Source organism: Pedococcus sp. P2_F6, assembly GCF_056403675.1.
The window spans coordinates 56,587-171,929 of record NZ_JBFUEZ010000004.1; the positions used below are offsets into that span (position 1 = coordinate 56,587).

Annotated in this window: 97 protein-coding genes and 1 tRNA gene (2 of these 98 only partly in view); 67 read left to right on the forward strand and 31 right to left on the reverse strand. The window is 70.5% G+C overall.

The genetic code is table 11. From position 1 onward, the window contains the following. Nucleotides 1–1,557 carry the final stretch of a DUF4082 domain-containing protein gene (locus tag AC1DWP_RS11865; protein ID WP_477614680.1) on the forward strand. The gene continues 4,971 nt to the left of window position 1, outside the view, so only the last 1,557 of its 6,528 coding nucleotides appear in the window; the start codon falls outside the window, past its left edge; its stop codon occupies nt 1,555–1,557. Between the two features lie 13 nt (nt 1,558–1,570). Beyond that, on the forward strand, nt 1,571–2,674 hold the full coding sequence (locus AC1DWP_RS11870) for a glycosyltransferase family 2 protein (RefSeq protein WP_477614681.1): 1,104 nt from the start codon (nt 1,571–1,573) through the stop codon (nt 2,672–2,674). A 9-nt stretch (nt 2,675–2,683) separates the two neighbouring features. Here AC1DWP_RS11870 and AC1DWP_RS11875 read toward each other — a convergent pair whose 3' ends face one another. Then, nucleotides 2,684–3,847, reverse strand: a complete 1,164-nt coding sequence (locus tag AC1DWP_RS11875) for a glycosyltransferase family 4 protein (protein ID WP_477614682.1) — start codon at nt 3,845–3,847, stop codon at nt 2,684–2,686. Further along, nucleotides 3,838–4,023: an Rv2993c-like domain-containing protein gene (locus AC1DWP_RS11880; protein WP_477615296.1), complete on the reverse strand. Its 186-nt coding sequence runs from the start codon at nt 4,021–4,023 to the stop codon at nt 3,838–3,840. The genes AC1DWP_RS11875 and AC1DWP_RS11880 overlap by 10 nt, the downstream gene beginning before the upstream one ends. A 145-nt stretch (nt 4,024–4,168) precedes the next feature. Here AC1DWP_RS11880 and AC1DWP_RS11885 point away from each other — a divergent pair, with 145 nt between their 5' ends. The 12 genes from AC1DWP_RS11885 to AC1DWP_RS11940 all read left to right on the forward strand — a co-directional run bounded on the left by AC1DWP_RS11885 (nt 4,169) and on the right by AC1DWP_RS11940 (nt 22,844). Continuing rightward, nucleotides 4,169–5,293 carry a DegT/DnrJ/EryC1/StrS family aminotransferase gene (locus AC1DWP_RS11885; RefSeq protein WP_477615297.1) on the forward strand — a complete coding sequence of 375 codons (1,125 nt, stop codon included), beginning with the start codon at nt 4,169–4,171 and terminating at the stop codon, nt 5,291–5,293. A gap of 76 nt (nt 5,294–5,369) precedes the next feature. After that, complete coding sequence (locus AC1DWP_RS11890) at nt 5,370–6,485, forward strand: DegT/DnrJ/EryC1/StrS family aminotransferase (protein WP_477614683.1); 1,116 nt, start codon at nt 5,370–5,372, stop codon at nt 6,483–6,485. A 34-nt stretch (nt 6,486–6,519) separates the two neighbouring features. Continuing rightward, nucleotides 6,520–8,037, forward strand: a complete 1,518-nt coding sequence (locus AC1DWP_RS11895; RefSeq protein ID WP_477614684.1) for a lipopolysaccharide biosynthesis protein — start codon at nt 6,520–6,522, stop codon at nt 8,035–8,037. Nucleotides 8,038–8,267: 230 nt separating this feature from the next. Further along, nucleotides 8,268–9,590: a nucleotide sugar dehydrogenase gene (locus tag AC1DWP_RS11900; RefSeq protein WP_477614685.1), complete on the forward strand. Its 1,323-nt coding sequence runs from the start codon at nt 8,268–8,270 to the stop codon at nt 9,588–9,590. Beyond that, nucleotides 9,590–10,876 carry a glycosyltransferase family 4 protein gene (locus AC1DWP_RS11905; RefSeq protein ID WP_477615298.1) on the forward strand — a complete coding sequence of 429 codons (1,287 nt, stop codon included), beginning with the start codon at nt 9,590–9,592 and terminating at the stop codon, nt 10,874–10,876. Before AC1DWP_RS11900 ends, AC1DWP_RS11905 begins: the two co-directional genes overlap by 1 nt. Nucleotides 10,877–10,887: 11 nt before the next feature. Then, entirely contained in the window at nt 10,888–12,795 is a 1,908-nt protein-coding gene (asnB, locus tag AC1DWP_RS11910) for an asparagine synthase (glutamine-hydrolyzing) (RefSeq protein ID WP_477614686.1), read from the forward strand. Nucleotides 12,796–12,871: 76 nt separating this feature from the next. Then, on the forward strand, nt 12,872–15,055 hold the full coding sequence (locus AC1DWP_RS11915) for a bi-domain-containing oxidoreductase (protein ID WP_477614687.1): 2,184 nt from the start codon (nt 12,872–12,874) through the stop codon (nt 15,053–15,055). Beyond that, nucleotides 15,052–17,127 carry an alginate lyase family protein gene (locus AC1DWP_RS11920; protein ID WP_477614688.1) on the forward strand — a complete coding sequence of 692 codons (2,076 nt, stop codon included), beginning with the start codon at nt 15,052–15,054 and terminating at the stop codon, nt 17,125–17,127. The genes AC1DWP_RS11915 and AC1DWP_RS11920 overlap by 4 nt, the downstream gene beginning before the upstream one ends. Next, nucleotides 17,124–18,704 (forward strand): hypothetical protein, encoded by a 1,581-nt coding sequence (locus AC1DWP_RS11925; RefSeq protein WP_477614689.1) that lies wholly within the window; start codon nt 17,124–17,126, stop codon nt 18,702–18,704. The genes AC1DWP_RS11920 and AC1DWP_RS11925 overlap by 4 nt, the downstream gene beginning before the upstream one ends. Further along, complete coding sequence (locus AC1DWP_RS11930; RefSeq protein WP_477614690.1) at nt 18,701–20,377, forward strand: GumC domain-containing protein; 1,677 nt, start codon at nt 18,701–18,703, stop codon at nt 20,375–20,377. Before AC1DWP_RS11925 ends, AC1DWP_RS11930 begins: the two co-directional genes overlap by 4 nt. After that, on the forward strand, nt 20,374–21,624 hold the full coding sequence (locus AC1DWP_RS11935) for an O-antigen ligase family protein (RefSeq protein WP_477614691.1): 1,251 nt from the start codon (nt 20,374–20,376) through the stop codon (nt 21,622–21,624). The genes AC1DWP_RS11930 and AC1DWP_RS11935 overlap by 4 nt, the downstream gene beginning before the upstream one ends. Continuing rightward, complete coding sequence (locus tag AC1DWP_RS11940) at nt 21,621–22,844, forward strand: glycosyltransferase (protein ID WP_477614692.1); 1,224 nt, start codon at nt 21,621–21,623, stop codon at nt 22,842–22,844. Before AC1DWP_RS11935 ends, AC1DWP_RS11940 begins: the two co-directional genes overlap by 4 nt. A gap of 39 nt (nt 22,845–22,883) precedes the next feature. Here AC1DWP_RS11940 and AC1DWP_RS11945 read toward each other — a convergent pair whose 3' ends face one another. Then, the gene (locus tag AC1DWP_RS11945) at nt 22,884–24,032 is read right to left on the reverse strand and encodes a glycosyltransferase family 4 protein (RefSeq protein WP_477614693.1); all 1,149 of its coding nucleotides are present in this window, start codon (nt 24,030–24,032) and stop codon (nt 22,884–22,886) included. Nucleotides 24,033–24,308: 276 nt separating this feature from the next. Here AC1DWP_RS11945 and AC1DWP_RS11950 point away from each other — a divergent pair, with 276 nt between their 5' ends. Together AC1DWP_RS11950 and AC1DWP_RS11955 are read left to right on the forward strand one after the other, a co-directional pair. Further along, nucleotides 24,309–24,941 carry a phosphatase PAP2 family protein gene (locus AC1DWP_RS11950; protein ID WP_477614694.1) on the forward strand — a complete coding sequence of 211 codons (633 nt, stop codon included), beginning with the start codon at nt 24,309–24,311 and terminating at the stop codon, nt 24,939–24,941. Next, nucleotides 24,938–26,524 carry a right-handed parallel beta-helix repeat-containing protein gene (locus AC1DWP_RS11955; RefSeq protein ID WP_477614695.1) on the forward strand — a complete coding sequence of 529 codons (1,587 nt, stop codon included), beginning with the start codon at nt 24,938–24,940 and terminating at the stop codon, nt 26,522–26,524. Before AC1DWP_RS11950 ends, AC1DWP_RS11955 begins: the two co-directional genes overlap by 4 nt. Before the next feature lie 79 nt (nt 26,525–26,603). On the opposite strand, the gene AC1DWP_RS11960 is transcribed toward AC1DWP_RS11955, so the two are convergent. Next, a complete protein-coding gene (locus AC1DWP_RS11960) occupies nt 26,604–27,254 on the reverse strand; it encodes a hypothetical protein (RefSeq protein ID WP_477614696.1) in 651 nt (216 codons plus the stop codon). A 287-nt stretch (nt 27,255–27,541) separates the two neighbouring features. On the opposite strand from AC1DWP_RS11960, the gene mfd reads away from it, so the two are divergent. From mfd to AC1DWP_RS11975, 3 genes are read left to right on the forward strand one after another with little or no spacing between them, the layout of a single operon-like run. Continuing rightward, nucleotides 27,542–31,138: a transcription-repair coupling factor gene (gene mfd, locus AC1DWP_RS11965; protein WP_477614697.1), complete on the forward strand. Its 3,597-nt coding sequence runs from the start codon at nt 27,542–27,544 to the stop codon at nt 31,136–31,138. Nucleotides 31,139–31,174: 36 nt separating this feature from the next. Further along, entirely contained in the window at nt 31,175–31,699 is a 525-nt protein-coding gene (locus AC1DWP_RS11970; protein ID WP_477614698.1) for a SurA N-terminal domain-containing protein, read from the forward strand. Nucleotides 31,700–31,729: 30 nt separating this feature from the next. Further along, on the forward strand, nt 31,730–32,746 hold the full coding sequence (locus tag AC1DWP_RS11975) for a MazG family protein (protein ID WP_477614699.1): 1,017 nt from the start codon (nt 31,730–31,732) through the stop codon (nt 32,744–32,746). Here AC1DWP_RS11975 and AC1DWP_RS11980 read toward each other — a convergent pair. The 5 genes from AC1DWP_RS11980 to AC1DWP_RS12000 all read right to left on the reverse strand — a co-directional run bounded on the left by AC1DWP_RS11980 (nt 32,704) and on the right by AC1DWP_RS12000 (nt 50,209). Then, a complete protein-coding gene (locus AC1DWP_RS11980; protein WP_477614700.1) occupies nt 32,704–36,870 on the reverse strand; it encodes an nSTAND1 domain-containing NTPase in 4,167 nt (1,388 codons plus the stop codon). The genes AC1DWP_RS11975 and AC1DWP_RS11980 overlap by 43 nt on opposite strands. A gap of 90 nt (nt 36,871–36,960) precedes the next feature. Next, nucleotides 36,961–37,485 (reverse strand): 2'-5' RNA ligase family protein, encoded by a 525-nt coding sequence (locus AC1DWP_RS11985; protein WP_477614701.1) that lies wholly within the window; start codon nt 37,483–37,485, stop codon nt 36,961–36,963. Nucleotides 37,486–37,502: 17 nt separating this feature from the next. Continuing rightward, nucleotides 37,503–41,729 (reverse strand): nSTAND1 domain-containing NTPase, encoded by a 4,227-nt coding sequence (locus AC1DWP_RS11990; RefSeq protein WP_477614702.1) that lies wholly within the window; start codon nt 41,727–41,729, stop codon nt 37,503–37,505. 4 nt (nt 41,730–41,733) lie between these two features. Further along, nucleotides 41,734–45,885 carry an nSTAND1 domain-containing NTPase gene (locus AC1DWP_RS11995; protein ID WP_477614703.1) on the reverse strand — a complete coding sequence of 1,384 codons (4,152 nt, stop codon included), beginning with the start codon at nt 45,883–45,885 and terminating at the stop codon, nt 41,734–41,736. A 145-nt stretch (nt 45,886–46,030) separates the two neighbouring features. Then, nucleotides 46,031–50,209 carry an nSTAND1 domain-containing NTPase gene (locus AC1DWP_RS12000; protein WP_477614704.1) on the reverse strand — a complete coding sequence of 1,393 codons (4,179 nt, stop codon included), beginning with the start codon at nt 50,207–50,209 and terminating at the stop codon, nt 46,031–46,033. A 152-nt stretch (nt 50,210–50,361) separates the two neighbouring features. Here AC1DWP_RS12000 and AC1DWP_RS12005 point away from each other — a divergent pair, with 152 nt between their 5' ends. From AC1DWP_RS12005 to AC1DWP_RS12035, 7 genes are all read left to right on the forward strand, one after another. Then, nucleotides 50,362–50,679, forward strand: a complete 318-nt coding sequence (locus AC1DWP_RS12005) for a hypothetical protein (RefSeq protein WP_477614705.1) — start codon at nt 50,362–50,364, stop codon at nt 50,677–50,679. Between the two features lie 162 nt (nt 50,680–50,841). Further along, entirely contained in the window at nt 50,842–51,993 is a 1,152-nt protein-coding gene (locus AC1DWP_RS12010; RefSeq protein WP_477614706.1) for a PfkB family carbohydrate kinase, read from the forward strand. After that, the gene (locus tag AC1DWP_RS12015; RefSeq protein WP_477614707.1) at nt 51,990–52,913 is read left to right on the forward strand and encodes a pseudouridine-5'-phosphate glycosidase; all 924 of its coding nucleotides are present in this window, start codon (nt 51,990–51,992) and stop codon (nt 52,911–52,913) included. Before AC1DWP_RS12010 ends, AC1DWP_RS12015 begins: the two co-directional genes overlap by 4 nt. A 169-nt stretch (nt 52,914–53,082) precedes the next feature. Continuing rightward, nucleotides 53,083–54,372: a phosphopyruvate hydratase gene (gene eno, locus AC1DWP_RS12020; RefSeq protein ID WP_477614708.1), complete on the forward strand. Its 1,290-nt coding sequence runs from the start codon at nt 53,083–53,085 to the stop codon at nt 54,370–54,372. A 46-nt stretch (nt 54,373–54,418) separates the two neighbouring features. Continuing rightward, nucleotides 54,419–55,087: an FtsB family cell division protein gene (locus tag AC1DWP_RS12025; protein ID WP_477614709.1), complete on the forward strand. Its 669-nt coding sequence runs from the start codon at nt 54,419–54,421 to the stop codon at nt 55,085–55,087. Beyond that, the gene (locus tag AC1DWP_RS12030; protein WP_477614710.1) at nt 55,084–55,623 is read left to right on the forward strand and encodes a DUF501 domain-containing protein; all 540 of its coding nucleotides are present in this window, start codon (nt 55,084–55,086) and stop codon (nt 55,621–55,623) included. The genes AC1DWP_RS12025 and AC1DWP_RS12030 overlap by 4 nt, the downstream gene beginning before the upstream one ends. A 5-nt stretch (nt 55,624–55,628) precedes the next feature. Beyond that, on the forward strand, nt 55,629–56,573 hold the full coding sequence (locus AC1DWP_RS12035; protein WP_477615299.1) for a Ppx/GppA phosphatase family protein: 945 nt from the start codon (nt 55,629–55,631) through the stop codon (nt 56,571–56,573). 25 nt (nt 56,574–56,598) lie between these two features. On the opposite strand, the gene AC1DWP_RS12040 is transcribed toward AC1DWP_RS12035, so the two are convergent. Then, on the reverse strand, nt 56,599–57,261 hold the full coding sequence (locus AC1DWP_RS12040; RefSeq protein WP_477614711.1) for a TetR/AcrR family transcriptional regulator: 663 nt from the start codon (nt 57,259–57,261) through the stop codon (nt 56,599–56,601). Between the two features lie 55 nt (nt 57,262–57,316). Between AC1DWP_RS12040 and AC1DWP_RS12045 the strand changes: the two genes are divergently transcribed. Next, a complete protein-coding gene (locus tag AC1DWP_RS12045) occupies nt 57,317–58,873 on the forward strand; it encodes a flavin-containing monooxygenase (protein ID WP_477614712.1) in 1,557 nt (518 codons plus the stop codon). Beyond that, a complete protein-coding gene (locus AC1DWP_RS12050; RefSeq protein WP_477614713.1) occupies nt 58,857–59,726 on the forward strand; it encodes an SDR family NAD(P)-dependent oxidoreductase in 870 nt (289 codons plus the stop codon). The genes AC1DWP_RS12045 and AC1DWP_RS12050 overlap by 17 nt, the downstream gene beginning before the upstream one ends. Before the next feature lie 78 nt (nt 59,727–59,804). Here AC1DWP_RS12050 and AC1DWP_RS12055 read toward each other — a convergent pair whose 3' ends face one another. From AC1DWP_RS12055 to AC1DWP_RS12070, 4 genes are read right to left on the reverse strand one after another with little or no spacing between them, the layout of a single operon-like run. Then, on the reverse strand, nt 59,805–60,278 hold the full coding sequence (locus AC1DWP_RS12055) for a hypothetical protein (protein ID WP_477614714.1): 474 nt from the start codon (nt 60,276–60,278) through the stop codon (nt 59,805–59,807). 12 nt (nt 60,279–60,290) lie between these two features. Then, a complete protein-coding gene (locus tag AC1DWP_RS12060) occupies nt 60,291–60,596 on the reverse strand; it encodes a hypothetical protein (protein WP_477614715.1) in 306 nt (101 codons plus the stop codon). Beyond that, nucleotides 60,593–62,179: a radical SAM protein gene (locus tag AC1DWP_RS12065; RefSeq protein WP_477614716.1), complete on the reverse strand. Its 1,587-nt coding sequence runs from the start codon at nt 62,177–62,179 to the stop codon at nt 60,593–60,595. Before AC1DWP_RS12065 ends, AC1DWP_RS12060 begins: the two co-directional genes overlap by 4 nt. Further along, nucleotides 62,176–62,970, reverse strand: a complete 795-nt coding sequence (locus AC1DWP_RS12070) for a prolipoprotein diacylglyceryl transferase (RefSeq protein ID WP_477614717.1) — start codon at nt 62,968–62,970, stop codon at nt 62,176–62,178. Before AC1DWP_RS12070 ends, AC1DWP_RS12065 begins: the two co-directional genes overlap by 4 nt. Before the next feature lie 82 nt (nt 62,971–63,052). On the opposite strand from AC1DWP_RS12070, the gene AC1DWP_RS12075 reads away from it, so the two are divergent. Continuing rightward, a tRNA-Leu gene (locus AC1DWP_RS12075) sits at nt 63,053–63,127 on the forward strand. A 48-nt stretch (nt 63,128–63,175) separates the two neighbouring features. On the opposite strand, the gene AC1DWP_RS12080 is transcribed toward AC1DWP_RS12075, so the two are convergent. Next, on the reverse strand, nt 63,176–63,967 hold the full coding sequence (locus AC1DWP_RS12080; protein ID WP_477614718.1) for a hypothetical protein: 792 nt from the start codon (nt 63,965–63,967) through the stop codon (nt 63,176–63,178). Between the two features lie 237 nt (nt 63,968–64,204). Between AC1DWP_RS12080 and AC1DWP_RS12085 the strand changes: the two genes are divergently transcribed. The 3 genes from AC1DWP_RS12085 (at nt 64,205) to AC1DWP_RS12095 (ending at nt 66,949) form a co-directional block, all read left to right on the forward strand. Beyond that, nucleotides 64,205–65,071 (forward strand): Bax inhibitor-1/YccA family protein, encoded by an 867-nt coding sequence (locus AC1DWP_RS12085; protein WP_477614719.1) that lies wholly within the window; start codon nt 64,205–64,207, stop codon nt 65,069–65,071. Nucleotides 65,072–65,123: 52 nt separating this feature from the next. Further along, a complete protein-coding gene (locus tag AC1DWP_RS12090; RefSeq protein WP_477614720.1) occupies nt 65,124–65,354 on the forward strand; it encodes a hypothetical protein in 231 nt (76 codons plus the stop codon). A 140-nt stretch (nt 65,355–65,494) separates the two neighbouring features. After that, nucleotides 65,495–66,949 carry an HNH endonuclease signature motif containing protein gene (locus AC1DWP_RS12095; protein ID WP_477614721.1) on the forward strand — a complete coding sequence of 485 codons (1,455 nt, stop codon included), beginning with the start codon at nt 65,495–65,497 and terminating at the stop codon, nt 66,947–66,949. A gap of 50 nt (nt 66,950–66,999) precedes the next feature. Here the strand turns inward: AC1DWP_RS12095 and AC1DWP_RS12100 are convergent, their stop codons facing one another. The 3 genes from AC1DWP_RS12100 to AC1DWP_RS12110 form a co-directional block, all read right to left on the reverse strand. Beyond that, the gene (locus AC1DWP_RS12100; RefSeq protein ID WP_477614722.1) at nt 67,000–68,052 is read right to left on the reverse strand and encodes a DUF695 domain-containing protein; all 1,053 of its coding nucleotides are present in this window, start codon (nt 68,050–68,052) and stop codon (nt 67,000–67,002) included. A gap of 94 nt (nt 68,053–68,146) precedes the next feature. Further along, nucleotides 68,147–69,370: an acetyl-CoA C-acetyltransferase gene (locus AC1DWP_RS12105; protein ID WP_477614723.1), complete on the reverse strand. Its 1,224-nt coding sequence runs from the start codon at nt 69,368–69,370 to the stop codon at nt 68,147–68,149. A 50-nt stretch (nt 69,371–69,420) separates the two neighbouring features. Continuing rightward, complete coding sequence (locus AC1DWP_RS12110; protein WP_477614724.1) at nt 69,421–70,656, reverse strand: SGNH/GDSL hydrolase family protein; 1,236 nt, start codon at nt 70,654–70,656, stop codon at nt 69,421–69,423. Between the two features lie 203 nt (nt 70,657–70,859). Between AC1DWP_RS12110 and AC1DWP_RS12115 the strand changes: the two genes are divergently transcribed. Continuing rightward, nucleotides 70,860–72,236 carry a cystathionine beta-synthase gene (locus AC1DWP_RS12115; protein ID WP_477614725.1) on the forward strand — a complete coding sequence of 459 codons (1,377 nt, stop codon included), beginning with the start codon at nt 70,860–70,862 and terminating at the stop codon, nt 72,234–72,236. A 24-nt stretch (nt 72,237–72,260) separates the two neighbouring features. Here the strand turns inward: AC1DWP_RS12115 and AC1DWP_RS12120 are convergent, their stop codons facing one another. Next, the gene (locus tag AC1DWP_RS12120) at nt 72,261–73,151 is read right to left on the reverse strand and encodes a cobalamin-binding protein (protein ID WP_477614726.1); all 891 of its coding nucleotides are present in this window, start codon (nt 73,149–73,151) and stop codon (nt 72,261–72,263) included. A gap of 167 nt (nt 73,152–73,318) precedes the next feature. On the opposite strand from AC1DWP_RS12120, the gene AC1DWP_RS12125 reads away from it, so the two are divergent. The 4 genes from AC1DWP_RS12125 to AC1DWP_RS12140 all read left to right on the forward strand — a co-directional run bounded on the left by AC1DWP_RS12125 (nt 73,319) and on the right by AC1DWP_RS12140 (nt 76,520). Continuing rightward, entirely contained in the window at nt 73,319–74,794 is a 1,476-nt protein-coding gene (locus tag AC1DWP_RS12125; RefSeq protein WP_477614727.1) for an MFS transporter, read from the forward strand. 12 nt (nt 74,795–74,806) lie between these two features. Continuing rightward, nucleotides 74,807–75,370: a universal stress protein gene (locus tag AC1DWP_RS12130; protein WP_477614728.1), complete on the forward strand. Its 564-nt coding sequence runs from the start codon at nt 74,807–74,809 to the stop codon at nt 75,368–75,370. Between the two features lie 104 nt (nt 75,371–75,474). Beyond that, complete coding sequence (locus AC1DWP_RS12135) at nt 75,475–76,053, forward strand: DnaJ family domain-containing protein (protein ID WP_477614729.1); 579 nt, start codon at nt 75,475–75,477, stop codon at nt 76,051–76,053. Nucleotides 76,054–76,064: 11 nt separating this feature from the next. Further along, nucleotides 76,065–76,520: a lamin tail domain-containing protein gene (locus AC1DWP_RS12140; RefSeq protein ID WP_477614730.1), complete on the forward strand. Its 456-nt coding sequence runs from the start codon at nt 76,065–76,067 to the stop codon at nt 76,518–76,520. Between the two features lie 71 nt (nt 76,521–76,591). On the opposite strand, the gene AC1DWP_RS12145 is transcribed toward AC1DWP_RS12140, so the two are convergent. Continuing rightward, nucleotides 76,592–77,080: an N-acetyltransferase family protein gene (locus AC1DWP_RS12145; RefSeq protein ID WP_477614731.1), complete on the reverse strand. Its 489-nt coding sequence runs from the start codon at nt 77,078–77,080 to the stop codon at nt 76,592–76,594. Nucleotides 77,081–77,237: 157 nt separating this feature from the next. Then, nucleotides 77,238–77,960 carry a peptide-methionine (S)-S-oxide reductase MsrA gene (msrA, locus tag AC1DWP_RS12150; protein ID WP_477615300.1) on the reverse strand — a complete coding sequence of 241 codons (723 nt, stop codon included), beginning with the start codon at nt 77,958–77,960 and terminating at the stop codon, nt 77,238–77,240. A gap of 105 nt (nt 77,961–78,065) precedes the next feature. Between msrA and AC1DWP_RS12155 the strand changes: the two genes are divergently transcribed. The 7 genes from AC1DWP_RS12155 (at nt 78,066) to ilvA (ending at nt 85,431) form a co-directional block, all read left to right on the forward strand. Further along, nucleotides 78,066–79,076 carry a GNAT family N-acetyltransferase gene (locus AC1DWP_RS12155; RefSeq protein WP_477614732.1) on the forward strand — a complete coding sequence of 337 codons (1,011 nt, stop codon included), beginning with the start codon at nt 78,066–78,068 and terminating at the stop codon, nt 79,074–79,076. Continuing rightward, nucleotides 79,073–79,537 (forward strand): MOSC domain-containing protein, encoded by a 465-nt coding sequence (locus AC1DWP_RS12160; RefSeq protein ID WP_477614733.1) that lies wholly within the window; start codon nt 79,073–79,075, stop codon nt 79,535–79,537. Before AC1DWP_RS12155 ends, AC1DWP_RS12160 begins: the two co-directional genes overlap by 4 nt. Nucleotides 79,538–79,558: 21 nt before the next feature. After that, nucleotides 79,559–80,746 carry a cystathionine gamma-synthase gene (locus AC1DWP_RS12165; RefSeq protein ID WP_477614734.1) on the forward strand — a complete coding sequence of 396 codons (1,188 nt, stop codon included), beginning with the start codon at nt 79,559–79,561 and terminating at the stop codon, nt 80,744–80,746. A 58-nt stretch (nt 80,747–80,804) separates the two neighbouring features. Beyond that, nucleotides 80,805–82,124, forward strand: a complete 1,320-nt coding sequence (locus tag AC1DWP_RS12170; RefSeq protein WP_477614735.1) for a glutamate mutase L — start codon at nt 80,805–80,807, stop codon at nt 82,122–82,124. A 189-nt stretch (nt 82,125–82,313) separates the two neighbouring features. Then, nucleotides 82,314–83,288 (forward strand): ATP-binding cassette domain-containing protein, encoded by a 975-nt coding sequence (locus tag AC1DWP_RS12175; RefSeq protein ID WP_477614736.1) that lies wholly within the window; start codon nt 82,314–82,316, stop codon nt 83,286–83,288. Beyond that, nucleotides 83,285–84,142, forward strand: a complete 858-nt coding sequence (locus AC1DWP_RS12180; RefSeq protein WP_477614737.1) for an ABC transporter permease — start codon at nt 83,285–83,287, stop codon at nt 84,140–84,142. Before AC1DWP_RS12175 ends, AC1DWP_RS12180 begins: the two co-directional genes overlap by 4 nt. 62 nt (nt 84,143–84,204) lie before the next feature. Next, nucleotides 84,205–85,431, forward strand: a complete 1,227-nt coding sequence (ilvA, locus tag AC1DWP_RS12185; protein WP_477614738.1) for a threonine ammonia-lyase — start codon at nt 84,205–84,207, stop codon at nt 85,429–85,431. 33 nt (nt 85,432–85,464) lie between these two features. Here the strand turns inward: ilvA and greA are convergent, their stop codons facing one another. After that, nucleotides 85,465–85,959 carry a transcription elongation factor GreA gene (greA, locus tag AC1DWP_RS12190; RefSeq protein WP_477614739.1) on the reverse strand — a complete coding sequence of 165 codons (495 nt, stop codon included), beginning with the start codon at nt 85,957–85,959 and terminating at the stop codon, nt 85,465–85,467. A gap of 370 nt (nt 85,960–86,329) precedes the next feature. Between greA and AC1DWP_RS12195 the strand changes: the two genes are divergently transcribed. Further along, nucleotides 86,330–86,776 carry a hypothetical protein gene (locus AC1DWP_RS12195; RefSeq protein ID WP_477614740.1) on the forward strand — a complete coding sequence of 149 codons (447 nt, stop codon included), beginning with the start codon at nt 86,330–86,332 and terminating at the stop codon, nt 86,774–86,776. Here AC1DWP_RS12195 and AC1DWP_RS12200 read toward each other — a convergent pair. After that, nucleotides 86,732–87,097 (reverse strand): DUF4307 domain-containing protein, encoded by a 366-nt coding sequence (locus AC1DWP_RS12200; protein ID WP_477614741.1) that lies wholly within the window; start codon nt 87,095–87,097, stop codon nt 86,732–86,734. The two genes, AC1DWP_RS12195 and AC1DWP_RS12200, sit on opposite strands and share 45 nt — an antisense overlap. A 95-nt stretch (nt 87,098–87,192) precedes the next feature. On the opposite strand from AC1DWP_RS12200, the gene mca reads away from it, so the two are divergent. The 3 genes from mca to AC1DWP_RS12215 are packed head-to-tail and all read left to right on the forward strand — an operon-like array spanning nt 87,193 to nt 88,825. Beyond that, nucleotides 87,193–88,128, forward strand: coding sequence for a mycothiol conjugate amidase Mca (mca, locus tag AC1DWP_RS12205; RefSeq protein ID WP_477614742.1), 936 nt, complete (start codon nt 87,193–87,195; stop codon nt 88,126–88,128). Then, nucleotides 88,125–88,400, forward strand: a complete 276-nt coding sequence (locus AC1DWP_RS12210; protein ID WP_477614743.1) for a hypothetical protein — start codon at nt 88,125–88,127, stop codon at nt 88,398–88,400. The genes mca and AC1DWP_RS12210 overlap by 4 nt, the downstream gene beginning before the upstream one ends. Before the next feature lie 41 nt (nt 88,401–88,441). Then, a complete protein-coding gene (locus AC1DWP_RS12215; RefSeq protein WP_477614744.1) occupies nt 88,442–88,825 on the forward strand; it encodes a VOC family protein in 384 nt (127 codons plus the stop codon). Nucleotides 88,826–88,829: 4 nt separating this feature from the next. Here AC1DWP_RS12215 and trhA read toward each other — a convergent pair whose 3' ends face one another. Together trhA and AC1DWP_RS12225 are read right to left on the reverse strand one after the other, a co-directional pair. Continuing rightward, complete coding sequence (gene trhA / locus AC1DWP_RS12220; protein WP_477614745.1) at nt 88,830–89,534, reverse strand: PAQR family membrane homeostasis protein TrhA; 705 nt, start codon at nt 89,532–89,534, stop codon at nt 88,830–88,832. Nucleotides 89,535–89,592: 58 nt separating this feature from the next. Continuing rightward, on the reverse strand, nt 89,593–90,468 hold the full coding sequence (locus tag AC1DWP_RS12225) for a thioesterase family protein (RefSeq protein WP_477614746.1): 876 nt from the start codon (nt 90,466–90,468) through the stop codon (nt 89,593–89,595). A 99-nt stretch (nt 90,469–90,567) separates the two neighbouring features. On the opposite strand from AC1DWP_RS12225, the gene AC1DWP_RS12230 reads away from it, so the two are divergent. The 3 genes from AC1DWP_RS12230 to AC1DWP_RS12240 all read left to right on the forward strand — a co-directional run bounded on the left by AC1DWP_RS12230 (nt 90,568) and on the right by AC1DWP_RS12240 (nt 94,122). Then, nucleotides 90,568–91,329: an isoprenyl transferase gene (locus tag AC1DWP_RS12230; protein WP_477614747.1), complete on the forward strand. Its 762-nt coding sequence runs from the start codon at nt 90,568–90,570 to the stop codon at nt 91,327–91,329. A gap of 419 nt (nt 91,330–91,748) precedes the next feature. Then, complete coding sequence (locus AC1DWP_RS12235) at nt 91,749–93,077, forward strand: PhoH family protein (RefSeq protein WP_477614748.1); 1,329 nt, start codon at nt 91,749–91,751, stop codon at nt 93,075–93,077. 295 nt (nt 93,078–93,372) lie between these two features. Then, complete coding sequence (locus AC1DWP_RS12240) at nt 93,373–94,122, forward strand: aggregation-promoting factor C-terminal-like domain-containing protein (protein WP_477614749.1); 750 nt, start codon at nt 93,373–93,375, stop codon at nt 94,120–94,122. A 10-nt stretch (nt 94,123–94,132) separates the two neighbouring features. Here the strand turns inward: AC1DWP_RS12240 and AC1DWP_RS12245 are convergent, their stop codons facing one another. Further along, a complete protein-coding gene (locus AC1DWP_RS12245) occupies nt 94,133–95,557 on the reverse strand; it encodes a class II fumarate hydratase (protein ID WP_477614750.1) in 1,425 nt (474 codons plus the stop codon). 72 nt (nt 95,558–95,629) lie between these two features. Continuing rightward, entirely contained in the window at nt 95,630–96,601 is a 972-nt protein-coding gene (gene coaA, locus AC1DWP_RS12250; RefSeq protein ID WP_477614751.1) for a type I pantothenate kinase, read from the reverse strand. Between the two features lie 67 nt (nt 96,602–96,668). On the opposite strand from coaA, the gene glmS reads away from it, so the two are divergent. From glmS to tsaD, 9 genes are read left to right on the forward strand one after another with little or no spacing between them, the layout of a single operon-like run. After that, entirely contained in the window at nt 96,669–98,528 is a 1,860-nt protein-coding gene (gene glmS / locus AC1DWP_RS12255; RefSeq protein ID WP_477614752.1) for a glutamine--fructose-6-phosphate transaminase (isomerizing), read from the forward strand. Nucleotides 98,529–98,539: 11 nt separating this feature from the next. After that, the gene (locus AC1DWP_RS12260; protein ID WP_179421791.1) at nt 98,540–98,890 is read left to right on the forward strand and encodes a holo-ACP synthase; all 351 of its coding nucleotides are present in this window, start codon (nt 98,540–98,542) and stop codon (nt 98,888–98,890) included. A 3-nt stretch (nt 98,891–98,893) separates the two neighbouring features. Further along, entirely contained in the window at nt 98,894–100,351 is a 1,458-nt protein-coding gene (locus tag AC1DWP_RS12265; RefSeq protein WP_477614753.1) for a bifunctional ADP-dependent NAD(P)H-hydrate dehydratase/NAD(P)H-hydrate epimerase, read from the forward strand. A gap of 29 nt (nt 100,352–100,380) precedes the next feature. After that, nucleotides 100,381–101,559 carry an alanine racemase gene (gene alr, locus AC1DWP_RS12270; RefSeq protein ID WP_477614754.1) on the forward strand — a complete coding sequence of 393 codons (1,179 nt, stop codon included), beginning with the start codon at nt 100,381–100,383 and terminating at the stop codon, nt 101,557–101,559. Further along, nucleotides 101,556–102,728, forward strand: coding sequence for an alpha/beta fold hydrolase (locus tag AC1DWP_RS12275; protein WP_477614755.1), 1,173 nt, complete (start codon nt 101,556–101,558; stop codon nt 102,726–102,728). The genes alr and AC1DWP_RS12275 overlap by 4 nt, the downstream gene beginning before the upstream one ends. Further along, a complete protein-coding gene (gene tsaE, locus AC1DWP_RS12280) occupies nt 102,721–103,194 on the forward strand; it encodes a tRNA (adenosine(37)-N6)-threonylcarbamoyltransferase complex ATPase subunit type 1 TsaE (protein ID WP_477614756.1) in 474 nt (157 codons plus the stop codon). Before AC1DWP_RS12275 ends, tsaE begins: the two co-directional genes overlap by 8 nt. Next, entirely contained in the window at nt 103,191–103,865 is a 675-nt protein-coding gene (gene tsaB / locus AC1DWP_RS12285; protein ID WP_477614757.1) for a tRNA (adenosine(37)-N6)-threonylcarbamoyltransferase complex dimerization subunit type 1 TsaB, read from the forward strand. The genes tsaE and tsaB overlap by 4 nt, the downstream gene beginning before the upstream one ends. Then, nucleotides 103,862–104,326, forward strand: coding sequence for a ribosomal protein S18-alanine N-acetyltransferase (rimI, locus tag AC1DWP_RS12290; RefSeq protein ID WP_477614758.1), 465 nt, complete (start codon nt 103,862–103,864; stop codon nt 104,324–104,326). Before tsaB ends, rimI begins: the two co-directional genes overlap by 4 nt. Next, entirely contained in the window at nt 104,323–105,372 is a 1,050-nt protein-coding gene (tsaD, locus tag AC1DWP_RS12295) for a tRNA (adenosine(37)-N6)-threonylcarbamoyltransferase complex transferase subunit TsaD (RefSeq protein WP_477614759.1), read from the forward strand. Before rimI ends, tsaD begins: the two co-directional genes overlap by 4 nt. Before the next feature lie 45 nt (nt 105,373–105,417). Here the strand turns inward: tsaD and AC1DWP_RS12300 are convergent, their stop codons facing one another. Next, a complete protein-coding gene (locus AC1DWP_RS12300; RefSeq protein WP_477614760.1) occupies nt 105,418–106,428 on the reverse strand; it encodes a glycoside hydrolase family 3 N-terminal domain-containing protein in 1,011 nt (336 codons plus the stop codon). Between the two features lie 37 nt (nt 106,429–106,465). On the opposite strand from AC1DWP_RS12300, the gene AC1DWP_RS12305 reads away from it, so the two are divergent. From AC1DWP_RS12305 to AC1DWP_RS12315, 3 genes are all read left to right on the forward strand, one after another. After that, complete coding sequence (locus AC1DWP_RS12305) at nt 106,466–106,660, forward strand: hypothetical protein (RefSeq protein WP_477614761.1); 195 nt, start codon at nt 106,466–106,468, stop codon at nt 106,658–106,660. A gap of 89 nt (nt 106,661–106,749) precedes the next feature. Next, a complete protein-coding gene (locus AC1DWP_RS12310) occupies nt 106,750–107,733 on the forward strand; it encodes a nucleoside hydrolase (RefSeq protein WP_477614762.1) in 984 nt (327 codons plus the stop codon). After that, on the forward strand, nt 107,733–108,569 hold the full coding sequence (locus AC1DWP_RS12315; protein ID WP_477614763.1) for a ribokinase: 837 nt from the start codon (nt 107,733–107,735) through the stop codon (nt 108,567–108,569). Before AC1DWP_RS12310 ends, AC1DWP_RS12315 begins: the two co-directional genes overlap by 1 nt. Before the next feature lie 104 nt (nt 108,570–108,673). Here the strand turns inward: AC1DWP_RS12315 and AC1DWP_RS12320 are convergent, their stop codons facing one another. The 3 genes from AC1DWP_RS12320 to AC1DWP_RS12330 all read right to left on the reverse strand — a co-directional run bounded on the left by AC1DWP_RS12320 (nt 108,674) and on the right by AC1DWP_RS12330 (nt 111,604). After that, on the reverse strand, nt 108,674–109,384 hold the full coding sequence (locus AC1DWP_RS12320) for a VldE C-terminal domain-containing protein (RefSeq protein WP_477614764.1): 711 nt from the start codon (nt 109,382–109,384) through the stop codon (nt 108,674–108,676). A 104-nt stretch (nt 109,385–109,488) separates the two neighbouring features. After that, nucleotides 109,489–110,721: a class I SAM-dependent methyltransferase gene (locus AC1DWP_RS12325; protein WP_477614765.1), complete on the reverse strand. Its 1,233-nt coding sequence runs from the start codon at nt 110,719–110,721 to the stop codon at nt 109,489–109,491. A gap of 37 nt (nt 110,722–110,758) precedes the next feature. Further along, nucleotides 110,759–111,604, reverse strand: coding sequence for a GNAT family N-acetyltransferase (locus AC1DWP_RS12330; protein WP_477614766.1), 846 nt, complete (start codon nt 111,602–111,604; stop codon nt 110,759–110,761). 321 nt (nt 111,605–111,925) lie between these two features. Between AC1DWP_RS12330 and groES the strand changes: the two genes are divergently transcribed. The 4 genes from groES to AC1DWP_RS12350 all read left to right on the forward strand — a co-directional run. Continuing rightward, the gene (gene groES / locus AC1DWP_RS12335) at nt 111,926–112,219 is read left to right on the forward strand and encodes a co-chaperone GroES (protein ID WP_056882342.1); all 294 of its coding nucleotides are present in this window, start codon (nt 111,926–111,928) and stop codon (nt 112,217–112,219) included. A gap of 104 nt (nt 112,220–112,323) precedes the next feature. Next, nucleotides 112,324–113,943 (forward strand): chaperonin GroEL, encoded by a 1,620-nt coding sequence (gene groL, locus AC1DWP_RS12340; RefSeq protein ID WP_477614767.1) that lies wholly within the window; start codon nt 112,324–112,326, stop codon nt 113,941–113,943. A gap of 177 nt (nt 113,944–114,120) precedes the next feature. After that, nucleotides 114,121–114,657, forward strand: a complete 537-nt coding sequence (locus AC1DWP_RS12345) for a PadR family transcriptional regulator (RefSeq protein ID WP_477614768.1) — start codon at nt 114,121–114,123, stop codon at nt 114,655–114,657. Next, on the forward strand, nt 114,654–115,343 hold the 5' portion of the coding sequence (locus AC1DWP_RS12350; RefSeq protein ID WP_477614769.1) for an ABC transporter ATP-binding protein. The gene runs 57 nt beyond the window's last position; only the first 690 of its 747 coding nucleotides appear in the window; it begins with the start codon at nt 114,654–114,656; its stop codon lies off the right edge, out of view. The genes AC1DWP_RS12345 and AC1DWP_RS12350 overlap by 4 nt, the downstream gene beginning before the upstream one ends.

A 115,343-nucleotide genomic window follows, 5' to 3' on the forward strand; every position in this document is an offset into this window, starting at 1 on the left:
GCTACTGCGGGGAACGGTGACGCGTCGGTGAGCTGGACCGCGCCGTCCAACGGTGGCAGCCCGATCACCGGCTACACGGTCACTCCGTACATCGGGACGACGGCCCAGGCGCCGGTCACCGTGAGCGGTAACCCGCCGGCGACGACGACCACGGTGAGCGGGTTGACGAACGGCACCGCATACACGTTCCGGGTGTCCGCGACGAACGCAGTCGGCACTGGCCCGGCTTCGACCGCGTCATCCGCGGTCACGCCGACGGCACCCAACTGCAGCCCGTGCACGATCTGGCCCTCCACCGCGGCACCGGTCATCGACGACGTCTCGGACGGTTCCTCGGTCGAGCTCGGCGTGAAGTTCAAGGCGGACGTGACCGGGACGATCACGGGGATCCGGTTCTACAAGGGTGCGGGGAACATCGGCACCCACGTGGGGACCCTTTGGACCAGCTCTGGGAGCGAGCTGGCGTCGGCGACGTTCGTCAACGAGACGGCAACGGGTTGGCAACAGGCCAACTTCGCCACCCCCGTAACGGTGACGGCCGGTACGACCTATGTCGCGTCGTACTTCGCCCCCGCCGGACACTACGCCGGGGATGGAGGCACCTTCGCCGCGGCCGGCGTGGACAGTCAGCCGCTGCACGCCCTCCAGGACGGCGTGAGCGGAGGCAACGGTGTCTACGCCTACAGCAGCTCCACCAGCTTCCCGGTCAACTCGTTCAACGCCACCAACTACTGGGTCGACGTGGCGTTCACCAACACCGCGGCAACCTCGCCCGGCGCGCCGACCGGTGTCACGGCCACCGCTGGAGATGCCTCAGCCGTGGTCAGCTGGGGGGTGCCAGCGACCGGAGGAAGTGCCATCACCAGCTACACCGTGACGCCGTACGTCGGTACGACTGCGCAGGCACCGGTGACGGTGAGCGGCAGTCCGCCGGCGACCACGGCGACGATCAACGGACTGACCAACGGCACTACCTACACGTTCCGGGTGTCGGCCACCAACGCAGTGGGTACGGGGCAGGCGTCGGCGCCCTCGAATGCCGTCGTGCCGGCATCGGTGACCTGTACGGCCTGCACCATCTGGCCGGCGACGGCGACCCCAGGAACACCGAGCACTTCGGACGCCACACCAGTCGAAGTCGGGGTCAAGTTCAAGACTGACGTGAGCGGTTCCATCACCGGGGTCAGGTTCTACAAGGGAACGTCCAACACTGGCACGCATGTCGGTAGCCTCTGGTCATCCTCCGGAGTGAAGCTGGCGTCAGCGACGTTCGTTGGTGAGACGGCCTCGGGATGGCAGCAGGTCAGTTTTGCCACCCCGGTTCCCGTCACTGCCGGGACGGTCTATGTGGCCTCGTACTTCGCCCCTGTCGGCCGCTATGCGTCCAACAGCAACTTCTTCAATGCGGGCGGCGTCGACAACGCGCCCCTGCATGCCCTGAAGAACGGCGTCAGCGGCGGGAATGGTGTCTACACCTATGGCAGCGCCAGCACCTTCCCAGCCAACTCCTTCAAGGCCACGAACTACTGGGTCGACGTCGTCTTTTCGACCCCATAGGGCGCAAGGAGAGGTGGGGGGTATCGATGCGGGAGGAAGAGCCACGCGCTCGGACCGACCGAAGGGGCAAGAGATGAGCGCGGTGAGCGTCGTTATTCCTTGCTACAAGTACGGCCACTTCCTCGAGGAGGCGGTGCGGAGCGTCCTGGACGACCAGCCGGGCACCGACGTCCGAGTACTGATCATCGATGATGCATCGCCCGACGACAGCGGCGAGGTCGCCATGGAGCTGGCGGCTCGGGAACCACGGTTGGAGGTGGTTCTCCACACCGTGAACCAAGGCCACATCGCCACCTACAACGAGGGCCTTCTCGAGTGGGCTGACGGCGATTACTCGGTACTCATGTCGGCGGATGACCGCCTCACCCCGGGATCTCTGGCGCGTGCCGTGAAGTTGTTGGACGCCAACCCGAATGTCGGTTTCGTCTACGGCAACGTCCTGGAGTTCAGTGACGGCGCACAGCTGCCACGAGCACGAACCAGGCTTCGGGGCTCGTCGGTCTGGCCTGGCGAGGACTGGCTGGAACGGCGATTTCGCCAAGCGGAGAACGACATCTCGTCGCCCGAAGTTGTCGTGCGCACCGCAGTGCAGAAGCGCGTCGGTGGGTATGACCTACGGCTCCCACACACCGGAGACCTGGAGATGTGGCTACGCCTGGCGGCTGTGTCGGATGTGGGCTTTCTTCGCGGAGTCGAACAGGCGTACTACCGAAGGCATGCACAGAACATGTCGAGGAGCTACAGCCCGGTGCCAGACCTCGAACAGCTGCGGCTGGCCTATGAGTCAGTGCTACTGCGCTGCGGCTCTCACTTGTCCGATGGTCCTCACCTGTCAGACTTGGTGCATCGGAAACTGGCCTGGAAGGCGCTCTTCGTGGCCGTCCGCGCCTTCGACCGCGGATGTGCTGGTCAGACTCCGGTCGATGAGCTCGTCGCATTCGCCCTGGACGTCTGGCCGGCCGCGAGACAGATGCCGATGTACCGCGCGCTCAAGCTTCGTCAGCGGATCGGGCCGCGAGTCATGCCCTACCTCCAGCCGTTCGTCCTCCCCGCTGCCGCCGCGCGTCGGGCTGAGTGGTGGTGCCTGAGCGGCTACTACAAGGCGGGCGGTGTCTGACGTCGGGTGTCACAACGAGCCACGGTCAGTTTCCTCAACCGCCTTCACGGGGACGCCTAGCAGGAATGCATAGAGCCGGGGGGCGACGACGGCTGCGTCGTAGTCCCTTCGGAACCTGTCTCGGGCCGCCGCGGCCATGTGGAGTCGCGCTGGTTCGTCGTCCAGGCAGCGCATGAGTACGGCCGCTGCCTCAGCGGGATCGTCCAGCGGCCAGAACCGACCCTCGATCCCCTCGTCACACATCTCGGCAATTCCCCCGCTGTCTCCGGCCACGATGGGCAGGCCGGCGGCCATCGCCTCAATGATGGCGATGGGCAGGGACTCGGAGTTCGAGGCGTGCACGTACACCCGGTAGTCCGGGAGGAACTCCCGCACATCCGACCGAAAACCCCGGAACCTCACCTGGTGCTCGACGCCCAACTTTGTCGCCAGCAGCTCCAGCTCCTCGCGCGACGGGCCGTCGCCGAACAGGTCCAGGGTGAGGGCGTGCCCGTCCTGTCGAGCGTGCGCGAGCACCTCGAGGAGAAATCGCTGATTCTTGGCGGGTTCCAGCCTCCCGGTAGTGACCAGGTCGGCCCACGGTTCCTCGCGCCGACCTGTGGGCAACGGCTCTACGAAGTTGCCCATGATCGTCGATGGGACCGCCGCCGCGTCTGGCAACCAGCCGAACAGGGCGTCCCGGCCCCATCGAGACACGTACACGATTCGATCGGTGCGTGGGATCGTCCGCCTCTCCACCTCCCGGATTGATCGAAACACCCGTCCACCGCGTTTGATGCCTCCGCCGTCCGCGACCTCGTCGGCCTGGGAGATGCGGAAGTGCACGACGAGGACCACCTGCTGATGCGATCCGCGTCGCGCGCGAAGTGCCGCCCGCGCCGCCAGCGGATCCTGAGCGTAGACAACACAGGCACCGGTTTGGGTGAGGGTACGCCGCAAGGCGTTCCGCAGGAAGACCTCGTGCCAGTGTCGATACCAGAGGATGCCGGCTGGCTGACTCAGTGGGTCCAGCAGAACTCGGCGAAGTCCGAAGACGGGGTACCGCAGGAGCCTGCCCCAGGAGAAGGGGGTGATGAGCAGACTCGGGATGCCGTCCTTGTCGAGGTGGCTGCGCAGCTGCTGGACGTGCGCATGCACGCCTGTGTTGCCGTCCGGACGAAGGCTCATCGCCATGATGATGGGAGTAGGAAGGTCATCGGCCACAGCGCCACCCGGCCGCGACTTGCTGTGTTTCCTGTGAACGCGAATGTCGCCCCCCACTCACCCTCGGACGTGCGTCTGACGTCAGCCCCTTGGACGAAACCGTAGACCGGCCCGCCCCCATGCGCCACCGAACCGACGGAACCCATCCTCACGCAGGGCGCGGCTCTCCATCATTTGGGTGAGCCCCATGACGGGGCCCTCATGACATGTTTCCCATAGTTGCCCCGCGCTGGGGGTTGGCAGGCACCCGTGTGAGGGGACCGGGAGATGGAGGCTGGCGTGATCCCAGTGATGAAGCCATGGCTGGGCGAGGAGGAGGCCGCAGCGGCCGCCGAGGCCGTGGCCTCGGGGTGGATCGCCCAGGGACCGCGAGTGGCCGAGTTCGAGGCTGCGTTCGCCGCGCATGTGGGCGCGCCCCACGGCGTGGCCGTGTCGTCGTGCACCTCGGCGCTGCACCTGTCCCTCCATCTCCTGGGCGTTGGCCCGGGCGACGAGGTCGTGGTGCCGTCCTTCTCCTTCATCGCGACCGCGAACTGCGCCGTGTATGTCGGCGCGACCCCGGTGTTCGCGGACGTGGAAGCCGCCGACGGCAACCTCAGCGTGCGGACGGTGGAGCCGCTGCTGACCGAGCGCACCCGCGCAGTCGTGGTCGTCGACCAGGGCGGGATGCCGGCCGATGTCGAGCCGCTGCGACGGCTGTGCGACAGCAGGGGGATCGCCCTCGTGGAGGACGCTGCGTGCGCGGCTGGTTCCCGCTACCGCGGTGGGCCCACCGGTTCGGCAGCGGCTCTGGTGGCGTGGTCGTTCCACCCCAGGAAGCTGCTCACGACGGGCGAGGGCGGCATGCTGACCACGTCTGACCCCGAGCTGGCAGAGCGGGCCCGTCGGCTGCGAGAGCACGGGATGAGTGTCAGTGCCGCTGCCCGCCACCTGAGCCGGCAGCCGGTGATCGAGAGCTATCTCGAGGTCGGCTTCAACTACCGGATGACCGACGTGCAGGCAGCAGTCGGCCTGGTCCAGCTCGGGAAGCTCGATGCGATGGTGCAACGCAGACGTGAGCTCGCGCGTGCCTACCAGGAGATGCTCGTCGACGTCCCCGGGCTGCGCACGGTCGAGGACCCGCCCTGGGGCGAGTCCAACTTCCAGTCCTTCTGGATCGAGCTGGACGCCGGCTTCCCGTTGAGCCGCAACGAGCTCCTGACGGCCCTTGCGGCCGACGGGATCTCCGGTCGCGCCGGGATCATGGCCGCCCATCGGCAGCCTGCCTACGCCGAGCACACGCGCGTCGAGCTGCCGGTGACGGACCGGTTGACCGACAACACCCTCATCCTCCCGATGTTCCACACCATGACCGAGCTCGAACAGGAGGTCGTGGTCTCCGCCGTGCGTCGAGCGGCCGGGCTGCGAGCGGCCTGATGCCTGTTTCCGTCGAAGACCGCGACACCACCGTCGAAGACCCGGCACCACCGTCCGCGCCCAGGAGGCCGAACCCGTGAACTCGATCCCGCTCGTCGACCTGTCCCTGCAACACGCGCTCATCGCCGAAGAGGTGGCGTCGGGCTTCGCCGACGTGCTCGACACGGGCGACTACATCGGTGGCAAGGCAGTCGCTGCCTTCGAGCACGAGTACGCCGAGTTCATCGGCGGCCACTCCTGCATCGGTGTCGGCAACGGGACCGACGCCTTGGAGATGGCGCTGCGCGCGACCGGCGTCGGCCATGGGGACGAGGTGATCGTTCCAGCGAACACCTTCATCGCGACCGCCGAGGCCGTCGTGCGCGCGGGCGCCAGGCCAGTCTTCGTGGACGTGGACGAGGACGCCCTGCTGATCGACCCTGCCGCGGTCGAGGACGCTGTCAGCGATCGGACGCGCGCGGTGATCCCGGTGGACCTCTATGGGCAGGTGGCGCCGTTCGAGCAGCTCCCGCCGTCCCTGGCGGAACGGGGGATCTCGGTGATCGAGGACGGCGCGCAGTCGCAAGGGGCAACGAGGTACGGGCGTTCGGCGGGCACCTTCGGCGACGCGGCGGCAACGAGCTTCTATCCCGGCAAGAACCTGGGCGCCTATGGCGACGGCGGTGCGGTTACCACCGACAACGAGCGGATCGCGCAACGGGTGCGGCTCCTGGGGTCCCACGGCAGCCCGGTCAAGTACGAGCACACGGTGTTCGGCTTCAACTCCCGCCTCGACACGCTCCAGGCGGTCGTGCTGCGCGCCAAGCTGCGGCACCTCCCGGAGTGGAACCGCGAGCGCCGTGCGGCAGCAGCGGCCTACGACCGGATGCTCGGCGGGACACCACGGCTGCGCCTCCCGACCACGTTGCCCGGCAACGAGCACGTCTGGCACCTGTACGTCGTGCGGGTGCCCGACCGCGACGAGGTCCTGCGACGCCTGCAGGCAGAAGGCGTGGGAGCCGGAGTGCACTACCCCGTGCCGGTGCACCTCGCGCCGGCCATGGCCGAGCTGGGTCTGCGACCCGGCCAGTTCCCGGTGAGCGAGCGGGCCGCCCGGGAGATCTTGTCCATTCCCATCTTCCCCGGCATCTCGACCAGCCAGCAGGAACGTGTCGTCGAGGTCCTGCTCACCGCGATCAGCCGCGCCTCGTGAGCCTGGCGGGGAACCCCGGACGGTGTCGTGACGAATGAGCGTTGAGGAGCGGGTTCTGGAGGGAGACCTCGGCAAGCGTGCCGCGGCCGGGGTCCTCTGGCTGGCCGCGCAGAAGTGGGCGGTCAGGGCGAGTGGTTTCGCCACCCTCGTGGTGCTGACACGGCACGTCTCTCCCCGCGAGTTCGGGGTGGTGGCGGCGGCCATGACCGTGATCCCCACGATCTACCTCCTCGCCGACCTCGGCTTCTCCACCTACCTGCTGCAAACCGAAGAGGTCGACCGGAAGAGCCTGAGCACCGCCTTCTGGGCCTCGGTGGCAGCAGGGCTCGTCCTCGGTGCCGGTCTGTGGGCCTTGGCGCCCCTGCTCGCGGAGGCCTTCCGCAGCGCCGAGCTCGACCAGGTCCTGCGGGCCCTGGTCCTCGCAGTCGTCCCGACCGTCCTGGCGGCCGTGCCACTCGCGCTGCTCCGGCGAGCCATGAAGTTCCGCGCCGTCGCGGTGCAGACCCTCGTCGCCGCCTTGCTGGCGCAAGGGGTCGCCGTCGTGGTCGCCCTGAACGGCGGCGGCGTCTGGGCGCTCGTGGCCCAGGTGGTCGTCACCCAGTGGGTGATCGCCATCCTCGCCTGGTGGGGCGCCCGATGGGTGCCCGCCCTGTGGCTGTCGCCGCGGCAGTTCCGCCAGATGGCTGCCTTCGGGGTGCGGGTGTCGAGTGTGGACCTCGTGTCTGCCTCGCGGCTCTGGGCGGAGAGCTGGGTCATCACGGTCACCCTGGGACCGGCGGCGCTGGGCCTGCTCAGCATCGCCCAACGACTGGTGCAGGTGGCCCAGGAGCTGACGGCCGTCTCGCTCGTCCCCGTGTCGACGGTCGTCTTCGCCAAGGTGCGTGAAGCGCCCGACCGTCTGCGTGCCTCGTACGTCAAGGCACTGGGCATCGCCTACGCAGTGGTCTCCCCGCTGATGGTCGTCATCGTCGTGACGGCTCCAGTGCTCGTCCCCATGGTGTTCGGTCAGGCCTGGGGTGCCAGCGTCAAGCCCGCCCAGGCCCTGTCCATCGCGGGGATCGTGACTCTGGGCGCAGCGCTCGACCACGGACTGTTCTACGGCCTCGGCCGTCCGGGGCGCTGGCTCGTCTACGCGGTGGTCGTCGACGCGGCCACGTTGGCGACGACCGTCATCGCGGTCCGCTGGGGCCTGGCCGGCGTGGCGGTCGGTTTCGTGGTCGTTGCGGTGCTCGCCACAGTGGCTCGTTGGATCATCGTCGGGCGGATGCTGGGGCTGTCGACCCGAGTCGTGGCCAAGCCCTTCCTGACGGTCCTGGTGCCGACCGTGACGGCGATGCTCGTCGGGACCCTGGTGATGCGCGCCGTCTCGGGCCTGGACCCGCGTGCCGGGCTGGCTCTCGCGGTCCTCGGCACCCTGGTGGTGAACCTCGCGGTCCTGCGGTTCGTGGCGGGAAGCATCATCCGCGACGCCCTCGGCATCTTCCCCGCGCCCCTGAAGTACACGCGTCGGGTCGTTCGGCTGATGCGGCTCGACGAGGTCGTGACCTCCTGACGTCGTGAGGACCACCCAGAACCACGTCGTCGGGTGCGCGCCCGGTGCACCCCCGGAGGGCGGTCTCCACCATTTGACCCAGAGGGCTCTGGCCAATCCGGACGACCCGCGTCATGTGTGTGCAGGTGTTGTATTGAAAACGCAGTGGAGGGGACGCATCGAACGATGCGGCAGCTACCGAGGGAGGCCCGCATGACAATGATCCGAGGGATGTGGACCGGGGGGCCGGCATGAAGGTCGCGGTGTTCGGTCTGGGATACGTGGGCACCGTCACGGCGGCGGGACTGGCCTCGCGCGGTCACGAGGTCTTCGGGGTGGACGTCGACACGCTGAAGGTGGACGCCATCAACCGCGGGCAGAGCCCTGTCGTGGAGCCCGGCGTCGACACGATGGTCCAGGAAGCCGTGGCAGCGGGTCGGCTCCAGGCCACGACCGACGCCAGGCTCGCCGTCGAGGGGGCAGACGTCTCGCTGATCTGCGTCGGCACCCCGTCGTCGCCGCGAGGCGACACCGACCTCACGTACATCAGCCGTGCGCTCGCCGACCTGCGCCTCGCGATGGAGGTTGCCCAGCCACCGGCCTCGGGCGTCCACTCCGTCGTCGTCCGCTCGACCGTGCCGCCCGGCACCGTCGCCACTGTGGTGGCTCCCGAGTTCGTGGAAGGCCGCGTGCCCGCGAACTGGTCCGTGCGCACCGCCATGTGTCCCGAGTTCCTGCGCGAGGGCTCCGGTATGGCCGACTTCTTCGCACCTCCCTTCGTGGTCGTCGGAACCGATGACGAGCAGGCGCGGGCGTCGCTCACCGAGCTCTTCGCCTTCCTCGGCCAGGAGATCCACCATGTCGACGTGGCGACGGCCGAGGCGCTGAAATATGCCTGCAACGCCTTCCACGCGGTCAAGGTGACCTTTGCCAACGAGATGGGTCGGGTGTTCGCTCCCTACGGCGTGGATGCCCGCAGGGTCATGGAGATCTTCTGCGAGGACCGCAAGCTCAACATCGCGCCGACCTACCTGCGGCCCGGCTTCGCCTTCGGCGGCTCGTGCCTGCCGAAGGACCTGCGCGCCCTGCAGAGCATGGCCCGGCACACCGGTGTCGAGATCCCGCTCGTGGGGTCCACCATGACGAGCAACGAGATCCTCGTGCGCTCCGTCGTCGACCGGGTGCTCCAGACCGGGTACCGCCGGGTGTGCCTGCTCGGCCTGAGCTTCAAGATGGACACCGACGACCTGCGCGAGAGCCCCAACCTGGAGGTGGCCGAGCGGTTCGTGGGCAAGGGACTCGACGTCCGCATCTACGACCCGATCGTCAATCCCGACAAGCTGATCGGCGCGAACCTGCGTCACCTTCAGAGCAAGCTCGCCCACGTGAACCGGCTCCTTGCCGCCACGCCCGAGGAGGCCCTGGCGGACGCGGAGGTCGTCATCGTCTCGTCGTCCGACGCCGCGACCCTGAAGGCGCTCACCATGGCCGACCCGCGTGTGGTCATCGACCTCAACGGCAGGCTGGGCGAGGCGGTCGAGCAGCTCCCGGCATACGAGGGGGTCAACTGGTGATGCGGCGCCACGGCTCGCCCGCGTCACCGACGCGGGTGCTCATCATCGTCCAGAACCTTCCAGTCCCCTTCGACCGGCGGGTGTGGCTGGAGTGCCAGAGCCTGGTCCGGGCCGGCTACGACGTCAGCGTGATCTGCCCCACCGGTGACGGCACCGGACGCGAACAGGTCGTCGACGGCGTACGCATCCTGGCCTACCCTCCCTACGCCCCTGGCGGCGGCGCGGTGGGGTTCTTCATCGAGTACGCCTACTCGTTCCTGGCCACCGCCTGGCTGGCGTTCAAGGCCAGGAGGCGGGGTACCTTCCGCGTCGTCCAGGCCTGCAACCCGCCGGACATCTTCTGGCCGCTGGCCAGGGTGCTGCGGCTGCTGGACGGCTCGCGATTCGTCTTCGACCACCATGACCTCTGTCCTGAGCTCTTCGAGTCGCGGTTTCCTGACGGTCCGCGGCCCTTCCTGCGAGGTCTTCTGCGCCTCGAGCGGGAAACGTTCCGCGCAGCCGACCGGGTCACCTCGACCAACGACTCGTATGCCGCGATCGCGAGGTCGCGGGGCCACAAGGCGCCCGAGCACGTGACCGTGGTCCGGACCGGTCCGGACCCGGAGCGCCTGCGCCGCCAGGAGCCTGACCCGGGGCAGCGACGGGGCCGGGAGCACCTGGTCGCGTACATCGGTGTGATGGGCCCCCAGGACGGGGTGGACATCGTCCTCGAAGCCGCCGACATCATCGTCAACACCTTCGGGCGGCACGACATCTCCTTCACCCTGATGGGCAAGGGTGACTGCTACCCCGACCTCGTCGCGCAGCGCGACCAGCTCGGCCTCGCCGACTACGTGGACATGCCTGGCCGGGTCCCCGACGAGACCGTGAAAGCCGTCTTCTCCACCGCCGAGGTGGGCCTCTCGCCGGATCCGCTGAACCCGCTCAACGACGTCTCGACGATGAACAAGACGATGGAGTACATGGCGTTCGGCCTGCCGGTCGTCGCCTTCGAGCTCAGGGAGACGAGGGTGTCGGCGCAGGACGCCGCGCGCTACGTGGAGCCCGGAGACGTCGAGGGCTACGCGCGCGCCATCGTCGAGCTCCTCGACAACCCCGAGGAGCGCGAAGTGATGGGCCGCCGTGGCCGCGAACGGGTCGAGCAGCACCTGGCCTGGGAGCACCAGCGCGTCGGGTACGTCGCGGTCTTCGACGAGCTGAGCGGTCGCCTGCCCGCATCACGCAGCGAGACGTCCTCAGCCTCCGAGCCCCAGCCACCCACCGAGCTCCTCCGCGCGAAGGCCTAGTCATGTGCGGGGTGGCGGGCGCGTACCAGCAGCCTGACGGCAAGGTGGTGGTCTCGACGATGGTCGACCGGATCGACCACCGCGGCCCCGACGCCCGCGGTGTGGTGGAGCTGGTCGACCCGGAGAGCTCCGTCGTGCTCGGCCACCGACGGCTGTCGATCATCGACCTCTCCGCCGCGGCCGACCAGCCGTTCGCCCGGGGCGGCCTGACGCTGAGCTACAACGGCGAGCTCTACAACTTCCTCGAGATCCGCCGCGAGCTCGAGTCCCGCGGGGTGCGCTTCGCGACCCGGTCCGACACCGAGGTCGTCCTCGAGGCGTGGCGCGCGTGGGGCCCGGGCGCACTGCGCCGTTTCCGCGGGATGTACGCGTTCGCGATCCACGACGAGCGCACCGGGGACCTCAGCCTCGTCCGGGACCCGCTCGGGATCAAGCCCCTCTATGTCATGCCCAGGGGTTCGGGGATCGTCTTCGCCTCGGAGCTCAAGGCGATCATCGCGGCCGTCGGCCCGGAGCTGCGGGTCAATGCGGCGGGCATGGTGGCGTCGGCGCTCTACTACTGGCTGCCGCAGGAGTACGACGCGGTCGAGGGCGTCCACAAGCTGCCTCCGGGAACGTGGCGGACCTACCACAAGGACGGTTCGGTGAGCTCCGGCGAGTTCTGGAACACCGCCGAGGAAGCTGCCCGTGCCGCCGCCACCGGGCCGACAACGGACCTGCGCGAAGTGCTCAAGACCTCCGTCGAGGCCCACCTGATCTCGGATGCCCCCGTCGCCTCGTTCCTGAGTGGGGGGCTGGACTCGAGCATCATCACCGCGCTGGCCCACCAGGCGGATGCGGCGATCGAGGCGTACACGATCGCCTTCCGGCCGGAGGACCAGCGGCTCGAGGCCATGCCCGATGACGCGCGCTACGCCCGCATGCTCGCCTCGCACCTGGGGATCCGGTTGCACGAGATCGAGATCAGCCCCGACATCGTGGACCTGTTGCCGCGCATGGTGGACATCCTCGACGAGCCGATCGGGGATCCCGCAGCCATCAACACGCTCCTCATGTGCGATGCCGCCCGCTCCGCCGGCGTCAAGGTGCTGCTCTCCGGCATGGGGGCCGACGAGCTCTTCGGCGGCTACCGCAAGCACCTGGCCACGCTGATGACTGCGCGTTACCGCCGGGTGCCGCGCACCCTGCGCACGGGAGTCATCGCCCCCGCGGTCCGTGCCATGCCCGTCGCCGTCGGGCAACGCGGCATACGAACCGTCCGTTGGGCCCAGCGGTTCCTGACCTTCGCCGAGCTGCCGGAGGAGGAGGCCTTCCGCCGCAGCTACACGATGTACGACCGCGACGAGCTGGTGGACCTGCTCGACCCGAGCCTGGCGGGCCAGGTCGACGGGGTGATCGACCACCACCGCGCCGTCTACGAGGACAACGACCTCGCCGACCAGGTCAGCCGCATGTGCCTGGCCGACTCGCGGATGTTCATGGTCGGGCTGAACCTCACCTACACGGATCGCGCGAGCATGGCCGCCTCCACGGAGGTGCGCGTGCCGTTCGTCGATCCCGTCGTGTTCGCCGCGGCGTTCGCGCTGCCCGGGTCGGACAAGATCCGCGGACGCGTGCAGAAGGCGGCGCTCAAGGACGCCGCCCGGGCCTGGCTGCCCGACGAGATCATCGACCGTCCGAAGGCCAGCTTCGGGGTCCCGCTGCGGGCCTGGGTGACGAACGACCTGCGCGAGCTGGTCGATGACGTGCTGCTCGGCGGCGAGCTGGTCCAGACCGGGTTCCTGCGTCGCGAACCGCTGTCGAGACTCGTGGACGACCAGCGCAGCGGGCGTCGGGACGAGTCCAAGCAGATCTGGCAGCTGCTGTGCCTGGAGCAGTGGTACCGCAACGTGCGGTCGGCAGGGGTGAGTGCGGGGTGAGCAGGGGGTTGTCTCCCGCCGTCCGGGGAGGCCACGGGCAGGGGCCCGATCAGAACGCAGGGATGTGGAAGAGGACATGAAGCAGGTAGCCCAGAACTATCGCTCCGGTGAGCTCGTGGTGCTCGACGTGCCGGCTCCGGCGTGCAAGCCCGGCGGGGTGCTCGTGCGGACGCTGTACTCGTTGATCTCCACGGGGACCGAGATGATGAAGGTCACCGAGGCCCGGCTCTCGCTGATCGGCAAGGCGCGGGCCAGGCCGGACCAGGTCAAGAAGGTCCTCGACTCGGTGGCGCAGCAGGGTCCGGTTGCCACGTACAAGAAGGCCATCAACACCCTGGACAGCTACACCCCGCTCGGCTACTCACTCTGCGGCGTCGTCGTGGAGGTGGGGGCTGGTGCCGAGGAGTTCGCCGTCGGGGACCTGGTGGCCGCGGCCGGCAACGAGTTCGCGCTCCACGCCGAGGTGAACTGGGTGCCCGTCAACCTGTGCGTCGCCGTGCCCGCCGGGGTCGAGCCGGAGCACGCCGCGTTCGCGACCGTGGGCGCCATCGCGATGCAGGGTGTCCGGCGCAGTGAGGCCCAGCTCGGGGAGATGGCGTGCGTCATCGGGCTCGGGCTCATCGGGCAGCTGGTCGTCCGGCTGCTGGTGGCCTCCGGCGTCCGGGTGGTCGGCGTCGACACGGTGCCGGAGCGGTGCCGGATGGCCGAGGCCGCCGGCGCCCTGACGTGCGGAGCCCCCCACGACGACGGTGCGGCCCACGTCGAACAGGCCATCCTGGCGGCTACCAGCGGGCTTGGCGCCGACCACGTGTTCCTCGCCGCCGGCGGCGACAGCAACGGACCCGTCGAGCTGGCCGCCCGCCTCGCGCGGGATCGCGCGCGGGTCGTCGACATCGGCAAGACCAAGCTGGACCTGCCGTGGAACGCCTACTACGAGAAGGAGCTCGACGTCCGGTTCTCGCGCTCGTACGGTCCCGGCCGCTACGACGACCGGTACGAGCTCGAGGGCATCGACTACCCCGCCGGCTATGTGCGGTGGACCGAGCGTCGAAACCTCCAGTGCTTCCTCGACCTCCTGTCGGGCAAGTCCCTCGAGGTGGCCTCCCTCGTGTCCGGGACGCGGCCCATCGCAGACGCGCCATCGGTCTACGAGGAGATGCGCACCGGGTCGATGCGCGGCATCGGCTTCCTGTTCGAGTACCCGCGCCCCGCGGTCGATGCCGACGGTTCCACGGGTGAGCTGTTCACCCGCACGGTGACCGTTCCGCGCTCGTCCGCTCCGAGGACGCGGCTCGAGGGAGCCACCGCGCGGCTGGGCTTCGTCGGTGCCGGTAGCTACGCCAGCTCCATGTTGCTGCCCCACCTCGCGAAGCACCACGCGGCGACGTTGGCCACCGTGGCGACGACTCGTTCGCTGTCCGCCGTCAACGCGCAGCGCAAGTTCGGGTTCGAGGCGCTGACGACCGACGCCAGTGTGGTGCTCGAGGACCCGACGATCGACGCCGTGTTCGTCGTCACGCGGCACCACTCGCACGCCGACTTCGTCTGCCGGGCGCTCGAGCAGGGCAAGGCCGTCTTCGTCGAGAAGCCCCTGGCCCTGACCCCCGAGCAGGTGGACCGCATCCTGGAGGTCGTGGAGACGACCGGCAACGACCGCGTCATGGTGGGGTTCAACCGCCGCTTCGCGCCCCTCTTCACCGATCTGCGCGGACGCTTCGGCCGTCCGACCGGACCCATGAGCGCCCGCTACCTCGTCAACGCGGGATCCCTCGACGCCACGAGCTGGTACCTCAACGAAGAGCTCGAGGGTTCACGGTTCCTCGGTGAGGGTGGGCACTTCATCGACACCCTCAGCGCCTGGATCGGGCACGACCCGGTGCGGGTGATGGCGCAGCAGACCTCCAACGGCGCGGATCTGCACGTCCTGCTCACTTATGCCGACGGCTCGCTCGCGACCATCACGTACGCGACCGACGGCGACAGCCGGTTCCCGAAGGAGACGCTGGACGTCTCCGGTGGTGGCAGCAACGCCCGTCTCGACAACTTCTCCCGCGCCACCCTCTGGAGCCGCGCGGGCAAGGACGTGAAGCGCTCGTATGCCGGTCAGGACAAGGGACAGCGCGCCGAGGTGGCCGCCTTCGTCGACGCGGTGGTTGCAGGTCGCCCGATGCCCATCTCGCTGGAGTCGCTGGTTGCGACCACCCGGGCGACGATCGCCGTCGGCCAGAGCCTTGTCTCCCACGAGGCAGTGTCACCATGAGCAGGTCCGCGCAGTGGTACCTGCGTCGGCTGCGCGGAATGACGCCAGACGAGGTGCTGCAGCGAGTCGCTGACCGGGGACGCCAGGCCCTGTGGGCGCGCCGACGGGTGGAGCTGGGCGCAGCGCCCGGGACCGTCGCGGGACTCCTGCCTGATCGTCGGTTTGCCAGTGCGCTGGAGCCGGACGTGAGGGGACAGGTGCCGGCAGCGGCTCGGGACGCGGTGGTCACCGCGGCCGATCGGCTGCTGCGAGGTGAGTATGCCGTGCTGGGCACCAGCCGTCGCGACATCCTCGACCCCGACTGGTTCCACGACCCGGTGACGGGTCGCCGCGCTCCCCAGCACGTGCTGGCCTTCCGCATCGACCATCGCGACGAAGGCGTGACGGGAAACATCAAGTCGGTGTGGGAGCTGTCGCGACACCACCACCTGACGGTCCTCGCGGCCGCCTGGTGGCTGACCGGCGACGAGCGGTACGCCGACACCGTGGCGCGGCAGCTCAGGTCGTGGTGGGCCGCCAACCCCTTCCTCTCCGGGGTGCACTGGACCAGCGGTATCGAGATCGGGGTCCGGCTCATCAGCTGGGCATGGGTGCGACGGCTGCTGGACGGCTGGCCGGGGGCAGCCGGCCTGTTCGAGGACAACGCCGACGCCCTCCAGCAGCTCAGGTGGCACCAAGAGTTTCTCGCCGCCTTCCGAAGCACTGGGTCGTCGGCCAACAACCACCTGGTTGCCGAGGCGGCCGGGCAGCTGGTCGCGGCCTGTGCCTTCCCCTGGTTCCGCGAGAGCGACGAGTGGCGCACTCGCGCGACGGTCGAGCTGGAGAACTCGTTGGCCGCCAACACCTTTTCCAGTGGGCTGAACCGAGAGCAGGCCTCCGACTACCACCGCTTCGTGACCGAGCTGGGCCTGGTGTCGCTGGCCGAGGCGGGTCGTGCGGGCCACCCTCTGAGCCCCTCGACCAGGTCGTTGCTGGTGTCGTCCCTGGACGCTGCGGCCGCCATGCTCGACGCGAGTGGTCGCCCACCTCGACAGGGCGATGGTGACGAGGGTCGCGCCCTGGTGGTCGACGGCCCGGACGTCGATCCGTGGGCAAGCCTGCTTGCAGCGGGTGGTGCCGTCGTCGGGCCTCTTGGCTGGTGGCCGCCGACGGTGGCCGGTGTCCAGAGCACCGTGCTCCGCGCCGTTGCCGCCGGCACGTCGACGGCCGCGGGCGCCGAGAACACCCCATTGCCTGACCGGGCCGCGAGCGCCCCGCTCGCCTTTCGCGACGCGGGCCTCTACGTGCTCCGCACCCCCCAAGGCCAGGGGCCCGAGATCTGGTGTCGCTGTGATGGAGGCCCACACGGGTTCCTGTCCATCGCGGCGCATGCCCACGCGGACGCCTTGTCGGTCGAGCTCCGCTGCGACGGTGTCGAGCTGCTCGTCGATCCCGGGACATTCTGCTACCACGGAGACCCCGTCTGGCGGCAGTACTTCCGCTCCACTGCCGCGCACAACACCATCGAGGTGGACGGCGTCAGCCAGTCCGTCGAAGGCGGGCCATTTCTCTGGAGCAGCCAGACCGACGCCGTGGTCGACCACTTCGAGCCGGACGGCCCGGTGCAGGCGTGGACGGCTCACCACGCCGGCTATGCGCGACTTGATCCTCGACTTCGTCACGAACGTACGGTGACGCTGGACCCGGTCGAGCGCGCGCTCCGCGTCACGGACACCCTGACGGGGTCCGCGTCCGCGCGGCATACCCTGCGCCTGGCGTGGCACCTTGGACCGGAGGTCCGGGCGCGGCTCACTGACGGAGGGGCGCAGCTGTCCTGGACGGGGGAGTCGGGTCCTGGCCGCGCCCTGCTCCGCCTGCCTCAGTCGCTGACGTGGTCGAGCCACCGCGGTGAGGTGGACCCGGTCCTGGGGTGGTACTCCCCCCGCTTCGGGGAGAAGGTGCCGACCACCACCTTGGTGGGCTCCGGCTCGTGGACGGGCGCACTCACCCTGCAGACCGGTCTCGATCTCACCGAGAGTGCCGCGGCGGTGCGGGCCGCCTCCTTCTCGTCGCCCGGCGAGGAGGAGTCGTGAGCGAACAAGCCCTCGACCTGAGAGCGACCTGGGCGATCGCCCGCCGTCGCGCGTGGATCCTCGCGCTCGCGGCCGCCATCGGGGCGGTCGACGGAGGTGTCGCCCTGTCGATGCGTCCTCCGGAGTACAGCAGCACGAGCAAGGTCCTCCTCCCCGTGGCCTCGCAGGGGTCGACCGTCGCACTCCCCGCCCACGGCATCGACACCCAGGTGCAGATCGCCCAGAGTGAAGCGGTGCTCGGGCCTGCCGGACAGGCAGTCACCCCCGCACTGACCGCAACCCAGGTGGCCAAGCGGGTGACCGTCAAGGCCGCGACGACGGACCTGATGAGCATCACGGCAACGGGGACCACTCCTGAGCGGGCGCGGGCCCTGTCCGGCGCCGTCGCCCAGGCGGAGCTGGACTACCTCAAGGCCGCGGCGAACACGATGCAGGCGCAGGCCAGAAGCGCCCTCTCGACGCGAGTCGCCGCGCTGCAGGCCAGCCTCGCGGCGGTGAACTCCGAGATCAAGAAGACCGATGTGCGACTTGCCGGCGAGTCCCCGGCCTCGCCTGCGGGCAAGGCGGACGCGGCCGCGCGCGCGCAGCTGACAGCGCAACAGGGCAGCTTGGTGCTCCAGGTCGACAAGCTCCAGCAGGAGACCGCGAACCAGTCCCTTGCCCAGCCCGGTGCCGTTGCCACCCTGATCGAAGCAGCCTCGCCGGCCGTGACCACGTCGCCCTTTGTCAGCGCTGCCCTCTTCGGGGTGGGGGGTGCCGCAGCCGGTGCCCTCCTGGTCCTGCTCATCCTCGTGCTGCGATCCCGCCGCGAGCGGGCCGTTCGTTCCCGGGACCAGATCGCCGATGCCGTCGGAATCCCTGTCGTGGCGTCCATCGAGAGCCATGCCCCGCGCTCGGTCGCGGGATGGACCGGACTGCTCAAGAGCTACGCGCCGCACAACGTCGAGACGTGGACCCTGCGCCAGCTGGTGCGCCTCGTGACGCCGGGCCACCCGGGAAGCCTCGCACCGGAGTCCGACGATGACACAGGGCCGACGGGAGTCGTCCTGCTGACGCTGTCCGGAGACGTCAAGGCCCTGGCGGTCGGTCCACAGCTCGCGTCCTTCGCGGCATCATCCGGTCTCCAGACCCAGCTGCTCACCGCACAGATGCATGAGTCGGCGAACGCGCTCCGGGTCGCGTGCGCGGGCCTCGCGCACGATGAGCAGCCGCGTCCCAGGCTGTCGGTCGACGGCAGCGGACACGCCCAGCGTTCCGCGGACCTGGTCGTGCACATCGCCGTGGCCGACCGTCAGCGTCCGGAGCTGCGCATGGGGGTGGGCAAGGCCGTGATCCTGCTCGCGGTGACAGCAGGATCAGCCACGGCGGAGGACCTTGCCAGGGTTGCGCTCGCCGCGGACGACTCGGGCAACTCCATCGCTCGAATCGTCGTCGTCGACCCGGACCCCCTGGACCGCACCACTGGACGCCTCCTGCCCTCTGAACGCGCGGCGCAGGTGCCACTCCCGTCGCTCATGACCGGCACCGCGGCCACGACCGAGGCGACCGCTCTGAGGACTCGGCGGAGGCTGCGATGATCGACGTCTCCTGGCGCATCGAGGACGAGGACCGCGACTTCGAGATCACCGGCGCACCGCGACCGCTTCTTGGCACCTGGCACTACCTCCGCAACTCCCTCCGCCGCGCGTGGCGCACCTGGAGCTTTCTCGCCGTGCTCGGAGCTGCGGTAGGCCTTGCCGTGGTCGTGCTGGTACCCCCGGCCACTCAGGGCACCGTGATGGTCTTGATGGCCCACCCCGCGAACCTCGACGCGCAGTCGGCGATGGCGACCGACCTCAGCCTGCTCAACACCCGGGAGGTGTCCTCCCGCACCGTCAAGGCACTGTCGCTGGATGTGTCGCCGGAGGCCTTTCAGTCGACGATCACTGCCGAACCGGTCACCCCCGAGGTGCTCACCATCTCGGTGTCGGCGCCGGACGGTCGGTCGGCGGTGATCCGGGCCGATGCCCTGACCGATCAGTACCTCACGTTTCGGGCTGAGCAGCTGAGGTCCCTCACTCGTGGCCTGATCGACGGGTACAAGTCCCGGATCGACACCCTCAGAGCGCAAGTCACCTCCCTCACCACCGCGTACAACGAGGAGCTACTGAAAGGCGCCGATGGGCAGAGCCAGGCTTCCGACATCCTGACCCGTCGCACCCAGCTGAATGCCCAGATCGTCGAACTGCAGGCTGCGTTGGAGGATGCATCGCTGAGCGCGGACGCCGCCATCGCGTCCACGCACGTGATCGACCCCGCAACGGTCGAGAGACGGTCCCTCAAGAGGCTGCTGGTCCTCAACGTGGCTTCAGGTCTCATCGCGGGAACCGCCCTGGGAGTCGGTCTCGTGCTGTTCCGGGCTCTCACGTCCACCAGGGTGCGACGCCGCCAGGACGTCGCGCTCGCCCTCGGCGCCCCGGTTCGGTACAGCGTTGCCTCGCGGGGACCCACGGAACGCCGCTTCGCGCCCCTGCGGTGGATCTCAGGGCCGTGGCACGCTCGTGACCTTGCGACGCTCGTCCACGGCTTGGCCTCGGCGCTGCCGGACCGCAGTGACACCACGCTGGCGGCGTTGCCTGCCGCTCCGGTCCGAGCCAGCTGGGTCGACGACCGGCAACAGGTCGTGGCGATGGTCGCCATCGGCAACGCAGGGGTGGCCGCCGAGGTGATGGCTGCGCTGGCACTCCAGCTCAATGCCCTCGGAAGGGCTGTCCTGCTGGTCGACCTCAGCCCGTCCGGAGCGCTGGTCGCCCACCTGTCGTCCAGGCGGTTTGCCAGGCGCGCCTCCCGCATGGCGTCGAGGGAGGCCTCCGCAGCAGCTCGGGCGCTTGGTTCGCCGACGGTGTTCCGTCCCACCGGGGCGGTCGGGCTGGCACGCGGCCCTCTGCGCGCCGCTCGCGGCGACTCGGCAGCCCTTCGTGGCGACGAGTTCCCGGATGACGCGTGGGCCGCGGCGGACGTCGTCCTCGTCCTGGCCGACGTCGACCCGGGGATCGATGCCGAGAGCCTCGCGTCATGGGTCGGGCGGGCCGTGCCGCTCGTCACTGCGGGCCAGTCCTCCCCGGAGCTGTTGCAGACCACAGCGGAGCTGGTCCGGGCGGCCGGTCTCGAGCTCCCCTTCGCCATGATGGTCGGGTCCGACGACACCGACGAGAGCCTCGGCCTCAAGGGCTCCCATGACTCGGGGTCCATGGCAGGGAGCCAGCGGTGAGCAATACCGCGACGGCGGCCCGCTGGGTCAGGCCATGGCCTCGCACGGATGAGCTCCGGCCGACCTCGTCCCTGCGGACCCGCGCCTCGGAAGTGCCGAGGCTCCTGTTCCTGGCGTGGGGGGCCCTGTTCTGCAACGTCCTCACGCCGACAGGGGTGTCGACGATCGTGCCGATCCCTGGCCCAGTCACCCAAGCGATCGCGCAGGGTTCCCTCATCCTCGCCGTGGTGCTGGCGCTCTTGGTGAACCCCCGGATCGTCATCCGGCCGCACCTGTTCCTGGTGCTCCTGTCCGTCATGGCGGTGGTGGCCCTGGCCGTCAGCATCCACAGCGTCTTCTTCCTGGGGTCGACCTATCGCGCGATGCGACTGGTCGGCTTCGTGGCCTGCCTGTGGCTGCTGTCCCCTTGGTGGGGCGCTCGGGACCTCCTGCTCCTGCGGGTCCACCGCCTCTGCCTGTGGGGAGCCCTGGTCCCCGTTGCCCTCGGGGCCCTGATCGCGCCCGGCAAGGCGTTCGCCTTCGAAGGTCGCCTGTCCGGGGTGATCTGGCCCATGTGGCCGACCGCCGTGGCGCACTACGCAGCAGTGCTGCTCGGCACGTCGGTCGTGTTGTGGCTGTGCCGCATCATCGGTGGGAGACATGCCCTGGTGGCCGTCGTGCTCTCGACGGCCTGTCTCCTGGGTACGCACACACGCACTGCCCTGCTCGGTGCCATCACGGGGCTCATCGTGGCCGCGGGCAGTCTCTTCCTCGGGCACGCACGCGTCCGGCGGACCTCGGTGACCACGCTCGTCGCCGTGATCGTCGGCGCCACCCTCTTTGCCCCGCAGGTGCTGCGCTGGGCTGCTCGCGGCCAGTCGGCGGAGCAGGCGACTGACCTGACTGGTCGGGCCACGGTGTGGACCGCAGTGTCGAACACCAGCCGCCCACGAATCCAGGAGCTCTTCGGATCGGGCCTGTCGGACAAGTCCTTCACCGGTCTGTCCGTGGACAGCAGCTGGGTGGCCACGTATCTCGACCTCGGATGGTTCGGCGTGGTCCTGCTCGTCACCTTCCTGTGCGTGCTGTTGGGGATGGCCGTCACCCACCCGCGGGGTCCGCGGCGCGCCATCGCCCTGTTCCTGATCACGTACTGCGTGTTGTCCTCGATCACGGAGACCGGCCTGGGTGACGCCTCGGCATACCTGCTCGACCTCGTGGTTGCGGCGTCCCTGGTCGTTCGTCCTGCACGTCGAGGGGCCACATGAGGATCCTGGTCATCCACGGTCGGTACCGGTCAGCGGCTCCGAGTGGGGAGAACATCGTCGTCGACCAGGAGGGAGCCGCGCTCCGCGCCGCCGGCCACGACGTCGAGCTCTTCGAACGGCACAGCGACGACATCGCCGGGTGGTCGCTGCCGCGCAAGGCAGCACTCCCCGCCACGACGCTGTGGAACGGCGAGGTCAAGCGCGACCTGGCGGCCCACATCGTGGCGACGCGACCGGATGTCGTGCACGTCCACAACACCTTTCCCCTGATCAGCTCCTCGGTCCTGTATGCGTGCCGCGATGCCGGGGTGCCTGTCGTCGCGACGATCCACAACTACCGGCTCCTCTGCGCAGGGGGTGGCTTCTTCCGCGACGGCGAACCGTGCCATGACTGCTCAGCCGGGCGCGGGGGGCCAGCCCTCCTGCACGGCTGCTACCGAGGGTCGCGTCTGGCAACGCTTCCGATCGTCGCCGCCAACCTCATCCATCGCCCGGCGTGGCAGCGTCTCGTTGCTGCCTACGTCTTCATCTCGGAGTCGCAGAAGAACCTGATGGAGGACCTCGCCCTCCCCCCGGAGCGGGTCTTCGTGAAGCACAACTTCGTCGTCGGCGGCGAGCTTCGCACGAAGGAGCGCGAGCACGTGGTGACCTACGTCGGCCGGCTGGACGCGGCCAAGGGCGTACCCCTCCTCATGAGCGCGTGGGACGCCTTCCGGGCCGAAAACCCCCACTCCGCACTGCGACTGACGGTGGTCGGCGGGGGTCCGCTGGAGGCGGAGGTGAAGGCCTGGGGCGCCAGGCACCCGACCGTGGAGCTGGCCGGCCTGGTGTCGCGCGAGCAGGTCGGCGACATGCTGGCCCGGTCGGTGGCGAGTGTGGTGACCTCACAGTCGGAGGAGACCTTCGGGCTGGTGGCCGTCGAGGCGATGGCGGCGGGGGTCGCATCGCTCGCCCCGGCAATGGGGCCCTTCCCGGAGCTCATCACGCAGGGGCTCGACGGCGTCCTGTTCCGAGCCGGAGATGCTGCTTCGCTTGCGGGGACCTTCGCCCAGATCGACCGGGATCCGCAGCGATTCGTCGCCATGGGCCTGCAAGGACGCGCGACCTACGAGCGCCGCTTCCAGCCGGAGAGCAGCCTCGAGCGTCTGCTGGAGATCTACGACTTCGCCATCGCCAACCCCGTCACCGCGCCCCCCAGGGTGGCTTCGAAGGGCCGCTGACGCGTCGCCCCGTCAACGCGGCCTGGTCGCCACGGCCGGTCAGTCGCGCACCACGGCTCCGCTGAGGAAGTCGAGAAGCCTGGGGCCCTGCACCGCCGTCGTGAACTCGGTCCGGGCGCGTGCCTTGGCGGCGACACCCATGGCCACGCGCCTCTCGGGGTCCGACATGACGGCGATGAGCCGGTCAGCGCCGGCGCCCGGGTCGTCGAGTGGCCAGAAGTCACCCTCCAATCCGGGGCTGAGGATCTCGGGGATGCCCCCTACAGGCGCCGTGAGGACGGGGAGACCCTCGGCCATTGCCTCCACGAGAGCTATCCCGAAGCTCTCCATGCGCGAGGCGTGGCAGTACACCTGATGGCCCGCGACCATCGGCCGGGGATCGGGTTGGTAGCCGACGAAGGTCACCTGGGTGGTGAGGCCGAGGAGTGCGGCCCTCTTCTCCAGGCCGGCACGGTCCGGACCGTCGCCGATGACCGTGAGCGTGTAGCGATGGCCGCGTTCGGCGGCGGCCGCCAGGACCTCGAGAAGGTAGCCCTGGTTCTTGCGCGGTTCCAGTGCTCCGACGGTGACGAGGTCCGCGATCGGGGTGACGGGTGGCCGGTCCACGATGTCGACGGCATTGGGTATGACGACGCCTGGGACCGCGCGCAGCGCTGGCAGCCGCTCCTCCAGCAGGGATCGCATGAACTGCGAGACGTAGACGACGCCGTCGAGCCGAGGCAGGACGTCTGCCTCGAACGACCGGATCGACGAGTAGGTCCGACCAGCTCTGGGGATCTCGCCCTTGTCCGCCCACTCGTCGGCCTGCGAGATGTTGAAATGGACTGCCATGACTACGGGTTCGTCATTGCGCACGCGCATCGCCGCACTGGCGGACACCGGGCACTGGGCATACACGACAGCTGGTCCGGCGGTCTCGGCGAGGCGCGCTGACAGCCCGCCCCGGAGGTAGGTCTCGTGCCACTGCCGGTACCACCACACGCCCAACGGTCCGCTCATCCGACCCAGGACCAGGCGTGCCCCGAACACCGGCATGCGGGTCAGGGACCTCTGGGAGAACGGTGTCACCACGGTGGCGGCACGCCCGCTGGACCGTGCGTACGAGCGAACGGTGGCAACGTGGCTCTGGACCCCGGAGCCCCCCGCCTCACGCAGGAGGGTCGCCAGGACGATCGTGGGTTCCGGCACTGGAGCTGGCTGCACGAGTCCCCTTGAGTGGTGTGGTGTTCCGGGCCGGGCGCCCGGTCTGCGATTCTCTCCGAACGCCGGGTCGGCCGCCACCCGCATCCAGCGAAGTCTGCTGCCCTGGCGGGTAGACTTCACGTACTCGATCGTCAGGTGACACGGACCCCGTGCACCCTGGAACCTGCCGGTTCGAGGTCCAGGTGGGGAGGTCTCCGGATGACACAGGGGGGAAGCCGCTCGGCGAGTGGCGCCGCGACGTCGGTGTCATCTGCGGCGGCCGTGTCATCGACGCTCGCCATGGGGGCGGCACTGGCCTACCTGGCGCTCGCGGCACTCGTGACGACTGCGCGAACTCGCGGAGTCGACTCCAGCGTCTACTGGTTCTTCCGGCCGGGCGGGGTCTGGGGACGTACCCAGCGGATCAATGCAGACCTCGTCGACGGACTGGAGCCGCGCGTCGTCTTCTCCACTCTCGCTGTCGTGGCTGTCCTCTTCGCGGTTCGCCGGCGCTCCTGGCGCCCGTTGACGGTCGTCGCCGTGTTGTCAGTCGTGACGGCCCTGATCACCATCGTGACGAAGGTGGTCGTCCAGCGAGCAGACACCGGGGGAGCCTTCGGAGTCGGTGGGGGCAGCTTTCCCTCTGGGCACGCTGCGGCCATCACGGTCTGCATCTTCGGCCTGCTGATGCTCTTCCGGGTGCGAATTCGCCTCTGGGAGTGGGCAGTCCTGCTGTTGGTCGCCATGGTGGTGACCGTCCCGCTGCTCTTCGTCGGCCTGCACTGGTTGACCGACGTGGTCGGCGGCATCCTCGTCGGGCTCGCCGTGAGCTCCGCTCTGAGCTCGGTCCTCCTGCTGCGCCCGCGTCCCGGCGTCCGGCCTGGGTCTCCGCGGGATTCGCAGGATTCGCGGTGACAGGGTCGAGACTCGTCCTCATGGCGGTCGGCGTCCTGCTGGTGGGATCACTCTCCGCCAGCCATCCGCGCGACGTCCGAGCCGGGGTCGGACCACGGCCGGCCAACGGGTCGACCACCCAGCCGGCCGGCGTCGGGCCCCCGGGAGGTGCCGCGCCTGTGGCGCCCACGCAGGCACCTGCCCGCCCGCCCGTGGCGGTGTGCGACTCCGTGCTCCTGCGCGGCCCGGCCGCAGCGCCCCAGGGTGCGGTGGTCGTCGGGCTGTCCGACGACCTCGAGTCCGTGACCGACAGCAACGACCCCGGCACGACGTTCTGGTTGGCCGCAGGCACCCACCATCTCGGTGACGGGCAGTACAACCAGGTCCACCCGAAGGCCGGCAACCGCTACGTGGGAGCGCCGGGGGCCATCATCGACGGTCGCCACCTCAACCAATATGCCTTTGGTGGACAGGAGGCGGGGGTCCACATCTCCTACCTGACGATCCAGGGGTTCGGCTCCGCGGGCGAGAACTTCAACGAGGGCGTGGTCAACCACGACTTCGCCACCGGGTGGGTGTTCTCGCACGTGACGGTGCAGGGCAATGCAGGGGCGGGGTTGCTCCTGGGCACCGACAACGTCCTCGAGCTGAGCTGCATCCGAGGCAATGGTCAGTCCGGATTCAACGCCTATCGACCCGACGGTGGCCGGAACCTCGTGGTCGACCGCAACGAGATCACGGACAACAACACCGACGACTGGGAGGAGAGTCAACCCGGCTGTGGCTGCACCGCCGGGGGGAAGTTCTGGGACACACGAGGTGCCGTCGTGACCAACAACTACGTCCATGACAACCGGGGCGTGGGACTGTGGGCGGACACCGACAATGTCGGCTTCCGCTTCCAGGGCAACTACTTCTCGGAGAACGACGGCGAAGCGCTGTGGTACGAGATCAGCTACAACGCCGAGATCATCGCGAACACGTTCATCCGCAATGCACTGGTCAAGGGGCCGGCCAACCCTGGCTTCCCGGCGGGGGCGGTCTACCTCTCCGAGGCGGGCCAGGACTCCCGCGTCGAGCCCACCGTGGGTGCCTCTTTCGTCATCGCCCGCAACACCTTCATCGACAACTGGGGTGGGGTCGTCCTCTGGGAGAACGCTGATCGGTTCGCCGGATCACCCAGCAACACGAGCAGCGACTACGGGACGCTGGTGAACCCGGAGGCGACGGTGGGGCAGTGTGCGAAGAAGGACGTGGTGAGCCGCCCGCCCTACCGCAGCGACTGTCGGTGGAAGACGCAGAACGTCCAGGTCCATGACAACTCCTTCTCGTTCGACCCGGGCCGGCTCGGCGCAGCCTGCACGGTCGAGAACACCTGCGGCTACCAGGGGTTGTTCTCCAACTCCGGAAGCTCCCCTGACTGGTCGCCATACCTCGGCGATGTCGTCCAGCGCGCAATCACCTTCTCGCAGAACAACAAGTGGTTCGACAACACCTACGTGGGCCCGTGGTCGTTCATGGTGCTCGCGCAGGGCAACACCGCGACCTGGGACGTCTGGCGAGCACAGCCCTACGGACAGGACGTCGGCAGCTCGATGCGGTGAGGTCCCCACCGATGCTCCAGCAAGGAGGCTCCACGCTGAACCTGCACGGCGGCGCTGAACCTGCAGGGCGGCGAAGGGCTCACTGCTTGAGTGGGGCTGATCTCACTCCTTGGGCCAGCGCGGCCAGGTTCGGTGAAGTGCCGTCCCTGTAGACGAGGGTCAGCTGGTCGTCCTTGAACCAGGCCGCCACAGCGGGCGCACCCGTGGTGAGGGCCATGACCCCGTCCTTCGTCCTCACGAACCGCGGCGCCGACTTCGACGCGGTGACCGCGTTGAGCAGCTGCACGACGTACTGGTCCTGGAAGGTCGTGCTCTTCGCGACTCCGCGCTTGGTCGTGTACACCGCGACAGCGCCCACGTCGCGGCCGGCGACCGTCAGCGAGTGGATGGCCGAGGAGGTGATCACGTGGGCCGAGGCCTTGCTGACCGCAGCGAACCGCTGCTTGTCCTTCGCGGAGGGCGCGCCGTAGCCGATCGTCCCCACCCTTCCGGGCGTGATGACAGGCATCGCCGCCCGTGGGTCCCTGACGATCCGGGCACTGGTGGCGGACGCCTTCCCGGTGGCGGGCGCCTTCGCGCTGGGGGCGGCCGAGCCTGCTGTCGCCTGCGTTGACGCAGCTGCCGGCGCACCGGTCGCTCCGGACCCGGTGGACGAGCCGGAGTCGGTGCAGCCGGTGAGCGTGGCGACGACGAGGGCGCCAACCACCGGGAGCCAAGCAGTCCTGCGCATCAGCAAAACCTCCCTCGTGCCCCGGCAGCCGCGCTCGCCGCGCCCCGGCGGCTCCCACCACGGTCTCGTCGACCATAACCAGCGCGCAGGGACCCCTGACACCTGCGAATGCTGTAGACGCCCCAGTGTTCCAGGCGTCGTCGTCGCTGGATGAGGCCGTCGGTGGCGGCGGTTAGAGTGGTGGGCACTCCCCATTCGTCGTCCACCCGCACGTCGTTTGATGTGGGGCTTTCGTGCTGCCCACGCGGCCGCTGCGCCCCCGCCAAGCTGTCTCCAGGAGCCTTGTTATGACCCTCGCCCCGCTGCTCGACCTCCTCGGTGCCGATGCCGCCGTCGGTCGGGCTCTCGCGGTCGCCCGCGCGGGCGAGCAGGTCGCCGACCTGGCCGTCACGGCCGGTGCCAGGCCGGCCCTCATCGCCGCGCTCGCCCGCGACAGTGGTCGGCCGATCCTCGCGGTGACGGCGACGACGCGCGAGGCCGAGGACCTGGTCGCGGCGCTCGGGTGCTTCCTCGACCACGACCGCGTCGCCGAGTTCCCGGCCTGGGAGACCCTGCCCCACGAGCGGCTCAGCCCGCGCAGCGACACCGTCGGCAAGCGGCTGGCCGTGCTGCGCCGGCTCAAGCACCCCGACTCCTCCGACCCGACCTACGGCCCGCTCGACGTCGTCGTGGCCCCGGTGCGGGCCGTGCTGCAACCGGTTTCGCAGGGCCTGGGTGACCTCGCCCCGGTCGCCCTCAAGGCCGGCGACGACGCGCCCCTCGAGGAGGTCGTCGAGCACCTCGCGGCCGCGGCATACACGCGCACCGACCTCGTGGAGCGGCGCGGGGAGTTCGCGGTCCGTGGCGGCATCCTCGATGTCTTCCCGCCCACCGAGGACCACCCGGTGCGGGTCGAGTTCTGGGGCGACACGGTCGAGGAGATCCGCTGGTTCAAGGTCGCCGACCAGCGCAGCCTCGAGGTCGCCGAGCACGGGCTCTGGGCCCCGCCCTGTCGCGAGGTGCTGCTGACCGACTCGGTGCGCGCTCGAGCCGCCGCCCTGATGGACCAGCTGCCCGGAGCGGTCGACCTGCTCGCGAAGCTCGCCGAGGGCATCGCCGTCGAGGGCATGGAGTCCCTCGCCCCAGCCCTGGTCGACGGGATGGAGAGCGTCCTCGACACCCTGCGCGACGGCACCGCCGTGGTCCTGTGCGACCCCGAACGCGTGCGCACCCGCGCCCACGACCTCGTGGCCACGAGCCAGGAGTTCCTCGAGGCCGGCTGGGCCAACGCCGCCGTCGGCAACACCGTGCCGATCGACCTGCAGGGGATCCTGGGCACCGCGTCGTTCTGGAGCCTCGCCGACCTCCGCGCCCACGCCCAGGGCTCCGGTATGCCGTGGTGGGACCTCGGCCCGTTCGTCGCCGACGAGGAGCTCGCCGTGGGCGACTCGGTGGTGGTGAACACCGGCCTGGAGGAGGCGCCGCGGTACCGCGGCAGCACCCCGGATGCCGTCGCCGACCTCCAGCGCTGGGTCGCCGACGGCTGGCGGGTCGTGGTCGTCACGGAGGGGCCGGGGCTGGCCCGCCGCGTCGCCGAGGTGCTGGCCGACGAGTCCGTCGCCGCGCGGCTCGACGCCGACCTGACCGACCTCTCCGACGGCGTGGTTCACCTGACCACGGGCAGCGTCGGCAGCGGGTTCCTCTCTCCTGCAAGCAAGTTCGCCCTCATCACCGAGACCGACCTCACCGGCACGCCGGGGCAGGGTGGCTCCACCAAGGACATGCGCAAGATGCCCTCGCGTCGGCGCAACCAGGTGGACCCGCTCCAGCTCAAGCCGGGCGACTACGTCGTCCACGAGCAGCACGGTGTCGGCAAGTTCGTCGAGATGGTACAGCGCACCATCGGTGCCGCCACCCGGGAGTACCTCCTCATCGAGTACGCCCCGGGCAAGCGGGGTCAACCGGGCGACCGGCTCTTCGTGCCCACCGACCAGCTCGACCAGGTCACCCGCTACGTGGGTGGCGAGATGCCCACGCTCAACAAGATGGGCGGCAGCGACTGGGCCAAGACCAAGGGCCGGGCGCGCAAGTACGTCAAGCAGATCGCGGCCGAGCTGATCCAGCTCTACTCGGCCCGGATGGCCACCAAGGGCCATGCCTTCGCGCCGGACACCCCCTGGCAGCGTGAGCTCGAGGACGCGTTCTCCTACGTCGAGACCCCCGACCAGCTCAGCTCGATCGACGAGGTCAAGTCCGACATGGAGCGCACCGTGCCGATGGACCGCCTCATCTGCGGAGACGTCGGCTACGGCAAGACCGAGATCGCCGTGCGCGCCGCGTTCAAGGCGATCCAGGACGGCAAGCAGGTGGCCGTGCTCGTGCCGACCACGCTGCTGGTCCAGCAGCACCTGCAGACCTTCACCGAGCGCTATCAGCAGTTCCCTGTGGTCGTGCGCCCGTTGTCGCGCTTCCAGAGCGACAAGGAGGCCCGCGAGACGATCGCCGGCCTCGCCAACGGCAGCGTCGACCTCGTCATCGGAACGCACCGGCTGCTCGGCGGCACGATCCAGTACAAGGACCTCGGGCTCGTTGTCATCGACGAGGAACAGCGCTTCGGCGTCGAGCACAAGGAACAGCTCAAGACCCTGCGGACCGCCGTCGACGTGCTCGCCATGTCGGCCACCCCCATCCCGCGCACGCTCGAGATGGCCGTGACCGGCATACGCGAGATGTCGACGCTGGCCACGCCTCCTGAGGAGCGGCACCCGGTCCTGACCTATGTCGGTGCCTACGACGAGAAGCAGATCGTGGCCGCCATCCGGCGCGAGCTGCTCCGCGAGGGGCAGGTCTTCCTCGTCCACAACAAGGTGTCGACGATCGAGCGCGCCGCCAGCCGCATCCGCGAGCTCGTGCCGGAGGCCCGCGTGGCGACCGCCCACGGCAAGATGGGCGAGCACAGGCTGGAGCAGGTCGTCCTCGACTTCTGGGACAAGAAGTTCGACGTGCTGGTCTGCACGACGATCGTCGAGACCGGCCTCGACATCTCCAACGCCAACACGCTCATCGTCGAGCGCTCCGACGTCCTCGGCCTCTCCCAGCTGCACCAGCTCCGCGGCCGGGTCGGGCGAGGCCGCGAGCGGGCCTACTGCTACTTCCTCTACCCACCCGAGAAGCCGATGACCGAGACGGCCCACGACCGGCTGCAGACCATGGCCAGCCACACCGACCTCGGTGCCGGCATCCAGATCGCCATGAAGGACCTCGAGATCCGCGGCGCCGGCAACCTGCTCGGCGGGGAGCAGTCCGGGCACATCGCCGGCGTGGGCTTCGACCTCTACGTACGCCTCGTCGGAGAAGCGGTGGCCGACTTCCGGGGTGACGGCGAGACGGCGCCCGGCGAGATCAAGATCGAGCTCCCGGTCGATGCCCACCTTCCCCACGAGTACGTCCCTGGGGAGCGGTTGCGCCTCGAGGCCTACAAGAAGCTGGCCAGCGTCCTCGACGAACAGGCGCTCGCCGACATCGAGGCCGAGCTGGTCGACCGCTATGGCCCGCTGCCCGAGCCGGTCCGCAACCTCATGGAGGTGGCTCGGCTGCGCACGGTGGCCCGGCAGGCAGGGGTCGCGGACATCTCGGTGCAGGGCAACTTCGTCCGGTTCGGGCCGGTCGACCTCCCCGAGTCGGCGCAGCTGCGGCTGCAGCGGCTCTACCCGAAGTCGCTCGTCAAGGACGCGCTGCATACCATTCTGGTGCCGAAGCCGATGACGGCTCGGGTGGGTGGCCAACCGCTGCGCGACACGGCAGTCTTGCAGTGGGCCAGTGACCTCATCCGAGGCGTGCTGCTGGGCAGCGTCGCAGACGCCGCCCGGGTCGCCACCGGTCAGGACACGGTTTCGGCCCGCTGAGCCACCACACGTTGTACCGAGTGAAGGATGTAGTCCGTGAAGGCATTGAGTGCGCTGCGTGGGTCGATCGTGACGGCAGTCGTCGTCGGGGTGCTGGCCGTGTCCGGCTGTGCGACCGCCGACACCGCCGCGGTCGTCAACGGACACCGGATCAGCGAGCAGGAGGTCCAGGAGGCCACCACCCAGATCACCAAGGCCTACCCCGACTCGTCGCTCAACACGGCCAGCGCTCTCTCGAGCCTGGTGATGGCCTCCTTCATCAACCAGGTCGCCGAGGAGTCCGGCAAGGGCCTGTCCGACTCCGCGGCCAAGGCCGCCATCGCCAACATCGTGGACCCGGTGCCGGCCACCCTCGAGCTCGTGAAGTCGAGCCTGTCGTCCCAGCAGCTGACCAGCGTGGAGCAGGGCAAGGTCGTCGAGCTCGCCTCCAAGGCGAAGGTGACGCTCAACCCGCGCTACGGCACCTTCGACGCCAAGAACGTCCGCTTCGACGTCAGCCAGCCCAACTGGATCAAGGCCGAGCCGACGCAGCCGGCACCCGCCACCACCCCCGCGGGCTGAGACCAGGTGCCGGGTGAGGTGCCGGGTCAGGTGCCAGGTCGGCTGACCCTGCTGGTCGGCAGTCCGCGGATCGCAGCCGGCCTCTTCACCCGAGCCGCGTGGCAGGCACTGGACGCCGCGGACCAGATCCTCGCGCGCGACAAGAGCGAACCACTGGCCGACGCCGTGTCAGAGGCGGGTATGCCGGTGCGTCACCTCGGTGACGTCGCCCCGCCCGAGCTGGCGCGCACCCTCATGGATGCCGCTGCACAGCCGGCCGACGTCGTCTGGGTGTCCTCGGCCCACGGGGACCCGGGGCTCACCGACGCGATCGCCTCGGAGGTGTCCCGGCTGGGTGCGCCGCCGGAGGTGGAGGTGCTCGTGGCGTCGTGGGACGTTCCCGGCTCGCGGTTGCTCGACCTCGTGGCCGTCATGGACCGGCTCCGGTCGCCCGGCGGCTGCCCCTGGGACGCCGAGCAGACCCACGAGTCGCTGGTGAAGTACCTCATCGAGGAGAGCCACGAAGCGGCCGAGGCGATCGAGTCCGGTGACCGTGACCACATCCGCGAGGAGCTCGGCGACGTGCTGCTCCAGGTGGTCTTCCAGGCTCGCGTGGCCCAGGAGCACGACACCGAGCCCTTCGACGTCGACGACGTCGCCGGCGCGATCATCGAGAAGCTGGTCCGCCGGCACCCCCACGTCTTTGCCGACGGCGACGCCTCCACCCCCGCCGAGGTGGAGCAGGCGTGGGAGCAGATCAAGGCCGCGGAGCGCGCGCAGAAGGCGCCGCACGGTGGCGGTGAGGACGGGCACCAAGGGCTGCTCCACGGCATACCCAGGTCGTTGCCCAGCCTGCTCGCCGCCGACAAGGTGCTGGCTCGCTGGGAGCGGACCGGAGGCGACCTGTCCGCGGTGGGTGACCCCGAGGGGGACCTGGCGGCACGGCTGCTCGCCCTTGTCGCCGAGGCGCGGGCTCAGGGTGTCTCGGCCGAGGAGGTCCTGCGGCAGGCGCTGCGCGACCTCGGTCAGGACGAGCAGACCGGCACGAACGGGCGGTCCGGCAGGTAGTTGCGCCACTCCTGCTCGGTGAGCGGACGCCCGGCCAGTCGGCAGGCCGTGGCCAACCAGGACTGGGGGGCGATGGTCCAGGTGAGCACGGTCCCGCTGCTTCCGGCGAAGAGGATGTGGCTGTTGTCCTTCGTGAAGGCAGGGTCGCCATCCTCATTCACCGTCGCGGAGCCGAGGTACGCCCCGGTGCGGGCGTCCCAGTGGCTCAGCTTGCCCTCGGCCACGCTCGCAACGAGGGTGCCGTCGTCGCTGAACTTGGTGAAGTAGCCGACCAGGTGCGCCTGCGCGGCGTTGGGACGGGAGATCCATGTCAAGGAGGCGGCGTCGAGCAGGCCGACACCGGCGTCGCCCAGGTCCACGAGCAGGCGGCTGCCATCCGGCGAGGGGACCGCGAGCTGCACGGTGGCGCCGAGGTCGGGCATCGGCCAGACCTTTCCGGTGACGTAGTCCACGATGAGGTCGTTGGTGTAGACGCTGTGGAGGTCGCCACTGGGCATGAACCCTGACAGGGCCAGGCCCTCCGGCGGGCCCGGCTTGTGCTCGCGCACCTGGATTGGCTCACGTGCCGGCGCCAGGGTGTGGGCGTCCAGGACGTGCAGCCTCCCGGTGGTGCTGCCGACGAGCAGGTACTTCCCGTCGGGGCTGAAGAAGGCGATCGCGGCGCCCTCGCTCGAGTCCGTCGACGCAAGCTGGTGTGCGGCAAGCACCCGGCCGGTGGCGGCGTCGAACGTGCGGACCACGGGATCACCGGTGGTGATGTTCAGGGTCTTGTTGTCGCGGTGCCAGGCGAGGTCGATGTAGCTCCGCTGGCGCATCTCGGGCCGCATCAACGGACCCAGCTTCCCCGTGGCGACGTCGCGGATCCGGAGCGCTGGGCCCCCCTCGACATAGCCCACCTTGTCGCCATCGGGGGAGACGCGGACAAGGGGTTCGCCCATGCCCGGGGACTCCCCGGCGCTCGAGGCGAGGAACCGCCGGTCCCCCTCGAGGTCCCAGGCCTGGACCAGCCCGGCGAACGTGCTGGTGTACAGGGTCCGCCCGTCGAGGCTGAACCGTGGGCTGCCGACGGGGCTGTCCTGGGCGAGGATCTCGCGGGCACCGTGCCCTTCGAGCGCCCAGACCACCAGCCGGTCTCCCGCGGCCGCCACCCGCGTGCCGTCGCGGGAGAAGGCCACTCCGCTCCGCGGGCCCTGTCCGGACAGGTAGGTCTGCGGCCGGAGCGTGGCAGTGTCCACCAGGACGGTCTCCACCCCGGCACCGACGGCCAGCAGCCGACCGTTCGGGCTCAGCACCAGCGACTCCTCGAGCTGGCGCACGCCGAGATCACGGGCCTCGATCACCCGTCGCGTCCGGCCGCTCGGGAGCTCGGTCACCACCAGCCGTCCGCCGCCCGGGTTGGTCGAGTAGAGGGTGCGGCCGTCGGGACTGACATTCGGGACTACCCCGTCGCCCAGCTGCAGGGTTGCCACGGGTTGGGCCGGCGAGCGCAGGTCCCACACTGCGGTGACGTCTCCCTTCTCGCCGTGCAGGTGCGACATGGAGACCACCAGCCAGCGGCCGTTGGGGCTGAACCCCAGGTTCTGGAACGCGTGGTACCCGGGCGGGAAGCCGCCGAGCTGCGTGGCAGACCGAGCTCCGGACTTCTCGAGGAGGACGACGGGGGGCTCGCCGCCGCTCTCGACCAGGTCCGTCCACATCGACACGGCGTAGCGACCGTCGTCCGGGCTGGCGGCCACCGCGACCCCGAGGATCTTCGCCGGGGTGGAGACCGGGTCCAGGGTCCGGCCGTCGCGCAGCTCGAGCCCCACGTCGTCGGACGCGGCGGTCGCGACCTGGCCGGTGGAGTTGTTGACGTCCATGCTGAAGACGCGACCTCTGCTGCGCACGCTGCCGATCAGCGCCGGGGCCCGGTCCAGGGTCGCCAACAGCGCGTTCCGGGTGTCCACCGTGTCGTCGAGCGTGACCGCCGCGGCGGCGAGCAGCAGGGAGCGGTCGAGGTCGTCGGTCCGCAGCGCCTCGGCCCCGAGGCGTCGGGCGTCGGCCACGAGGGCCTGTTGGTCCGCCCGGTCCGCGGCGGTCTTGGCCAGCGCCCCGGCCACGATGGCGACGGCCAGCAAGGCGGCGACGGCAGCCAGCCCGGCGCGGAGACGCTGGTTGGAGCGGCGTTCGCGTCGCACCTGTTCCTCGGTCGCACGCTGTTCGGTGTCGGCAAGAGCGGCCCCCGCCGTCAGGAAGTCCTGCTCTGCGGTGGTGAGGGACGGGTTGGCACCGTCGCGCCACTCGACTGCTCGCGCCTGGCGCACGCCCCGGTAGAGCTCGCTGTCGGGGCGGCCGAGGTCGTCCCAGCTGGTTGCCGCGACCGAGAGGTGGCGCATGATGCGCAGTCCGTCGACGTCGTCGTCCAGCCACGACCGCAGCCGCGGCCACGCCATGGCCAACGCCTCGTGGGCGATCTCCACTGTCTCGCCGTCGGTGCTGAGCAGGCGGGCGCCAACCAGCCGCTCGATCAGCAGGGTGTGGTCTTCGTCGGTGGCGACCGAACGGCGTGGGACCCGCTGTCGCACCGGTTCGCCGAGGTCGTCGGGGGCGACGAGCCGCACCATGAGGTCGCGGAGCACTCCCTGCTGCCCGGGCGTGAGGTCGCGGAAGAGGCCCTCGGCCGACTGGGAGACCGCCTCCCGGATACCGCCCGTGGCGGTGTAGCCGGCGACGGTCAGCGTCTGGCCCTCGCGTCGTTTCCAGGTCTGGCGCAGGACGTGGGACAGCAGCGGGAGGGCAGCCGGTTCGTCCTGGACCTCGCGGACGAGCAGGTCGACGAGGCCGGGCTCGAGCCGCAGTCCCGCCTGCGCTGCTGGCCCCTCGATCGCGAGCCGCAGGTCGGGCTGGGTCATGCCACCGAGCAGGTACAACCCGCGTTCGACGAGTCGGGCGAACTCCGGGTGAGCGGAGAGCTCGCCGAGCCGGTCCGCCCGGATCGAGATGACCAGGACGCCGCGCCCTCGCGTGGCGAAGGCGACGAGCTGGTCGAAGAACTCCGTGCGCTCGCTCGAGTCGGGGTCGAGCGCGAGAGCCTCCTCGCACTGGTCGACGACGAGGACGTCGGTCGCGCGGGGGTTCGTGGCGGCCAGTGAGTCGGTGGGGTGAATGCCGGGAGAGAACACCCTGACCCTGCGTCCGTCCCGCTCCAGCGCGGCGGCGACGCCGGCACGGGCCAAGGATGACTTGCCACATCCAGAAGGCCCGACCACGGCGAGGACGTGGCCCTCGTCAAGGCGCCGCAGGCAGGCGGAGATGTCGGCTTCGCGACCGAAGAACGCCGGGGCGTCGGCGACGTCGTAGGCAACCAGGCCCAGGTAGGGGCACTCGGCACTGGTTGGCGGCAGGACCGTCTCGGCGGCCAGCGAAGGGTCCTGGCGCAGGATCGCCTGCTCCAGCTGGGCGAGCTCTGGGCCGGGGTCGAGGCCCAGCTCGTTGACGAGGGTTGCCTTGGCGCGGTGCAGTGTCTGGAGGGCATCCCCCTGTCGGCCCGCCTGGTACTGCGCGAGGGCCAGGAGGCCCCAGCGCCGTTCGCGGGTCGGCTGCTCGGCGACCATGCGCAGGGCGTCTCCGAGGACGTCCTGGTAGCGACCGGACCTCAGGCCCGCTTCCGCGTGGAGATCCTCGGCGTCGCGCCAGAGCTCGACGAGCCGCTCGGCCTCGACCCTGCCGGGGCCCCAGTCCGCGAGGTCGACGAGCGGCTCCCCGCGCCAGAGCTCCCGGGCCTGTCCCGACACGTAGAGGGCCCGCTCGGGCTCCCCGTTCGCCAGCAGCTCGCGAGCCCGAGAGAGGAGGTGCTCGAAGTGGAGGTGGTCCACCTCGTCCTGGTGCAGGACCAAGCGGTAGCCACGCGGTGAAGTCTGGATCGCCTCCGCGCCGAGGGACTTGCGAAGCCTGACGATGCAGCCCTGCACGACCTTCTGCCAGGTCCCGGGCAGGTCCTCGCCCCACAGCGTCTCCGCGAGAGCCTCGGCACTGAGCTCGGTGCCGGGTCGGGTGGCCAGGGCTTGGAGGATGACGCGGTCGCGCGGACCGAGAGTCGTCCGACCGTCGTTGACCTGCAAGGATCCGAGCAGCGCGATGCGCATGTCCCGACAGTGACCCTCCCCAACGGTGGCGTCAACAGGCCTGACACCGGGTTGACACCGGCGGAGCACGAGGGCGACACCGGCAAGGGGTCAGGGGAGGGTGGCGAGTGGCCAGCGCTGGCCGGTGCCGCTGTCGATCAGCGCTGCCGACTCCGCCCGCCCGACCAGGGGCAGCACGTCGAAGGCGCGGACAGCGGCGGTGGGCAGAAGCTCCTGGCTGGTCCCGGTGGTGAGGCTGCAGTGGGGAATCCATCGCCCCGGCCGGTAGTGCCAGTGCAGATCCGCCCCGGTGCCGTTGACGGCCGTGACCACGGCCTGGTGGCGGTCGAGCAGCGCCCGGGTGGCCGGCGTCAACAGTGCGCCTCGCCCACGGGTGAACAGCCCCACGGCGTCGAACCGCAGGTCGAGGGCCGGGCCACCGGCAAGACCTCCGACAACCCCGGCCACCGCCTCGACGTCGAAGGTGCGGAGCACGGCATACGAAAGGTGTGGCACGTGGCGCTGGTGGGTGTGGCTCAGCAACGTGCCGATCCCGGCGTCCTCCAGCGCCGTCCAGAGCTGTCGGATCGCCCGGTCGGTGTCCGGGTCGAAGAGGAGGCAGACGGCGAGCGCCACACTGGCATTCTGCTTGGTCAGGAGGCGCAGACCGGCTGGAACGAGCGTTCCGGCAGGTAGTTGTGCCACTCCTGCTCGGTCAGGGCGCGTCCTGCGAGCCGGCAGGCTGCCGCGACCCACGAGCGGGGGTCGAGGTCCCAGCTGAGGAGGGAGCCGTCGTCGCCCGCGAATTGGAGTCGTCTGTCGTCCGCGGAGAAGGCCGGGGCCCCTGGCGACGGCACGCTCGCCGTGCCGAGGAAGGTGCCCTTCCGTCCGTCCCAGTAGCTCAGGTGGCCGTCGTTGACACTGGCGACCAGCGCCCCGTCCTCGCTCCACGAAGTCAGGTAACCCACCAGCCCGGCCTGGGCCGCGCTCGGTCGGGAGATCCACGTCATCGTCGTGGCGTCGAGCAACCCGGTCCCGGTCGGGCCGGTGCCCACGATCAAGCGCTTTCCGTCGGGCGAGGGATACAGGTCCACCACCGGGAAGCCGAGGTCCGGCATCGGACGGACCGTCCCGGCGACATAGTCCACGATGGCGTCGTTGAGGTATGCCGTGTGGTGGTCCCCGCTCGGGACGAAGTTCTCGACGGCTTGCGGATCAGGCTCGCCTTTCGCCTTCTTGTACACCTGGATCGGTTTTCGGGTGGGGACGAGCGTGTGGGCGTCGAGCACGTGGAGCCGCCCCGCACTGCTGCCGACGAGCAGGTACTTCCCGTCGAGGCTGAAGAAGGCGACGGCGGCAGCTTCGTCGGACGGAGCGGGTGCAAGCCGTCGTTCGGCGAGCTGACGGCCTGTGGTGCTGTCCCAGGTCCGGACCGACGGGTCACCGGAGGTCATGTTGAGGATGGTGCTGTCGGGGTGCCAGGCGATGTCCATGTAGCCCCCCTGCGCCATGGCGGGGGCGACCTCCGGACCGAGCTTGCCGGTCGTGACGTCACGGACGCGGAACCGAGGTCCGTTTCGCACGTAGGCGACCTTGGACCGGTCAGGGGAGAACCGGCCCCAGTAGTCGGGCCAGTCCAGATGCTCACTGGGCCCCGCCCGGAGGAAGCGGCGGCTGCCGGCGAGGTCCCACGCCTGGATGAGTCCCCCGATGGTCTTGGTGTAGAGGGTCTTCCCGTCGCGGCTGAACGCAGGGTCGTCGGCGTCCCCGTCCTGGGCAAGCACCTCCACCGGATCGTCACCACTCAGGTCCCACACCGTCAGGCGGTCGCCGCTCGCCGCCAGGTGGGTGCCGTCCGGCGAGAAGGCCAGGGCCTGGGTCGCGCCCTGTCCGGAGAGGTGAGCTCGCGCCTTCAGGGTGGCGGTGTCCACCAGGACCACCTCGACACCGGCACCCACCGCCAGGGTCCGGCCGTCCGGGCTCTGCGCCAGCACGTCGTCCAGCTGACGGACCGCGAGGTCGGCCGGGGCCAGGGCCCGGCGCGTCGTCCCGCTGGGGAGGTCGGTGACGAGGAGGCGGCCCTTTCCACCGGGCACGAGGTCCAGGCCGTAGGCGCCCGAGAACAAGGTGCGCCCGTCCGGGCTGATGGTCGCCGCGCTGCCCACCCACCCGAGCTCGAGCCGTGCCACCGGCCGGCTGGGGGACTTGAGGTCCCAGACGAAGGTGAGGGTGCGTCCGTCCTCCGGCATGCGCACGAGGGACACCGCGAACCATCGACTGGTGGGGGAGTAGCCGAGGTACCAGCGGCGGGGGAAGCCCATGTCGAGGACCTGGTACCGGGCGGGGATGCCCCCCAGCTGGACCGCGGACCGGGCGCCGGTTCGGTCCAGCAGCAGGACGGGCGGCTCCTTCCCGTCCTCGACCAGGTCGCCCGAGATCGTCACCGCGTAGCCCTGACCATCCGGTCGGGCCACGACCGATCCGCCGACGAGCTTCTCCGGCAGCGAGACACGGCGCAGGGTCGGTCCGTCATAGAGCTCGAGTCCGGTGCCGTCAGCGGCCATGACCGCCACCTGGTCCGTTGCGGTGTTGACCGCCAGGTGGAAGATCCTGCCGGCGCTTCGAGCGCTTCCGGTGAGCGCCGGGGCGCGGTCGAGGGTGGCCAGCAGGTTCGTCCGCGTGTCCACGGAGTCGTCCAGCGAGACCCCCGCCGCGGCGAGGAGCAGCGACCGGTCGACCTCGTCGGACCGCAGTGCCTCCGCACCGAGACGACGGGCGTCCGCGGCACGCGCCTTCGCGGACGCCGCCGCGGCTTGGCGGTCGGCTTTGTCCCGGGCGGTGAACGCCACAGCCCCGGCGACGATCGCGACGGCCAGCAGGGCCGCGACAGCCGCCAGACCGAGGCGGAGCCGCTGGTTGAGCTGCCGCTCCCGCCGCACCTGCGCCTCGGTGGCCCGTTGCTCCTTCTCCGCCAGCGCAGCGGAGTCGTGCAGGAAGTCACGTTCGATGTCCGTCAGCGTGGCACTGGCCCGCTGGTGCCATTCAGCCGCGCGCGCCTGGCGGACGCCGCGGTACAGCTCGCTGTCGGGGCGACCGAGCTCGTCCCAGCTCTCGGCCGCGACCGTGAGGTGGCGTAGCGTGCGCAACCCGTCGACGTCCTCATCCAGCCACGACCGCAGGCGCGGCCACGCCGCCGCGAGAGACTCGTGCGCGATCTCCACGGTGTCACCGTCCGTGGCCAAGAGCCGAGCTCCGACCAGCTGCTCCACCAGCTTCTGGTGTTGCTCGTCCCCGGTGACCGACCGACGAGGAACCCGGGTGCGCACCGGGTCGCCGCCCTCGTCAGGTGTCACCAGCCTCAGCATCAGGTCCCGGAGCATCGCCTGGCGCTCCGGGTCCAGTGCGCGGAAGACCCCCTCTGCGGACTGCGCCACCGCCTCGCGAAGGCCACCCGTCGCGGCGTACCCCTCGACCGTCAGGGTGCCGCCCTCGCGGTGGCGCCACGTCTGGCGAAGCACGTGGGACAGGAGCGGGAGTGCGGCGGGCTGCCCCACGACCTCGCGCACGAGCAGGTCGACCAGCCCCGGTTCGAGCCGCAGTCCCGCCTGGGCGGCGGGGCCCTCGATGGCCCGTCGCAGGTCGGGCTCGGTCATCGGGCCCAGCAGGTAGAGGCCAGACTCGACGAGGCGTGCGAAGTCGCCGTGGGGAGACAGCTCACCCAGCCGGTCCGCGCGCAACGTGACCACCAGCGGGTGGCGCTGGGCGAACTCGACCAGGGCCGCGAAGAACTCGGATCGCTCCGGCGAGGCCTCGTCGACGGCGAGCACCTCCTCGCACTGGTCCACGACGAGCACCGTGCCCGGACGGGTGGGGACGCCGCTCAGGGCCTTCATCGGGTGGATGCCCGGTGTGAGCACGTGCACGACCCGGCCGTCGCGTTCCAGGGCGGCGGCCACGCCGGCCCGGGCGAGCGACGACTTGCCCGATCCAGACGGTCCCACCACGGCGAGAACGCCGGCCTGGTCGAGGCGGCGCAGACAGGCTGCCGTCACCTCCTCCCGCCCGAAGAAGGCCGCGGCGTCGCTGACGTCGTAGGCCACCAGCCCCAGGTAGGGGCACTCGGACGTCGCCTCGGGGATGGCTGCCGCGACGGCGAGGGAGGGGTCCTGGTTGAGGATGGCCCGCTCGAGCGCGACGAGGTCGTCACCGGGGTCCAGGCCGAGCTCGTCGACCAGCACCCGGCGGGCCTGCTGCAGGGTCTGCAGGGCGTCGCCCTGGCGGCCGCCCTGGTACTGCGCCAACGCGAGCAGCCCCCAGCGGCGCTCGCGCATCGGCTGCTCGTGGACGAGGCGCAGCGCCGGCGCGATGGCCTCGCGGTGGTGTCCGGCCAGCAGCTGCGCCTCGGTGAGCAGGTCCTCGGCGTCGTGCCGCAGCTCGACCAGCCGCTCGGCCTCCGCGCGCCCGGGCGCCCACTCGACCAGCTCGGCGAACGGCTCGCCTCGCCAGAGCTCGAGCGCCTCACGCAACAGGTATGCCGCGCGGTCCGGTTCGCCGCCAGCCGTCAGCTGACGCGCCCGCTCCAGGAGGTGTTCGAATCGCAGGTGGTCGAGGTGGTCACGGTGGACCTGGAGCCGGTAGCCCTGCGTCGAGGTCTCGATGGTGTCGGCGCCGAGCGCTTTGCGCAGCCGGACGACGCAGCCCTGTACGACCTTGGTCCACGAGGTCGGAGGGTCGTCGGCCCACAGTGCCTCGGCGAGGGTGTCAGCACTCACCGGTCGGCCGTGACGCACGGCCAGGGCCTGCAGCACGACGCGGTCTCGCAGCCCGAGAGCGGACTCCGCTCCGTCGAGCTCCAGTGGACCCAGGACGCCGATTCCCACTGTCTCAGCAGACCTTCACGCGTTCGCGGTCGGGCAGGTAGGTGCGCCATTCCTCGTCGGTCAGGTCGCGTCCCGCGATCCGGCAGGCGGCCTTGACCGCGGTCTCGGGCCGTGGGTCCCAGAGGGAGACCTTTCCGTCCGGCGAGGCGATGAGCACCTCCGAGGTGCCGTGGGCAAACCCTGCGTAGCTGGTGCCCTCGATACCGACCGAGCCCAACAGGCTCGCCGTCGCCACGTCCCAGAGGCCGGCGCGGTCCAGCCCGGTGGTCATGAACCGATCTCCCTCTGGTGAGAAATGGATCCCGCCCCAGATCAGGTTCGGCCCGGACTTCTTGACCCTGATGGACAGGTCGCTCGGGCCCAGGAGCACGATGGCACCGCCGCCCATGGACTGGAGGCTCCCGACGACGACGATGTCCGTCTGATCGGGCGTCCACGCCCAGAACTCGGGGAAGAAGTCGAGCTCCGCAGTCTTGGTCACCCGCCCCTGCATGAGGTCCAACAACCGCACCTCGTTGTCGACCCGCACCAGCGCCTGCGTGCCGTCACGGTTCGTGGCGAGGCCATAGGTGGGCAGGTCGGCCTTCACCTGAACGGGCTTGCCGAGGATCTGCAGCGTGGTGGCGTCGGCGGAGTACGCCCAGCCCTTGTGCGTTCCCACCACGAGTCGTGTGCCGTCTCCGCTGATCCTGACCGAGTCGGCGACTCCGAAGCGGTCGGGCACCCGGTGCCTCCCCGCAGCCTTCCCGGTGACCCCGTCCCACAGGTCGACCCACTTGTCGTTCCAGTCGCTGGCCAAGACCGCGCTGTCCGTCCGCCACGCGAGGTCGGAGAAGTACGCATTGCTCGGTCTCAACGCCGATGGCGGAGTCCAGGTCCCCGACAACACGTCGAGGAACTGCACGCCGAACGACTCCTCGCCGTCGGAGACGAGGTACCCAACCTTCTGCCCGTCGGGAGACACCGCCGGGTACTCGAGCCGTGCCGAGGCGGGATGCGGTTGGACGGACACAGAGCGCACGAAGCGGCGATCGCCCACGAGGTCGTAGGCCATCAGCAGCTCGCCCCGCGTGGTCCAGATGGTCCGTCCGTCCGGGCTGAACTCCGCAGAGCCCCCTACCCCATCCCACCGGACGTGCGTTCCTCCAGCAATGCCTACCGGTGACACCACGAGAGTCTCGCCGACCATGTAGCTGAGCAGGTCCCCCTTGGGCGAGTACACGACGCTGTCCACCTCGCCACCCTCGTCGATCGCGGACCGCACCTTCAGCGACTTGGGGTCGAGCAGGGCCAGCTGGTTGTCACGGGCCACGGCGAGAGTCGAGCCATCGGGGCTGAGGGCGAACGCGCCGTTGGCTGACATGGCGCCGAACTCCCGGCCGGTCTTCACGTCGAACGCATGGATGCTGTTGTCATAGGCGTTCGAGAACAGGCGCCTGCCGTCGTCGCTCACGGCGAGTCCGGCCTGGGTCAGCAGGTGGGCAGTGAAGGCCGCCACCGGGCGATCGAGGGCCCGGGTATCCCACACCCGGAACCAGGTGTCCTCGTCCGTCTCAACCGGGTGGATGAACCCTGCTGCCAGCCAGCGACCGTTGTGACTGAAGCCGAAGCTGCCGTGGACCACCCGTCCGATGGGCATGCCGCCCAGCTGGGTGTCGGACAGCGCGGCCGTCTCGGGGTCGAGCATCCGCAGGGGGACCGGGTCGACGCTACGCTCCCCTGTTTTCGTCCAGGGGTTGACCGAGGCCACCAGCTGGGAGCCGTCGGGGTTGAAGCGGACCGCCCGGGCGGGCAGGTCGTGGTTGCGAGCGACCTCGGCTCGAGTGACGGCGTCGAAGACGGTGACTCCGGTGGTGTTTCCGCCGACTGCCACGGTCCGCCCGTCCGGCCGCACCGATACCGCATTCGGCGAGAGCACCCCCGCCGTGCCGATGAGGTCGGGCGAGCGGTCCAGCACGGCGCTGAGGTTGGTTCGCGTGTCGGGGGAGTCGTCGAGCCGGGTCGCGGCGACCGCCAGGAGCAGCGCCACGTCCATGTTGGGCGCACGGATCGCCTCGGCGCCGAGACGTCGTGCGTCGGCCACGGTCGACTGCTGGTCGGCCCGGTCTGCGGCGGTCTTGGCCAGTGCGCCGGCGACGATCGCCACCGCGAGCAGTGCCGCGACTGCTGCGAGGCCGGCACGGAGCCGCTGGTTGGAGCGGCGTTCCCGGCGGACCTGTTCCTCCGTGGCGCGCTGCTCGGTCTCGGCCAGCTCGGCCGAGGCGTCGAGGAAGGCCCGCTCCGGAGGCGTCAGCTCCGGGTCGTGGCCTCGTCGCCATTCCGCTGCGCGGGCCTGCCGGACCCCGCGGTAGAGCTCGCTGTCAGGTCGTGCCAACTGGTCCCAGCTCTCGGCGGCCACGGTGAGGTGGCGCATGATCCGCAGTCCGTCGACGTCGTCGTCCAGCCACGACCGCAGCCGCGGCCACGCGACGGCCAAGGACTCGTGGGCGATCTCGACGGTGTCGCCGTCGCTGCTGAGCAGTCGAGCGCCCACCAGGGCCTCCACCACCGCGGTGTGCTCCTCGTCCGAGGCCGCGATCCGTCGCGAAACCCGGGTGCGCACGGGTTCACCGGCATCGTCCGACGAGACCAGCCGCACCATCAGGTCGCGGAGCATGCCCTGCTGACTCACGGACAGCTCGCGGTAGAGCCGTTCGGCGGACTGGGCGACGGCTTCGCGCACACCTCCGGTCGCGGCATACCCCTGCACGGTCAGGGTGTCGCCCTCGCGGCGCCGCCACGTCTGGCGCAACACGTGAGACAGGAGGGGCAGTGCCCCCGGCGACCCCTCGACCTCGCGCACCAGCAGGTCCACCAGCCCCGGCTCCAGCCTCAGCCCCGCCTGCGCGGCAGGACCCTCGATCGCGCTGCGCAGCTCGACAGCTCCCATGCCGCCCAACAGGTAGAGCCCCTTCTCCGCCAGGTGCGCGAACTCGGGATGCACAGCGAGCTCCCCGAGCCGGTCCGCGCGCAGCGAGAGGACGAGCCGACCACGGGCAGCGAACTGGACCAGTCCCGCGAAGAACGCTTCGCGCTCCGGGGAGGCCTCCGGCAGGCTCAGGGCTTCCTCGCACTGGTCGACCACGAACACCGCGCCGGGCCGCGAGGGCGCCTGGGCCAGCACCTCCTCCGGGTGGGCTCCGGGCGTGACGATCTTCAGGTTGTGGCCGTCGCGCACCAGCGCCGCGGCCACCCCTGCCCGGATCAGCGAGGACTTGCCACATCCGGACGGCCCCACGACGGCCAGGACGCCGACCGCGTCGAGCCGTTGCAGACAGGCCACCACGTCCGCCTCGCGGCCGAAGTATGCCGGGGCGTCATCGACGTCGTAGGCGACCAGTCCGAGGTAGGGACAGACCGCCTCCGTCACGGGTGCGGCGCCCTGGGTGACCAGTGCGGGGTCCTGGCGCAGGATCGCCTTCTCGAGCTCGGCGAGCTGTGGTCCCGGGTCGAGTCCGAACTCGTTGACGAGGGTGGCGCGGGCGCGTTGGAGCGTCGCAAGGGCCTCCGCCTGGCGGCCGGCTTGGTACTGCGCGAGGGCGAGGAGGCCCCACCGCCGCTCACGGGTGGGTTGCTGGGTGACCATGCGGTGCAGCTCACCCAGGACGTCGCCGTGCCTCCCGGCAAGCAGCTGGGCTTCGGTGAGCAGGTCCTCGGCGTCGTGCCGCAGCTCGACGAGCCGCTCGGCTTCCGCCCGACCCGGCGCCCACTCGACCAGCTCGGCGAAGGGCTCGCCTCGCCAGAGCTCGAGCGCCTCACGCAATAGGTATGCCGCGCGGTCGGGTTCGCGGGCGCCCGTCAGCTGACGGCCGCGGTCCAGGAGGTGTTCGAAGCGGACGTGGTCGAGGTGGTCACGGTGGACCTGGAGCCGGTAGCCCTGGGTCGAGGTCTCGATGGTGTCAGCGCCCAGTGCCTTGCGCAGTCGGACGACGCATCCCTGGACGATCTTGGTCCAGGAGCTCGGAGGGCTCTCGCCCCACAGCGCCTCGGCGAGGGTGTCGGCGCTGACCGGCAGTCCGTGGCGCACAGCGAGTGCCTGCAGCACGACGCGGTCTCGCAGCCCGAGAGCGGACTCCGCTCCGTCGAGCTCCAGTGGGCCGAGGACGCCGATACCCATACCCCTGACGGTCGACCCATGCTGGTCCGCCGTCAACCGCCGCGTTACCGCCGTGATACCGCCAGGCTCGGGGCGCCGAAACCGCTGAGCCGGGCGGGAGTCGGGCGAACGTCGCTCATCGCCCCGGCCCTGCGTCAGAAGCGGGTCAACAGACCTTCACGCGTTCGCGGCCTGGGAGGTAGCTGCGCCGCTCCTGGTCTGTCAGGTCCCGCCCGGCAATGCGGCACGCCGCCTCTCGTGCTGCCTCGGGCCGCGGGTCCCAGATCGAGACCTCCCCGTCCACCGAGGCGATGAGTATCTCGGAGGTCCCGTGGGCGAACCCTGCGTGGTTTTCACCCTCGGTGGGCACGAAACCGAGGGAGTCACGCGTCCGCACGTCCCAGAGCCCCACCCGGCCTGACCCGGACGTCGTGAACCGCTCTCCATCGGGGGAGAACTGGATGGCCCCCCCGGCGGCAATATTGGGTCCCGTTGTCCTGGACCTCGTCGAGAGGCTCTTCGGATCCAGGAAGGCAACCGTGCCCTGGCCGTCCCGGGACGGGTCGCTGCCGACCACGACGACGGTCTTGCCGTCGGGGACCCATTCCCATTCATGGACGTCAAGGCCAGGATCGGCGATCTCGAGCACTCGCCCCTGCAGGAGGTCCAGCAGCCGGAGCTTGCTGTCGATCCACACGAGCGCCCGAGCGCCCTCGGCGTTCGCGGCGATGCCACGCACGGGAACGTCAGCCTTCACCTGCACAGGCTTGCCGACGATCTCCAGGGTGCTGGCGTCGACGGTGTAGACCCAGCCGTGGTGTGTTCCCACCACCAGTCGGGTGCCGTCGCCGCTGAACTTCACCGACTCGACGACTCCGTAGCGGTCGGGCACGCGGTGCTGGCCCGCAGCCCGCCCGGTGACTGCGTCCCACAGGTCGACCCACTGGTCGTTCTGGACGCTGGCGAGCACCCGGCTGTCCGGCCGCCAGGAGAGCTCGGCGGTGTAGGTGCTGCTCTCTCGGAAGGCGGACAGCGGGGTCCGGGTGCCGGACTTGACGTCGAGGAACTGGACGGCGAACGACTCCGGTTCACCGCCGATAAGGTTTGCCACGGTCCGCCCGTCGGGCGAGACCATGGTGCCGACTCTGTCCGAGTGCCGCTGCGGTTCGACGAGGACGGAGCGCACGAAGCGGCGGTCGCCCACGAGGTCCCACATCAGCAGCCGGTCATCGCCCCTGCTGTACAGCGTCCGCCCGTCGGGGCTGAAGCCGATCCCGCCCGGGCCTCTCTTCGGGCTGAGACGCACGCCGGGCGCGTCGGGGTTTGCGAGTGATCGCACGACCAGGGTGTCGTCGCCGACCTCGTAGCCGAGCTGGTCGCCCGTCGGTGAGAACGCGAGCTCGCCGATGCCGGCTTCCTCCTCGATCACCGACTTCAGCGTCAGCCGTGTCGGGTCGAGCAACGCGATCTGGCTTCCCCGGACCACCGCCAGGGTCGAACCGTCGGGGCTGAGGGCGACGTCCCCGTCGCCCGGCGCAGATCTGATCTCGCGACCCGCGGCCACGTCGAGGGCGAGGACCCGGTCGCCCGCCGAGGCGTAGACCCTCGTGCCGTCGTCGCTGACAGTGAGGCGGCCGACGATGAACGGGACGGTGAACGCCGCCGCCGCATGCGCGAGATTGTGGGTGTCCCACACCCTGAGCGACGTCTCTTCGTCCAGCTGGGTCGGGTGGATGAAGCCGGCCACGAGCCAGTGGCCGCTGTTGCTGAAGGCGAGCTGCTCATGCACCACTCGTCCCTTGGGCATGCCGCCCAGCTGCGTGGGGGCCAGGGCCGCGGTCCGGGGGTCGAGCATCCGGAGGGGTAGGGGGTCGACTCGGCGTTCACCACTCGGCATGCTCACGTTGACCGCAGCGGCGAGCTGGGTGCCGTTCGGGTTGAAACGCACGCCATAGAGGGGAATGTCGTGGTTGCGTGCCACTTCCTTGCGGGTCTCGGTGCTCACAAGGGTCACTCCGATGTCCCAGCCCGTGACGGCCACGGCTCGTCCGTCGGGTCGCACCGTCAGGGCAATCGGGTGGAGAACCTTGCTGACGCCGATCAGCTCGGGCGCGCGCTCGAGGACGGCGGCGAGGTTGCTCCGTGTGTCGGGGGAGTCATGGAGTCGGGCCCCGGCCACCGCGAGCAGCAGAGCGAGGTCTGGTGCGGAGTTTCGCAACGCCTCGGAGCCCAGGCGCCGCGCGTCTGCCACCCGCGACTGCTGCTCGGCTCGCACACTCTCTTGGTCGGCCTTGTCTGCGGCGGTCTTCGCCAGCGCGCCCGCGACGATCGCCACCGCGAGCAGCACGGCGACCGCTGCGAGGCCGGCGCGAAGCCGCTGGTTGGAGCGGCGTTCCCGGCGGACCTGTTCCTCCGTGGCGCGCTGTTCGGTCTCGGCCAGCTCGGCCGAGGCGTCGAGGAAGGCTCGCTCCGCGGGAGTCAGCTCCGGGTCGTGGCCTCGTCGCCACTCGGCGGCCCGGGCCTGCCGGACCCCGCGGTAGAGCTCGCTGTCGGGTCGCCCGAGCTCGTCCCAGCTCTCGGCGGCGACGGTGAGGTGGCGCATGATCCGCAGTCCGTCGACGTCGTCGTCCAGCCACGATCGCAGCCGCGGCCACGCGACGGCCAAGGACTCGTGGGCGATTTCCACGGTGTCGCCGTCGCTGCTCAGCAGCCGAGCTCCTACCAGCGCCTCGACCACCGCGGTGTGCTCGTCGTCCGAGGCCGCGATCCGTCGCGAAACCCGGGTGCGGACCGGTTCACCGGCGTCGTCCGACGAGACCAGCCGCACCATGAGGTCGCGGAGCATGCCCTGCTGGGTCGGGGTCAGGTCGCGGTAGAGCCGCTCGGCGGACTGGGCGACGGCTTCGCGCACACCTCCGGTCGCGGCATACCCCTGCACGGTCAGGGTGTCGCCCTCGCGGCGCCGCCACGTCTGGCGCAGCACGTGCGAGAGCAGCGGCAGGGCCCCGGGCGAACCCTCGGCCTCGCGCACCAGCAGGTCGACCAGCCCCGGCTCCAGCCTCAGCCCCGCCTGCGCCGCGGGGCCCTCGATGGCGCTCCGCAGCGCGGCCGGGCCCATGCCGCCGAGCAGGTAGAGCCCCTTCTCCGCGAGGTGGGCGAACTCGGGGTGGGCGGCGAGCTCGCCGAGACGGTCGGCGCGCAGGGAGATGACGAGTCGCCCCTGTCCGGAGAAGGCGACCAGCCCGGCGAAGAAGGCCTCCCGCTCGGCGGCCGTCTCGTCCAGGGCCAGGGCCTCCTCGCACTGGTCGACGACGAACACGGCGCCTGCCCCGGGCGGTGCCAGGGCCAGGACCTCCTCGGGGTGGGCTCCGGGCGTGACGATCGTGAGGGCGTGGCCGTCGCGTACCAGGGCCGAGGCCACGCCGGCCCGGATCAGGGACGACTTGCCACATCCGGATGGCCCCACCACGGCCAGGACGCCCACCTCGTCGAGCCGTTGCAGACAGGCCACCACATCCGCTTCGCGGCCGAAGTATGCCGGGGCGTCACCGACGTCGTAGGCGACCAGTCCGAGGTAGGGACAGACCGCGGCTGTCGCTGGTACGGCATCGGCTGCAACGAGCGCCGGGTCCTGACGCAGGATCGCCTTCTCGAGCTCGGCGAGCTGTGGTCCCGGGTCGAGGCCGAACTCGTTGACGAGGGTGGCGCGGGCGCGTTGCAGGGTGCCGAGGGCCTCCGCCTGTCGGCCCGCCTGGTACTGCGCGAGGGCGAGCAGCCCCCACCGACGTTCGCGGGTGGGCTGCTGGGCGACCATGCGGTGCAGCTCAGCGAGCACCTCCTGGTGGCGCCCGGCCCGGATCGCGGACTCGGCATAGAGGTCCTCCCCGTCGCGGCGGCGCTCGCCGAGCCGCTCCGACTCGATCCGGCCCGACTCCCACTCGGTGAGCCGTTCCAGTGGGTCTCCTCGCCACAGGCCGAGCGCCTGCCCGCTGGCGTACCGCGCACGCTCCGGCTCGCCGGTGGCGAGCAGCTGGCCGGCGCGCAGCAGCAGGTCCTCGAAGCAGAGGTGGTCGAAGTCGTCCCGGTGCAGGACCAGCCGGTAGCCCGCGCCGGACGTCGTGATCGCCGGGGACCCGAGCGCCTTGCGCAGGCGGGAGACGCACCCCTGGACCACCTTGGGCCACGAGGGCGGGAGGTGTTCGCCCCACAGGGCGTCCGCAAGGGCTTCGGCCCGCACGGTCTCACCGGGGCGGGCGGCCAGGGCCTCGAGGACCACCTGGTCCCGGGGGGCCAGCAGGATCCGTCCTTCGTCGACCTCGAGGGGGCCGAGCACCGCGATGCGCACACCTTGAATGTGACCCTCCACTGGTACCCCGTCAACGGTCCCGATACCCGGCTGATACCCGGTCGGCGCTGCCTCGGTACCGGTCGATGCGACAAAGGTCGTGGACAACCCGTCCGGCAACGAAGCACCAGCTCAAGCAAAGGATCAGGACCATGTCGCACACCACCAGCATTCGCCGGTCGGCCTCCATCCTCGGAGCCACCGGACTCATCGCCCTCTCGATGGCCGGTCCGGCCAGCGCCCGCGAGGTCCCCGGAAACGGCGATCCGACAGAGCAGTACTGCTCCACCTCCTGCTACGAGGGGGGTACCACCCTCGTGGACACCAGCTCCGGGCCGACCCGAGGCGACGGCGGCACCGTCGAGTACCTGCAGCTGGGCGCCGGCCTGCTTGCCGGTCTTGCCCTGGCCGGTGCCGGTGCCGCCGCGTTCTCGCGGCGCAGTCACGGTCACCTGGCACACCCCGCCTGAGTCGCCACCAGAGGTCCCTGTGGCCCGGCATCCTTGAGATGCCGGGCCACCTGCGTGTCGGCCCACCTGGTGGTGGACCAACTGCTTTCGAGAGGTCTGCTTTCCTACCACGTGCTGGGAGACATTTGCTTGGAGAACCAAGGATGCTTTAATATTCCAAGCATGACCCTTACCGAACGCGAACGGGACATCGTCGACCTGCTGCGGGCTGAGCCCCTCCTGGACGCGGCAGCCATCGCGGAGCGGACGGGTTCGACGAAGGCAGCCGTCTCCGTGCACCTGTCCAACCTCACCCGCAAGGGAGCCATCCTCGGGCGGGGTTACGTGGTTCGCCCGGAGGCACACTCCGTGGTGGTGGTGGGCGGCGCCAACATGGACATCAAGGCCCACTCCAGCCACGCCATCGAGCTGCGCACCTCCAACCCCGGAGCGGCCATCAGCACCCCCGGGGGCGTGGGGCGCAACATCGCGGAGAACCTCGCCCGGCTGGGCAGCCCGACGCACCTCGTGGCCCCGGTCGGCCACGACGCCTTCGGCGACGAGATCGTCGCGGCCACCCGTGCCGCAGGCGTGGTCGTCGACCACATGATCGCCTCGGACGACCCCACCGGCAGCTACCTCGCCGTGCTCGACGCCTCTGGCGAGCTGGTGGTCGCGGTGTCGAACATGAGGGCCACCGACCGGTTGACCGTCCGTCAGCTGATGCGCTCGCGCGACCTGCTCAGCCATGCCGACCTCCTGGTGCTGGACGGCAACATCCCGGAGGCGCCCGCCGCCTGGCTGCTCGACTTCGCTGCGGCGGTGAAGGTCCCGGTGGTGATGGACCCCGTCAGCGTGGCCAAGGCCCGGCCGCTGGCGCACCTGCTGTCGCCGCAGCGCCCCCTGCTGGCGCTGACGCCCAACCTCGACGAGCTGTCCGCCATCGTGGGGGAGGCCGTGCCGCAGACCCGCGCCGACATCACGCGTGCTGCACGACGGCTCCACGACGTCGGCGTCACCAACGTCTGGGTGCGCCGCGGCGTACGCGGCAGCCTGCTCAGCAGCCTGGGTGACACCGGACGCGCGACCGTCGTCACCCTTCCCGCGCCGCCCGTGAAGCCCGTGGATGTCACCGGCGCGGGCGACTCGATGACAGCGGCCTTCGTGCACGCCCTGATGCGGGGTGACGCGCCAGCCGACGCGGCCCGGTTCGGGCAGATGGCGGCCGCGCTCACCGTTGCCAGCCCCGAGACCGTCCGTCCCGACCTCACCGCCCGCCTCATCGACGCAGAGCTCAGAAAGGCGCTGCGCCGCAAGTCCAAGGAGAACCGATGAACGCCCCCCACCCCTCGCTCCAGCTCACCACCGAGGTGGCCGAGGCCCTCGCGAACGGCCGGCCGGTCGTCGCGCTCGAGAGCACGATCATCAGCCACGGCATGCCCTACCCCCGCAACGTGGAGATGGCCCTCGAGGTCGAGCAGATCATCCGCGACGGCGGAGCGGTGCCGGCGACGATCGCGGTCCTCGACGGCATACCGCGCATCGGCCTGACGCGCGACGAGCTCGAGACCCTCGCCACCCACCCCGATGTCGCCAAGGTGAGCATCCGCGACCTTCCCTATGTCGTGGCCCGCAAGGCCCACGGCGCCACCACGGTGGCCAGCACGATGCGGCTTGCCGCCCTCGCGGGCATCCGCGTCTTCGTGACAGGCGGCCTCGGGGGAGTGCACCGCGGAGCCGCGACGAGCTTCGACATCTCGGCCGACCTCACGGAGCTCGGCCAGACCGACGTCGCGGTGGTCAGCGCGGGCGTGAAGTCGATCCTCGACATCGGCCTGACCCTCGAGTCGCTCGAGACGCTGGGTGTGCCGGTCGTCGTCGTCGGCTCCGACGAGTTCCCCTCCTTCTACTCGCGCGAGAGCGGCCACGCTGCCCCGATGCGGGTCGACTCGGCGCAGGACCTCGCGGCGATGATGCAGGCCAAGTGGTCGCTCGGCCTCGCCGGAGGAATCGCCGTCACCAACCCGGTCCCCGCCGAGGACGAGATCCCGGCTGCCGAGATCGGTGTGCTCATCGACCAGGCGCTCGCGGAGTGCGACGAGCGCGGCATCCACGGCAAGGACATCACCCCGTTCCTCCTCGGCCGCATCGTCGAGCTGTCGGGTGGTGCCAGCCTGGAGACCAACATCGCGCTGGTGCGGAACAACGCCCGGCTGGGAGCCGCGCTCGCGGCGGCATACCAGCGCCTCGCCTGACCCACCCCCCTCACCCCACCACATCACCCGACATAGGTGGGACAAGCCGGAGGTATGCCGTGGGGCCGGCTCCACGGCGTGCGTCCACGGTGCGGGTCGGTCGTCGATGGGTGGGCCGGGGGCGGGTAGCCTCATCGGGTACTCATCCGGCACCACGATGGAGAAGTCTGTGGCCACGATTGACGCAGTAGGCGCCCGCGAGATCCTCGACTCCCGCGGCAACCCCACGGTCGAGGTCGAGGTGGCCCTCGACGACGGCACCCTCGCACGCGCGGCTGTTCCGTCGGGCGCCTCGACTGGCGCGTTCGAGGCCGTCGAGCGTCGTGACGGCGACAAGAACCGCTACCTGGGCAAGGGGGTCCAGAAGGCCGTCGATGCCGTGCTCGACGACATCAACCCCAAGCTCGTCGGCTACGAGGCCAGCGAGCAGCGGCTCATCGACGGCGTCATGCTCGGTCTCGACGGCACCGACAACAAGGGCAAGCTCGGCGCCAACGCCATCCTCGGGGTGTCGCTCGCCGTGGCCAAGGCCGCCGCCGAGTCCGCCGGGCTCCCGCTGTTCCGCTACCTCGGTGGCCCGAACGCGCACGTCCTGCCCGTCCCGATGATGAACATCCTCAACGGTGGCAGCCACGCCGACTCCAACGTCGACGTCCAGGAGTTCATGATCGCCCCGATCGGCGCCGAGTCGTTCCGTGAGGCGCTGCGCTGGGGTGCTGAGGTCTACCACTCGCTCAAGGGCGTGCTCAAGGAGCGCGGCCTGGCCACGGGCCTGGGCGACGAGGGTGGCTTCGCGCCCAACCTCGACTCCAACAGGGCCGCCCTCGACCTCATCCTCGAGGCGATCGAGAAGGCGGGCTACGAGGCGGGCACCCAGATCGCCCTCGCCCTCGACGTCGCGGCGAGCGAGTTCCACAACGAGGACGGCACCTACCAGTTCGAGGGTGCCGCGAAGTCTTCTGCCGAGATGGTCGACTACTACGCCGGCCTGGTCGACTCCTACCCCCTGGTGTCCATCGAGGACCCGCTCGACGAGGACGACTGGGACGGCTGGAAGGCCATGACCGACCGCCTCGGCGACCGCGTCCAGCTCGTCGGCGACGACCTGTTCGTGACCAACCCGGTGCGCCTGCAGCGTGGCATCGAGTCGGGCACGGCCAACGCCCTGCTGGTCAAGGTCAACCAGATCGGCTCGCTCACCGAGACCCTCGACGCCGTCGACCTGGCCCACCGCAACGGCTACCGCTGCATGATGAGCCACCGCTCGGGCGAGACCGAGGACGTCACCATCGCCGACCTCGCGGTTGCCACCAACTGTGGCCAGATCAAGACCGGCGCGCCGGCCCGGTCAGAGCGGGTCGCCAAGTACAACCAGCTGCTGCGCATCGAGGAGGAGCTCGACGACGCCGCGGTGTATGCCGGTGCCGGCGCCTTCCCGAGGTTCGTGGCCCAGGCCTGACGGCCGGCTGGCAGGCACACCAGACAAGACACCAGGGGAACTCACGATGGCTGACTCGGGACACGGCACGAGCGGGCTGGGCAAGCCCGTCCGCCGGCCTGCCCCGGCGCGCGCCGGGTCGCCCCGGGCCGCCCGTCAGGGTGCGCCACGGTCCACCTCGGCCCGACCGGGCGCCGGACCGGGCCGGTCACGGGCCACCGCCTCGGGGGCTGCGCGCAAGGTCGCAGGGGCCCCGGTGTCTCCCGAGCGACGCAGCTCGCGGGGCGTCCTGCGAGTGGTCGTGCTCGCGTCGATCTTCGTCCTCCTCGCCGTGACCCTCGTCCCGACACTGCGCTCCTACCTGCGGCAGCAGGGCGAGATCGACGCCCTTCGCGGACAGGTCACCGAGCAGCGCCAGGGGGTCAGCGACCTGCAGAAGGAACAGGCCCGCTGGAACGACGACGAGTACGTCATGCAGCAGGCGCGGGAGCGGCTGAAGTTCGTCAAGGTCGGTGAGAAGTCCTACACCGTGATCGACGGCAAGCCCTCGACCAAGGCGCTGCCGGGGGTCGCGAAGGCCTCGGCGGCTTCGAACGACAACCCCTGGTACGGCCGGCTGTGGGAGTCCGTCCAGGTCGCCGACGCCGGCCCGGCCGCGAACGGCACCGCCGGGCCCGGAGCGTCGTCGGGCGCAGGCGCGAACGGCACGACCAGCTCGACCAGCTCGGCCAAGTGAGCGACCAGCCGACCCGGGCTGACCTGGCTGCCGTGCAGGCCCAGCTCGGCAGGGTGCCGCGAGGCGTCGCGGCCGTCGCGCACCGCTGTCCCTGCGGCGCACCCGACGTCCTCAAGACCGAGCCGCGCCTGCCGGATGGCACCCCGTTCCCGACGACCTTCTACGCCACCTGCCCCAAGCTGACCGGAGCCATCTCGACCCTCGAGTCCGTCGGGGTCATGAAGGAGATGACCGACCGGCTCGCCGAGGACGCCGACCTGGCCGCCGCCTATGACGCAGCCCACGACGACTACCTCGCGCGGCGCTCCGAGCTCGGACAGGTCGCCGAGATCGAGGGGATCTCGGCGGGCGGCATGCCGACCAGGGTCAAGTGCCTGCACGTCCTCATCGCGCACTCCCTCGCGGTCGGGCCGGGCGTGAACCTGCTCGGCGACGAAGCCCTCGCGATGCTCGACGACTGGTGGGCGACCGGCTCGTGCGTGCCCGACGAGGAGCTCGCCGCTGTGCGCGGTGCTCTTCCCGCGGACGGGGCGTGAGTGCGGTGACCCGGGTCGGGGCGATCGACTGCGGCACGAACTCGATCAGGCTGCTCGTCGCCGACGTCGACCCCGAGACCGGATCCCTCGTCGACGTGCTGCGCCGCATGGAGGTGGTGCGCCTCGGCTATGGCGTGGACCGCACCGGGCGCATCGACCCGGTCGCCATGGAGCGCACCTTGGCGATGGCCGGCGAGTATGCCGCTCAGTGCCGCGAGCTGGGCGCGGAGCGGGTCCGCTTCGTGGCCACGTCCGCGTCCCGGGATGCGTCCAACGCCGCCGAGTTCGTTGCCGGTGTCCGAGAGTCCTTCTCCCACTACGGAATCGCGCCCGAGGTCATCTCCGGTGACGAGGAGGCCGCCCTGTCGTTCAGGGGATCGACGGGCGAGCTGCGGGCACACGGCATACCCGGTCCCTATCTCGTGGTGGACCTCGGAGGTGGCTCCACCGAGTTCGTCCGCGGCGCGGACGCTGTCGAGGCCGCGCGCTCGGTCGACATCGGGTGCGTCCGGATGACCGAGCGGCATCTGCGGTCCGACCCACCCACGGATGCCGAGATCGCCGCAGCCGTCAGCGACATCAACGCCGCGATCGACCTGGCAGCCGAACGTGTCGAGTTCAGCGGGGTGAGCGCGCTGGTCGGTCTGGCCGGGACCGTCACCACCATCACGGCCCATGCCCTGGGACTCGAGACCTACGACCCCGAGCGGATCCACCTCAGCGAGCTGACGTCCACCGAGGTACTCGCCGCCTGCGAGTCGCTCCTGCACATGACGCGCGCGGAGCGGGCGGCCCTGGGCTTCATGCACCCCGGACGCGTCGACGTCATCGGTGCCGGGGCGCTGATCTGGCACGAGGTGGTGGGCAGGTTGGCCGGCCTCGGCCTGGAGCGCGTCATCACCTCCGAGCACGACATCCTCGACGGGATCGCCCTCTCCGTCGCAGAGTGAACCTCGACTTGTTGCGTCCTCGTGGTCACGGGGCGGGGGTTTCGGGCCTCTTTTGACGACCTGCCGGCAACAAGTCGGAGAGGCCGCTCCAGACCGTCGACACGACGATCTCGGTGGCGTCCTGCGCGGACACGTCGGGGCGGCGGATGCGCCACACGGCCACCCGTTCGCACGCACCGATGATCACCTCGACGTAGCCCTCGAGCAGGTGGTCGGGGACGCCGGCCAGGGCGGGTGCGGCGCGGAAGGTGGCCATGGTCGCGGCCGACTGCTGTTCGCGGATGCTCTCGATGAGCGGGCTGGCCTGCGTGGCCACCACGCCCTCCTGCTGGATGAGGACGAAGGCCGTGGCGTGCTCGTCGATGAACGCGAAGAAGGCGGCGACTCCCGCCCGCAACACCACCTCGAGGGGCGCCTCGTCACCGACCCCCAGCCAGGCCGCCTCGGTGGCCACCCGCAGCTGGGTCCTGGCATTGGTGATGCACGCCGAGAGCAGGCCCTCCTTGGAGCCGAAGTACTCGTAGATCAGCGGCTTGGTGACGCCGACGCGCTCCGCGATGTCCTCCATGGTGGTTGCCTGGAAACCGCGCTCGGCGAAGACCTCCTCGGCGACCCGAAGGATCTGCTCCTCGCGCTGGGCGCGGGGCATCCGCACGCGCGGTGCCCGGGGGGCGGCCGAGGTCTTCATCACTCGCGAACTGTACCCCGGGAGGGCTCAAACTTACTGATGGTAAGTTGGCCGCATGGCGACCCCTCACCACCGAGTGGCCATCATAGGGACCGGCTTCTCCGGGCTCGGTATGGCGATCCGGCTGGCTCAGCGCGCCGACCACGACTACGTCGTCCTCGAGAAGGCGGACGACGTCGGCGGCACCTGGCGCGACAACCGCTATCCCGGGTGTGCCTGCGACGTCCCCTCGCGGCTCTACTCCTTCTCGTTCGCCCAGTTCCCTTCGTGGTCCAGGGACTTCGCGACCGCGCCGGAGATCTGGGGCTACCTGCGCGACGTCGCCGATCGGTATGCCGTCCGCGACCGGATCGAGTTCGGTGCCGACCTGCGGGCGGCCGAGTTCGACGAGGACGCGAGGCGGTGGAGGCTCACCGCTGCCGACGGAAGGCAGTGGACGTGCGACGCGCTGGTCCTCGGGGTCGGTGCCCTGCACGAGCCCAGGCTGCCCGACATCGAGGGGCTCGACGCCTTCGAGGGCGAGGTCATGCACACGGCGCAGTGGCCGGCGCAGGCCGAGCTGGATGGCAAGCGGGTGGCTGTCGTCGGCACCGGTGCGAGCGCCGTGCAGCTGATCCCCGAGGTGGCGCCGCGCGCCGCACACACCACCGTCTTCCAGCGCACGGCCGCCTGGACGCTGACCAAGCACGACCAGGAGTGGAGCCCTCGACGCCAGCGGTTGTTCGCCCGCTGGCCCGCGGTGCAACGACTGGTGCGCTGGCGCACCTACTGGGCGCTGGAGGCGCGGGCGCCGATGTTCGTGCGGCTGCCGGGCCTGGCCAGGCTCGTCCAGCGCCTGGCGCTGCGCGAGCTCGCCCGTGCGGTGCCTGACCCGGCGACCCGGGCGCGGCTGACCCCCGACTACACGATCGGCTGCAAACGGATCCTGCTGTCCAACGACTACTGGCCGACCTTCGCCCGCGACGACGTCAGCCTCGTCACCCAGGCGATCACGCGCGTCGAGCCGCGTGCCGTGGTCACCTCCGAGGGTCGTCACGAGGTGGATGTCCTGGTCCTGGGCACTGGCTTCGACGTGAGCGGCAGCACGGACCGCATCGACATCCGGGGGTTGGACGGTCGCACGCTGAGCGAGGCGTGGAGCGGGGGGATGCACACCCACCTCGGCATCACCGTCGCCGGTTTCCCCGAGCTCTACCTCCTGCTCGGGCCCAACACCGGGTTGGGCCACAACAGCGTCGTGACGATGATCGAGTTCGCGACCGGCTACGTCCTGAAGGCGATCGAGCAGGGGCGTCGTGGTGCGCGCGTCACGACCCAACAGGCGCAGGATGCCTTCACCCGCGAGATGCTGTCCCGGTCCCGGCACACGGTGTGGGCGACAGGGTGCCGCAGCTGGTACCTCGACCGGTTCGGCAACAACACCAGCCTGTGGCCTGGGACCACCGTCGGCTACTGGTGGCGCACCCGCTCCGTCGATGGTTCTCACTTCGCCCGAGTAGGCGAGCGTCCCTCCGCGCCGCCACGCTCCGAAGAGCCGCCCGCCGAACAGCAGTCCTCCGAGCGGCCACCCGCCGAACAGTCAAGGGATTCCATTGATGCACAAGCGATCTGAGCGCCACACCTTCGAGCCGAAGGTCTCCATCGTCACGGGTGGGGCCTCGGGGATCGGCCGAGCCATCGCGGCCGAGCTGATCGCCAGGGGCAGTCACGTGGTCATCGCCGACGTCAACGGCGAGGCAGCCGCCCGCACCGCGACCGAGCTCGGCGCCCGAGCCAGTGCTGCCACGCTCGACGTCGTCGACGGGGCGGCCGTCAGGGCACTCGTGCAGCAGGTGGTCACGGACCACGGACGGCTCGACGTGATGGTCAACAACGCCGGAGTCGCCATCGGTGGGCTCCTCGAGGAGCTCGACGAACGGCACTGGACCAAGGCGCTGGACGTCAACCTGCGAGGCGTGATCAACGGGGTCACGGCGGCATACGAGGTCATGCGTGCGCAGGGGAGCGGACACATCCTCAACACCGCGTCACTGGCCGGGCTCATCCCGGCGCCGGCGATGCTGCCCTACACGACCACGAAGCACGCCGTCGTCGGCCTGTCGACGGCCCTGCGCGCGGAGGCCGCGAGCCAGGGCGTGCGGGTGAGCGTGCTGTGCCCCGGCTTCGTCGACACCCCGATGCTCGACGACCTCTTTGAGGCGCCCGCCAGCTTTGGCGGCAGCAGCGTGCGCTCGCGGGTCCGCCTGCTCCAGCCCAGGTTCCTGACCGCCGAGCGCACGGCGACCCGAGCCGTCGACGGGCTTGCGGCCAACAAGGCGGTCATCCCTGTGGGGGCGATGGCCCACGTGACCTGGCGAGGGCTGCGCTACGTGCCAGGGCTGACCCGGGCGCTCATCCAGGCACAGGCAGGCGGCGCCCGGAGGCTGGTCGAACGGTCCGCGGACAAGGCTGCGTCGCGCGCCTGACGTCAGCCTGCAGGAGCTCGGCGCGGCACGCGCACGCGGCGGGCCGCAGGGTGCGCGCGGCTGGCCGGTGCAGGTGCGTCAGTTGCCGTTCGAGAGACCGACGAGCAGCAGGACGCAGGCCCCGGCGGCGAGCACGAACAGCACCGCGATCCCAGCGACAACTCCCAGCACGATGAAGCGGGTCTTCTCCACCACCAGGCCGGCGATGAACGCCGCGAACAGCCCGAGGTCGAGCCCGAGGGTGGAGAACTGACCCACCTCCGGGGGCAGCGACAGGGCATCGCCGACGGCGCGCGGGACCGCCTGGAGCGCGCCGGCGACGAACAGCACGGGCAGGCAGAGCAGCACGCCCATCCAGAACTTGAAGACGTTGGACCGGCCGCGGCGCGGTGGCTTCCACGCCTCACCCGGCGGGCGGGCGGGCGGTTGCCCCGGCGGCAGGCGCGGCGGCAGGCCCGCGGGCTGGCCGCCGGGACCACCCCCACGCGGCCGGCCGTACGGGTTGGCCGGAGGTTGCTGTCCGTACGGGTTGTCTGGTGGTTGCTCTGACATGACCGGTCCCTCTCACACGATCCACAGGTAGATGCCGGTGCAGGCGGCTACAGCCAGCAAGACCAGGTAGGCCAGGACAAGGCGGGTGTCGCCGAGCTTGCACTTGGAGCGCAGCAGCCCGTCGCGCCGGGCGCGGGCATAGCCGACGATGGCCAGCACCGCGAAGCCGAGCAGCGCCACGGGCCCCAGCACCCAGCCGAGCAGCGCGACCGTCGCGAAGACACACAGCCGCAACGGGTCGTACGGCGGCGCGGGCTCGGCGGCCGACTGGTCGGCGTGGGGTGGCGAGACCTGGCGCGGGTCACGTCCGCTGGTCATGACCTGGCCCCCTGAGCCATCGGCAGCCCCGCCGCCGTCGAGATCCGTTGCTGCGACAGGGGACGCCACGCCTGGACGGCGCAGAACGGCGCGCACTGGTGCCCGCCCTCGTCACTCACCGTCGCGACGTGGACGCAGCACTGGGTGAGCCGCTCCTCGATCATCGTGTTCATGTCCATGAACGGCTTCACCGTGATGCGGAGAACGCGTTCGCCGAGCAGCGCCCGGAGCTTCTCGCGCTGGCCCGGGAGCCGTCCCGCAGCCAGCGTCGCGAGGGTGCCGATCCCGAGGTCACAGCCGCTGCAGACGTCGCGCCAGATGTCAGCCATCGACGGGTGGGACAGCGATGACTGCTCCGAGAGCAGGTCGAGCAGGGACTGCTTCACCGCCGTCCGCAAGGAGACCGGCAGCGCGTCGTCGGCGATCCGGTTGGCGAGCACGTCGGGCTCGAGGTCGAGCCACTGCTTGAGGCGTTCGTGACCGACGAGGGAGACGAGCGAACGCCACGTGCCCGAGTCGTCACGCAACAGGTAGCCCACCGAGCAGCAGTGCGGGTGCGAGCAGGGCAGCGCGGTCAGGTCGCGCCAGGTCACCACGCCCGCGGTCTGTCCTTCCAGCCGGGCCAGCACCCCGGTGTGCGTGAGCCGGTCGTGCGCGTCGATTCCGGCACTGCGCCCGGAGCCGAAGACCGGCTGGATCGTCACCCCGCCGACGTGCGGCGTGTCGAGGGCACGCTTGACCACGAACCCGATCTCGTCGTCGTTCACCCCCAGCGCCGCGGTCATCGTCAGGGTGGTGAAGACGCCAGCGCCGGAGAGGCGGTCGATCGCCTGTTCCTTGAACCGGCGCAGGTCCGCGCCCCGGTGGTGGGTGGACGCCTGGGCCGACTCGCCGTCGTACTGCAGGTAGACCTCGACCCGCTCGCGGTGGCGCCGCAGCAGGTCGAGCATGGCGTCGTCCCTGGCGATGGTCAGGCCGTTGGTGTTGACCAGCACTCGCACGATCGGTCGGGCCGCGACGGCGTCGAGCAGCTCGGCCAGCCAGGGGTACAGCGTCGGTTCGCCCCCGCTGAGCATGAGGACGTCGATTCGACCGTTCTCACGGGAGAGGCGCGCGTCGATCGAGGCCAGCACCTGGGCCAGCGGCACCACCGAGGCCAGGGCTGGCGCCGACGCGGCGAAGCAGGTCGGGCACTTGAGGTTGCAGTGGTCGAGCAGGTCCTCGAGCAGGATGCAGGTGTGTTGGGTCTGCATCTCCGGCAAACCGTCGGCATAGGCCGCAGGCACCGGCGCGAAGTTGCCCACGACATCCGGCGTGTGCACCTTGGTCGGCGCGGTCCACTGCTCCAGGTAGGTCAGGATCTCCGGTGACTCGTCGTACAGAGTGCGCACCAGGCCGTGCGAGGCGCAGCCGCGTTCCAGCCAGATCCGGCCGTCCCGTTCCACGAGCCACCCCGACAGCCGGACCACCTCGGCCAGCGGACGGTCTGGTCGCTCCTCGTGGCACAGCGGGCAGAAGGCGTTGACGTAACGGTGGATGCGGTCGCCACGCAACGGCATACCGGGACCGGTGCGGGTGCTCACGCGACCACTGTCTCGTGCCGCAGGCCCCGGAAGGCGCCACGACGCGCCTGCACCACGATGCGGGCGAGCACCAACGGCACCGTCACCGCCAGGAACAGCTGGGGTCGGGTCAGCCCGAGCCAGACGACCTCGTTGCCCCGGACGTACTCGAGCAGGAAGCGGGCGATGCCATAGGCAGCGACGTACCAGACCAGCAGCTCGCCGCTCGGCACCGGCCGGTGGCGGAGCCACCACCAGATCGCTGCGAACGCGGCGGCGTGGAAGACGATCTCGTAGACGAAGGACGGGTGCAGGGGTATGCCGGCCGGCCCGCCCGTGCGCGCCGCCGCGGCGTGGTCGAGGGTGATCCCCCAGGACGTGCCGGTCGGAGTCCCGGGCAGCTCGGTGAGCAGGCAGCCGACCCGCCCCACGGCCATCCCCAGGGCCACGGCGGGGGCGAACAGGTCACCGGTGCGCGGCTGGTAGCCGCACAGGCGCTTGGCGACGTGGACGCCGGCCCAGGCGCCGACCAGGCCGCCCAGGATGCTGCGGTTGCCGTAGGCCCACTGCTCGGCCAGCGAGGCGTTCTCTCGCAGGTCGACGTGCTGTAGCCAGGTGCCGAGGCGCATGAAGACGGCACCGCCGACCAGCCCGCCGGTGACCACCACGAGAAGCCGCTCGTCCGTCGCGCCACGCCGTCGCGCTTCGAGCGCGAAGATGCCCATGGCCGTCAGCACCCCGAGCGCGACGAAGACAGCGTGCGTGTCGACGTCGAGCTCGAACCCGAGCAGGTCCCCGAGTGTCGGAAACACGGCCGCCCCCTTCTGGTCGGGGCCAAGCGTGGCACGGATGAACCACGGAACGGCGGCGGCGCGCGCGCGGCATACTTGGCCCGCCCCCGTGGCCCAACTGGCAGAGGCAGGCGACTTAAAATCGCCACAGGTGCGGGTTCGATCCCCGTCGGGGGCACCGTCTGCGGCTGGCGCCCGTCAGCCCAGCCCCGTCAGTCCAGCCCCGTCAGTCCAGGGAGCACGGGATCTTGGTGGCCTGCGCCGCGGCCTTGTCAAAAGCGGCGAGCTGCTTCTCGCCGGTCTTCCAGTTCTTGCGCCACGCGGCTGTCGCCTGGGCAGGAGTGAGGTGACCCATGCGCAGCATCTCCATGTCGTGCACGTGGTGTTCCCACGTGGACACGGCGGAGCGCGCCTTGGCGAGTGCCTTGCTGCGGGCCGTGATGGCACTGCCGCAGCTCTTGATCGCGACGACCTCCCCATATGGCGCGGCGTTGGCAACGGTCGGATCGAGCGCGGGACAGACGGCCGCGTTCGCTGCGAGCTCCTTGTCGGCTTGGCGGAAGGCCTTGGCGTTCTGGGTCGCCTTGACGCGGGTCTCGTCCCAGAAGGTCGTCGCCACCGAGAGGGAGATCTTGCCGGCGACCAGCAGGTTCATGGCGTCGATGTGCTTGTCGAACTGGGCCAGGGACACCTCTGCCGCGCTCAGCGGAGCCTGTTGGCGCAGGTTGGCCAGCCGGCACGTCTCAGCGGCCGCCGCCAGCCCCACCGCTGCGGTCGGTACGGCCGCCGGCGTCTGGCTGGGCGTGGCAGCCGACGGGCTGGAGGTGGCGGGGGTGGTGGCCCCGAGGGGCGCGGCATACCCCGTGGTGGGAGCCGGGGGGCGAGGGCTGGCTCCGTCGTCGCCGCCGAAGACCTGGCGCATCGCGACCAAGGGCAGGACCAGCGCGAGAACGCAGGCGAGGACCAGGAGGATGACTCGGCCCGGGGTGTACGGTGCCGGCTCGTCGTCGAAGGACATGGCTCTCACCTGCTCTCAAAGGGGGACGATCCAGTATTTGCACTCTCCCGGCCACACCACGTCCCTCAGAAGGATCAGGGCACGTCACCCAAATGGTGGACAGGTCACCCAAATGGCGAAAATGGGACCACGGCGCTGGCCTCGACCCTGTGGATGGGAACTTCCAGGGTGTCCCCGCACGTACTCTGGGGTGAGCGGCCGACCGCAGGACCGCCCTACGCCTCCAAGGAGACACGCATGGCCAGCAACCCGGTGTTCGACCGGATCGAGAAGGAATCCCGTCAGGGCTACGCCGGGTTCGGCCGCGGTGGAGCACCCGCCCAGCAGGCTCCGGCCGGCATGGCCGCGACGGACGGCATGACCAGCCAGCAGCTGCAGGACCTCTACAACCAGCCCGCCGCCGGCCCGGTCCAGACCAAGCGCCTCACCATCGACGACGTCGTCATGAAGACGACCGGCCTGTTCGCGATCGTGCTCGTCATGGCTGTCGTCGGCTGGCAGCTGACCCCCCGCTACGGCATCGGCCTCATGCTGGGCGGCATCGCCGTGACGCTCGTCCTCGGTCTGGTCATCGCGTTCAAGAAGACGATCAGCGTGCCGCTCATCGTCACCTACGCCGTGGTCGAGGGCCTGTTCGTCGGTGCGATCAGCAACTACTACAGCCTGGCCTTCGACCCGCCCGAGCAGACCGACATCTTCCGCGGAATCGTGGCCCAGGCGGTCATCGCGACCCTGTCCGTCTTCGCCGGCACCCTGCTGGCCTACAAGACGGGGCTCATCAAGGTCACCGCGAAGTTCCGCCGCATCGTCACCATGGCCGTGATCGGCTACGCGATCTTCTCGCTGATCAACCTCGCCTACGCCTGGATCGGCAACCACGCCTTCGGGATCGGTGGCACCGGCGCGTTGGGCATCGGCATCTCGCTGTTCGCCATCGGGCTGGCCGCGGCGATGCTCGCGGTCGACTTCGACTCGATCGACCGGGCCATTGCCGCTGGAGCTCCCGAGAAGTACTCGTGGCTGCTGGCGCACGGCCTCATCGTGACGATCGTGTGGCTCTACCTCGAGATCCTGCGCCTGCTCGGGCGTCTGCGCAGCAACTAGCGTGGCCCCGAAATCACCTGTCCCGCAGGAGGTTTCGGCGCAACTTCAACGCGTGGTCCGGCGGTGGCAGCAGCTGCCGCTGGACCGCGCGTTGTCGGGTATGCCGCGGGTGCGGGTGCTGCTCGCCGACCTCGCCGGCGCCGCTGGCCCGGTTCCGGACCTCGGACCAGCGGTGGTCATGGACCAGCTGACCGTCCTGGTCTACGACGCGTGCGAGGCGGGCGGGGCGGCGGCGCCCCCTCTGGCCCAGCGCCTCGGTGAGCTGCTCCGCGAACTCGCCTGACCCGGCACGCCTGGTTGCCTTGGGGCTTCGGCTGTGGACAACTGGTGCCGTAACGGCGCCGTATCTGCTGCCGTATCTGGTTGCGCTGCAACGGGTTTCGTGATCGGTGGAGTGTCAGACCTGGTTGTTAGGTTGGGTTCATGGGTGGGGGGATGTCGTTCGAGGAGCGGCGCGCGGCGGTGGAGCTGGCGTGCCGTGCCCTGATCGGTGTCGAGGGTGAGCTGTGGGCGGCGGGCGGGGCCGAGCTGGGTGGGTTCGCGTCGCTGCTCGACCAGCTGGGGGTGCGGGCCGACGCGGCCCGGGTGGAGGTGCTGGCCGAGGCGGTCGACCGGGGTGAGGCCGGGTCGGGCCGGACCGGGGCGCACGCCTGGCTCCTCGAGCGGTCGCCGTCCCTGCGGGCGGGTGGGTCGGCGCGGGTGGTGCGGGTGGCGCAGGCCGCCCACGACGACCGGTATGCCGGGTTGACCGCCGCCGTGCGTGAGGCCCGGGTGCCGTTGGTGACGGCGGCGGTGGTGGTGGAGGAGTTCGAGCGGCTCCCGCCGCGCCTGGCCGCCGGGGCGGACGGGCCGGTGCTGGGCGGGCTGGTCGAGGTGGCGTCGTGGGGGCGTCCCAAGGATGTGCTCGGGCTGCGCGAACGCCTGGTGGCGGAGTACGGGGCCGAGGGTGAGTTCCAGGGTGAGCAGGACCGGGCGCATGAGCAGCGGTCGTTGTCGCAGCCGTCCGGGCACGGCACCGGGGTGTTCGAGTACGCGATGGTGGTCGACGCCGAGGCGAAGGCGGTCATCGAGGCCGCCGTGCAGGGACTGTCGGCGCCCCGGCCGGCGCAGGGTGAGCCGGACCGGCGGCCGTCGGGGCAGCGGCGGATGGACGCCCTGGTGGAGGTGCTGCGCCGCGGGGTGGCCTCGGCCGGTGGGGTGGCCACCACCCCCAAGGCGGAGCTGTTCGTGACGGTGTCGCTGGAGGACCTGGTGGCCCGGTCGAATGCCGCGACCGTGTTCGGGTCGGGGGAGGCGGGCACCCTGATCGGGCCGGACACGGTCCGCCGGATCGCGTGTGACGCCGGGGTCGTGCCGGTGGTGCTGGGCACCGACGGGCAGATCCTGGACCTGGGCCGCCGGTTCCGGCTGTTCACCTCCGCCCAGCTGCGGGCGTTGTGGTTGCGTGACGGCGGGTGCACCTTCCCCGACTGCACCGTGCCGGCGTCCTGGTGCGACGGACACCACCTGCGGCACTGGGCCGACGGCGGTCCGACGGATCTCGAGAACGCAGCGTTGTTGTGCGGGCGGCACCACACGATCGTGCACCGCAACGGCTACCACGGCCAGATCGTCGACGGTCGGGTCCACTGGGACCTGACCCCCGGCGCCTACGACCACTGGCTCACCCACTTCACAGGCACGGGCCCCGGCTCCGACCCCGGCTCCGACCCCTGCTCCGGCTCCGGGTCCGACCCCTGCTCCGGCTCCGGGTCGGACGCAGGCTCGGACTCGAGCTCCGGCGCCGGAGCTCGGCCGGCCATCAGGACCTACGACGTCTGGGACCAGCTCGAGACCACTGCCCACAGGTCAACTGCATCCCCACCTTGGCGACCATGACCCCGCCCCACAGCCCGCCACCCCCGGCGGGCCCGCTGGCATGCGCCCGCTCAGGTGCGCAGGTGGGCGACGTTGGCCCACGCGGGGTCGGGGGTGACCCGGATCTGCACGTCCTGCGGCCAGGGGTCGCAGATGCTGGCCAGCAGGGGGACGGCGTCCGCAGCCCCGTCGAGGTAGACGTGAAGGACGCGAACCCCGCCCTGGGACTGGTGCGCGACCACCCTGCCGGCGTCGCCGAGGGCTTCGTTGATCGAGTCCTCCAGTCTCCGCAGTGCGGCCAGCGCACTCTCTCCCGGCAGGCCGCGCTCGGTCTGGTCGTCGTAGGGGACGACGACGGCAGCATGGGTGTCGAGCTCCGGGGCGGTCGCCGACGCGAGTGGGACCTGGGTCATGGCGAGGACCGGCCCGCCCTCGCCGTCCCCGCTCAGGATCGCCCAGCCCGGCTGGCCGTGTTTGTCGGTGTTCTCCGCCTTGAGGTCGCGCACGACCGCGCGCAGACCTGTCAACCCAAACCCGTCGAGGGGCGCGACCTGAGCCGGCGCGACCTCACCGACCCAGAGCTCCACATCGGTCTCGCCCAGGGCGTTGTCGAGGGCGAGGAACGTCACGGTGATCCGGCTGTGTTCGTCCAGGGTGGCGAAGGCTGGGTGGTGGACGCTGACGTCGATGCGGTGACCTTCCCGTCGCGCGCCGACCACCACCTCGGCGAAGGCGATGCGTTGCCCGCCGATCTCGAGCTCGACGGCCTCCGCGTCCGGGTTGGCCTGCCGCGAGTCCGCGAACTCCCACGTTGCATCGGCGACGGGAGCGGCCTTGAGCCAGCGACGGGCAGGGGCGCGAAGGGCGGCGTCCCCCTCCGGACTCACGACGAGGCAGTGCTTGGCGGCTGACCCGGGACTGAGCTCCCAGGCGAGGCCGGGATGGATGCCGGAGACCGCTCGGCTCATCTGCGCCACCAGGGCTTCGTTGCCGCCGCCACCGATGCTGTGCTCCGCCAGGCCCCTCCCCTCGGTGGCCCACCATGACCAGAAGGCTTCGATCGACTCCTGCGTGCGCTGCGCACCTCGGTCGTCACGGTTCTTGCTGCGACGGAAGATCCCCATGGGGACAGTCTGGCGCGTGGTGGCAGGCGAGAGGCCCGGATCTCGAGGTTCTGAAACGCGAACCGGGAAGGAATCCGGGCCTCTCGGCGAACCCTCAGCTGAGGCGTTCGTAGATGATGGCCATGCCCTGGCCGCCACCCACGCACATCGTCTCGAGACCGAACTGGCCGTCCCGGGCAGCCAGGCCGTTGAGCAGCGTCGTCGTGATCCGCGCGCCGGTCGAGCCGAACGGGTGACCGAGGGCGATCGCGCCCCCGTGGACGTTGAGCTTGTCGAAGTCCATGCCCAGGTCATCGGCGGATGGCAGCACCTGCGCCGCGAACGCCTCGTTGATCTCGTAGAGGTCGATGTCGCCGATCGTCATGCCGGCCCGGGCCAGCGCCTGGCGCGATGCCTCGACCGGACCGAGACCCATGATCTCCGGCGAGAGCCCGGAGACGCCGGTGGAGACCACCCGGGCCAGTGGCGTCAGGCCCAGCTCCTTGGCCTTGGTGTCACTCATGACGACCACCGCGGCGGCGCCGTCGTTGAGCGGGCAGCAGTTGCCGGCGGTGATGGTGCCCTGCTCGCGGAAGACCGGGTTGAGCCCCTGCAGCGCTTCCAGTGTCACGCCTGCGCGCGGGCCGTCGTCCTTGCTCACGACGCTGCCGTCGCCCAAGGTCACCGGCGCGATCTCGCGCTCGAAGAACCCGTCAGCGATGGCCTTCTCGGCGCGGTTCTGCGACGAGACGCCCCACTCGTCCTGGCGTTCGCGCGAGATGCCGCGCAGGGTGGCGACGTTCTCGGCGGTCTGGCCCATGGAGAGGTACACGTCGGGCAGGAGGTCCTGCTGGCGGGGGTCGGACCAGGTCTCGTTGCTCGCGGCGATCTGCTCGCTGCGGGCGGCGGACCCGGCGAACCTGGGGTTCTGGTCGTCACCGGACGAGCCACCGGCCCCGGCCCAGTTGGTGTACTGCGAGACGCACTCGACCCCACCGGAGACGAAGATGTCGCCCTCGCCGGCCTTGATCGCGTGGTAGGCCATCCGCGTCGTCTGCACCGACGAGGCGCAGAACCGGTTGATCGTGGAGCCCGGCAGCCCGTCGAAACCGGCCAGCACGGCGATCACGCGCGCCATGTTGGAGCCGTGCCGACCCGACGGCTCGGCGCAGCCCCAGTAGAGGTCCTCGACGAGGCGGGGGTCGAGCTCGGGGATCTTCGCCAGCGCGGCACTGATGACCTGCACGGACAGGTCGTCGGGTCGCATCTCCTTGAGCGAGCCCTTGAATGCGCGCCCGATCGGCGTGCGGGCGGTCGAGACGATGACGGCTTCGGTCACGGGGTTCTCCTCAGGCAGCAGTTCCCAGCGGCGCAGAGATAAGCGACCGCTTAGTCAGCCTCGATGGTATGCCGTGTGGCTGGGTCCGTGGGTGTGTCCTTGCTCTCGCCGGACTCGACGCGGGACGCGACGCCGGACTCGCGGCCGGACGCGACATCGGACTCGGAGCTGGCCTCGACGCCGGACGCGTGCGCAGCGTGGCGGGTGAGGTCGGTCGCGCCGTCACCCGGGACCTGTGGGGCACTGTCGTTGGAGCCTGCAGTCGGGCCGTGCGCCTGCTCATGGCGGTCGGGCACCGGGTTGTGGGGGCGACGCAGCAGCATCGCCCAGCGACCACGGGGGCCGCGGCTCTGGCCGGCGATCTGGGTGGCGCTCACCTCGGTCCCGGGGTCGCGCACGGCGTGCACCGCTGCGATCGCCACGGGACCAACCCCCTCGCCTCGGCGGGTGTCGGGGGTGCGTTCCTCGGACCGCTCGCCCGACCACACGCCCAGGGCGGCATACACGCTGGGCAGCAACGCGGAGGCGGCCCGGGCATAGCCGGCGGGGGAGGGGTGGAAGCGGTCGGCGCTGAACATCTCGTGCGGACGCTCGGCGAACTCGGGGCCGAGCAGGTCTCCCAGCGAGACGGTGCGACCCCCGGCCTCGACCACGGCGACGGTCTGGGCCGCGGCGAGGTCGCGCGACCAGCGGCGTCCGATCAGCCGGAGCGGCTGGGGGATGGGCTGGATGGTGCCCAGGTCGGGGCAGGTGCCGACCACGACCTCGGTGCCCAGCACTCGCAGCGCCCGCACGGTCGTCTCGAGGTGGCGTACCGCCACCGCCTTGTTGATTCGGTGCGTGACGTCGTTGGCGCCGATCATGATGACCGCGACGTGGGGACGCGCCACCTGGTCCAGTGCGTTGGCGAGCTGGAGCTCCAGCCCGGAGGACTCGGAGCCCACGACGGCCGTGTTGGTGAGTCGGACAGGCCTGCCGGTGAGGGCGGAGACGCCGTTGGCGATGATCGCGCCGACCGTCTGGTAGCGGTTGTCCGCGCCCATGCCCGCGGCCGAGGAGTCGCCGAGGACGATGAGCTCGACCGGCTCGCCCACGCCGGCGCCGTAGGTGCCGTTGTCGTCCGGAGAGCCGTCGAAGGGCTGGCCGACGATCCGTCGGGCGACCTTGGCCTCGGCCTTGAGCACGCCGTAGCCCAGCGCGCCCAGGGCGCCGATGCCCGCAGCGAGACCGCCACCGCCGTAGGCAGCGGTGGCCGCGATCTTGCGCGCGCGTCGAGCACGACCCATCGACAGCTCCCTCTCCTCGCCGGTCTCCCTGACGTTAACGGCTGACCATGACATGGTGTGCCCCCTCCCCCTCTGATGGTCCGCCGGGGGGTGTTCCCAGGGCTCCACCAGTTGTGGGAGAGCACAGTTGGGGGACTTTCCAGTGACTGGCCCGCCGTCTGCCGCGGGTCCGGCGGGTGTCCAGCATCTGAGAGGATGGGCTGGTGAAGTACGCAGAGCACATCGCCGACCTCGTCGGGAACACGCCCCTCGTCAAGCTGAACTCGGTCACCGAAGGGGTCGCCGCGACGATCCTGGCCAAGATCGAGTACATGAACCCGGGTGGGTCCGTGAAGGACCGCATCGCGCTGAAGATGGTCGAGGCCGCGGAGGCCTCCGGCGAGCTCAAGCCCGGCGGCACGATCGTCGAGCCGACGTCCGGCAACACCGGCGTGGGCCTGGCTCTCGTGGCCCAGCGCAAGGGCTACAAGTGCGTGTTCGTCTGCCCTGACAAGGTCAGCCAGGACAAGCGCGACGTGCTGAAGGCCTACGGCGCCGAGGTCGTGGTCTGCCCGACCGCCGTGGCTCCCGACCACCCGGACTCCTACTACGAGACGTCCGACCGGCTCGTGCGCGAGATCGAGGGCGCGTGGAAGCCGAACCAGTACGCCAACCCCATGGGACCCGCTTCCCACTACGAGACCACCGGCCCCGAGATCTGGGACGACACCGACGGTCGGGTGACGCACTTCGTCGCCGGCGTCGGCACCGGCGGCACGATCACCGGCACGGGTCGCTACCTGCGCGAGGTGTCCGACACCCGCGAGGGCGGACGCGTCCAGATCATCGGCGCGGATCCCGAGGGTTCGGTCTACTCGGGCGGCACGGGCCGTCCCTACCTCGTCGAGGGCGTCGGTGAGGACTTCTGGCCGACGGCCTACGACCCGAAGGTCGTCGACGAGGTCATCGCCGTCAGCGATGCCGACTCGTTCGAGATGACGCGCCGCCTCGCCAAGGAGGAGGGCCTGCTCGTGGGCGGTTCCTGCGGCATGGCCGTCGTCGCCGCCCTGCGCGCGGCCAAGGACCTGCCCGCCGAGGCCATTGTCGTCGTGCTGCTGCCCGACAGCGGGCGCGGCTACATGTCCAAGATCTTCAACGACGACTGGATGAGCTCCTACGGCTTCATGCGGTCGGTCGACCAGACCACCGTCGGCGAGCTGCTGCACAAGAAGGCCGGGGACATGCCGGCCCTCGTGCACACGCACCCGACCGAGACCGTGCGCGACGCCATCGAGATCCTGCACGAGTACTCCGTGTCGCAGATGCCGGTCGTCAAGGCCGAGCCGCCCGTCATGGCTGGCGAGGTGGCGGGCTCGGTCAGCGAGCGAGCCCTGCTCGAGGCGCTATTCAACGGCAGCGCTCACCTCACCGACTCGGTCGACAAGCACATGGAGGCTTCGCTGCCCCTGGTGGGCGCGGGCGAGCCCGTCTCGGTCGCCCGCCACGAGCTCGAGAAGGCCGACGCCATCATGGTCGTCGAGGACGGCAAGCCGGTCGGCGTGCTGACCCGCGCCGACCTGCTCATCGCCCTGGTCGACTAGCCCTCGCGCCCTGTCGCGGCAGGTCTATCGCAGCCGTCGTGCCATGTCCTGGCCCGGCGGCTGCGTCGCGTCCGGGTGCAGGATGCCGGCCAGCGCCTCGACACCGTCGACGAGGCGAGGACCGGGACGCGCGAAGCTCGCGTTCGCGTCGACAGCCCAGACAGGTATGCCGGGTGGCAGCTCACCGTCGTCGATCGCCTTGCGTGCCAAGGCAACCGAGCCCTCGAGGTCGTAGCCGCAGGGGGCGCACACGATCACGTCCGGTGCGCTCTCCCGGACGGCGTCCCAGGTCACCCGGACCGACTTCTCGCCGGCCGTGCCGAGCGCGTTGAGGCCGCCGGCGAGGGTCACCATCTCGGGCACCCAGTGACCCGGGGCGAAGGCGGGGTCGGTCCACTCGAGGACCAGGGCCCGCGGTCTGGGCGCCCCGCGCACTGCCTGCTCCACGGCATACAGGCGCTGGCGCAGGCCGGCCACGAGCCGACCGGCGCTGCCCTCGCAACCGGTGGCGGTGCCGAGGGCGGTGACGGAGTCCAGGACCTCGTCGAGGGTGTGCGGGTCGATCGTCAGCACCTCGGCCCGGCATCCGAGGTAGGCGAGCGCGTCGTCGACGACGGACACGTCGACTGCGCACACGGCGCAGAGGTCCTGGGTGACGACGAGGTCTGCGTCCAGGGCGCCGAGGGCTCCCGCGTCGAGGTGGTAGAGGTCCTCGCCGGCGGCCATCGCCTTGCTCACGAAGGCGTCGATGTCGCGGGGCGACAAGCCCTCCGGGATGGCCGTCGTCGAGACGATCGTGCGGCTGCGGGCCTCGACCGGGGTGTCGCACTCGAAGGTGACGCCCACGACCTGGTCGCCTGCGCCGATGGCGAAGAGGAGCTCCGTCGTCGAGGGGAGCAGGGACACGATTCGCATGGACCAGACCCTACGCAGGGAGGCGCCGCAGGGGTGTTCAAGGTGGGTCGCGCGCGTGTTTGCGCAGGTCAGGGCATTGTTCAACGTGCGAATCGGACGAACCGCGCGTAGGTTCTCCCGTCGGGTGCGTTGCGCAACCACCTGACGTGAAGAGCGAGGAGTGGCCCATGACGACAGCAGCAGTCCCGACCGAGTCCGAGGCGGTGCGGAGCCTGATCCCGATCAGGATGGACCGGCTGCCCTGGGCCCGGTTCCACTGGTTGGTGGTGGTCGGTCTGGGCGTCTCGTGGATCCTCGACGGGCTCGAGATCCAGCTCGTGTCCAACGCGGGTTTCCAGGACAGCCTCCACATGAGCTCCACTCAGGTCGGCTTCGCGGGCACGATCTACCTCATCGGCCAGGTCGTCGGGGCGCTCACCTTCGGCCGCCTCACCGACCGGCTCGGCCGCAAGAGGCTGTTCATCATCACCCTGGCCATCTACCTGATCGGATCGGGCATCGCAGGTCTGGCCTGGACGCCGTGGTTCCTCTACCTGTGGCGGTTCGTGGCAGGTCTGGGCATCGGCGGCGAGTACACCGCGATCAACTCCGCCATCGACGAGCTGATCCCGGCGAAGTACCGCGGCCGGGTCGACATCGCCGTCAACGGCACCTACTGGGCGGGCGCGCTGCTGGGCGCCTTCGCGAGCTTCTGGTTGCTGGACACCGACCACGTCGCCGAGAACGTCGGGTGGCGGGTGGCCTTCTTCATCGGACCGGTGATGGGCCTGATCATCATCTGGCTGCGCCGGCACATCCCCGAGAGCCCGCGCTGGATGGTGACCCACGGCCAGGGCGAGGAGGCCGAACGCATCGTCGACGAGATCGAGGCGTCGGTGGAGGCCCAGGGCAAGACCTTGGCCCCGGTCGACGAGGACAAGGCGATGAGCATCAAGGCCAGGGAGAGCATCCCCTTCCGTGACCTGCTCCACGTCTTCGTCAAGAAGTACCCGTCCCGTACCGTGCTCGGCCTGACGATGATGATCACGCAGAGCTTCCTCTACAACGCCATCTTCTTCACGTATGCGTTGGTGCTGCAGAACTTCTACCACCTGGACAAGTCGGCGGCCGCGATCTACTTCATCCCGTTCGCCGTCGGCAACCTCGCAGGACCGCTGCTGCTCGGCCACCTCTTCGACACCATCGGCCGGCGCAAGATGATCTTCGCGACGTACATGATCGCCGGACTGGTGCTGCTGGTGTCGGCGTTCCTGTTCAAGGCCGGCACGCTCAACGCGACGACGCACACGATCTTCTGGTGCGTGTCGTTCTTCTTCGCCTCGGCGGGAGCGTCCTCGGCCTACCTGACAGTGAGCGAGATCTTCCCGCTCGAGGTGCGCGGCCAGGCCATCTCGTACTTCTTCGCCATCGGCCAGATCTTTGGCGCCCTGGGGCCTGTCCTGTTCGGCGCCCTCGTGGGAGAGGGCAAGGAGCGCACCCCGCTGTTCTGGGGCTACGTCCTGGCGTCGGCGATCATGCTCGTCGGCGGCCTGGTCGCCATCCGGATCGGGGTCGACGCCGAGGGCAAGGGGCTGGAGGACATCGCCGACCCGTTGAGCAAGGTCAGCGACGACGATCCGCAGTCCGAGCCGGTCCGCGCGTAGGAGGTGGTGTTGATGGGAGTTCTCGACGAGATGCAGCCCTACACGATCGTGGTCGGGGTCAGCGCGACCTCCAAGTCGCCCACCGCGCTGCACTGGGCCACCGAGCTGGCGGCCCTGCGCGGCGGGCGCGTCGTGGCCGTGCGCGCGTGGCGGCCCACGCCCCCGCAGACGGCATCCAGGGTCACCCCGGCGCCGATCACCGAGGACGCCGGCGCCGCGCAGGAGCAGGCGCTGGCCGACCTGCAGGCCGATGTGGCCGAGGTGCTCGGAGGTGGGCACGGCGTCGAGGTCCGGCTGGTCCCCGGCGGCAAGCGCGTCGGCCTGCTCGCGGCGGCTGAGCACGCGGACCTGCTGGTCATCGACGCACCCCGACGGCTCGACCTCACGACCCTCCCGGGGTTTGCCATGCGCCTGGTCAACGGTGCGAGCTGCCCGGTGGTGGTCATGCCGCCGAGCGTCTCGGGAGCCCCCCGCACGCCGCTCGAGCGTGCCGCCGGGAGCGTGGCCCGCAACGTCACCGAGGCAGCTGGCCGCGCCGGGCGGCCCGGCCTGAGCCACCCCGCCCCACCCACCTAGACGAGGTATGCCGCGTGGTCACCCGCATGCTCTCCGGCGTGGTCGCCCACGTGCTCGCCCACGCGGCATACCTCGTCGGTGGCTGCGCGAGTTAGGTTGGCACCATGGAGAACTGGGAATCTCCGGTGGAACGGGCCATCCGTGAGGCGCAGGAACGCGGGGAGTTCGACAACCTGCCCGGCTCGGGCAAGCCGCTGCGCAGCCTCGGTGACCCGGAACGTGAGGACCCGGACTGGTGGGTCAGGCGGCTGGCCGAGCGGGAGCACCTCGACCTGTCCGGCGCGCTGTCACCCCCGCTGGCGCTGCGCAAGGAGGCGGCTGGGTTCCCCGCGTCGCTGCTCGACCTGCGGACCGAGGCCAGCGTCCGTGCCGTGCTCGACGACTACAACCACCGCGTGAAGATCGACCGGCTCCGACCCGGTATCGGGCCGCGCTACCCGATCTGGGCGCCGCTGGTCGACGTCGACGACCTGGTGGGGCAGTGGCGTGCTCTCCGCGAAGCCGCTCGCGAGTCCACTGCGGCCGACCCGGCCAGCGCGGAGCCGGCGGCGTCAGCGCGGGACCGGCGGGGCCCTTCGTGGGTCAGTCGGCTCTTGCGGCGCAGGTCAGGGGGGTCGTCCGTTCGGACCGAGCTCCGGGCAAAAGGTGCGAACTCGACAGGCCGGGAGCCGGGCCGCGCCTAGTCTTTCGCCCCATGCGCTCTCGTCTCGCCCTCCCCGTCGTGCCCGCCGTCGCCCTCGCTGTGGGGCTGTTCGTTTCGGCATCCGCCGACGCGGCGGTCCCCGCCATCCGGATCACCCAGATCCAGTACGACTCACCGGGATCGGACACCGGATCCAACGCCAGCCTCAACACCGAGTGGGTGCGGATCACCAACACCACGGCCACAAACCGTTCGCTGACCGGCTGGACGCTCAAGGACAAGCAGGGCTACACCTACCGGTTCCCGACGTTCACGCTGAAGGCCAAGGCATCGGTCTACGTCTACACCGGCAAGGGAGCCGCCACCAGCACCAAGCGCTACTACAACCGCACCTGGTACGTCTGGAACAACACTGGTGACTCGGCCTACCTGCGCGACAGCAAGGGCGTCCTCAAGGACTCCTGGACCTTCGCCGACATCGGTGCCGCGTACCGCGTGAGTCGCTGAGCTGGGGGGCGCCCTGGCGGTGGGTCAGGCGCGCCGAGATCATGATGCCCCCAAGGAGAACGCCACGGACGTCAGAGCTCGAGCAGCATCAGGTGCAGTCCGACCCGGCCGTGGGTCCTGGATTCGAAGGCTGCTGGGACCGTTGCGAGGATCCTGAAGCCGAGGTCCCGCCACAGCCGGACTGCCGCGGTGTTGGTCTCGACCACGGCGTTGAACTGGATCGCGGCGAAGCCCTCCCGCCGGTGCCAGGCCACCATGTCCTCGGCCAGGGCGCGCCCGACACCGTGGCCGCGCGCCGCCGATCCCACCATGAAGCTCGCCGTCCCGATGTGCGAGCCGCGCCCGGGTCGGTTGGGCCCCATCTTCGCGCTGCCCAGCAGGGTGCCGTCGTCGTCGACCGCGACCACCGATCGCCCTGGCGCGTCCTCGAACCACAGGTCGCGGATCTGCTCGTCGGAGAGGTCGGGCGGGTAGGCGTAGGTCTCACCGGCGTCGACGACCTCGCGGAAGATCGGCACGAAGGCGTCGAGGTCGGAGTCGGCGATGTCACGGATCTGCACGGCGTCACCGTATGCCGCGCGCCCACCGCAGCGGGCGTTGCACCTCCCCGGTGGGGACTGAAATCCAGAAAGCGGAATGCGCCTTCGCATTTCTGAAGGCGCATTCCGCTTCCCGAACCTTGACGCGCGTCCAGGAGCGCGACGCGCGGCTCTCGAGTCAGCCGCTGAGGTCGCTCGAGTCGTTGACGCGCAGGACGCTCTCCTGCGACGGGAGCTGGTCCTGCTTCACCAGCCCGACGGGGCAGGTCATGCCGTTGGGTCCGTGGTTGCAGTAGCCGCCGGGGTTCTTGTAGAGGTACTGCTGGTGGTAGTCCTCGGCATAGTAGAACGCGCCCGCGTCCTCGGCTGACCGCAGCTCCGTCGTGATGGTGCCGAACCCGTTGTCCGACAACACCTTCTGGAACGCCTCACGTGTCGCCTCCGCGGCCCGCTGCTGGTCCGGCGTGGTCCAGTAGATCGCGGACCGGTAGGCCGTGCCGATGTCGTTGCCCTGCCGGTTGCCCTGGGTCGGGTCGTGGTTCTCCCAGAACTCCTTGAGCAGCAGCTCCGGCGTGGTCTGCTCCGGGTCGTAGGCGATGAGCACCGCCTCGGCGTGGCCGGTGAGGCCGGTGCAGGTCTCCTCGTAGGTCGGGTTCGGCGTCAGCCCACCCATGTAGCCGGCCGCCGTCGTGACGACGCCGGGCTGCCTCCAGAAGATGCGCTCCGCACCCCAGAAGCACCCCATCGCGATGTAGAGCACCTCGGTGCCGTCCGGCCACGGACCCTCGAGCGGGGTGTGCAGGACGACGTGGTCGTCAGCGATGTGGAACGGACGCGTCTCGCGTCCTCGCAGGGCGGTCTCGGCGGTGGGCAGGGTCGTCTTGGCACGCGATCCGAATATCACGACCGGTCCAACGCGCCCCGGCTCTCGACTGTTCCGTGCTCGGGCGCCAAGGCGCTGCGAAACGGTTGGCGCAGAGGGCGCTGGCCCGGGCAGGGTGGTGGCATGGTCACCATCACCCTGATCGAGGACCCGGACGACACCCAGCGGCAGCTCTTCGACGACTGGGCCGAGGTCTTCGCCGCGGACGGCCGACACCAGTTCGGCCCGGACCACACGGCCCACTCGGCTGACGAGCTGCGCGAGATGGGTCGCAGCACCGACCGACGCCGGATCCCCTGGGCAGCCGTCAACGACGCCGGGACCGTGGTCGGCGCCGCAGGCCTCGCGATGCCGCAGCACGACAACCTGTCGCAGGCCATGGTCTTCGTCGTGGTCCATCCCGACCACCGTCGCCGCGGGGTCGGCAGCGCACTGCTCGATCACACCGAGGCCGCCGCCCGCGGGCATGGTCGCTCCGTATTCCTCGCAGAGACGCAGTGGCCCGTGGGTGCGCGGGACGAGAGCGGCGAGGAATTTGCTGCGCCGCACGGGTATGCCGTCGCCCAGACCGTGATGCGCAGCTCCCTGTCCCTCCCGGCGGACCGCGGGCGCCTGGAAGCCGCGCTGGCCGGGGACGAGGCGGACGGCTACGTCGTGCAGACCTGCTGGGACGGCATACCTGACGCGTGGTTGGCGGGGCGCGCGGAGCTGAGCCGGCGGATGAGCACCGACATCCCGATGGGCGACCTCCAGCTCGAGGAGGAGCGCTGGGACGAGGAGCGCGTGCGCGGCGACTACGAGCGGATCGCGGCCATGGGCCGCCGGGTCGTGGACACGTATGCCGTGCACCAGGCCACCGGCGAGCTGGTCGGCTACACGCAGGTGCAGGTGCCGCGCGAGAACCCGGCGGTGGCATTCCAGCAGGACACGCTCGTGGTGCGCGAGCACCGGGGGCACCGCCTCGGCCTGCGCATGAAGGCCGCCGGCACGCTCTCGCTCATGCAGGAGTCTCCTGCCACGAGGAGCGTCCGCACCTGGAACGCCGACGACAACGCCCCCATGCTGAACGTCAACCAGGTGATCGGCTTCGTGAACGACGCGATGATGCGCGAGTGGCAGAAGGTGACACCGTGAACGACGACCCGGTGGACGTCGATCTCGGGACGGTGGTGTCCATCCACGTCGCGAAGGCCACCAAGCTGCCGATGAGGTCCGTCGACTCGGTCGTGGCGGAGGCCGGAGCGGGGCTGGTGGGGGACCGCTACCACGGGTCGAGGCATCGCCACGTCACGGTGCAGTCGGAGGCTGCGCTGACCGAGGCGAGCCGCGAGCTCGGAGCCCCCGTCGAGCCCGGAGCCACTCGTCGCAACATCACGGTGTCCGGCGGCCCCGTGCCCGGTCGCCCGGGGACCCGGGTCCGGATGGGGGAGGCCCTCCTCGAGGTGGTCCGCCCCGCCGCGCCCTGCCGGTTGATGGACGACTTGATCGGGCCGGGAGCCATGAAGGCACTGCACGCACGAGGCGGCACGGTCTTCCGGATCCTGGAGGGCGGAGTGGTCCGCGTGGGTGACCCGGTGGTGAGGGAGCAGTCCTGAGCGGAGGCTAGCCTTGCGGCCATGAGCGAGCAGAGCAGCAACCAGGGCTTCGCCACGCGTGCGATCCACGCGGGCCAGGAGCCCGACCTCGGCACCGGGGCGGTCATCACCCCGATCTTCCAGGTCTCCACCTACAAGCAGGACGGGATCGGTGGGTTCCGCGGTGGCTACGAGTACAGCCGCTCCGCGAACCCGACCCGCACCGCCCTCGAGGAGTGCTTCGCCGCCCTCGAGGGGGGCGCTCGCGGGTTCGCGTTCTCGTCGGGCCTCGCGGGCCAGGACACCGTCCTGCGGGCCCTGCTGAAGCCCGGCGACCACGTCGTCGTGCCCAGCGACGCCTATGGCGGCACCTACCGGTTGTTCAACACGGTGCTGGCGACCTGGGGCATCGAGCACACGATCGCCACGATCGCCGACGTCGAGTCGGTGCGCGCGGCGATCCGCCCGGGGCTGACCAAGATCGTCTGGGTCGAGACGCCGACCAACCCTTTGCTCGGCATCGCCGACATCGCCGCCCTCGCCGAGGTGGCGCACGAGGCGGGCGCCCTGCTCGTCGTCGACAACACGTTCGCGTCGCCCTACCTCCAGCAGCCGCTGTCGCTCGGGGCGGACATCGTCACGCACTCCACCACCAAGTACTGCGGCGGCCACTCCGACGTCGTCGGTGGCGCCGTCGTCGTGGGCAACGACATCACCGTTCCCGGCTTCGAGGACGCGGTGGATCGCGTTGCAACGCATCAGAACTCGATGGGTGCGGTCGCCGGCCCGATGGACGCCTGGCTGGTCCTGCGGGGTCTCAAGACGCTCGCGCTCCGCATGGAGCAGCACAGCGACAACGCCGAGCGCGTGGTCGACTTCCTGCTCAGCCACCCGGCGGTCAGCGCGGTCCACTACCCGGGGCTCGAGAGCCACCCCGGGCACGAGGTCGCCAAGCGCCAGATGAAGCGGTTCGGCGGCATGATCTCGTTCCAGGTCAAGGCCGGCGAGGACGTCGCCGTCAAGGTCTGTGGCGAGACCCAGCTGTGGACCCTCGGCGAGTCCCTCGGCGGGGTCGAGTCCCTCATCGAGCACCCGGCCCGGATGACGCACGCCTCCGTCGCGGGCACCGAGCTGGAGGTGCCGGCCGACCTGATCCGTCTCTCGGTGGGCATCGAGGACGTCGAGGACCTCATCGCCGACCTCCAGCAGGCGCTCGACCGGCTCGGCTGACCGGCCCAGCGGGCATCGGGCGAACGACCAACGGGCGAGCGGGGATCGGGCCAACGACGTGGCGCAGCTGCTGTGTGTCGACTTCGGGTCGACCTTCACCAAGGCCGTCCTCGTCGACGGGTCGGGGTCGGTCGTCGCCACGTCCTCCACACCGACGACGATCGGCACCGATGTCCTGGACGGCTACCGCACCCTGCGCGCGGAGCTCGCGGTCCACGGCCCCGTCGACGAGGTGCTCGCGTGCTCGAGTGCGGGGGGCGGGCTGCGGCTGGCCGTCGTGGGCTACGAGCGGGACGTCACTGCGCAGGCCGGCCACCGCGTCGGGCTGAGCGCCGGCGCGCGGGTGTCCCACGTGACGTCGGGACCGCTGTCCGGTGACGGGGTCCGGGAACTGAGGAACAGCCGCCCCGACCTCGTGCTGCTCGTGGGTGGCACGGACGGCGGCAACGGAGAAGTGCTGCTGCACAACGCATCTCGCCTGGCGAAGGCTCGCATCGGAGCACCTGTCGTCGTGGCGGGCAACGCCGATGTCCAGGCCGAGGTCGCCGCGATCCTGTCCTCGACGGGGCGCTCGTTTACCATGGCCGACAACGTGCTGCCGGCCATCGGCGTCATCGTCCCCGAGCCGGCCCGCGCCGCGATCAGGCAGGTCTTCCTCGACCACGTCATCGGCGGCAAGGGCCTGTCCAAGGGGCCGGACTTCGCGGCGATGGTGCAGGCCCCCACCCCTGACGCCGTCCTCGGCGGGGTCGCCGTCCTGGCCGAACACCTCGACGGTGACGTCATGGTGGTCGACATCGGGGGAGCGACCACCGACGTCTACTCCGCGCTGCGACCGCAGGGTGAGGACGCCGGACTGGCCAAGGACGTGGTCGCCCCGCTGTGGCACGCACGGACCGTGGAGGCAGACCTCGGCATGCGGTGGAACGCCGAGGGGATCGTCGAGGCCGCCCACCGTGAGCAGGTGCCCCTCCCCCCAGGCATCGACGGGTATGCCGCGCGCCTGGTCCGCGACACCGGTCACCTTCCGGAGGGGGGCGACGAGTGGGCGATGGACCTCGCCCTGGCACGGGCCGCAGCAGTGGTCGCAGTGCGGCGTCACGCCCGACCGCCCGGGCCCGGTGCCGGGCCCCGGCCGCTGGCCGACGTCCAGGTCGTGATCGGCTCCGGAGGGGTGCTCCGGCACGCCACGTCCGTTGGGCGCGAAGAGGTGCTGCAGTCGGTCAGGAGCGACCACGCCGGCGGCTGGAAGGTTCCTCGGGAGGCTGCCCTGGTGACCGACACGGCATACCTGCTCTTTGCGGTGGGCCTGTTGCGCGAGAGGCACCCGGTCGCCGCGCGGGCCCTGGCGAAGGCCGTTGTCGGTGGTGGGGCGTAGCGTCGGTCCAGCGGGGTGTGCAGGGGAGCTGCTGCGGGGTGTGCGGGGTAGCGGCGGGCGGGGCGGAAGCGGGGTTGCGGGCAAGGAGACGGACGCGATATAACGTGTCTCGACCAACGCGATATAACGCGAATTGGAGGACTGGAAAATGACTGGTTGTGCAAGCAGACCCCGGCCTAGGGTCGAGGCATGACAGCCCTGGCGATCGAGGCCGAGCACCTCGTCAAGCGATTCGGTGACCAGACGGCCGTCGACGACGTGAGCTTCTCGGTGCCCGAGGGGTCGGTGCTGGGGCTGCTCGGTCCCAACGGCGCCGGCAAGACGACGACGGTGCGGATGATGACGACGCTGGCCCGGCCCACGAGCGGCACGGCCAGAGTCGCGGGGCACGACGTGCTGCGCGAGCCCGACGCGGTGCGCCGGTCCATGGGCCTCACCGGCCAGGCGGCCACGGTCGACGAGCTGCTGACCGGCCGCGAGAACCTGCGGTTGATCGGGTCCCTCTACGGACTGTCGTCGTCCTACGTCAAGGGGGCGGGCGCCGACCTGCTGGAGCGGTTCTCGCTGACGGAGGCGGCCGACCGGACCGTCAAGACCTACTCCGGTGGCATGCGTCGTCGGCTCGACCTCGCCGTCAGCCTCATCGCCACGCCGCCCGTCCTCTTCCTCGACGAGCCCACCACCGGGCTCGACCCCCGCAGCCGTGTTGAGCTGTGGGAGGTGTTGCGTGGGCTCGTCCAGGACGGCACCACGCTGCTGCTCACCACGCAGTACCTCGAGGAGGCCGACCAGCTCGCCGACCGCATCGTCGTCATCGACCGAGGCCAGATCATCGCCGAGGGCACCCCTCTCGAGCTCAAGGACCGCAGCGGCAAGGCGAGCCTGGTGCTCACGGTGTCGCGCGCGGAGGACCTCCAGACTGCCGCCGAGATGTTGCGCCAGCGCGTCTCCGAGGTCCACGTCGACGAGGCCGCCCGCCAGCTCACGGCGCCGGCCGAGGGACTGCGCGACATGACGCGGATCGCCGCGATCTTCGAGGACAGCGCGATCGAGCTCGACGACCTCGGCCTGAAGCGACCGAGCCTCGACGACGTGTTCCTCCACCTCACCGGCCACCGGGCCGAGAACGTTGCCACCGACACCGACCAGGAGCAGGCGTCATGACCACCGACACCACCACGCGCAGGTCGGCGAGCGGCATCGCCCGCCCCGAGATCAAGCCGACCGGCCTGCTGCGGCAGTCCCTCGCGATCACGCGACGCAACCTCATCCACATCAAGCGGATGCCCGAGATGCTGATGGACGTCACCATCCAGCCGGTGATGTTCGTCCTGCTGTTCGCCTACGTGTTCGGCGGCTCCATCGCGGTGCAGGGCTCGCCCGCCGGCTACCGGGAGTGGCTGATGGGCGGGATCATGGGGCAGACCATCGCCTTCGCGTCCTTCATCGTCGCCGTCGGCCTGACCGCCGACATCGACAAGGGCATCGTCGACCGCATGCGGTCGCTCCCGATCAACCCCTCGGCCGTGCTCGTGGGTCGGAGCATCTCCAGCCTGATGCACTCCAGCATCGGCATCCTCGTCATGTCCGTCACCGGCCTGTTCGTCGGCTGGCGGATCCGGGGCAGCTTCGCCGAGGCCGTGCTGGCCTATGCGCTCCTGCTGCTGTGGGGCTTCGCCATGATCTGGATCGGCATCCTCGTCGGATCGGCCATGCGGTCGGTCGAGGCGGTCAACGGACTCATGTTCACGACCATGTTCCCGATCACCTTCCTGGCCAACACTTTTGCGCCGACCGACAACATGCCGCACGCCTTGCGGGTGATCGCCGAGTGGAACCCCATCTCGTCGCTCGTGCAGGCGGTGCGTCAGCTGTGGGGCAATGACATCCCGGTGCCGGCCGATGCCCAGCTGCCGATGCACCACCCGGTCGTGACCACGCTGATCTGGACCATCGGACTGACCCTGGTCATCGCCCCGCTGGCCATCCGCGCCTTCAACAAGCGCACGCAGGGCTAGGTCACCCGGGGCTGACCCACCGATGGCGTCGGGGTGCCGTGGAAGGGACTAGCCTTCCGGCCATGGCATCACCGACGCTGTCTGTCACCCTCGACGACGTGCGCGCTGCGCAAGACCTGCTCAGTGGCATCGTCCGTCCCACGCCCCTCGAGTACAGCCGAGCGCTCTCCGACAGAGTCGGCGCCGAGGTCTTCCTCAAGTGCGAGAACCTCCAGCGCGCCGGGTCCTTCAAGATCCGGGGCGCCTACACCCGGATGGCCAGGCTCTCCGACGAGGAGAAGGCGCGCGGCGTGGTCGCGGCCAGCGCCGGCAACCACGCCCAGGGCGTCGCGCTGGCTGGTCAGCTGCTCGGCATCGACGTCAAGGTCTACATGCCTCATGGCGCGCCCATGCCCAAGCTGCTCGCGACGAAGGCCTACGGAGCCTCCATCGAGCAGGTCGGCACCACGATCGACGAGTGCCTGGTCAAGGCCCGCACGTGGGAGGCGGACAACGGAGCGGTCCTCATCCACCCCTTCGACCACCGCGACATCGTGGCCGGTCAGGGCACCGCCGGGCTGGAGATCCTCGACCAGTGCCCGGACGTCAAGACCATCGTGGTCAGCACCGGCGGCGGGGGCCTGCTCGCCGGGATCTCCGTCGCCGTCAAGGCTGCCCGCCCCGACGTGCGGATCATCGGCGTGCAGGCCGAGCAGGCCGCGGCATACCCCTTGTCGTTGGCGGCGGGCAAGCCGGTCGCCTACGAGAACATGCAGACGATGGCCGACGGCATCGCCGTCGGGATGCCGGGTGACGTGCCCTATGCCCTCGTCCGCGAACTGGTCGACGCGATCGAGACGGTGAGCGAGGAGGAGCTGTCGCGGGCCCTGCTGTTCACCCTCGAGCGCGCCAAGCTGGTCGTCGAACCCGCGGGCGCGGCGGCGGTCGCCCACCTGCTCGACAAGGCAGGTCAGCAGCAGCTCGACGGACCAGTGGTGGCGGTCCTCTCAGGCGGCAACATCGACCCGCTGCTCCTGCTGCGGATCATCCGGCACGGCATGGCGGCAGCCGGACGCTACCTGCAGTTCCGCGTGCGGGTCTCGGACCGTCCCGGCCACCTCGCGAAGCTGCTCGCCGACTGTGCGGCCGTCGACGCCAACGTCCTCGAGGTCGAGCACATCCGCACCGGCACGACGATCACGGTCGACGAGGTCGAGATCGGACTGCAGCTCGAGACCCGGGGCAAGGAGCACTGCGACGAGGTCCTGCGCACCCTGCGCGGCCACGGCTACGAGCTCAAGTTCAGCTGAGCGGCATGCCTGGGCCGCGAAGGGCGCAGCTGCTCAGGCGGTGTAGGGCGTCGCTGACTTGACGCGGACCTGGATGGTCTTGCCGTTGGGCGCCTTGTAGGACGCCTTGTCGCCGGCCTTCTTGCCGTTGATGGCAGCGCCGAGGGGGGACTTCTCGCTGTAGACCTCGAGGTCGGTGCCGTCGGCGATCTCGCGCGAGCCGAGCAGGAACGTGACGTCGTCGCCGAACATCTCGACGGTCACGACCATGCCCTGCTCGACGACACCGTCATCGGCCGGCTTGGTGCCCACGATGGAGTTCTCGAGCAGCTGGGTCAGCTGGCGGATGCGGGCCTCCATCTTGCCCTGCTCCTCCTTGGCCGCGTGGTAGCCGCCGTTCTCCTTCAGGTCGCCCTCGTCGCGGGCGGCCTCGATCTTCTTGGCGATCTCCGTACGGCCGGTGCCGGAGAGCTGGTCCAGCTCGGCCTTCAGACGGTCGAAGGCCTCCTGGGTCAGGTAGCTCGCGGTGGGGGTCGCGGTCTCGCTCACGGTGTACTCCTTGTTCGGGTCTCCGCCGGACGCGGACGCGTCTCGGAGATGGTGGTACGCACAGCGGCCCGGACCCCGACCACGTTCGCAGTGGCATCGCAGTGTCGGGTCCAGACCGCTCGGTGAAAGGACAAGACTACATCGCCGCGCTCGAAAGGGTCCATTTCGCCGAGTTCGTGGACAGTGGCTCCGGTATGCCGCGGCATCGCGTCGGCTGGTCGGCCCACCTCGGGGGCCGAGCCGGTATCTTCGCAGGTCAGACGGGGTGGGGTGGCCTTCGTCCAAGCAAGCCCGAAGTCGGCCCCAAGTGAGCCCCGGCACGCTGCTGCCTTGACGGGGAAGGCCCGTCCGAGAACCAAGGAGACCCAGCATGTCCGTCACCACTCCCACCACCACGACTCGCGGGCTGCGCATCGCCATGGCGATCCTCCTCGCGACCGACCTCACTGGCGGGCTCCTCGCGGTCCGCGCCGGCGTCAACACCTGGGGTGAGGCCTGGGGCCCGGAGGCCCTGCTGGCGGCGCCGGTGCCGATGATCCTCGCGCAGCTGCTGCTCGTCTGGCTCGCCACCAGATCGCCCGGGCGGGTGGCCATCGGGGCCTCCGGACTGCTGGCCGCCGCCTGCCTGGTCAGCGTGGTGTCCGGGTTCTTCGACGGCGGCCTGGGCAACGACGAGCTCACGCCAGGGCTCGCGGCGTTCCAGTACTTCCTGCTGGCGGTCACGACGTCGGTCGGCGGGCTCGCCCTCGGACGGCTGGTCTCCCTCGTGCGCCTAGGAGGCCGCGCAGCTGCGGACGCTGCCGCCGACGGCCCGTGACGCGGTGCGTACCACCACCTGCTGGTGCACCGACCGCTCCGCGGAGGGTGGCACCTGGACCTCGAGCACCCCGACGACGCCGTGCGCCGTGTCCTGCGCCTGGACCGTGCACGTGACGGCTTGGGCGGGGGACCGGTGCACGTCGAAACCGACCTGCACGCTGCGGTCGTCGAGCACCTTGTAGTCGGTGTCGGTCCACGTGACGGCGCCCAGGCTGTTGGCCAGCCCGAGCCAGACCGCGAGGGCGACCCCGATGGTGCAGCCGATCGTGCCGATCACCCACCAGCGACCGGTGCCGGGTGCGGGACGGGGGAGCGGCATGGGTGACCTTCCGCGGGTGAGAGGATGGCAAACGGTCCGGACGTCTGGTGACTCCGGAGGACCATTGTCGGCGATGGACGAATGAGGTTGTGCAGGTGGCTGACCGGTTGCGACTGATGGCGGTGCACGCGCACCCCGACGACGAGTCGAGCAAGGGTGCGGCGACGATGGCGAGGTACGCCGCCACGGGCTATGACGTGCTCGTGGTCTCGTGCACGGGCGGCGAGCGGGGCGATGTGCTGAACCCCCGGCTCAAGGGCGACCCCCACATCGAGCGGGACCTCGCGCAGGTCCGCCGTGACGAGATGAAGCGCGCCCAGGAGATCCTCGGTGTCCAGCACACGTGGCTGGGCTTCGTCGACTCCGGTCTTCCGGAGGGTGACCCGTTGCCGCCGCTGCCCGATGGGTGCTTCGCCCTCGAGCCGATCGAGGTGACGACCGAAGCCCTCGTCCGCGAGATCCGCCGGTTCCGCCCCCACGTCGTGACGACGTACGACGAGAACGGCGGCTACCCCCACCCGGACCACATCATGACCCACACGGTGTCGATGGCGGCCTTCGCGGCGGCAGGCGACGCCGCGGCATACCCCCATGCTGGTGAGCCGTGGCAGCCGCTGAAGCTCTACTACAACTCGCACAACCGGGCCAAGTACGCCGCCTTCCACGACGCGCTGCTGGAGCAGGGCGTCGAGAGTCCGTATGCCGACTGGCTCAAGGACTGGGACCCGGAGAAGGCCCGCACCATCACCACGCGCGTGCACTGCGCCGACTGGTTCGACCAGCGCGACCAGGCGCTGCTGGCGCACGCGACGCAGATCGACCCGGACGGCGCCTGGTTCCGCGTGCCGCGTGACATGCAGGTGAACGTGTGGCCGACCGAGGACTTCGAGGCGGCCCTGTCGTACCTGCCCGTCATTCCCGTCGAGGACGACCTCTTCGCGGGCATCCCGGACGCGGCCACGGGCGACGAGCTCGCGACCAGGGGCGACCTGGAGCTCGCCTACGACGGGCGCCGCGAGGTGACGTCGTGAACGGCGCGCCCTCGGCGATGGTCTCGCCCGGACTATGGGGCTTCGTCGCCTTCTTCGTGCTGGCGGTCGCGCTCTACCTCCTCATGCGCAACATGAACGCCCGGATGCGACGGATGTCCTACCGTGCCGAAGAGCTCCAGCGCGAGGCCGAGGCCGAGGCCGCCGTCAAGAAGTCCCGCAAGGACGGGTCGGGCGGGCAGCAGCCGGAAGGGCCCTCCGACAGCGGTGACGCCGACGGCCCGGAGGGGCAGACTGGGGAGTCCAGAACGTAGCGCTCCGCCCTGGCGGGGCGCCGACCCAGGGAGGCCCCGTCATGAGCGGTCGCATCGTCCACTTCGAACTCCCCTACGACGACGGGGAGCGGGCCCGCGCGTTCTACGGCGACCTGTTCGGATGGGACCTGCAGTCCTACCCCGGCATGGACTACACGATGGTGTCCACGGGCCCGAGCGGTGACCAGGGACCGACCGAACCCGGGTACATCAACGGGGGAATGGGCCAGCGGTCGACCACCCTCGCCTCGCCGACAGTGGTCATCGACGTGGAGGACATCGACGCCACGCTGGCCCGGGTCGAGGCAGCCGGCGGTGCCGTGTTGTCACCCAAGGATGCCGTTGCCTCGATGGGCTTCTCGGCCTACTTCAAGGACACCGAGGGCAACATCGTGGGTCTCTGGGAGACCGCGCCGCAAGCCTGACGCGTCAGCTGGGTGAGCCGGCGCCGGCGCCGTAGACCGTCATGGACGCCGCGATGTAGTGCACCGTGAACGCGGCGACGGTCAGGGTGTGGAAGATCTCGTGGAACCCGAACCAGCGCGGTGAGGGGTTCGGCCGCTTGATGCCGTAGACGAGGGCCCCCAGCGTGTACAGCAGGCCGCCGACCGCGATCAGGGTGACGATGACCGGACCGCCGAACTTGAGGAGCGGGCCGAGGTAGAAGACCGCGACCCACCCGAGCGCGACGTAGACCGGGGTGTAGAGCCAGCGGGGGGCGCCGACCCAGAAGACGCGGAACAGCACTCCGGCGATGGCACCGGACCACACGATGATCAGCATGGTCCGGGCGTCGTCGCGGGGGAGCAGGAGCGTGAAGGGCGTGTAGGTGCCGGCGATGATCAGGAAGATGTTGGAGTGGTCCATCCGCTTCAGGATGCCCGCGACCTTCGGCGACCAGTTGCCGCGGTGGTAGACCGCGGAGGTGCCGAACAGGAGCCAGGCGGTGACGCTGAAGACCGCGGCGGCGATGCGCGCGGGAGTAGTGGGGGCCAAGGCGATCAGGACGATGCCTGCCGCGAGGGCGAGGGGGACCATGCCGGCGTGCAGCCAGCCGCGCAGGTGCGGCTTCACCGCAGCGACGACTGACTCGAGTGGGCCCTGCTGGGAGCGAGGGGCGGGTGCCGTAGTCATGCCACCACTGTAACCTACGGTTGCGTAGGTTACCTGAGCGTAGGTTGTGAGGTCGGCCTCAGGCGGGGCTCGGAGACCGACCGTCCGTCACTCCTGCATCGCTGGCCGCAGGAGCCGCAGGAGCCGCACCCACCGCCACCGCCGGTCGGACCAGCAGCGCCTGCGCCGTCCGGCCCACGAAGCCGTGCTCGTCGAACACCTCGGCCTGCGCCAGGCCCGCGGCGCCGCCGCCCAGGATGGTCTGGGCGCGCAGGCCGATCCACTCCCCGCCGGGTTCGCGGACCAGGTGGCCGGTGAGCTCGGTGTTCATAAACTGCCAGTCGCGAATGTCCAGGGCCGCGCTGGCCCCCGAGGCGGAGTCGACGCACACGAGGAACCGCTGGAGCGGTGACAGCGGCTCGCCGGGCACGAGGGTCACGCGCGGACGCATCCAGACCGTGGCCGGTCCGGGGTGCTCCAGAGCGCCGTCGACCCACGACCACTCGATCGCGTCGAGGTACCCGGGGTGCCAGCCACGCGGCATACCGTGCTGGACGCCCTCGGCGTGTCCCGGCGGGGGCACGGGAAGCCCCGTCACCGGCCCCGACTCGACGCGCGGCACCAGCCACAGTGCCGCCCGCGCCACCGGACGCCCGGTGGCCACGTCGACGAGCTCGCACTCGACCAGCTCCACGGACCGCCCCGGGCGGGCCACACGCGCGGTCACCCGCAGCCTGCCCACCGGTACCGGTCCGAGCAGGTCGCAGGTCACCCGCGCGACCACCCGCGACCCGTCGCCCACGCGCTCCGCCTCACGCGCCATCAGTGCCATGGGTGGCCCACCGTGCTGGGCGTCCGCCGACCACGGTCCCGCCGTGTGGGGCGTGGCGGTCACGGTGCTGCTTCCCACCTCCGTCGCGTCGAGGTCGTAGAAGGATCCGGGAGCGAGCGACATGGTCGCCATCCTGCCTGACCGCGCGGGGCGCGCGGGGGTAGCGTGGTGCGTTGGGACCGAGAGGGTCGAGTGCAGTTCGGGAGAAGGCGAGGAGTGGCCGTGGCGTTGTCCGACCTCCTGTATGCCGCGTACGAGCGACGACTGAGTCGTCGCCTTTCGCGGGAGACCCTTCCCCGGCACGTCGGCGTGATGCTCGACGGCAACCGCCGCTGGGCCAAGGCCCGTGGCCACGGCACCAAGGAAGGGCACCAGGCCGGAGCGGACAACATCGCCGGATTCCTGGACTGGTGCGAGGAGGCGCGGGTCGAGGTGGTCACCCTGTGGCTGCTGTCCACCGACAACCTCAGCAGGCCTGCGGCCGAGGTGGTCCCACTGCTGTCGATCATCGAGAACACCGTGAGCGACCTGGCCCAGACCAAGCGCTGGGTGATCAACCCGGTCGGGTCGCTGGACCTCCTGCCGGCCGAGACCGCGCGCCGCCTCAAGGAGAGCGCCGACCTCACCGAGGGCGTCAAGGGCATGACGGTCAACGTCGCCGTGGGGTACGGCGGACGCCAGGAGATCACCGACGCCGTCCGGTCGATGCTCGTCGCGCACGCCGCGAACGGCACCACGATCGAGGAGCTGGCCGAGACGCTCCAGGTCGAGCACATCGCCGAGCACCTCTACACCAAGGGTCAGCCGGACCCCGACCTCGTCATCCGCACGTCGGGCGAGCAGCGGCTGTCCGGCTTCCTGCTCTGGCAGAGCGCGCACAGCGAGTTCTACTTCTGCGAGGCCTACTGGCCCGACTTCCGGCACGTCGACTTCCTGCGCGCCCTACGGGCCTACGCCGAGCGCAACCGCAGGTTCGGCAGCTAGCAGCTGACCGCAGACCGGGCGCTCATGGGCAACTGGGCGACCACGTGGCATACCAACGCCCGAGGGCTCCCTCGGCCGGTCGGGTCAACTCTGGATGACATGGGAGGACATGCGGCGTGGTTGCGTCGTGGAAGCCCCACACGGTCGTACCGTCCGTAGTGACGCGGGGCACCCGTCCCACGTTCGGGGAGGCCGACCTATGGAGCGAATCCAGCTCCGAGCGGAGGGCCGGAACCGGCTCCACCGCAGTGGGAGAGCCTGGTCCCGGCACCTCGTTCGCGAGTAGGCGCATCGCGCCGAAGCGCGCGCTGTGCCAAGGAGAGACATTGGCCTCGAACCACGACAGCACCCGTCGTACCTCCTTCAGCTCATCGCCGCGCACCGCCAGCACGTCGGTCACCCCAGGGGCCTCTCGCGCCATGCCGGTGCCGAAGGTGAAGGGCAAGCCCCAGGCGCCCGCGTTCCGGACGTTCGTGCTCGACACCTCTGTCCTGCTGTCCGACCCGCGCGCCATGCTGCGGTTCAAGGAGCACGAGGTCGTGCTCCCGGTCGTGGTCGTCACCGAGCTCGAGGCCAAGCGGCACCACCCGGAGCTGGGGTACTTCGCGCGGCAGGCGTTGCGGCTGCTCGACGACCTGCGCATGAGCGAGGGGCGGCTCGATGCGCCTGTGGCCGTCGGGGACGTGGGGGGCACCCTGCGCGTCGAGCTCAACCACACGGACCCGAGCTCGCTGCCGGCCGGCTTCCGGCTGGGGGACAACGACACCCGGATCCTGTCGGTCGCCAAGAACCTGTCCGACGAGGGGTTCGCCGTCACCGTCGTCAGCAAGGACCTGCCGATGCGGGTCAAGGCGTCGGCCGTCGGGCTCGACGCGGAGGAGTACCGCGCCGAGCTCGCCGTCGACTCCGGCTGGACCGGCATGGCCGAGCTCGACGTCACCACCGTCGAGATGGACTCCCTCTACGAGCACGGCCGCATCGAGAACGCGGCGGCCGCCGAGATGCCCTGCCACACCGGCCTGGTCCTGCTCTCGCCGCGGGGAAGCGGTCTGGGGCGGGTCGGCGCCGACAAGCAGATCCGGCTGGTGCGCGGCGACCGCGACGCGTTCGGGCTGCACGGCCGCAGCGCCGAGCAGCGGATCGCCCTCGACATCCTGCTCGACCCCGACGTGGGCATCGTCTCCCTGGGCGGGCGGGCCGGCACCGGCAAGTCCGCGCTGGCGCTGTGCGCCGGCATCGAGGCGGTCATGGAGCGGCGCCAGCACCGCAAGGTCGTCGTCTTCCGCCCCCTGTATGCCGTGGGGGGCCAGGAGCTGGGGTACCTGCCTGGTTCGGAGTCCGAGAAGATGGGGCCGTGGGCCCAGGCGGTCTTCGACACCCTGGGAGCGCTGGTCTCGCACGAGGTCGTCGAGGAGATCATGGACCGGGGCATGCTCGAGGTCCTGCCGCTGACCCACATCCGGGGTCGCTCGCTGCACGACGCGTTCGTCATCGTCGACGAGGCGCAGAGCCTGGAGCGCAACGTGCTGCTCACCGTGCTCTCGCGCATCGGCCAGAACTCACGGGTGGTGCTGACGCACGACGTCGCGCAGCGGGACAACCTGCGGGTCGGTCGGCACGACGGGGTGGCCGCTGTCATCGAGGCGCTCAAGGGGCACCCGCTGTTCGCCCACGTCACCCTCACCCGCAGCGAGCGCAGCCCGATTGCGGCGCTGGTGACTGACCTGCTCGAGGGACTCGAGGTCTGAGGGACGCCTGGCGCGGAGTCGCTGCCGATGTGTCCGGAGGCACACCGCCCTGCTCAGAGGGCGGTGTGCCTCCCCCAAATGGGTGAATCTGGTGTCACACCTGTCACAGGAGCACCAGTGGTATGAAGGCGATTGGAGTTCGACTTCCAAGGTCGGGTAAAGTCTCGGTTTCATAACGTGCCGGGACGCTGTCTGTTGGGCTGTAGCAAGCCTGTTGGGCGACTTGGCAACGACACCCCCCGGCATCGACAAAGGCCACCACGCATGCGGTGGCCTTTCCTTTGGAGGAACCCGTATGAGTCAGCCCTACCAGGGACGGCACCGCAACGGTGCGGCCCACGGCAGGAAAGCCTCTCGATCCTCCGGCCTCACCAAGGCGATCCGCCGCCCCGCGGTGACCTCGAGCGTGCTGCTCGCGGTCATCGCCACGACCGCTGCCGGCTACCAGGCGGCGGACCAGCGACAGACCGGCGCTGCCGCGTTCACGGTGAGCACCGAGGCCATCGCCCAGGCCAACGAGCTCGCCGATGCCCAGATCGAGGACACCGCTCGGCTGGCCGCTGACCGCAACGAGACGAACGCGAGCATGGCCGCGGCCCAGGAGAAGGACCGCATCGCCGCGATTGCCGCGGCCCAGGCCGCCGCCACCGCGCGCCGCGAGGCCGCCGAGAAGGTGGCCCGCGACAAGGCCCGCAAGGCGCTCGAGGCCAAGAAGCAGGCCATCCTCGAGAACGCCCAGAGCGACCCCCGCGCCGCTGCTCGCGCGCTCCTCCCCGAGTTCGGGTTCGACCAGGGCCAGTGGAGCTGCCTCGACAGCCTCTGGATGGGCGAGAGCGGCTGGAACTACAAGGCCACCAACTCCTCGTCCGGCGCCTACGGCATCCCGCAGTCGCTACCCGCCTCCAAGATGGGCACCGTCGCCTCGGACTACCTGACCAACCCGGCGACCCAGATCCGCTGGGGCCTGCAGTACATCAAGAGCTCGTACGGCACGCCGTGTGGCGCGTTGAACGCGTGGCAGAGCCGCTCCCCGCACTGGTACTGAGCCACACCGCTCAGCGTGGCGGTCGGGTCATGGCGAGCACGTCGAGCGCTTCGTCGAGCTGCTGCTCAGTGAGCTCGCCGCTGGCCACGTGGCCGCGCTCGATCACGACGTCGCGGATGGAGCGTCGCTCCTTGATCGACTGCTTGGCCACAGCGGCAGCGGCCTCATAGCCGATGTAGCGGTTCAGCGGGGTGACGATCGACGGAGAGCCCTCGGCCAGGTCCCTGGCGCGCTCGACGTCCGCCTCGATACCCGCGACGCAGCGGTCGGCCAACAGCCTGGACGTCGCTGCCAGCAGTGCCGCGGACTCGAGGATGTTGCGTGCCATCACGGGCAGCATGACGTTGAGCTCGAAGGCGCCCGAGGCGCCGGCCACCGTGATGGTCGTGTCGTTGCCGATGACCTGGGCGCAGGCCATCAGGGTGGCCTCCGGCAGCACCGGGTTGACCTTGCCGGGCATGATGCTCGACCCGGGCTGCAGGTCGGGCAGGTGGATCTCGCCGAGACCCGACCGTGGACCGGAGGACATCCAGCGCAGGTCGTTGCAGATCTTGGTCAGGCTCACGGCGACGACCTTGAGCGCCCCGCTGAGCTCGACGACGGCATCCTGCGCGGACTGGGCCTCGAAGTGGTCGGCGGCCTCCCGGAAGTCCACCCCGGTCTGGCTGCTCACCCGCTCGATGACGGCCGGCGCGAACCCCGGTGCCGCGTTCAGGCCGGTCCCGGCCGCCGTGCCGCCGAGGGGCAGCTCCGCCGTCGCCTGCGCCGCGACCAGGACGCGGTCGGCGCCCAGCTCGACCTGCCTGGCATAGCCACCGAACTCCTGTCCGAGCGTGACCGGCACCGCGTCCATGAGGTGCGTGCGGCCGGCCTTGACGACCTCGGCGAACTGGGTCTCCTTGGCCCGCAACGCCTTGGCGAGGTGCCTCAGGCTGGGTGCGAGGTCGCGGTGCACGGCCAGGGTGGCTGCGATGCGCAGCGCACTCGGGAACGTGTCGTTGCTCGACTGCCCCGCGTTGACGTGGTCGTTGGGGTGGACGGCGTCGCCGGAGGCCAGGTGAGCGATCCGGGCGACGACCTCGTTGACGTTCATGTTGGTCGAGGTGCCCGACCCCGTCTGGAAGACGTCGATGGGGAACTGGTCGTCGTGCCCGCCCTGCGCCACCTCGGAGGCAGCGGCCGCGATGGCTCCAGCCATGGCGGGCTCGACCACCCCGAGCTCGGCGTTGACCTCGGCGGCGGCGGCCTTGAGCAGGGCGAGCGCGTGGATCACCCCGGCGGGAACAGGCTGCCCGGAGATGGGGAAGTTCTCGACCGCACGCGCGGTCTGGGCGCCCCACAGGGCGTCGACGGGCACCTCCACGTCCCCCATCGAGTCGTGCTCGGTGCGTGTGGCAGGGGCGGTGGGTTGCACGCGGTCGGAAGCGGACGGCATACCCCCATCATGCGCCCGAGCCCAGCCCTCGGGTGAGGTATGCCGCGTGGTCGGCTACGCGGCGTGTGGCGGCTAGAGCTTGCGGAGGCGGATCCGACGCACGCTGTGGTCCTTGCCCTTGGCGAGCACCAGGGTCGCTCTGCTGCGGGTGGGCAGCACGTTCTCGCGCAGGTTGACCTCGTTGATCTCCCGCCAGATCCGCGCGGCGGTGTCGCGGGCCTGCTCGTCGGACAGCACGGCGTAGCGGTGGAAGTACGAGTGGGGATCGGCGAAGGCCGTCTCGCGGAGGCGCAGGAACCGCTCGACGTACCACTGCCGGATGTCGTCGAGGTGGGCGTCCACGTAGACCGAGAAGTCGAAGAAGTCGCTCACCGCCAGACCGGTGCGTCCGTCCTCCTGGAGCCGCGGCGCCTGCAGGACGTTGAGGCCTTCCACGATGAGCACGTCGGGCTGGCGGACGACGACGCGCTCGCCGGGCACGATGTCGTAGGTCAGGTGTGAGTAGACCGGTGCGCTGACCTCGGCCTTGCCGGACTTGACCTCAGCCACGAACCGCAGCAGCGCTCGACGGTTGTAGGACTCGGGGAAACCCTTGCGTTGCAGCAGGTTCCGACGCTCGAGCTCGGCATTGGGGTAGAGGAAGCCGTCGGTCGTGATGAGCTCGACCTCAGGCGTCCCCGGCCAGCGGGACAGCAGCTCCTTGAGCAGGCGAGCGGTCGTGGACTTGCCCACGGCGACCGACCCCGCGACGCCGATCACGAAGGGCGTCTTGGCAGGGCTCTCGCCGAGGAAGTCGCCCGTGATCCGGTGCAGCCCGGCCGTGGCGCCGACGTAGAAGTTCAGGAGGCGCGAGAGGGGGAGGTAGACCTCCTCGACCTCGGCGAGGTCGACCCGCTCGCCCAGCCCCTGGACCCGGCTCACGTCGTCGGCGTCGAGGTTGAGCGGCTGGTTCTCCCGCAGCCGGGCCCAGGCGGCACGGTCCAGCTCGACGTAGGGCGAGGGAAGGGCGCCGTTGCCGTTCGCGGGGTGGCTCACAGGCGCCATTCTTGCTCACGGGCTCGCAGACCCTTGGATGCAGTCCGCGAGGCGGTCGACGGTTAGGCTGCCTCCCATGTGCGGAATCGTCGGATACGTCGGCCCGAACGCGGACGGCAAAGCGCTGGACGTCGTGATGGAGGGGCTGGCCCGCCTCGAGTACCGGGGCTACGACTCGGCGGGCGTCGCCCTGGTCACGACCGACGGGGTCTCGAGCGAGAAGCGCGCCGGCAAGCTGGTCAACCTCCAGGAGGCGCTGGACGCGGACCACCTCCCGGGCGCGACGACGGGCATCGGTCACACCCGCTGGGCGACGCACGGCGGGCCGACCGACCGGAACGCCCACCCGCACCGCGCCGGTGAGGACGGCAAGCTCGCCCTCATCCACAACGGCATCATCGAGAACTTCCACCAGCTCAAGAACGCCCTCCTCGCCGACGGCGCGACCTTCGAGAGCGAGACCGACACCGAGGTCGCAGCCCACCTGGTGGCCCGCGAGTACGCCACCACGGGGGACCTCACCGAGGCCATGCGGAACGTCGTGAACCGCCTGGAGGGCGCCTTCACCCTGCTGGCGGTGCACGCCGACAGCCCCGGCGTCGTCGTCGGAGCCCGACGGAACAGCCCCCTCGTCGTGGGGCTGGGCGAGGGCGAGAACTTCCTTGGCTCGGATGTGGCGGCCTTCATCGGGCACACCCGCAACGCCCTCGAGCTCGGCCAGGACCAGATCGTCACGATCACGCCCGACTCCTACTCGGTGATCGACTTCGACGGCACGCCCGCCGAGGGCAAGCACTACGAGGTCACCTGGGACGCCGCCGCCGCCGAGAAGGGTGGCTACGCGACGTTCATGGAGAAGGAGATCTACGACCAGCCGCACGCCGTCGGCGACACCCTGCTGGGCCGCACCGACATCGACGGGCGACTGGTGCTCGACGACATGTCGATCACCGAGGACCAGCTGCGGGGCGTCGACCGCATCACGATCGTGGCCTGCGGCACCGCGGCCTACGCCGGGATGGTCGCCAAGTACGCCATCGAGCACTGGACCCGGATCCCCGTCGAGGTCTCCCTCGCCCACGAGTTCCGCTACAGCGACCCCATCGCCACGGAACGCACGCTGGTCGTGTCGATCAGCCAGTCCGGCGAGACGATGGACACCCTGATGGCCGTCAAGCACGCCCGCGAGCTGGGCGCGCTCACCCTGTCCATCTGCAACACGCACGGCTCGACCATCCCGCGCGAGTCCGACGCCGTGCTCTACACGCACGCCGGTCCCGAGATCGCGGTCGCCTCGACCAAGGCCTTCCTCGCGCAGATCACCGCCTGCTACATCCTCGGGCTCTACCTCGCACAGCTGCGGGGCGGCACCTTCGCCGACGACGCGCAGTCGGTCATGAAGGAGCTCCACGAGATCCCGGCCAAGCTCGAGGACCTGCTCGGTCGGATGGACCGGGTCAAGGAGATCGCCCGGTTCATGGCCGACACGCGGTCGGTGCTCTTCCTCGGCCGGAACGTCGGCTTCCCCGTTGCCCTCGAGGGAGCGCTCAAGCTAAAGGAGCTCGCCTACATCCACGCCGAGGGGTTCGCGGCGGGTGAGCTCAAGCACGGCCCGATCGCCCTCATCGAGGCTGGGCAGCCGGTCTTCATCGTGGTCCCCGGCCCGGGCACCCCGCACGAGCTGCACAAGAAGGTCGTCTCCAACATCCAGGAGATCCGCGCCCGTGGCGCCCGCACCATCGTGGTCGCCGAGGACGGTGACGAGGACGTGGTGCCCTTCGCCGACGAGGTGATCCGGGTGCCCGCGACGTCGCCGCTGCTGGCGCCGCTGCTGACCGTCGTGCCCCTGCAGGTCTTCGCGCTGCACCTGTCCTCGGCCAAGGGCCTGGACGTCGACCAGCCCCGCAACCTCGCCAAGAGCGTCACCGTCGAGTGATCGGCCACTAGGTGATCGTCGGGGTCGGGATCGACGTCGTCGACGTGGAGCGCTTCGGGCAGACGCTCGAACGCACGCCCGGCCTGCTCGACCGCCTGTTCACCGACGAGGAGCGCTCCCTGCCGCTCAACTCGCTCGCCGCGCGGTTCGCCGCCAAGGAGGCGCTGGCCAAGGCGCTTGGCGCACCCGTCGGCCTCCAGTGGCACGACGCCACGGTGCGACGCGGCGACGACGGCCGCCCACACCTTCAGGTCACCGGCACCGTCGAGGCTCGCGCCGAGGCCCTCGGCGTGCACGCGATGCACATCTCGCTGTCGCACGACGCGGGGATCGCCTCGGCCGTCGTCATCGCGGAGGGCTGAGCAGTGCTGAGGGCCTGGTCGGCGCAGCGCGTCCGCGCCGCCGAGGAAGCCCTGATGGGCGAGCTCGCCGATGGCGAGCTCATGGCACGCGCAGCCGCAGGGCTCGCCGAGGTGTGCCGTGCCCGACTCGAAGCCTCCGGGGGCACCCGCGTCGTGGTCCTCGCCGGGCCGGGCAACAACGGCGCAGATGCGTTGTATGCCGCGGCCCACCTCGCGGAGGACGGCTACGACTGCGTTGCGCTGCAAGGGAACTGGCCTCTGGGCATCGGCGACGCGACCTCGTGGCAGGCGGCCGGCGTGAGGGTCGTGGCCGTGGACGGCGACTGGGCGGCCCCGCTCGCCGCCGCCGACCTCCTCGTCGACGGGCTGCTGGGGATCGGAGGCAGACCGGGGCTGCCGGAGGCTGCCATCGCGTGGGTCGACGCCATCCCCGAGTCGGCCTACGTCGTCAGCGTCGACCTGCCGTCGGGTCAGGACCCGGCGGGTGAGAGTGCTTCGGACACAGGGGTTTTCGCCGACGAGACGGTGACCTTCGGCGTGGCCAAGCCGGTGCACCTGCTCCCTGCGACCGAGGCTGCCGTCGGGCGGCTGACGGTCATCGACATCGGGCTCGTGCTGGACGGTCCACCCGACGTCGAACGCCTCGACTTCTCCGACGTGGCGCGCCTCTGGCCGGTCCCCACGGCCACCGACGACAAGTACTCCCGCGGTGTCCTCGGAGTGGTCGCCGGCGGTGAGGACTACACGGGGGCGGCCATCCTGTGCTGCACGGCTGCGGTCGGTGCCGGCCTGGGCATGCTGCGCTACGTCGGCACGCCGACCCCGACCGGCCTGGTCCGGGCGGCCATCCCCGAGGCCGTCCACGGCGAGGGGCGCGTTCAGGCCTGGGTGGTTGGCCCCGGGATCGACACCGCCTCGCGGGCGCGGGGCAGCAAGGCCCAGCTCGATGTCGCCCGCGCCGCCCTGGATTCCGACCTGCCGGTCCTCGTCGACGCTGGCGGTCTGGACCTGGTCGACGGGACGCGCGGAGGACCCATCCTGCTGACCCCTCACGCGGGCGAGCTGTCCCGGCTGCTCACCCGACTCGAGGGCTCCGAGACCACCCGTGAGGCGGTCCAGGCGGACCCGGTCGGCCATGCTCGCCGCGCGGCCGACCTCACCGGCGCCACCGTCCTGCTCAAGGGCGCCACCACCCTCGTCGTGCCACCCACGGGCTCAGGTCTCCCGGTCCGCTCCCAGAACGACGCACCCCCCTGGCTCGCCACGGCTGGAGCCGGTGACGTGCTCGCCGGAGTCTGTGGGGCCCTCCTCGCTGCGGGGCTCTCGCCGCTGGACGCCGGCAGCCTGGGGGCTCTGGTGCACGGCGTCGCCGCGGACGGGGCCAACCCCGGAGGTCCGGTGCGCGCACTCGCCGTCGCCCACGGCATACCCGCGACGGTCGCGCACCTGCTCACGCGCTGACTCCCGCCCTCGTGAAAGACTGGGCGGCGATGAGCAACACCACGATCAGCACCCCCCCAGCCCCGGCCCCGCCGGGGCTGCCCGCGTGCGCCCAGGTGGACCTGTCCGCGATCAGCGCCAACGTCGCGGCCCTCAAGCGCCTGGCCGGCGGCGCCGAGGTGATGGCGGTCGTCAAGGCCGACGCCTACGGCCACGGCCTGGTGCCCAGTGCCCGCGCCGCCCTGCGCGGGGGAGCCGCGTGGCTCGGCGTGGCCCAGCTGCCCGAGGCCGTCGAGCTGCGCCGCGCCGGGATCGAGGCGCCGCTGCTGTCGTGGCTGCACGTGCCCGGCCAGGACTTCGTCGAAGCCGTCGAGCTCGGCATCGACCTCGGCGTCTCCACGACGTGGGCCCTCGACCAGGTGCTGGCCGCCGCCACCACCACGGGACGAACGGCGCGGGTCCACCTCAAGGTCGACACCGGGCTAGGCCGCAACGGCGCCTGGGACTCCGACCTGGACGAGCTGCTGACCACCCTGGCCTCGGCCCAGGCCGAGCGGGCAGTCGAGCTCGTGGGGCTGTTCAGCCACTTCGCCTACGCCGACGCCCCGCAGCACCCGACGGTCAAGGCCCAGCAGGAGCGGTTCGAGGGGATCGTCGACCAAGCTGAGCGCGCCGGCCTGACGCCCGAGGTGAGGCACCTGGCCAACTCGGCGGCCACCCTCACCAACCCGTCTGCCCACTATGACCTCGTGCGTCCGGGAGTCTCCGTCTACGGCCTCTCTCCGGTCCCCGAGCTGGGGGCGCCCGAGGACTTCGGCCTGCGTGAGGCCATGCGGCTCGTCGCCCGGCTGTCCAGCGTGAAGGACTCCCCTGCGGGGCAGGGGGTGTCCTACGGTCACGTCTACACCACGACCCAGGAGACCAGGCTCGGGCTGGTGCCGATGGGCTACAGCGACGGCGTGCCGCGGCACGCCACCAGCGTCGGACCGGTGCAGGTCGGCGGACGCCGGTATGCCGTGGCGGGACGGGTCTGCATGGACCAGTTCGTCCTCGACCTGGGTCCCGACAGCACTGCGCAGGCTGGGGACGAGGCCGTCCTCTTCGGCGTCGGAGTGGCCGGGGAGCCCACCGCGCAGGACTGGGCAGCTGCGATCGACACCATCAACTACGAGATCGTGACGCGAGTCGGCGCCAGGGTGCCTCGGGTCTACCTCGGGGGCGACCTGTGAGCCCCACGAACCGCAGCCTGGCCGGCTTGGGCATCGGTCTGGCCGCCGCCGGCGTCGCCACGGCCGCCGGCATCGCGGCGGGCCGGGTCAGCAAGGAACGCCACGCGCGCCTCTCGGTCCTTGCCCCCGTCGGTGCCTACGCCCACACACCTGACAAGGAGCTCGTCGTCGTCGCGGACGACGGCGTGCCCCTGCACGTCGAGATCGACGAACCGGCGGCCGACACCGCGTCTCCCGAGAAGCCGACGGTGGTCTTCTCCCACGGCTTCTGCCTCAGCCTCGAGAGCTGGGTCCTCCAGCGCAAGGCGCTGGTCAGGGACGGCCACCGCGTGGTCGCGTGGGACCAGCGGGGGCACGGGCGCTCGGGGCGGGGCAGCGAGGCCTCCTGTGACATCGACCAGCTCGGCCGCGACCTGCACCGCGTCATCGAGGAGGCCGCACCCGAGGGGCAGCTCGTCCTCATCGGTCACTCGATGGGTGGCATGACGACGATGGCCCTCGCCGACCAGGACCCGGACCTGATCCGCGACCGTGTGGTCGCGACGGCGTTCGTCGCGACCAGCGCGGGTGGCGCCCAGCTGGTGTCGCTCGGCTTCGGCCAGTACTTCGGCAAGCTCGTGGGCCGCTTCGGCCCGGGGGTCCTTGACCGCCTCTCGTCCCGGCCCGGGCTGGTCCGCACGGCCCTGCGGGCCGGTCGTGACATCGAGGAGTTCCTGGTCGAGCGGTGGAGCTTCGCCTCGCCCGTGCCGCCCATCGCGGTCCGGCTGACCGCAGACATGATCTTCGGCACCCCGCTCGACGTGATGGCGGACTTCCTGCCGACCTTCGACCAGCACGACAAGCGCGATGCCCTCGTGCACTTCCACGGCGTGGAGGTGTTGGTGCTCAACGGAGTTCACGACGTCCTCACGCCTCCCGACCACAGCGAGGAGATCGTCCGCCTCATCCCCGGCGCTGAGCACGTCGTGATCGAGGAGGCCGGGCACATCATCATGCTCGAGCACCCCGAGGTGCTCAACGAGCAGTTCGAGTCGCTCATCGACCGAGGCATGCGGGCGGCCGCCGAGGGTGTGCGGGTCGCACGCAAGCCGCGGGTCCGGCGCACGGTCACCGACCTCGCCAAGCGTCGCAAGGTCGCCAGGGCGCGACGCGGAGAAGGCCGTGCCTGAGCTGACCAGCCCAGACCTGCCCACCGCGGAGGACACCCGGTCGTGGGGGGTGCGCCTCGGTCGCCTGCTGACCGCCGGCGACCTCGTGGTGCTCACCGGTGGGCTCGGTGCCGGCAAGACCACGCTCACGCAGGGCATCGCCGAGGGCGTCGACGTGCGTGGCCCGATCACCTCACCCACCTTCGTGATCGCGCGGGTGCACCCGTCCCTGGTGGGCGGGCCGGCACTGGTGCACGTCGACGCCTACCGACTCGGTGGCTTCGCCGAGCTCGACGACCTCGACCTCGACGCGTCGCTGGAGGAGTCGGTGACCGTGGTCGAGTGGGGTCACGGCCTCGCGGAGGACCTCGCCGACGACCGCTTGGAGATCACGCTGTCCGGGGAGGACACCCGCCGGGCGCGAGTCCAGACCCACGGCGCCCGATGGGTCGACGCCGACCTCACGCCCCTGGGGGCGGCTGGATGAGCCGCGTCGTGCTGTCGATCGACACGTCCACGTCCGTGAGCGTGGCGGTGTCTGTTGGTTCGCGGTGGGCCTTCGGAGGGTCCGACGACCCGCGCGGTCACACCGAGAGCGTCGCGCCCCTCATGCGCGACCTCATGGCCCGTGCCGGGGTTGCCCCATCAGACGTGACGGATGTCGTCGTGGGCAACGGTCCCGGGCCCTTCACCGGGCTTCGGGTCGGCATCGTGAGCGGGCTGGTCTTCGGGCACGCCCGAGGGATCCCGGTGCACGGAGTGTGCAGCCTCGACGCCCTGGCGCAGCAGGCGGTGGAGGATGTCGGCGGCGGCGAGTTCCTCGTGGCCACTGACGCGCGACGCAAGGAGGTCTACTGGGCTCGCTACCGGGTCGACCTCGACCGCCCTGAGGAGGACCGGGCCGTGCGCCTCACCGACCCGGCCGTCGCGCGTCCCGCGGACGTGCCCGAGGAGGACCGGATGCTGCCCACCGCCGGTCGTGGCCCCGTGCTCTATCCCGAGCTCTTCCCCCGACCGGTCGAGGTCCTCGACGTCTCGGCAGGGCTGCTGGGCGGCATTGCGCTGCAACGACTTGCCGCCGGCCTCGAGCTGCCCGTGGAGCCGCTCTACCTGCGCCGCCCCGACGCGCTCACCACCGCCGAGCGGGCCAAGCGGTGACGACGACCATGCGAGACCTGCACTGGACCGACCTCGACGACCTCGTCGCCCTCGAGGGGGAGCTGTTCCCCGAGGATGCGTGGACGCCCGCCTCGCTCTGGGCCGAGCTCGCTGCCCGACCCCGACGTTCCTACGTCGTCGAGGAGGACGCCGACGGAGCGATCGTCGGCTATGCCGGCGTCGACCTCGGCGGTGAGGTCGCGGACGTCATGACCATGGCCGTCGCGCCCCGCGCGCAGGGTCGCGGCCTGGGTCGCCGGCTCCTCGAGGAGCTGGTGTCGCGCGCGAGGGCCGACCACGCGGCATACCTCATGCTCGAGGTGCGGGCCGACAACGAACCGGCCCGAAAGCTCTATGAGGCAAGGGGATTCGAGACCTTGACCGTGCGTCGGCGCTACTACCAGCCTGGCGACGTGGACGCCCACGTGATGCGGCTGACCCTCCGGGAGGTGGCGCCGTGAGCGCCGACCAGCCGCTCGTCCTCGGGCTCGAGACGTCCTGCGACGAGACGGGCGTGGGCATCGTGCGGGGCGAGACCCTGCTCGTCGACGCGATCGCCAGCAGTGTCGACGAGCACGCGAGGTTCGGCGGCGTGGTGCCCGAGGTGGCCAGCCGTGCCCACCTCGAGGCGATGGTGCCGACCATCGAGCGAGCCACCCGCGAGGCGGGCATCAAGCTCGCCGACCTGGACGCGATCGCGGTGACCTCAGGTCCCGGACTCGCCGGCGCCTTGATGGTGGGTGTGGCCGCCGCCAAGTCGCTCGCAGTCGCACTCGGCGTCCCGCTGTACGGCGTCAACCACCTCGCGTCGCACGTCGCCGTCGACATCGTCGAGCACGGCCCGCTGCCCGAACCCACCCTGGCCCTGCTCGTCTCCGGTGGGCACTCGTCCCTGCTGCTCGTGCCCGATGTCACGCACGACATCCAGTCGTTGGGGTCGACGATCGACGACGCAGCGGGCGAGGCGTTCGACAAGGTGGCGCGGGTCCTCGGGCTGCCCTTCCCGGGCGGGCCGCCCATCGACCGCATGGCGCGTGAGGGTGACCGGTTCGCGATCGACTTCCCCCGCGGGCTGACGACCGGGCGCGACATGGAGCGCTACCGGTTCGACTTCTCCTTCTCGGGGCTCAAGACCGCCGTCGCCCGCTGGGTGCAGGCGCGTGAGGCGGCGGGGGAGCCCGTGCCGGTGGCCGACGTCGCCGCGTCGTTCCAGGAGGCGGTCACCGACGTGCTGACCCGCAAGGCCGTCCTGGCCTGCAAGGAGCACGGCGTCACGAACCTTCAGATCGGTGGTGGGGTGGCAGCCAACAGCCGGCTGCGCGCCATGGCCCAGGAGCGCTGCGACGCGGCGGGCATCACGCTGCGGGTGCCGCGCCCCGGACTCTGCACCGACAACGGTGCGATGGTCGCATCGCTCGGGGCGCAGATGGTGCTCAAGGGACGAGCGCCCTCAGACCTCGGGCTCCCCGCGGACTCCTCGATGCCCGTGACGCTGGTCCAGTCCTAGCCGGTGACCCGGCAGGGCATCCCAGGGGGCCGGTGAAGGAGTCGGTCAGGAGCACTTCACAAGGCCGAGGTCGGCCTTGAGGTCGAGCACCCTCGCCGCCGCCGCGTCGACCTGGGCAGCGAAGGCCGGGCTGGCGGCCCGCCTGGCGGCGATCGCCTTGAGCATGACGGGCGCCTGCGACGCCCTGGCGGTGAGGACGATGTCGCCACCGGCAGCGATGAAACGGGTCGCCCGCTGGCCGACCGGAATCGATGACACGGCCTTGGCGGCGCCCACGTCGTCGGTGATCACGACTCCGTCGAAGCCCAGCGTGTCGCGAAGCAGCCCGGTGACCACGGCCTTGGAGAACATCGCCTGGTTGTCCGGGTCGAGCTTGGGATAGCGGGCCGAGGAGATCATGACGATCGGTGCGCCGGCACCGACTCCCGCGGCGAACGGTGCCAGGTAGGGGTCGCCGGCGTCGGTCGTCCGGTCGGTGATGCCGCTGCTGCTCACGTCGGTGTTGCCGGTGACGCGACCAAGCCCCGGGAAGTGCTTGAGGGTGGGGGCAATGCCGGCGGCGAGGGTGCCGCGGACGAAGGCCGCGGCATACCTCGCGTTGGTCGAGGGCGAACCGGGGGCGAAGTCGCGACGGTAGCGTCCGATCGGCTGGTTGGCCGCGCCCAGCGAGGTGGGCACGGTGTCCGCCACCGGTGCCAGGTTGACGTTGACGCCGGCAGCCGCGAGCTCGCGGGACCACTGCTCGACGTTCTCCTCCTCGCGGGCGACGCCGGTCGTGGCCTGGGTGCGGGCCGACGGCATCCGGGTGAACCCCGGGCCTCGCAGCTGCTGGACCTGGCCGCCCTCCTGGTCGGCGGCCACCAGCAGCCCGTCCGCGGCCGCCGTCCTCAGTCGCTTCGAGATGGTCGCCATCGAGGCGGACCCGCCGGACCACCCGCCGAGGTAGATCACCCCACCCAGCCGCTGCGACCGGATCTGGGCAGCGAGGGCACGTGAGCTGCCGGTCGGCTGGAGCCCGACCATCAGCAGCTGACCGGCCCGTTGCGGCGCGGTCATCGCGGCAGCGAGCTGCTCGCCACAGGTGGGGGCTGGGGTGGTCGTCGTGCTGGACGTGCTCGAGGTCCCAGAGCTGGAGCTGCTCGGGCTGGTGGCCGACCCCGACGAAGACCCTGAGGTACCCGAAGACCCGCTGCCCGACGACCCGCTGCCCGCGTCGCACCCTGCGGTCGCTGTGAGCGCCGCGACCGCCAGGCCGACCAGGAGGAGGCGGGCGTGGCGCGCCGGGTGAGCAGTCACGCACGGAACCTACCCCGGCCACGCAGCCGCGACGAAACCCGGACCGGGCTGCCGCCACCCCGCCTCTGGCAGGATCGCCACATGGCCATTCCCGTCGTCCTGGACGTCGACACCGGGGTCGACGACGCCTGTGCGCTGTTGTTGGCGGCGCTGCATCCAGCGCTCGACCTGCGTGCCGTGACGTGCGTGGGGGGCAACGCGGCGGTGGACGCCGTCGTGGCCAACACCCTCACCGTGCTGGACGCGGCGGACCGCGCCGACGTCCCGGTGGCCAGGGGTGCCGAACGCCCGTTGCTGGAGGAACCGGTCGACGCCAGGCACGTCCATGGCCGGGACGGGATGGGTGATCTCGACTGGGCCAGGTCCGAGCGCCGGCCCGACTCCCGCCACGCCGTCGAGCTGTTGCGCGACGTGCTCCTGGAGGCTGCCGGCCACGCCGACGACGCCCCCTGGGTCACCCTGGTCCCGCTTGCACCGCTCACCAACCTGGCCCTGCTCCTGCGCACCTATCCCAGTGTTGCCAAGGGGATTCGCGAGATCGTCTTCATGGGCGGGGCAGCGCAGGTCGGCAATGCGACAGCCTCGGCCGAGTTCAACGTCTTCCACGACCCGGAGGCCGCGGCAGTCGTGCTCGACGCCTGTGCCGACCTCGACATCCCGCTCACGATGTACGGCCTGGACGTCTTCTACGAGCCACGGGTCAGCCTCGAGACGGCCCGCACCCTGGCGGCACCGGGTGGTCACGACGCAGCCGAGCTGGCCGGCCGCCTCATCGAGTTCCAGTGTGAGCGGTTCGGGTCACCGGACGCCACGATCGGCGACGCCGGTGCCGTCTGCGCCGTCCTGGAGCCGGGAGGAGTGCGCCGTGAGCGGCTCCCGGTGCGCGTCGAGCTCGCGGGCACCTGGTCCCGCGGACGCACGATCGTCGACAGACGGGAGTGGTCAGGTGGCCTCGCCCACGACCCCCACGGCCAGGCCCGGTCCAGCATCGACGTCTGCCTCGAGGTCGACGGCCAGCGCTACGCCACCCTGTGGCTCGACACCGTCAGCGGCGGGATGCGCTGATGGGGCGGGTGGTCGTCCTCGGCTCGCTCAACGTCGACCTCGTCGCCGCGGTCGAGCGCCACCCGGGGCCGGGGGAGACCGTCCTCGCCGACGGCCCGCTGCACCGGTTCGCGGGCGGGAAGGGCGGCAACCAGGCCGTCGCGGCTGCCGCGGCCGGTGCGACAGTGGGGCTGGTCGGCGCCGTCGGGTCGGACGACGCAGGTCAGGCCTACCTGCAGCGGCTTCGCTCCCGCGGGATCGACGTCTCGGCCGTGCGCGTCGTCGACGGCACCCCCACCGGCCAGGCGTGGATCACCGTCGACGACGAGGGCGAGAACTCCATCGTGGTCATCCCCGGCGCCAACGCCCACGTCTCGGCCGACGACCTGCCGGACGCCTTGTCTGACCTCGAGCCCGGCGACGTCCTGCTGGTCCAGCTCGAGGTGCCCCTGCGGACCGTCGCAGCTGCCGCGCGCGCCGCCCACGGGCGTGGCGCCCGCGTGGTCCTCAACGCAGCCCCGTATGCCGCCCTGCCGCGCGACGTCGTGGCCCTCGCCGACCCGCTCGTGGTCAACGAGCACGAGGCGCTCCAGCTGGCCGACAGCGCTGCCGCCCCGACCTCGGTGCTGGTGACCTTCGGTGCAGCCGGGTGCAGCTGGGACGGGGAGCGGTCGGACGGCATACCCGTGGACGAGGCGGAGGTGGTCGACACGACCGGCGCTGGCGACGCGTTCTGTGGGGCCCTGGCGGCGGCACTGGCGAGCGGAGCGGACCGCGAGGCGGCCGTGAGGGCAGCGAGCCAGGCCGGCGCGGATGCGGTCCGTCACCGCGGTGCCCAGCTCGACCCCGAGCTCTAGCCAGACCAGCCGGACCGTCCGCGACTTCGGGCCATCAGTGGCTCACGAGACACGGGCAAGCCCGCCCGCGTGCCACACCGGTGGCCAGGAGTCGAGAGGACGGTCTAGTAGACCGAGACGTGCACGTGGTCGTAGTGGTTGGCCGTGGGGCTGCCACGGTCCGCCATGGCCTCCCAGGTGCCGCCCGGATTCCAGATGCGCTGGCGCCAGATGAGGTACTTGATGTTGAGGGCCCCGGCATTGGCCTGCAGGAAGCTGGCGATCTCGTTGCCCTCGGCCGTGCTGCACATGATGTCGACGGCGTGACCGCTGCCGTGGTCTCCCGGGTCGCCGGCGCGGAACCCGCCGAACGGCCCGGAGCCGGGGAACTGCTTCTTGACGGCGTTGATGACGGCAATCGCGTTCGGCGTCATGCCACCGACGTTGGACAGGCCCGCGCGTGAGGTGTTGCGCGAGACCGCCGTACTCGTGCGATCGGCCGTCGGGCTCGCGGAGGCCCGCGGCTTGCTGCGCGCGGCCGACTCGGCCTGCGCGGTGAACCCGATGACGCCGTAGCGGGTGACCCGGGCCGGTGCGGACACGGCCTGCGCCCGCGCCTCGACCGGGGGCCGAACCTGTGCGGACGTGAGCTCGAGGGTCGGGATCGACGCCGGGGCCGCGAAGGCGGTGGCCACGCCGAGAGCCGAGGCGGCGACGCCGAGACCCTTGAGCGCAGACCGGTGGCTGGGGCGTCGCCAGAGGCCAGACATGACCGCGGCGCGGCGGGTCCTGGTTGCTCGATGGCGGCCGGAGCCGGTGGTGTGAGGGGAAGGCATCGCGGTCGAGGATACGAGATGGTAACGGCGCAGGGCGAACTCCCGGCCATTTCGGGCACGGCTTGACCAGGGGTGCGTGCAGTTGCCTCCGGTTGCCGCGCCGGTCAGGCGGGTCGGACGATGATCGCGACCTGGTTGCTACGCACGCGGGTGAGGATCACGATCGCCTCGTTGTGCCCCTTCGCGGGCAGTCGCAGCTGTCGTCGCAGCAGGTCCGCGTCGACGCTGACGCCGCGCTTCTTGATGGTCAGCCGGTCGATGCCGTGGTCGCGGAGCCAGCCGCGCAACGCCTTGACGTTGAACGGCATCGCCTCCACCACGGCATACCGCTTGGCGAAGGGGACGTCGACGGACCGGCTCGACCCGACGTAGCCGACGCCGGCGTCCAGCTCGGCCCCGTCGGTCGCGGCCGTGAGTGCACCCACCAGACCGGCGCGCAGCACTGCCTTGTCAGGTTCGTAGAGCCAGCCACCCACGTCGGCGAGGTTCTGCAGCGGTGGAGCGGTGCCGTCCCCCTCTGCCTCGGTCACGACCACGGCTGGCCCGGCGTCGCGCAGCAGGGCGGCGGTGCGCCCACCAGTCCGCACCAGCGGTCCCCACCACACGACACACTCGACGACGTCGCCCTCCCAGGACGTCCACTGCGCCTCAGCGCCCGGAGGCAGGGCCGCGTGCGGGAAGCCGGGGCTCAGCTTGGCCCCGGTGGCCGGCAGTGCGCGGGCCACCTCCTGGACGGTGGGCCAGCTCGGCGAGATCTCGGCGAGGTTGAAGATCCTGCGGGTTCGGCCGCTCACGTCGGCGACGCCGGGCGTGCGTCGCGCCGGGTCGAGCCACGCCCCCACGCCGCGCGCCCCCTCACCAGCCGGCGCGGTGAACTCCTCCGCCAGCCCTTGGTATGCCGTGGAGTCCGGCCAGTGCCGCAGGTTCACCGCCGCGATCCCCGCGGTGACCTCGTCGGCGTCGATGGCCCTGACCCGCAGGTCGAGGCCCGCCATCGCCATGGCGTCCGAACCAATGCCGCACCCGAGGTCGTGCACCGTGTGGATGCCGGCGGCCCGGAAGCGCTGGGCATGCTGAGCGGCCACCGCCAGCCGGGTCGCCTGCTCGAGCCCATCGGAGGTGAGCACCATCCCGCGGGCGAACTCGCCGAACTTGTCCTGGGCCTTGGCTCGCAGCCGGGCCTGGTTCAGGGCAGCTGCGACGAGGTCCGGCTCGAACCCCGCGGTGCGCAGCCGGTGCTGCAGGCCCAAGGCGGCCGACTCGTCGTACGGCGGGAGGGACTGCAGCAGACCCCAGCCCTCGCCGGTGGTCAGCCGTCGCAGCAGGGCCAGATCCATGCCCGGCATTCTGTCGTACGCCCGGGCGGTGGGTGGACTACGGGCGTCGCCATTCGTAGGGGGTCGTGGTCGAGACCTTGAGGAAGCCGGAGCGCTCGAGGATCGGCCGGGAGAACTCGGTCGAGTCGCTGTTGATGTAGCGCTTGCCGTGGTCGATGGCCGAGCGTGCGCGCGCGGAGGTCAGGGCTCGGTAGATCCCCCGTCCGCGGAACTCGGGCAGGGTCGCGCCGCCCCAGATGCCGGCGAACTCGGTGCCGGCGACGGGCTCGAGCCGTCCGGCGCTGACGATCTGGCCGTCGTGCTCGGCCACCCACATCTCCATGTCGTCGCGGGTCCGCAGCCGGTGCAGGACCTGGTCCGCGTGGTCCTTGGCCTCCTTGGCGTCGTCGCCGAACACCTCCGCCTGCATGGAGCACATCGCCCGGATGTCGCCCTCGTCGGTCACCCGTCGGATGGCGACGCCGTCGGGCAGCGCGACGTCGACGGCGAGCAGGCGGGCCTCGCCGATCATGATCGACTCGGGTTCGTCGGGGGTGAAGCCGCGTGCGACCAGGGCCTCGTGCAGGCCGGGGGCGTGGTCGTGGCCCCGGGACTTCCACTCGACGGCCGTGATCTCGGGCATCGCCTCGTAGTGCGCGAGGGCCCCGTCCACAAGCTGTGCGACCGACTCCCTCGTGGCCGGACCGGCGTCGGTGTCGAGGGTGCGGTAGGTGATGAAGCCGTGCCCACCCATGAACGTCGCGAGCACGAGGGGGCCGAGCCGGGCGGTGGCCAGTGACGAGGGCACCTCACGCTCCTCGCGCAGCTGCTCGTCGTACGCTCGCAGCAGCACGGCGGACGTCTCGTCGGCGTTGTCGGCAGAGGTTTCGTGGGTGTCGGTCACGTGGCCGACACTGCCGCCCGCGGGCCCGACCAGGCAACTGGTTTGTCGGTCGCGCAGTCCTGCGTCGTCCGCTCGTGGCGAACGCGCCGCCAAACTCTGGCACTCGAGTTGACCGAGTGCTAACCGCGAGCCTAGATTTGCGTTGGCACTCCGGTTCGCCGAGTGCTAACGCAGCCAGTCGGTCGATCCCCGCGACGGCGACCGCCAGGCAGTGACTTCTGTGACAGAGCAACTTCTGTGCCAGAGCAAGCAGAGCACCACAGCACGACCAGCACCATCCACCTGTCCATCTTCGACATTCCCGAAGGGGAGGTCATCATCGTGTCGGTTTCCATCAAGCCGCTCGAAGACCGCATCGTCGTCAAGTCCGTCGAGGCCGAGCAGACCACCGCGTCTGGCCTCGTCATCCCGGACACCGCGAAGGAGAAGCCCCAGGAGGGCGAGGTCCTCGCGATCGGTCCCGGCCGGATCGACGACAACGGCAACCGCGTCCCGCTCGACGTCACCGTCGGCGACCGGGTCATCTACAGCAAGTACGGCGGCACCGAGATCAAGCACGGCGGCGAGGAGTACCTCATCCTCTCCGCCCGCGACGTCCTCGCCATCGTCGGCTGAGCATCCGCACCGCGTGAGTGACGTGCCCTGTATGCCGGCTTGCCGGCATACAGGGCACGTTGCCTTCAATCCCTCCTGAACCCGATTGCTAGAGAAGGACTTTCATGGCTAAGACGCTGGAGTTCAACGACTCCGCCCGCAAGTCGCTTGAGCGCGGAGTTGACGCGCTCGCGAACGCGGTCAAGGTGACGCTCGGCCCGAAGGGCCGCAACGTCGTCATCGACAAGAAGTGGGGCGCCCCCACGATCACCAACGACGGCGTGACCATCGCCCGCGAGATCGAGCTCGAGGACCCCTACGAGAACCTCGGCGCCCAGCTCGCGAAGGAGGTCGCCACCAAGACCAACGACATCGCTGGTGACGGCACCACGACGGCCACCGTGCTCGCCCAGGCCATGGTCAAGGAGGGCCTGCGCAACGTTGCCGCAGGTGCCGCCCCGGCCAGCCTGAAGCGCGGCATCGACGCAGCGGTCCAGGCAGTGAGCGCCAAGCTGCTCGAGACGGCTCGCGAGATCGAGGGCAAGGAAGAGATCGCCCAGGTCGCCGCGCTGTCCGCCCAGGACGAGACGATCGGGTCGACCATCGCCGAGGCGTTCGACAAGGTCGGCAAGGACGGTGTCATCACCGTCGAGGAGTCGTCGACGGCGACCACCGAGCTCGAGTTCACCGAAGGCATGCAGTTCGACAAGGGCTACATCTCGCCCTACTTCGTCTCCGACGCCGAGCGCATGGAGGCCGTGGTCGAGGACGCCTACATCCTCATCAACCAGGGCAAGATCTCGGCCATCGCCGACGTCCTGCCGGTGCTGGAGAAGGTCATCAAGACCGGCAAGCCGCTGCTGATCATCGCCGAGGACATCGACGGCGAAGCGCTGTCGACCCTCGTCGTCAACAAGATCCGCGGCACGTTCAACGTGGTCGCGGTCAAGGCCCCCGGCTTCGGCGACCGTCGCAAGGCGATGCTGCAGGACATGGCGACCCTCACCGGTGGCCAGGTCATCTCCGAGGAGGTCGGCCTCAAGCTCGACCAGGCTGACCTGGACGTGCTGGGCCAGGCCCGTCGCGTCGTCGTCACCAAGGACAACACCACGATCATCGACGGCGCCGGCAAGCCCGACGACGTCACCGGCCGGGTCAACCAGCTCAAGGCCGAGATCGAGCGCACCGACTCCGACTGGGACCGCGAGAAGCTCCAGGAGCGCCTCGCCAAGCTCGCCGGTGGGGTCTGCGTCATCAAGGTGGGTGCCCACACTGAGGTGGAGCTCAAGGAGAAGAAGCACCGCATCGAGGACGCCATCTCGGCGACCCGCGCGGCCATCGAGGAGGGCATCGTCGCCGGTGGCGGCTCCGCCCTCGTCCACGCCTCCACCGTCATCGACGACCTCGACCTCGAGGGCGACGAGGCGACCGGTGCGCTCATCGTCAAGAAGGCCTCGGCCGAGCCGCTGCGCTGGATCGCCGAGAACGCCGGCATGGAGGGCTACGTCGCCGTCTCCAAGGTGCGCGAGCTCAGCCCGGGCAACGGCCTCAACGCCGCGACCGGTGAGTACGGCGACCTGATCAAGGCCGGCGTCATCGACCCGGTCAAGGTCACCCGCTCCGCGCTGGTCAACGCCGCCTCGATCGCGTCGATGGTGCTCACCACCGACACGCTCGTCGTGGAGAAGAAGGAAGACGAGGACGGCCAGGGCGCCGGCGGCCACGGTCACGGCCACGGTCACTGACCGGGCGCAGCAGGTCGTTCAGGACTGACGACGCGCGGCGCTGAGCTGCGTGGCATACCTCACGAAGGCCCGTCCCCACTGCGGGGGCGGGCCTTCGTCGTGCGCTGACCCGCGTTGACCACGCGGATGCAGCCGAAGTGCTTGCGCTCACTATTCATGTAGTGAATAGTGAGCGTCATGTCGACAGGTCACGTCATCCTCGGGCTGCTGCGCAGGGGGCAGCGGCACGGGTATGACCTGAAGCGAGAGCACGACCAGCGCTTCCCGCAGGCCAAACCCATCGCCTTCGGAGTGGTCTACTCGACGCTGGACCGGCTGCACCGCCGCGGGCTCGTCGAGCCACGCGGGGTGCAGCGGGTCGACGGGCCCGATCGGATGGTCTTCGAGATCACCGAAGCGGGATCCGAGGAGCTGCGGTCGTGGCTCGCATCGACCGATGAGCCGTCCGAGCACGTCGCCAACCCGTTCGAGCTCAAGGTGACGATCGCGCTGCTGCTCGGCGACGAGGCAGGGGCGTCGGCGTTCCTGCGGGCCCAGCGGTCCGCACACCTGGCCCGGATGCGGGCCTTCACGGCTGCCAAGTCGGCCCGGGACTCGTCGCTGCACGAGGTCCTGGCCGCCGACTACGCCCTCGCGCACCTGGATGCAGACCTGAAGTGGATGGACGCGGCACTCCAGCGCGTCGGCACTCTGAGAGAGGAAATCGGGGTATGAACAAGGGGACCGTGGTCAAGGCGCGAGGTCTGACGCTGGCCTACGGGCTGACGCCGGCGCTGCGGGGGATCGACCTGGACGTGCGGCACGGGGAGATCCTGGCGGTGACCGGGCCTTCGGGATCAGGGAAGTCGTCGCTCCTCCTGTGCCTGGCCGGTGTGCTGGCTCCCGATGCCGGCACGGTGGAGTTCGGCGAGCGGGTCATCAGTGCCGAGAGCGAGGCTGTCCGCTCCCGCCTGCGACGTGAGCAGTTCGGCGTGCTGTTCCAGTTCGGGCAGCTGGTCGAGGAGCTGCCTGCGGTCGAGAACGTGGCACTCCCGCTCCTGCTCGGCGGGATGAAGCGGGCCGAGGCGTTCGACCGGGCGCAGTCCTGGTTGCACCGGTTCGGCGTCGGGGACCAGGCCGACCACCGGCCCGGGCAGATGTCGGGCGGGCAAGCCCAACGGGTGGCCGTGGCCAGGGCCATGGTCACCGAGCCGGCTGTCCTCTTCGCCGACGAACCGACCGGGGCCCTCGACTCGATGGCTGCCGAGCAGGTCATGACTGCCATTGCCGAGACCGCGCGGGAGACGGGCACCACCGTCGTGCTGGTCTCGCACGAGGCTCGTGTCGCGGCTTACGGCGACCGTGACATCGAGGTGCGCGACGGCCGGCTCTCCGGCGGCCTCGGCGTCAACGGTGCGGTG

Excerpts from the sequence above, each read along its gene's own strand:
- AC1DWP_RS11875 (WP_477614682.1), bottom strand. The coding sequence starts at position 3,847 with ATGGCGATGAGCCTTCGTCCGGACGGCAACACAGGCGTGCATGCGCAC.
- AC1DWP_RS11880 (WP_477615296.1), bottom strand. The coding sequence starts at position 4,023 with ATGGGTTCCGTCGGTTCGGTGGCGCATGGGGGCGGGCCGGTCTACGGT.
- AC1DWP_RS11885 (WP_477615297.1), top strand. The coding sequence starts at position 4,169 with ATGAAGCCATGGCTGGGCGAGGAGGAGGCCGCAGCGGCCGCCGAGGCC.
- AC1DWP_RS11895 (WP_477614684.1), top strand. The coding sequence starts at position 6,520 with ATGAGCGTTGAGGAGCGGGTTCTGGAGGGAGACCTCGGCAAGCGTGCC.
- AC1DWP_RS11900 (WP_477614685.1), top strand. The coding sequence starts at position 8,268 with ATGAAGGTCGCGGTGTTCGGTCTGGGATACGTGGGCACCGTCACGGCG.
- AC1DWP_RS11905 (WP_477615298.1), top strand. The coding sequence starts at position 9,590 with ATGCGGCGCCACGGCTCGCCCGCGTCACCGACGCGGGTGCTCATCATC.
- AC1DWP_RS11915 (WP_477614687.1), top strand. The coding sequence starts at position 12,872 with ATGAAGCAGGTAGCCCAGAACTATCGCTCCGGTGAGCTCGTGGTGCTC.
- AC1DWP_RS11920 (WP_477614688.1), top strand. The coding sequence starts at position 15,052 with ATGAGCAGGTCCGCGCAGTGGTACCTGCGTCGGCTGCGCGGAATGACG.
- AC1DWP_RS11930 (WP_477614690.1), top strand. The coding sequence starts at position 18,701 with ATGATCGACGTCTCCTGGCGCATCGAGGACGAGGACCGCGACTTCGAG.
- AC1DWP_RS11940 (WP_477614692.1), top strand. The coding sequence starts at position 21,621 with ATGAGGATCCTGGTCATCCACGGTCGGTACCGGTCAGCGGCTCCGAGT.
- AC1DWP_RS11960 (WP_477614696.1), bottom strand. The coding sequence starts at position 27,254 with ATGCGCAGGACTGCTTGGCTCCCGGTGGTTGGCGCCCTCGTCGTCGCC.
- mfd (WP_477614697.1), top strand. The coding sequence starts at position 27,542 with ATGACCCTCGCCCCGCTGCTCGACCTCCTCGGTGCCGATGCCGCCGTC.
- AC1DWP_RS11980 (WP_477614700.1), bottom strand. The coding sequence starts at position 36,870 with ATGCGCATCGCGCTGCTCGGATCCTTGCAGGTCAACGACGGTCGGACG.
- AC1DWP_RS11995 (WP_477614703.1), bottom strand. The coding sequence starts at position 45,885 with ATGGGTATCGGCGTCCTCGGCCCACTGGAGCTCGACGGAGCGGAGTCC.
- AC1DWP_RS12005 (WP_477614705.1), top strand. The coding sequence starts at position 50,362 with ATGTCGCACACCACCAGCATTCGCCGGTCGGCCTCCATCCTCGGAGCC.
- AC1DWP_RS12010 (WP_477614706.1), top strand. The coding sequence starts at position 50,842 with ATGACCCTTACCGAACGCGAACGGGACATCGTCGACCTGCTGCGGGCT.
- AC1DWP_RS12015 (WP_477614707.1), top strand. The coding sequence starts at position 51,990 with ATGAACGCCCCCCACCCCTCGCTCCAGCTCACCACCGAGGTGGCCGAG.
- AC1DWP_RS12025 (WP_477614709.1), top strand. The coding sequence starts at position 54,419 with ATGGCTGACTCGGGACACGGCACGAGCGGGCTGGGCAAGCCCGTCCGC.
- AC1DWP_RS12040 (WP_477614711.1), bottom strand. The coding sequence starts at position 57,261 with ATGAAGACCTCGGCCGCCCCCCGGGCACCGCGCGTGCGGATGCCCCGC.
- AC1DWP_RS12045 (WP_477614712.1), top strand. The coding sequence starts at position 57,317 with ATGGCGACCCCTCACCACCGAGTGGCCATCATAGGGACCGGCTTCTCC.
- AC1DWP_RS12050 (WP_477614713.1), top strand. The coding sequence starts at position 58,857 with ATGCACAAGCGATCTGAGCGCCACACCTTCGAGCCGAAGGTCTCCATC.
- AC1DWP_RS12055 (WP_477614714.1), bottom strand. The coding sequence starts at position 60,278 with ATGTCAGAGCAACCACCAGACAACCCGTACGGACAGCAACCTCCGGCC.
- AC1DWP_RS12060 (WP_477614715.1), bottom strand. The coding sequence starts at position 60,596 with ATGACCAGCGGACGTGACCCGCGCCAGGTCTCGCCACCCCACGCCGAC.
- AC1DWP_RS12080 (WP_477614718.1), bottom strand. The coding sequence starts at position 63,967 with ATGTCCTTCGACGACGAGCCGGCACCGTACACCCCGGGCCGAGTCATC.
- AC1DWP_RS12085 (WP_477614719.1), top strand. The coding sequence starts at position 64,205 with ATGGCCAGCAACCCGGTGTTCGACCGGATCGAGAAGGAATCCCGTCAG.
- AC1DWP_RS12095 (WP_477614721.1), top strand. The coding sequence starts at position 65,495 with ATGGGTGGGGGGATGTCGTTCGAGGAGCGGCGCGCGGCGGTGGAGCTG.
- AC1DWP_RS12100 (WP_477614722.1), bottom strand. The coding sequence starts at position 68,052 with ATGGGGATCTTCCGTCGCAGCAAGAACCGTGACGACCGAGGTGCGCAG.
- AC1DWP_RS12110 (WP_477614724.1), bottom strand. The coding sequence starts at position 70,656 with ATGGGTCGTGCTCGACGCGCGCGCAAGATCGCGGCCACCGCTGCCTAC.
- AC1DWP_RS12120 (WP_477614726.1), bottom strand. The coding sequence starts at position 73,151 with ATGCGAATCGTGTCCCTGCTCCCCTCGACGACGGAGCTCCTCTTCGCC.
- AC1DWP_RS12125 (WP_477614727.1), top strand. The coding sequence starts at position 73,319 with ATGACGACAGCAGCAGTCCCGACCGAGTCCGAGGCGGTGCGGAGCCTG.
- AC1DWP_RS12130 (WP_477614728.1), top strand. The coding sequence starts at position 74,807 with ATGGGAGTTCTCGACGAGATGCAGCCCTACACGATCGTGGTCGGGGTC.
- AC1DWP_RS12135 (WP_477614729.1), top strand. The coding sequence starts at position 75,475 with ATGGAGAACTGGGAATCTCCGGTGGAACGGGCCATCCGTGAGGCGCAG.
- AC1DWP_RS12140 (WP_477614730.1), top strand. The coding sequence starts at position 76,065 with ATGCGCTCTCGTCTCGCCCTCCCCGTCGTGCCCGCCGTCGCCCTCGCT.
- AC1DWP_RS12155 (WP_477614732.1), top strand. The coding sequence starts at position 78,066 with ATGGTCACCATCACCCTGATCGAGGACCCGGACGACACCCAGCGGCAG.
- AC1DWP_RS12165 (WP_477614734.1), top strand. The coding sequence starts at position 79,559 with ATGAGCGAGCAGAGCAGCAACCAGGGCTTCGCCACGCGTGCGATCCAC.
- AC1DWP_RS12175 (WP_477614736.1), top strand. The coding sequence starts at position 82,314 with ATGACAGCCCTGGCGATCGAGGCCGAGCACCTCGTCAAGCGATTCGGT.
- AC1DWP_RS12180 (WP_477614737.1), top strand. The coding sequence starts at position 83,285 with ATGACCACCGACACCACCACGCGCAGGTCGGCGAGCGGCATCGCCCGC.
- ilvA (WP_477614738.1), top strand. The coding sequence starts at position 84,205 with ATGGCATCACCGACGCTGTCTGTCACCCTCGACGACGTGCGCGCTGCG.
- AC1DWP_RS12195 (WP_477614740.1), top strand. The coding sequence starts at position 86,330 with ATGTCCGTCACCACTCCCACCACCACGACTCGCGGGCTGCGCATCGCC.
- AC1DWP_RS12200 (WP_477614741.1), bottom strand. The coding sequence starts at position 87,097 with ATGCCGCTCCCCCGTCCCGCACCCGGCACCGGTCGCTGGTGGGTGATC.
- AC1DWP_RS12215 (WP_477614744.1), top strand. The coding sequence starts at position 88,442 with ATGAGCGGTCGCATCGTCCACTTCGAACTCCCCTACGACGACGGGGAG.
- trhA (WP_477614745.1), bottom strand. The coding sequence starts at position 89,534 with ATGACTACGGCACCCGCCCCTCGCTCCCAGCAGGGCCCACTCGAGTCA.
- AC1DWP_RS12225 (WP_477614746.1), bottom strand. The coding sequence starts at position 90,468 with ATGTCGCTCGCTCCCGGATCCTTCTACGACCTCGACGCGACGGAGGTG.
- AC1DWP_RS12235 (WP_477614748.1), top strand. The coding sequence starts at position 91,749 with ATGCCGGTGCCGAAGGTGAAGGGCAAGCCCCAGGCGCCCGCGTTCCGG.
- AC1DWP_RS12240 (WP_477614749.1), top strand. The coding sequence starts at position 93,373 with ATGAGTCAGCCCTACCAGGGACGGCACCGCAACGGTGCGGCCCACGGC.
- AC1DWP_RS12245 (WP_477614750.1), bottom strand. The coding sequence starts at position 95,557 with ATGCCGTCCGCTTCCGACCGCGTGCAACCCACCGCCCCTGCCACACGC.
- coaA (WP_477614751.1), bottom strand. The coding sequence starts at position 96,601 with ATGGCGCCTGTGAGCCACCCCGCGAACGGCAACGGCGCCCTTCCCTCG.
- glmS (WP_477614752.1), top strand. The coding sequence starts at position 96,669 with ATGTGCGGAATCGTCGGATACGTCGGCCCGAACGCGGACGGCAAAGCG.
- alr (WP_477614754.1), top strand. The coding sequence starts at position 100,381 with ATGAGCAACACCACGATCAGCACCCCCCCAGCCCCGGCCCCGCCGGGG.
- tsaB (WP_477614757.1), top strand. The coding sequence starts at position 103,191 with ATGAGCCGCGTCGTGCTGTCGATCGACACGTCCACGTCCGTGAGCGTG.
- AC1DWP_RS12300 (WP_477614760.1), bottom strand. The coding sequence starts at position 106,428 with ATGACCGCGCCGCAACGGGCCGGTCAGCTGCTGATGGTCGGGCTCCAG.
- AC1DWP_RS12310 (WP_477614762.1), top strand. The coding sequence starts at position 106,750 with ATGGCCATTCCCGTCGTCCTGGACGTCGACACCGGGGTCGACGACGCC.
- AC1DWP_RS12315 (WP_477614763.1), top strand. The coding sequence starts at position 107,733 with ATGGGGCGGGTGGTCGTCCTCGGCTCGCTCAACGTCGACCTCGTCGCC.
- AC1DWP_RS12320 (WP_477614764.1), bottom strand. The coding sequence starts at position 109,384 with ATGCCTTCCCCTCACACCACCGGCTCCGGCCGCCATCGAGCAACCAGG.
- AC1DWP_RS12325 (WP_477614765.1), bottom strand. The coding sequence starts at position 110,721 with ATGGATCTGGCCCTGCTGCGACGGCTGACCACCGGCGAGGGCTGGGGT.
- groL (WP_477614767.1), top strand. The coding sequence starts at position 112,324 with ATGGCTAAGACGCTGGAGTTCAACGACTCCGCCCGCAAGTCGCTTGAG.
- AC1DWP_RS12345 (WP_477614768.1), top strand. The coding sequence starts at position 114,121 with ATGTCGACAGGTCACGTCATCCTCGGGCTGCTGCGCAGGGGGCAGCGG.